The sequence below is a fragment of the Streptomyces meridianus genome (assembly GCF_023703325.1).
GTDB lineage: Bacteria > Actinomycetota > Actinomycetes > Streptomycetales > Streptomycetaceae > Streptomyces > Streptomyces meridianus.
Genome location: NZ_JAMQGM010000028.1, coordinates 1 through 113039 on the forward strand (window position 1 = coordinate 1; position 113039 = coordinate 113039).

At 70.9% G+C, this 113039-nt stretch carries 110 protein-coding genes (1 of these 110 running past the window's edge); 80 read left to right on the forward strand and 30 right to left on the reverse strand.

Annotation, left to right across the window (positions count from 1 at the left end; genetic code table 11):
* The first annotated feature begins 75 nt into the window (after window positions 1-75).
* The 6 genes from M1E25_RS13035 (at window position 76) to M1E25_RS13060 (ending at window position 5031) form a co-directional block, all read left to right on the forward strand.
* Window positions 76-735: an HAD family hydrolase gene (locus M1E25_RS13035; RefSeq protein WP_251414514.1), complete on the forward strand. Its 660-nt coding sequence runs from the start codon at window positions 76-78 to the stop codon at window positions 733-735.
* 4 nt (window positions 736-739) lie between these two features.
* Window positions 740-1912: an acetoin utilization protein AcuC gene (locus M1E25_RS13040; RefSeq protein WP_251414516.1), complete on the forward strand. Its 1173-nt coding sequence runs from the start codon at window positions 740-742 to the stop codon at window positions 1910-1912.
* 340 nt (window positions 1913-2252) lie between these two features.
* On the forward strand, window positions 2253-2462 hold the full coding sequence (locus M1E25_RS13045) for a helix-turn-helix domain-containing protein (protein WP_251414518.1): 210 nt from the start codon (window positions 2253-2255) through the stop codon (window positions 2460-2462).
* A gap of 139 nt (window positions 2463-2601) precedes the next feature.
* On the forward strand, window positions 2602-2700 hold the full coding sequence (locus M1E25_RS13050; protein WP_003948845.1) for a 30S ribosomal protein bS22: 99 nt from the start codon (window positions 2602-2604) through the stop codon (window positions 2698-2700).
* A 239-nt stretch (window positions 2701-2939) separates the two neighbouring features.
* The gene (locus tag M1E25_RS13055; RefSeq protein WP_251414521.1) at window positions 2940-4001 is read left to right on the forward strand and encodes an NAD-dependent epimerase/dehydratase family protein; all 1062 of its coding nucleotides are present in this window, start codon (window positions 2940-2942) and stop codon (window positions 3999-4001) included.
* Window positions 3994-5031 carry a lysophospholipid acyltransferase family protein gene (locus tag M1E25_RS13060; RefSeq protein ID WP_251414523.1) on the forward strand — a complete coding sequence of 346 codons (1038 nt, stop codon included), beginning with the start codon at window positions 3994-3996 and terminating at the stop codon, window positions 5029-5031. The genes M1E25_RS13055 and M1E25_RS13060 overlap by 8 nt, the downstream gene beginning before the upstream one ends.
* 70 nt (window positions 5032-5101) lie before the next feature.
* Here M1E25_RS13060 and M1E25_RS13065 read toward each other — a convergent pair whose 3' ends face one another.
* The 3 genes from M1E25_RS13065 to M1E25_RS13075 form a co-directional block, all read right to left on the reverse strand.
* Entirely contained in the window at window positions 5102-6304 is a 1203-nt protein-coding gene (locus tag M1E25_RS13065) for a DUF5667 domain-containing protein (RefSeq protein WP_251414526.1), read from the reverse strand.
* Window positions 6305-6515: 211 nt separating this feature from the next.
* Window positions 6516-7361 carry an ECF subfamily RNA polymerase sigma factor, BldN family gene (locus tag M1E25_RS13070; protein ID WP_251414528.1) on the reverse strand — a complete coding sequence of 282 codons (846 nt, stop codon included), beginning with the start codon at window positions 7359-7361 and terminating at the stop codon, window positions 6516-6518.
* A 310-nt stretch (window positions 7362-7671) separates the two neighbouring features.
* Window positions 7672-8604: an HAD family hydrolase gene (locus M1E25_RS13075; RefSeq protein WP_251414530.1), complete on the reverse strand. Its 933-nt coding sequence runs from the start codon at window positions 8602-8604 to the stop codon at window positions 7672-7674.
* 140 nt (window positions 8605-8744) lie between these two features.
* Between M1E25_RS13075 and M1E25_RS13080 the strand changes: the two genes are divergently transcribed.
* From M1E25_RS13080 to M1E25_RS13110, 7 genes are all read left to right on the forward strand, one after another.
* Window positions 8745-9023 (forward strand): glutaredoxin family protein, encoded by a 279-nt coding sequence (locus M1E25_RS13080; RefSeq protein WP_251414532.1) that lies wholly within the window; start codon window positions 8745-8747, stop codon window positions 9021-9023.
* 312 nt (window positions 9024-9335) lie between these two features.
* Window positions 9336-10097, forward strand: a complete 762-nt coding sequence (locus tag M1E25_RS13085) for a redox-sensing transcriptional repressor Rex (protein ID WP_251414535.1) — start codon at window positions 9336-9338, stop codon at window positions 10095-10097.
* Complete coding sequence (locus M1E25_RS13090) at window positions 10094-11443, forward strand: glutamyl-tRNA reductase (RefSeq protein ID WP_251414537.1); 1350 nt, start codon at window positions 10094-10096, stop codon at window positions 11441-11443. Before M1E25_RS13085 ends, M1E25_RS13090 begins: the two co-directional genes overlap by 4 nt.
* A gap of 11 nt (window positions 11444-11454) precedes the next feature.
* Entirely contained in the window at window positions 11455-12447 is a 993-nt protein-coding gene (gene hemC / locus M1E25_RS13095; RefSeq protein ID WP_251414871.1) for a hydroxymethylbilane synthase, read from the forward strand.
* Window positions 12444-14108 (forward strand): bifunctional uroporphyrinogen-III C-methyltransferase/uroporphyrinogen-III synthase, encoded by a 1665-nt coding sequence (locus M1E25_RS13100; protein WP_251414541.1) that lies wholly within the window; start codon window positions 12444-12446, stop codon window positions 14106-14108. Before hemC ends, M1E25_RS13100 begins: the two co-directional genes overlap by 4 nt.
* A complete protein-coding gene (hemB, locus tag M1E25_RS13105; RefSeq protein WP_251414544.1) occupies window positions 14105-15097 on the forward strand; it encodes a porphobilinogen synthase in 993 nt (330 codons plus the stop codon). The genes M1E25_RS13100 and hemB overlap by 4 nt, the downstream gene beginning before the upstream one ends.
* Window positions 15098-15305: 208 nt before the next feature.
* On the forward strand, window positions 15306-16985 hold the full coding sequence (locus M1E25_RS13110; protein WP_251414546.1) for an L-lactate permease: 1680 nt from the start codon (window positions 15306-15308) through the stop codon (window positions 16983-16985).
* A gap of 49 nt (window positions 16986-17034) precedes the next feature.
* Here the strand turns inward: M1E25_RS13110 and M1E25_RS13115 are convergent, their stop codons facing one another.
* On the reverse strand, window positions 17035-18174 hold the full coding sequence (locus tag M1E25_RS13115; RefSeq protein WP_251414549.1) for a pyridoxal-phosphate-dependent aminotransferase family protein: 1140 nt from the start codon (window positions 18172-18174) through the stop codon (window positions 17035-17037).
* Window positions 18175-18307: 133 nt separating this feature from the next.
* On the opposite strand from M1E25_RS13115, the gene M1E25_RS13120 reads away from it, so the two are divergent.
* Together M1E25_RS13120 and M1E25_RS13125 are read left to right on the forward strand one after the other, a co-directional pair.
* On the forward strand, window positions 18308-18562 hold the full coding sequence (locus M1E25_RS13120; RefSeq protein ID WP_251414552.1) for a type II toxin-antitoxin system Phd/YefM family antitoxin: 255 nt from the start codon (window positions 18308-18310) through the stop codon (window positions 18560-18562).
* A complete protein-coding gene (locus tag M1E25_RS13125; RefSeq protein WP_251414555.1) occupies window positions 18559-18810 on the forward strand; it encodes a type II toxin-antitoxin system RelE family toxin in 252 nt (83 codons plus the stop codon). Before M1E25_RS13120 ends, M1E25_RS13125 begins: the two co-directional genes overlap by 4 nt.
* A 50-nt stretch (window positions 18811-18860) precedes the next feature.
* Here M1E25_RS13125 and argS read toward each other — a convergent pair whose 3' ends face one another.
* Window positions 18861-20627 carry an arginine--tRNA ligase gene (gene argS, locus M1E25_RS13130; RefSeq protein ID WP_251414557.1) on the reverse strand — a complete coding sequence of 589 codons (1767 nt, stop codon included), beginning with the start codon at window positions 20625-20627 and terminating at the stop codon, window positions 18861-18863.
* A 164-nt stretch (window positions 20628-20791) separates the two neighbouring features.
* Between argS and lysS the strand changes: the two genes are divergently transcribed.
* The gene (lysS, locus tag M1E25_RS13135; RefSeq protein ID WP_251414559.1) at window positions 20792-22531 is read left to right on the forward strand and encodes a lysine--tRNA ligase; all 1740 of its coding nucleotides are present in this window, start codon (window positions 20792-20794) and stop codon (window positions 22529-22531) included.
* 94 nt (window positions 22532-22625) lie between these two features.
* Here the strand turns inward: lysS and M1E25_RS13140 are convergent, their stop codons facing one another.
* The 3 genes from M1E25_RS13140 to M1E25_RS13150 all read right to left on the reverse strand — a co-directional run bounded on the left by M1E25_RS13140 (window position 22626) and on the right by M1E25_RS13150 (window position 25893).
* Window positions 22626-23912: a DUF2637 domain-containing protein gene (locus tag M1E25_RS13140; protein ID WP_285830723.1), complete on the reverse strand. Its 1287-nt coding sequence runs from the start codon at window positions 23910-23912 to the stop codon at window positions 22626-22628.
* Window positions 23913-24166: 254 nt separating this feature from the next.
* Window positions 24167-24901, reverse strand: coding sequence for a DUF3558 family protein (locus M1E25_RS13145; protein WP_251414563.1), 735 nt, complete (start codon window positions 24899-24901; stop codon window positions 24167-24169).
* Between the two features lie 104 nt (window positions 24902-25005).
* Window positions 25006-25893, reverse strand: a complete 888-nt coding sequence (locus M1E25_RS13150) for a hypothetical protein (RefSeq protein WP_251414565.1) — start codon at window positions 25891-25893, stop codon at window positions 25006-25008.
* A gap of 159 nt (window positions 25894-26052) precedes the next feature.
* Between M1E25_RS13150 and M1E25_RS13155 the strand changes: the two genes are divergently transcribed.
* From M1E25_RS13155 to M1E25_RS13165, 3 genes are all read left to right on the forward strand, one after another.
* Window positions 26053-27246: an RtcB family protein gene (locus M1E25_RS13155; RefSeq protein WP_251414567.1), complete on the forward strand. Its 1194-nt coding sequence runs from the start codon at window positions 26053-26055 to the stop codon at window positions 27244-27246.
* A gap of 175 nt (window positions 27247-27421) precedes the next feature.
* Window positions 27422-28765, forward strand: coding sequence for a TrkH family potassium uptake protein (locus tag M1E25_RS13160; RefSeq protein WP_308290422.1), 1344 nt, complete (start codon window positions 27422-27424; stop codon window positions 28763-28765).
* Window positions 28758-29447, forward strand: a complete 690-nt coding sequence (locus M1E25_RS13165; RefSeq protein WP_251414569.1) for a potassium channel family protein — start codon at window positions 28758-28760, stop codon at window positions 29445-29447. The genes M1E25_RS13160 and M1E25_RS13165 overlap by 8 nt, the downstream gene beginning before the upstream one ends.
* Window positions 29448-29555: 108 nt before the next feature.
* Here M1E25_RS13165 and M1E25_RS13170 read toward each other — a convergent pair whose 3' ends face one another.
* From M1E25_RS13170 to M1E25_RS13190, 5 genes are all read right to left on the reverse strand, one after another.
* A complete protein-coding gene (locus M1E25_RS13170; RefSeq protein WP_308290423.1) occupies window positions 29556-30317 on the reverse strand; it encodes a TetR/AcrR family transcriptional regulator in 762 nt (253 codons plus the stop codon).
* A gap of 11 nt (window positions 30318-30328) precedes the next feature.
* Complete coding sequence (locus M1E25_RS13175) at window positions 30329-30889, reverse strand: thiol-disulfide oxidoreductase DCC family protein (RefSeq protein WP_251414572.1); 561 nt, start codon at window positions 30887-30889, stop codon at window positions 30329-30331.
* 2 nt (window positions 30890-30891) lie between these two features.
* The gene (locus tag M1E25_RS13180) at window positions 30892-31302 is read right to left on the reverse strand and encodes a hypothetical protein (protein ID WP_251414574.1); all 411 of its coding nucleotides are present in this window, start codon (window positions 31300-31302) and stop codon (window positions 30892-30894) included.
* Window positions 31303-31536: 234 nt separating this feature from the next.
* Window positions 31537-32292: an SDR family NAD(P)-dependent oxidoreductase gene (locus M1E25_RS13185; protein WP_251414576.1), complete on the reverse strand. Its 756-nt coding sequence runs from the start codon at window positions 32290-32292 to the stop codon at window positions 31537-31539.
* Window positions 32293-32340: 48 nt separating this feature from the next.
* Window positions 32341-32676 carry a YnfA family protein gene (locus M1E25_RS13190; RefSeq protein WP_251414578.1) on the reverse strand — a complete coding sequence of 112 codons (336 nt, stop codon included), beginning with the start codon at window positions 32674-32676 and terminating at the stop codon, window positions 32341-32343.
* Window positions 32677-32810: 134 nt separating this feature from the next.
* Between M1E25_RS13190 and M1E25_RS13195 the strand changes: the two genes are divergently transcribed.
* Together M1E25_RS13195 and M1E25_RS13200 are read left to right on the forward strand one after the other, a co-directional pair.
* Window positions 32811-33281, forward strand: coding sequence for a cation:proton antiporter regulatory subunit (locus M1E25_RS13195; RefSeq protein WP_251414877.1), 471 nt, complete (start codon window positions 32811-32813; stop codon window positions 33279-33281).
* Between the two features lie 4 nt (window positions 33282-33285).
* Complete coding sequence (locus M1E25_RS13200) at window positions 33286-34503, forward strand: cation:proton antiporter (protein WP_251414580.1); 1218 nt, start codon at window positions 33286-33288, stop codon at window positions 34501-34503.
* On the opposite strand, the gene M1E25_RS13205 is transcribed toward M1E25_RS13200, so the two are convergent.
* Window positions 34406-36115 (reverse strand): FAD-dependent monooxygenase, encoded by a 1710-nt coding sequence (locus M1E25_RS13205; RefSeq protein ID WP_251414613.1) that lies wholly within the window; start codon window positions 36113-36115, stop codon window positions 34406-34408. The two genes, M1E25_RS13200 and M1E25_RS13205, sit on opposite strands and share 98 nt — an antisense overlap.
* A 100-nt stretch (window positions 36116-36215) precedes the next feature.
* On the opposite strand from M1E25_RS13205, the gene M1E25_RS13210 reads away from it, so the two are divergent.
* Entirely contained in the window at window positions 36216-36809 is a 594-nt protein-coding gene (locus M1E25_RS13210; protein ID WP_251414617.1) for a TetR/AcrR family transcriptional regulator, read from the forward strand.
* Window positions 36810-36869: 60 nt separating this feature from the next.
* Here M1E25_RS13210 and M1E25_RS13215 read toward each other — a convergent pair whose 3' ends face one another.
* The gene (locus M1E25_RS13215) at window positions 36870-37307 is read right to left on the reverse strand and encodes a hypothetical protein (protein WP_251414620.1); all 438 of its coding nucleotides are present in this window, start codon (window positions 37305-37307) and stop codon (window positions 36870-36872) included.
* Window positions 37308-37588: 281 nt separating this feature from the next.
* Between M1E25_RS13215 and hemL the strand changes: the two genes are divergently transcribed.
* From hemL to ccsB, 7 genes are all read left to right on the forward strand, one after another.
* Entirely contained in the window at window positions 37589-38905 is a 1317-nt protein-coding gene (gene hemL / locus M1E25_RS13220; protein ID WP_251414623.1) for a glutamate-1-semialdehyde 2,1-aminomutase, read from the forward strand.
* Window positions 38906-38913: 8 nt separating this feature from the next.
* Window positions 38914-39618, forward strand: coding sequence for a histidine phosphatase family protein (locus tag M1E25_RS13225; protein ID WP_251414624.1), 705 nt, complete (start codon window positions 38914-38916; stop codon window positions 39616-39618).
* A 95-nt stretch (window positions 39619-39713) separates the two neighbouring features.
* On the forward strand, window positions 39714-40973 hold the full coding sequence (locus tag M1E25_RS13230; protein ID WP_251414626.1) for a polysaccharide deacetylase family protein: 1260 nt from the start codon (window positions 39714-39716) through the stop codon (window positions 40971-40973).
* Between the two features lie 52 nt (window positions 40974-41025).
* A complete protein-coding gene (locus M1E25_RS13235) occupies window positions 41026-41661 on the forward strand; it encodes a TlpA family protein disulfide reductase (RefSeq protein WP_251414628.1) in 636 nt (211 codons plus the stop codon).
* Window positions 41662-41665: 4 nt separating this feature from the next.
* Window positions 41666-42430 (forward strand): cytochrome c biogenesis CcdA family protein, encoded by a 765-nt coding sequence (locus tag M1E25_RS13240; protein WP_251414630.1) that lies wholly within the window; start codon window positions 41666-41668, stop codon window positions 42428-42430.
* 3 nt (window positions 42431-42433) lie between these two features.
* Window positions 42434-44149 (forward strand): cytochrome c biogenesis protein ResB, encoded by a 1716-nt coding sequence (gene resB / locus M1E25_RS13245; RefSeq protein WP_251414632.1) that lies wholly within the window; start codon window positions 42434-42436, stop codon window positions 44147-44149.
* Complete coding sequence (gene ccsB / locus M1E25_RS13250; protein WP_251414635.1) at window positions 44146-45246, forward strand: c-type cytochrome biogenesis protein CcsB; 1101 nt, start codon at window positions 44146-44148, stop codon at window positions 45244-45246. Before resB ends, ccsB begins: the two co-directional genes overlap by 4 nt.
* Window positions 45247-45578: 332 nt before the next feature.
* Here ccsB and M1E25_RS13255 read toward each other — a convergent pair whose 3' ends face one another.
* Window positions 45579-45896 carry a PLD nuclease N-terminal domain-containing protein gene (locus M1E25_RS13255; protein ID WP_251414637.1) on the reverse strand — a complete coding sequence of 106 codons (318 nt, stop codon included), beginning with the start codon at window positions 45894-45896 and terminating at the stop codon, window positions 45579-45581.
* A gap of 142 nt (window positions 45897-46038) precedes the next feature.
* Between M1E25_RS13255 and M1E25_RS13260 the strand changes: the two genes are divergently transcribed.
* The gene (locus M1E25_RS13260; RefSeq protein ID WP_251414645.1) at window positions 46039-47490 is read left to right on the forward strand and encodes a menaquinone biosynthesis decarboxylase; all 1452 of its coding nucleotides are present in this window, start codon (window positions 46039-46041) and stop codon (window positions 47488-47490) included.
* Window positions 47487-48389, forward strand: coding sequence for a menaquinone biosynthesis prenyltransferase MqnP (mqnP, locus tag M1E25_RS13265; protein WP_251414647.1), 903 nt, complete (start codon window positions 47487-47489; stop codon window positions 48387-48389). Before M1E25_RS13260 ends, mqnP begins: the two co-directional genes overlap by 4 nt.
* Before the next feature lie 12 nt (window positions 48390-48401).
* Here the strand turns inward: mqnP and M1E25_RS13270 are convergent, their stop codons facing one another.
* The gene (locus M1E25_RS13270) at window positions 48402-49007 is read right to left on the reverse strand and encodes a rhomboid family intramembrane serine protease (protein ID WP_251414650.1); all 606 of its coding nucleotides are present in this window, start codon (window positions 49005-49007) and stop codon (window positions 48402-48404) included.
* Between the two features lie 116 nt (window positions 49008-49123).
* Here M1E25_RS13270 and M1E25_RS13275 point away from each other — a divergent pair, with 116 nt between their 5' ends.
* Entirely contained in the window at window positions 49124-49864 is a 741-nt protein-coding gene (locus M1E25_RS13275; RefSeq protein ID WP_251414668.1) for a UbiX family flavin prenyltransferase, read from the forward strand.
* 65 nt (window positions 49865-49929) lie between these two features.
* On the opposite strand, the gene M1E25_RS13280 is transcribed toward M1E25_RS13275, so the two are convergent.
* Window positions 49930-50073, reverse strand: a complete 144-nt coding sequence (locus tag M1E25_RS13280; RefSeq protein WP_251414671.1) for a hypothetical protein — start codon at window positions 50071-50073, stop codon at window positions 49930-49932.
* 113 nt (window positions 50074-50186) lie between these two features.
* Between M1E25_RS13280 and M1E25_RS13285 the strand changes: the two genes are divergently transcribed.
* The 16 genes from M1E25_RS13285 (at window position 50187) to M1E25_RS13360 (ending at window position 65646) form a co-directional block, all read left to right on the forward strand.
* Window positions 50187-50639 (forward strand): Lrp/AsnC family transcriptional regulator, encoded by a 453-nt coding sequence (locus M1E25_RS13285; RefSeq protein ID WP_251414686.1) that lies wholly within the window; start codon window positions 50187-50189, stop codon window positions 50637-50639.
* Window positions 50640-50750: 111 nt separating this feature from the next.
* Window positions 50751-51914 carry an aminofutalosine synthase MqnE gene (gene mqnE / locus M1E25_RS13290; protein WP_251414689.1) on the forward strand — a complete coding sequence of 388 codons (1164 nt, stop codon included), beginning with the start codon at window positions 50751-50753 and terminating at the stop codon, window positions 51912-51914.
* Between the two features lie 80 nt (window positions 51915-51994).
* The gene (locus M1E25_RS13295; protein ID WP_251414705.1) at window positions 51995-52525 is read left to right on the forward strand and encodes a GNAT family N-acetyltransferase; all 531 of its coding nucleotides are present in this window, start codon (window positions 51995-51997) and stop codon (window positions 52523-52525) included.
* Window positions 52526-52627: 102 nt separating this feature from the next.
* On the forward strand, window positions 52628-52939 hold the full coding sequence (locus M1E25_RS13300) for a DUF4229 domain-containing protein (protein WP_251414707.1): 312 nt from the start codon (window positions 52628-52630) through the stop codon (window positions 52937-52939).
* Between the two features lie 349 nt (window positions 52940-53288).
* The gene (locus M1E25_RS13305; RefSeq protein ID WP_251414709.1) at window positions 53289-54380 is read left to right on the forward strand and encodes an RNA polymerase sigma factor; all 1092 of its coding nucleotides are present in this window, start codon (window positions 53289-53291) and stop codon (window positions 54378-54380) included.
* Window positions 54381-54537: 157 nt separating this feature from the next.
* On the forward strand, window positions 54538-55497 hold the full coding sequence (locus M1E25_RS13310; RefSeq protein WP_251414711.1) for an ABC transporter ATP-binding protein: 960 nt from the start codon (window positions 54538-54540) through the stop codon (window positions 55495-55497).
* Window positions 55494-56276 (forward strand): MlaE family ABC transporter permease, encoded by a 783-nt coding sequence (locus M1E25_RS13315; RefSeq protein WP_251414713.1) that lies wholly within the window; start codon window positions 55494-55496, stop codon window positions 56274-56276. The genes M1E25_RS13310 and M1E25_RS13315 overlap by 4 nt, the downstream gene beginning before the upstream one ends.
* An 86-nt stretch (window positions 56277-56362) precedes the next feature.
* Window positions 56363-57106, forward strand: a complete 744-nt coding sequence (locus M1E25_RS13320) for an ABC transporter permease (RefSeq protein WP_251414879.1) — start codon at window positions 56363-56365, stop codon at window positions 57104-57106.
* Window positions 57107-57109: 3 nt separating this feature from the next.
* Entirely contained in the window at window positions 57110-58429 is a 1320-nt protein-coding gene (locus M1E25_RS13325; protein WP_251414716.1) for an MCE family protein, read from the forward strand.
* Between the two features lie 11 nt (window positions 58430-58440).
* On the forward strand, window positions 58441-59454 hold the full coding sequence (locus M1E25_RS13330) for an MCE family protein (RefSeq protein WP_251414882.1): 1014 nt from the start codon (window positions 58441-58443) through the stop codon (window positions 59452-59454).
* Entirely contained in the window at window positions 59454-60449 is a 996-nt protein-coding gene (locus M1E25_RS13335) for an MCE family protein (RefSeq protein WP_251414719.1), read from the forward strand. Before M1E25_RS13330 ends, M1E25_RS13335 begins: the two co-directional genes overlap by 1 nt.
* Window positions 60446-61606: an MCE family protein gene (locus tag M1E25_RS13340; protein WP_251414722.1), complete on the forward strand. Its 1161-nt coding sequence runs from the start codon at window positions 60446-60448 to the stop codon at window positions 61604-61606. Before M1E25_RS13335 ends, M1E25_RS13340 begins: the two co-directional genes overlap by 4 nt.
* Entirely contained in the window at window positions 61603-62922 is a 1320-nt protein-coding gene (locus M1E25_RS13345; protein ID WP_251414726.1) for an MCE family protein, read from the forward strand. The genes M1E25_RS13340 and M1E25_RS13345 overlap by 4 nt, the downstream gene beginning before the upstream one ends.
* Window positions 62919-64196, forward strand: a complete 1278-nt coding sequence (locus M1E25_RS13350; RefSeq protein ID WP_251414729.1) for an MCE family protein — start codon at window positions 62919-62921, stop codon at window positions 64194-64196. Before M1E25_RS13345 ends, M1E25_RS13350 begins: the two co-directional genes overlap by 4 nt.
* On the forward strand, window positions 64193-64795 hold the full coding sequence (locus tag M1E25_RS13355) for an Rv1363c family protein (RefSeq protein ID WP_308290424.1): 603 nt from the start codon (window positions 64193-64195) through the stop codon (window positions 64793-64795). The genes M1E25_RS13350 and M1E25_RS13355 overlap by 4 nt, the downstream gene beginning before the upstream one ends.
* A 56-nt stretch (window positions 64796-64851) precedes the next feature.
* Window positions 64852-65646: a hypothetical protein gene (locus tag M1E25_RS13360; RefSeq protein WP_251414731.1), complete on the forward strand. Its 795-nt coding sequence runs from the start codon at window positions 64852-64854 to the stop codon at window positions 65644-65646.
* A gap of 240 nt (window positions 65647-65886) precedes the next feature.
* On the opposite strand, the gene M1E25_RS13365 is transcribed toward M1E25_RS13360, so the two are convergent.
* Window positions 65887-66225 (reverse strand): helix-turn-helix domain-containing protein, encoded by a 339-nt coding sequence (locus tag M1E25_RS13365; RefSeq protein ID WP_251414733.1) that lies wholly within the window; start codon window positions 66223-66225, stop codon window positions 65887-65889.
* Window positions 66226-67331: 1106 nt separating this feature from the next.
* Here M1E25_RS13365 and M1E25_RS13370 point away from each other — a divergent pair.
* Entirely contained in the window at window positions 67332-68651 is a 1320-nt protein-coding gene (locus M1E25_RS13370) for a dicarboxylate/amino acid:cation symporter (RefSeq protein ID WP_251414735.1), read from the forward strand.
* 111 nt (window positions 68652-68762) lie between these two features.
* On the opposite strand, the gene M1E25_RS13375 is transcribed toward M1E25_RS13370, so the two are convergent.
* On the reverse strand, window positions 68763-69743 hold the full coding sequence (locus M1E25_RS13375; protein WP_251414738.1) for an exonuclease domain-containing protein: 981 nt from the start codon (window positions 69741-69743) through the stop codon (window positions 68763-68765).
* Between the two features lie 277 nt (window positions 69744-70020).
* On the opposite strand from M1E25_RS13375, the gene M1E25_RS13380 reads away from it, so the two are divergent.
* On the forward strand, window positions 70021-70719 hold the full coding sequence (locus M1E25_RS13380) for a DUF4230 domain-containing protein (protein ID WP_251414741.1): 699 nt from the start codon (window positions 70021-70023) through the stop codon (window positions 70717-70719).
* 78 nt (window positions 70720-70797) lie between these two features.
* A complete protein-coding gene (locus M1E25_RS13385) occupies window positions 70798-71442 on the forward strand; it encodes a TetR/AcrR family transcriptional regulator (RefSeq protein ID WP_251414888.1) in 645 nt (214 codons plus the stop codon).
* A 23-nt stretch (window positions 71443-71465) separates the two neighbouring features.
* Here M1E25_RS13385 and M1E25_RS13390 read toward each other — a convergent pair whose 3' ends face one another.
* Entirely contained in the window at window positions 71466-72353 is an 888-nt protein-coding gene (locus tag M1E25_RS13390) for a MaoC/PaaZ C-terminal domain-containing protein (RefSeq protein WP_251414744.1), read from the reverse strand.
* A 495-nt stretch (window positions 72354-72848) separates the two neighbouring features.
* On the opposite strand from M1E25_RS13390, the gene M1E25_RS13395 reads away from it, so the two are divergent.
* Window positions 72849-74798 carry an AMP-dependent synthetase/ligase gene (locus M1E25_RS13395; RefSeq protein WP_372500735.1) on the forward strand — a complete coding sequence of 650 codons (1950 nt, stop codon included), beginning with the start codon at window positions 72849-72851 and terminating at the stop codon, window positions 74796-74798.
* Window positions 74799-74957: 159 nt separating this feature from the next.
* Here M1E25_RS13395 and M1E25_RS13400 read toward each other — a convergent pair whose 3' ends face one another.
* Entirely contained in the window at window positions 74958-75161 is a 204-nt protein-coding gene (locus M1E25_RS13400; RefSeq protein WP_019707740.1) for a cold-shock protein, read from the reverse strand.
* 296 nt (window positions 75162-75457) lie between these two features.
* On the opposite strand from M1E25_RS13400, the gene M1E25_RS13405 reads away from it, so the two are divergent.
* The 6 genes from M1E25_RS13405 (at window position 75458) to M1E25_RS13430 (ending at window position 81175) form a co-directional block, all read left to right on the forward strand.
* Window positions 75458-76366 (forward strand): menaquinone biosynthetic enzyme MqnA/MqnD family protein, encoded by a 909-nt coding sequence (locus tag M1E25_RS13405; protein ID WP_251414747.1) that lies wholly within the window; start codon window positions 75458-75460, stop codon window positions 76364-76366.
* A 142-nt stretch (window positions 76367-76508) separates the two neighbouring features.
* A complete protein-coding gene (mqnC, locus tag M1E25_RS13410; RefSeq protein ID WP_251414749.1) occupies window positions 76509-77708 on the forward strand; it encodes a cyclic dehypoxanthinyl futalosine synthase in 1200 nt (399 codons plus the stop codon).
* Between the two features lie 5 nt (window positions 77709-77713).
* The gene (locus tag M1E25_RS13415; RefSeq protein WP_251414751.1) at window positions 77714-78265 is read left to right on the forward strand and encodes an imidazolonepropionase-like domain-containing protein; all 552 of its coding nucleotides are present in this window, start codon (window positions 77714-77716) and stop codon (window positions 78263-78265) included.
* Between the two features lie 107 nt (window positions 78266-78372).
* Window positions 78373-78987, forward strand: a complete 615-nt coding sequence (locus M1E25_RS13420) for a Uma2 family endonuclease (RefSeq protein WP_251414753.1) — start codon at window positions 78373-78375, stop codon at window positions 78985-78987.
* Between the two features lie 27 nt (window positions 78988-79014).
* Window positions 79015-79707, forward strand: a complete 693-nt coding sequence (locus M1E25_RS13425; RefSeq protein WP_251414755.1) for a demethylmenaquinone methyltransferase — start codon at window positions 79015-79017, stop codon at window positions 79705-79707.
* A 262-nt stretch (window positions 79708-79969) separates the two neighbouring features.
* Window positions 79970-81175, forward strand: a complete 1206-nt coding sequence (locus M1E25_RS13430; RefSeq protein ID WP_251414757.1) for an AbrB family transcriptional regulator — start codon at window positions 79970-79972, stop codon at window positions 81173-81175.
* 187 nt (window positions 81176-81362) lie between these two features.
* Here the strand turns inward: M1E25_RS13430 and M1E25_RS13435 are convergent, their stop codons facing one another.
* On the reverse strand, window positions 81363-82181 hold the full coding sequence (locus M1E25_RS13435; RefSeq protein WP_251414894.1) for a polysaccharide deacetylase family protein: 819 nt from the start codon (window positions 82179-82181) through the stop codon (window positions 81363-81365).
* A gap of 388 nt (window positions 82182-82569) precedes the next feature.
* Here M1E25_RS13435 and M1E25_RS13440 point away from each other — a divergent pair, with 388 nt between their 5' ends.
* Complete coding sequence (locus M1E25_RS13440; protein WP_251414759.1) at window positions 82570-83760, forward strand: acyltransferase family protein; 1191 nt, start codon at window positions 82570-82572, stop codon at window positions 83758-83760.
* A 97-nt stretch (window positions 83761-83857) separates the two neighbouring features.
* Here M1E25_RS13440 and M1E25_RS13445 read toward each other — a convergent pair whose 3' ends face one another.
* Window positions 83858-84313: an Lrp/AsnC family transcriptional regulator gene (locus tag M1E25_RS13445; RefSeq protein ID WP_251414761.1), complete on the reverse strand. Its 456-nt coding sequence runs from the start codon at window positions 84311-84313 to the stop codon at window positions 83858-83860.
* Between the two features lie 136 nt (window positions 84314-84449).
* Between M1E25_RS13445 and M1E25_RS13450 the strand changes: the two genes are divergently transcribed.
* From M1E25_RS13450 to M1E25_RS13460, 3 genes are all read left to right on the forward strand, one after another.
* Window positions 84450-85463, forward strand: a complete 1014-nt coding sequence (locus M1E25_RS13450) for an asparaginase (RefSeq protein WP_251414764.1) — start codon at window positions 84450-84452, stop codon at window positions 85461-85463.
* A gap of 149 nt (window positions 85464-85612) precedes the next feature.
* Window positions 85613-85975, forward strand: a complete 363-nt coding sequence (locus tag M1E25_RS13455; RefSeq protein ID WP_251414766.1) for a YciI family protein — start codon at window positions 85613-85615, stop codon at window positions 85973-85975.
* 104 nt (window positions 85976-86079) lie between these two features.
* On the forward strand, window positions 86080-87375 hold the full coding sequence (locus M1E25_RS13460) for an RNA polymerase sigma factor (RefSeq protein ID WP_251414768.1): 1296 nt from the start codon (window positions 86080-86082) through the stop codon (window positions 87373-87375).
* Between the two features lie 32 nt (window positions 87376-87407).
* On the opposite strand, the gene M1E25_RS13465 is transcribed toward M1E25_RS13460, so the two are convergent.
* The 4 genes from M1E25_RS13465 to M1E25_RS13480 all read right to left on the reverse strand — a co-directional run bounded on the left by M1E25_RS13465 (window position 87408) and on the right by M1E25_RS13480 (window position 90873).
* The gene (locus tag M1E25_RS13465; RefSeq protein WP_251414773.1) at window positions 87408-87890 is read right to left on the reverse strand and encodes a hypothetical protein; all 483 of its coding nucleotides are present in this window, start codon (window positions 87888-87890) and stop codon (window positions 87408-87410) included.
* Window positions 87887-89740: a glycoside hydrolase family 15 protein gene (locus M1E25_RS13470; protein ID WP_251414775.1), complete on the reverse strand. Its 1854-nt coding sequence runs from the start codon at window positions 89738-89740 to the stop codon at window positions 87887-87889. The genes M1E25_RS13465 and M1E25_RS13470 overlap by 4 nt, the downstream gene beginning before the upstream one ends.
* A 19-nt stretch (window positions 89741-89759) precedes the next feature.
* A complete protein-coding gene (locus M1E25_RS13475; RefSeq protein WP_372500742.1) occupies window positions 89760-89900 on the reverse strand; it encodes a hypothetical protein in 141 nt (46 codons plus the stop codon).
* Between the two features lie 643 nt (window positions 89901-90543).
* Window positions 90544-90873: a hypothetical protein gene (locus tag M1E25_RS13480; RefSeq protein WP_251414897.1), complete on the reverse strand. Its 330-nt coding sequence runs from the start codon at window positions 90871-90873 to the stop codon at window positions 90544-90546.
* Between the two features lie 762 nt (window positions 90874-91635).
* Here M1E25_RS13480 and M1E25_RS13490 point away from each other — a divergent pair.
* Entirely contained in the window at window positions 91636-92304 is a 669-nt protein-coding gene (locus M1E25_RS13490) for a hypothetical protein (RefSeq protein WP_251414778.1), read from the forward strand.
* A 116-nt stretch (window positions 92305-92420) separates the two neighbouring features.
* Here the strand turns inward: M1E25_RS13490 and M1E25_RS13495 are convergent, their stop codons facing one another.
* A complete protein-coding gene (locus tag M1E25_RS13495; protein WP_251414781.1) occupies window positions 92421-92684 on the reverse strand; it encodes a hypothetical protein in 264 nt (87 codons plus the stop codon).
* Window positions 92685-92766: 82 nt separating this feature from the next.
* Here M1E25_RS13495 and M1E25_RS13500 point away from each other — a divergent pair, with 82 nt between their 5' ends.
* From M1E25_RS13500 to M1E25_RS13510, 3 genes are all read left to right on the forward strand, one after another.
* Entirely contained in the window at window positions 92767-93774 is a 1008-nt protein-coding gene (locus M1E25_RS13500) for a helix-turn-helix domain-containing protein (protein ID WP_251414784.1), read from the forward strand.
* Window positions 93775-93901: 127 nt separating this feature from the next.
* Window positions 93902-95197, forward strand: coding sequence for a geranylgeranyl reductase family protein (locus M1E25_RS13505; protein ID WP_251414787.1), 1296 nt, complete (start codon window positions 93902-93904; stop codon window positions 95195-95197).
* Window positions 95198-95335: 138 nt separating this feature from the next.
* On the forward strand, window positions 95336-96757 hold the full coding sequence (locus M1E25_RS13510) for an ATP-binding protein (RefSeq protein WP_251414790.1): 1422 nt from the start codon (window positions 95336-95338) through the stop codon (window positions 96755-96757).
* Between the two features lie 105 nt (window positions 96758-96862).
* Here M1E25_RS13510 and M1E25_RS13515 read toward each other — a convergent pair whose 3' ends face one another.
* Entirely contained in the window at window positions 96863-97633 is a 771-nt protein-coding gene (locus M1E25_RS13515) for a C40 family peptidase (RefSeq protein ID WP_251414793.1), read from the reverse strand.
* Between the two features lie 774 nt (window positions 97634-98407).
* Between M1E25_RS13515 and M1E25_RS13520 the strand changes: the two genes are divergently transcribed.
* The 14 genes in view from M1E25_RS13520 to nuoN are tightly spaced (at most 32 nt apart) and all read left to right on the forward strand, a layout consistent with a single transcriptional unit that may run on beyond the window.
* Window positions 98408-98767 carry an NADH-quinone oxidoreductase subunit A gene (locus tag M1E25_RS13520; RefSeq protein WP_251414796.1) on the forward strand — a complete coding sequence of 120 codons (360 nt, stop codon included), beginning with the start codon at window positions 98408-98410 and terminating at the stop codon, window positions 98765-98767.
* A gap of 25 nt (window positions 98768-98792) precedes the next feature.
* Window positions 98793-99347, forward strand: a complete 555-nt coding sequence (locus M1E25_RS13525) for a NuoB/complex I 20 kDa subunit family protein (RefSeq protein WP_251414799.1) — start codon at window positions 98793-98795, stop codon at window positions 99345-99347.
* Window positions 99344-100087, forward strand: a complete 744-nt coding sequence (locus M1E25_RS13530) for an NADH-quinone oxidoreductase subunit C (protein WP_308290425.1) — start codon at window positions 99344-99346, stop codon at window positions 100085-100087. The genes M1E25_RS13525 and M1E25_RS13530 overlap by 4 nt, the downstream gene beginning before the upstream one ends.
* Window positions 100087-101409 (forward strand): NADH-quinone oxidoreductase subunit D, encoded by a 1323-nt coding sequence (locus tag M1E25_RS13535; protein WP_251414802.1) that lies wholly within the window; start codon window positions 100087-100089, stop codon window positions 101407-101409. Before M1E25_RS13530 ends, M1E25_RS13535 begins: the two co-directional genes overlap by 1 nt.
* 26 nt (window positions 101410-101435) lie before the next feature.
* Window positions 101436-102251 (forward strand): NADH-quinone oxidoreductase subunit NuoE, encoded by an 816-nt coding sequence (nuoE, locus tag M1E25_RS13540; RefSeq protein ID WP_251414903.1) that lies wholly within the window; start codon window positions 101436-101438, stop codon window positions 102249-102251.
* A complete protein-coding gene (gene nuoF / locus M1E25_RS13545) occupies window positions 102251-103615 on the forward strand; it encodes an NADH-quinone oxidoreductase subunit NuoF (RefSeq protein WP_251414805.1) in 1365 nt (454 codons plus the stop codon). Before nuoE ends, nuoF begins: the two co-directional genes overlap by 1 nt.
* Window positions 103616-103617: 2 nt before the next feature.
* Complete coding sequence (locus M1E25_RS13550) at window positions 103618-106107, forward strand: NADH-quinone oxidoreductase subunit G (RefSeq protein ID WP_251414810.1); 2490 nt, start codon at window positions 103618-103620, stop codon at window positions 106105-106107.
* On the forward strand, window positions 106104-107513 hold the full coding sequence (gene nuoH / locus M1E25_RS13555) for an NADH-quinone oxidoreductase subunit NuoH (protein WP_251414813.1): 1410 nt from the start codon (window positions 106104-106106) through the stop codon (window positions 107511-107513). The genes M1E25_RS13550 and nuoH overlap by 4 nt, the downstream gene beginning before the upstream one ends.
* A complete protein-coding gene (gene nuoI / locus M1E25_RS13560; RefSeq protein ID WP_251414816.1) occupies window positions 107506-108159 on the forward strand; it encodes an NADH-quinone oxidoreductase subunit NuoI in 654 nt (217 codons plus the stop codon). The genes nuoH and nuoI overlap by 8 nt, the downstream gene beginning before the upstream one ends.
* Window positions 108156-109040 carry an NADH-quinone oxidoreductase subunit J gene (locus tag M1E25_RS13565; RefSeq protein WP_251414819.1) on the forward strand — a complete coding sequence of 295 codons (885 nt, stop codon included), beginning with the start codon at window positions 108156-108158 and terminating at the stop codon, window positions 109038-109040. Before nuoI ends, M1E25_RS13565 begins: the two co-directional genes overlap by 4 nt.
* Window positions 109037-109336, forward strand: a complete 300-nt coding sequence (nuoK, locus tag M1E25_RS13570) for an NADH-quinone oxidoreductase subunit NuoK (protein ID WP_251414822.1) — start codon at window positions 109037-109039, stop codon at window positions 109334-109336. Before M1E25_RS13565 ends, nuoK begins: the two co-directional genes overlap by 4 nt.
* A gap of 12 nt (window positions 109337-109348) precedes the next feature.
* The gene (gene nuoL, locus M1E25_RS13575) at window positions 109349-111289 is read left to right on the forward strand and encodes an NADH-quinone oxidoreductase subunit L (RefSeq protein WP_251414824.1); all 1941 of its coding nucleotides are present in this window, start codon (window positions 109349-109351) and stop codon (window positions 111287-111289) included.
* Window position 111290: 1 nt separating this feature from the next.
* Window positions 111291-112886, forward strand: a complete 1596-nt coding sequence (locus M1E25_RS13580) for an NADH-quinone oxidoreductase subunit M (RefSeq protein WP_251414827.1) — start codon at window positions 111291-111293, stop codon at window positions 112884-112886.
* 32 nt (window positions 112887-112918) lie between these two features.
* Window positions 112919-113039: the 5' portion of an NADH-quinone oxidoreductase subunit NuoN gene (gene nuoN / locus M1E25_RS13585; protein ID WP_251414905.1), read on the forward strand. 1496 nt of this gene lie beyond the right edge of the window; only the first 121 of its 1617 coding nucleotides appear in the window; the start codon lies at window positions 112919-112921; its stop codon lies off the right edge, out of view.

Sequence of the window (113039 nt, forward strand, 5' to 3'; positions counted from 1 at the left end):
TCCGGAACCAGGTGATGGTTTCGGAACACCGGCATTTTTGCGTTGCGATTCGGCTCGCTCACTACGATGTCGTGGGTGCCCTACGACCTCATCATTTTCGACAACGACGGCGTCCTCGTGGACAGCGAGCCGATCTCGAACGCGATTCTTGCGGAGTATCTGACGGAACTCGGACACCCGACGACGTATGAGGACTCCGTCCGCGACTACATGGGCTCCGCCGTGCACCGCATTCACGACATGGTGCGGGAAAGCTCGGGACAGAGCCTGCCGGCAGAGTTCGACCGGACCTTCCACGCCCGCGTCTTCGACGCCTTCCGACACGAGCTCCGAGCCGTCCCCGGAGTCGCCGAAGTCCTGCGGAAACTGACCGCCGACGGGGTTCCGTACTGCGTCGCCTCCTCCGGCAGTCACGAACGTATCCGCGTCGCCCTCGAAACCACCGGACTGAGCGAGCACTTCGACGAGGCGAGCATCTTCAGCTCCCAGGACGTCGGCCGGGGGAAGCCGGCGCCCGACCTCTTCCTGCACGCCGCCGAGAAGATGGGCGTTCCGTCCGCCCGATGCGCGGTCGTGGAGGACAGCGTGCTCGGTGTCCGCGCCGCCGTCGCCGCGGGCATGGACGTCTACGCTTTCACCGCAATGACGCCACCCGAGGCGCTCGCGGCGGCGGACGCCCGATTCGCGCTCATGGGAGACCTGCCGGACCTGCTCGCGCACGGCCGGATACGGTGACCGTATGAGCGGTCGCGCGCAGGTGATGTGGGACGAGGCAGTAACCGGCTACGACTTCGGCTCCGGGCACCCGATGGACCCGGTCCGGCTCGCGCTGACGATGAAGCTCGTCGAGGCGTACGAACTCGACAGGGCGGCACCGTTGGTGGCCGCGAAACCCGCGGGCGACTCCACCCTGCGCCTGGTGCACCGGACCGACTACATCGACGCCGTGCGCCGGGTCTCTGCCGACCCCAAGAGCGCGGACGGGTCCTACGGCCTGGGCACCGCGGACGATCCCGCTTTCGCGGGCATGCACGAGGTCTCCGCCCTCATCGCCGGACAGTCGGTCGGTGCGGCGGAGGCCGTGTGGCACGGCGAGGTCCAGCACGCCGTCAACTTCGCCGGTGGGCTGCACCACGCCATGCCCGGCAGTGCGTCCGGCTTCTGTGTCTACAACGACCCTGCGCTGGCCATTGCCCGGCTGCTGGAACTCGGAGCGGAACGTGTCGCCTACGTCGATGTCGATGTGCACCACGGCGACGGTGTACAGGCCGCCTTCTGGGACGACCCACGTGTGCTGACCGTCTCTCTGCACGAACACCCCAGCACCCTCTTCCCGCAGACCGGATGGCCCGAGGAGACCGGCGGGCCGGGCGCCGAGGGGAGCGCGGTGAACGTCGCCCTTCCCGCCGGCACCGGGGACGAGGGATGGCTGCGCGCCTTCCACGCCGTCGTGCCGGACCTCCTGCGCGCCTTCCGGCCCCAGGTGCTCGTCACCCAGCACGGGGCCGATACCCACTTCGAGGACCCGCTCGCGCATCTCGCGGTGAGTCTCGACGCCCAGCGCGTCGTGGCCGAGTCCTGCCACGAACTGGCGCACGCCCACAGTGAAGGCCGCTGGGTGGCGCTCGGTGGCGGCGGATACGCCGTCGTGGACGTCGTCCCGCGCAGCTGGACGCACCTGGTCGCCATCGCGGCCGGGCGGCCCATTGCGCCGGAGTCCGAGGTCCCCGAGGAATGGCGGCACGCGGTGTACGCCCGGACGATGCAGATGGCACCCCTGCGGATGACCGACGGCCGCCGCCCGGAGTGGCGGGACTTCGACGACGCCGGATACGACCCGGGTGACCGGCTGGACCAGGCCGTGCTCGCCACCCGGCGGGCCGTCTATCCGGCACACGGCATGCTCCCGTGACTCCCTCGTACCCCGGAGAACTACGCCGGGTTGGCCGCTGCGTGGTCGGCGGTGGCCGATCTCCCTCCCCCGTCCGCAGGGGCGCCCTGTCGACAGATCGGACCGATTCGGCATACGCACCCCGGGCCGTCGCCACCCGGGCCGGGAGATACATGCCCCCTGCGGCAGTCCTATGGGACGTTATCCGACGAATCGGCTGGGTCTGTCCTGGTAGGAAGCCGAACGTTACTCCTCTTCCTCACTCGCATCACCCGCCCCTAATCTGGGGAATGAACGCACAGCGGGAGGAGTCACCGGAGGGGAAGCCGGTGCCGTCATGTGTGGAAGGTTCAGGTGTGTCATGGCAACTGGGGAAAGACCTCTCAACGAGGTCGCATTTCTGACTGTGGCGGAAGTCGCCACGGTGATGCGTGTGTCGAAGATGACCGTGTACCGCCTGGTGCATGGGGGGCAACTGCCGGCGATCCGGGTGGGGAGGTCGTTCCGGGTACCCGAGCAAGCGGTTCACGACTATCTGCGCGAGTCGTACGTGGGGGTGGAGACAGCCTGAAGGTGGACCTCGGATTACGCCTTGCCGACGGTGGCGGGTAGGCTGGGCCGACGTAGGTCGTGTGGGCTCGACGCCCCGCACCGTGGGCCCCTCTTGCGGAAGTGTGCGAGGGGGAGAATCGAAGTGAGCGAGGGTAGTCGTGGGCTCTGTTATCAAGAAGCGGCGTAAGCGGATGGCCAAGAAGAAGCACCGCAAGCTGCTCAAGCGCACGCGCGTTCAGCGTCGCAACAAGAAGTAAGCGCGCACAGTCCCCTGGCATCGGCCGGGGACGTGACGGCGCCGCTCTTCCGCTTCTTTGCGGAAGAGCGGCGCCGTTTGTGTTCCGTGCTCCACGGTGAGGCCGGATTCCGTTCCGCCCAACCGGGAAACACGCCGCTGCGTGGGTCCCGTGAGCCGCGGCAGGGCAGCCTCCAGCCGCTACGGTGGGCCTGCAGAATCCCGGCGTTACCGGATGTGCGGGAAGGAAGGCGCTGAACCTTGGGCAGTGTGGTGCTTGTCACCGGTGTCGCCCGGCAGCTGGCGGGCCGTTTCGTACGCCGCATCCAACGTGAACCCGCAGTCGACCGCGTGATCGGCGTGGACGTGGTCCGGCCCGAACACCGCTTGGACGAGGCGGAGTTCCTCCAGGCAGACATCCGCCGGCCCACGATTGCCCGGGTACTGGCCGAACACGCCGTCGACACGGTCGTCCACCTCGACGTCTCCGGGACCCCCTTTGCCGCCCGCGGCAGCCGGTCCGCCATCAAGGAGACCAACGTCATCGGCACGATGCAGCTGCTCGGCGCGTGCCAGAAGGCACCGGGCGTGCGGCGACTCGTCGTCAAGTCCAGTACCGGCGTGTACGGTGCCGCACCCCGTGACCCGGCGGTGTTCACCGAGAACACACCTCCGAAGTCGCTGCCGGGCGGCGGCTTCGCCAAGGACGCAGTGGAGGTCGAGGGGTATGTGCGGGGGTTCGCCCGCCGCCGGCCCGACGTCGCCGTCTGCGTCCTCCGTTTCGCCAACATCCTCGGCCCGTGCGCCGACACACCGCTCGCCGAGTACCTCTCGCTGCCGGTGCTGCCCACGGTGTTCGGGTACGACCCCCGGCTGCAGTTCGTCCACGAGGACGACGTCATGGACGTACTGCGGCTCGCCTCCCTCGAGCCGCGCCGGTCCACGCTCAACAGCGGGACCTTCAACGTCGCCGGCGACGGGGTGCTGCTGCTCTCCCAGGCCGCGCGACGGCTGGGCCGTCCGACGGTACCGCTGCTGCTGCCGGCGGTCACCTGGGTCGGTTCCGCCCTGCGCACCGTCGGTATGACCGATTTCTCGCCGGAGCAGGTCCGCCTGCTGACCCACGGCCGGGTCGTGCAGACCACCCAGATGCGCGAGACGCTCGGTTTCGAGCCGGCCTGGACGACAGCGGAGACGTTCGCCGACTTCGCGCGCAGCCGCGGCCGGGGGCTGCTGCCGCCCGAGATTCTCGCCCGTACCGTCGACCGGCTCGCCGCGGCCCTGCCCGGTCCCCGAAGTGAGGAGCGCACCCGACATGGCTGATGCCAAGGTCATCCCGTTCGGTGACGAACCCCGGTCGCGACGCGGCAGAGGGGGGCGGGCCAGGGCCGCGGGACACCGTACGGCTCCCCTCGCACCCGTACCCGGGCAGCCCCACGGCCCGGAGCACCCCGCGGCTCCGGAGGCCACCGGCGACCGGAGGGGGCCCGCAGGGCCGGTGGGCACGGCCGCCCGCCCGTGGGAGCAACGGCTGGCGCAGGGACTCTCGTTCCTCCGCCGGCGGGTCACCGGGGACTACGAGGTGGACGAGTTCGGCTACGACGAGGAACTCACCGAGGAGGTGCTGCTCTCGCTGCTGCGCCCGGTGTACGAGAAGTACTTCCGGGTGGAGGTCCGGGGCGTCGAGAACATCCCCGAGTCCGGTGGGGTGCTCGTCGTGGCCAACCACTCCGGGACCCTTCCGCTGGACGGCCTGATGCTGCAGGTTGCCGTTCACGACAACCACCCGGCGGGCCGTCATCTCCGGTTGCTCGCCGCCGATCTGGTGTTCATGCTGCCCGTCGTCAACGAACTGGCCCGCAAAGCGGGTCACACGCTCGCCTGTTCCGAGGACGCCCAGCGCCTTCTGGAGCGCGGCGAGGTGGTCGGGGTCATGCCCGAGGGATTCAAGGGCATCGGCAAGCCCTTCTCCGAGCGGTACAAGCTGCAGCGCTTCGGCAGGGGCGGATTCGTGTCCACTGCGCTGCGTGCCGGGGCGCCCATCGTGCCGTGCTCGATCGTCGGGGCCGAGGAGATCTATCCGATGATCGGTAATGCCAGGACCGTCGCACGACTGCTGGGCACCCCGTACTTCCCGGTGACGCCGACGTTTCCGTGGCTGGGGCCGCTGGGCATGGTGCCGCTGCCGACCAAATGGATCATCCAGTTCGGTGAGCCGATTCCGACCGACGGTTATCCGCTGGAGGCTGCCGAGGACCCGATGCTCATGTTCAACCTCACGGACCAGGTACGGGAAACGATTCAGCACACGCTCTACAAGCTGCTGGTACAGAGGCGTTCGGTCTTCTTCTGACGGGGTGCCCGCACGGCTCGGGGCTCCTTCCGCCGCGGAAGGAGCCCCGAGCCGTGCGGGGGCAGGGAGATCAGGGCCGGTCGTCGTCGACACCGAGCCCGGGGAGCAGGCCCGGCAGGATCGGCGGCAGCGTGATGTCCGGTTCCGGGCGCCCCGTGGTGGCCGACTCCGACGGGGACGCGTTGCCCGAAGCGGGCGGCTCGAGAATGTCGCCGGCTCCACCCACCAGTCCGTCCCGCTGCGACTCCGACGGCCGGGGCGACCCGGATCCGGAAGGATCGTCGGAGGTGGTCCCGGGACGGCTCGCAGTACTGCCGGAGGACGGGGTTCCGTGCGCGTCGTCACCCGGCGGTTCGGCCAGTCGCGACTGCAGCGGCCCCACTTCGTCGTCCATGGCGTCGAAGACGGAGGTCACCTGGTCGCCCACGTCACTGAGTTGGGCGGGCAGCCGGTGTCGCAGCTCCTGCCAGCCGCTGCGATGACCGGCGGAGAAGTTGCTGAGCGTCCGCATCGGGGCCAGGGAACCGTTGCGCCGGTATGCGGAGTGCAGCAGGCGGTGGCCCTCCGAGGCGTCCTGGCTCATCCGGGACAGGACCCGGCGGAGCTCGGTGACCGACTCGTGGTCGAGCCCGCCGCTGCGGTCGCGCTCCATGAGGCGCCGGGCCTCGTGCAGGCGGGTCGAGGCGTGGTCGAGATGGATCCGGCCGCGGTCGGTCTCGCCGTCCGCCATGCCGAGGCTGAGATCCTCCATGCCGCGCTTCAGCCCGTACAGCGAATCGCCGGGCAGGGCGTCGGTGCTGGCAGCGGCGATGCCGCTGAACGCTCCCGCGGCCACGCCGACGGTGAGTCCGCCGGCCGCGATGCCCTTGGACCAGCGGGAGCGGAGCTGCAGCCTGTGCAGCGCACCTGCCCGGTGGGTGCCCTTGCCGGAGCGTCGGCCTGGCACGGGGCGGTCACCGGAATCCCTTTCGGCGAGCATCGACTCCATGGCGGCGACCAGTTGGGCCCGCTGCACGGTCCTGGTCCCGGCGTCGAGCTCCGGTTTGGGCAGGTCACCGAGGCGTTCCGTCAGGGCGACGAGAGCCGCCCGGTCGTCCCGGGGTCCGTTCCCGGCGCCGCGGCGGCGCCCGGGGTCGTCGGTTGCGGGGGTTCCGTTCTCGGCGCATTCCGTCGTCGGGTCGGGCTGCACGGCCTGCCGGGCCTGGCGCTGCTGTTCGTCCAGGGCGTCGGCGAAGGCGTTCGCCCGCCGGTGCGCCGATACGTTCGCGATCACGGGCGGCACCTCCTCTCGTCATCACCTGCGACTCCGCGACTGGTCCGGAGGGTTGCTCGGCATGAGACCTTCCACCCGAAAGAGTGAAAGGACGTGCGTGCGATCCCACCGCTGAGAGTCTGCACAGCGCACAACGAGAGACGTGGCAGTCGGGTTACGCCCTCGTGATGATCGGACCGACGCGTCCGCAGCGGTTGCACGTCGCAGCAGATCAGCGGGCGTCGTCCGGCAGGAGTCGCGCGAGCGTGCGGACCGCACGATACTGCAGCGTCTTGATCGCGCCCTCGTTCTTGCCCATCGCGCGCGCCGTCTCGGCGACGGACAGTCCCTGCAGGAAGCGGAGGGTGACGCACTCCTGCTGCTGCGGGTTGAGGCGCCGGACGGCCTCCAGCAGTGCGGTGTTCGACAGGTGCTCGAGCACCGAGTCCTCGGGGCTGCGCTCCACCTCGTTGGCGTCGAGCATCTCCCCGGTCGTGACCTCCAGCCGGAACCGGCTGGACTTGAAGTGGTCGGCGACGAGGTTGCGCGCGATGGTCACGAGCCAGGCTCCGAAGTCCCGGCCCTGCCAGGTGAAGGTGCCGATGCGCCGCAGGGCGCGCAGGAACGTCTCGCTGGTCAGGTCCTCGGCGGTGGCCTTGCCGCCCACGCGGTAGTAGATGTACCGGTACACGGTGTCCGCGTACTGGTCGTAGAGCCGCCCGAAAGCCTCGGCCTCGCCTGCCTGGGCGCGCTCGACCAGGTCCATCATCCGCCGGCTGTCGTGGTCCGCCGGCCTTCTGACCGTGGAGGTCGTGGAAGCGGAGCGGCGGCCTGCCGCGTGTCTGCCCTGGCGCTCGGTGCCGGGGGTTTCGGTACCGGAGACCGATGTCAGTCGCCGGCCCACGGCTGCGCTGCTGTCGGCCAGGGCGTGGGCCGGACCTGCCGGACCGCCGGCCGGGGCCGGCGTGGTGAATGCGGGGACGGCTGACGCGGTGGGGACGAGGTCGCGCAGCTGGTCGACGACCGTTGCACGGAGCGTAGCCAGGCCCGAGGCGTCAACCCCGACGTGTGGGTACACGGGACTCCCAGAGGCAGAGCTTCCATCACGTTATGTGCGGAACCGTTCACCTGTTGCAGGGATGCGTAGGTAACGGCTTGCGTCCGAGGAGAATAACGCTTAGTGCAGAGGGCACTACACCGAGTTGCTGAAATCGCCGTTTCGGTTCGTCCGGTAGCTGAATGGTGATCGATCAAATATCGAACGAGTGACAGAAAATGATCGCGCTCGTACCGGAGTTGAGCGAATGTAGGACGCCTTCCCGCCATCCACTGGCATCGTCACTGGCCGGGGCCCGATCTGGGAATGACTACGGAATGCTCGCGCGTCGTTACCGTCGACGGCGCTGCAGAGCGACCGCTGCAGCCGCGCCGCCCGCGATCGCACCGACCCCGGCGGCGGCGGGGATGCCGACCTTGGCTGCCTTGCGCGCCGTGCGGTAGTCGCGGAGCCGCCAGCCGTTCGTGCGGGCGTACTTGCGCAACCGTGCGTCAGGGTTGATCGCATACGGATGTCCGACGATCGAGAGCATCGGGATGTCGTTCGCCGAGTCGCTGTACGCCGCACAGCGCGACAGTTCGAGCCCCTCGGCGGTGGCCAGTGCACGTACGGCTTCCGCCTTGGACGGTCCGTGCAGTGGTTCGCCGACGAGCCGGCCCGTGTAGACGCCGTCCACGGACTCGGCGACCGTGCCCAGGGCTCCGGTCAGGCCCAGCCGGCGAGCGATGATCGTTGCGGTCTCCACGGGGGCCGCGGTGACGAGCCAGACCTTCTGTCCGGCGTCGAGGTGCGCCTGGGCGAGGGCGCGGGTGCCCGGCCAGATGCGTCCGGCCATGTACTCGTCGTAGATCTCCTCGCCGATCTCCATGAGTTCGGAGACCTGGTGGCCCTGCACGATGGAGAGCGCGCTGTTGCGCGCGTCCTCCATGTGGGCCGGGTCCTCGACGCCGGCCATCCGGAACCAGGCCTGCTGCCAGGCGAAGCGGCCGAGTTCGCGCGTCGTGAAGAATTTGCGCTTGTACAGACCGCGGCCGAAATGGAACAGGGCCGCGCCCTGCATGACGGTGTTGTCCAGATCGAAGAAGGCAGCCGCCAACGGATCCCCGGCGACGGGGAATTCGGGTTCGGGGATGTCGGGGGTCCCGGCGCCGAACTCCTCGGCGGTGGCGGTCTTGCGGGCTGCCTCGGCAGCGGCTTCGCCTGCGAGCACGCTGCGTGCGGTGGCGGAACGCCTGCGGGGGGTGATCCATCCCAGTGCGGCCATGGCGCGAGCATAGCCAGTCCCGGGGCGCAACCCGAGCCGCTGGATTCCGCTCGGCGTCCGTGTTGCGCAGGTCACGGCGCGCCTGCCGCCGTCCGGACGCTGGGCAAGGGGCGCGGGTCCGCGCTCGGCACAATGGACCCATGAGTCCGCTGCTGCCGCGCAAGAGCCGGAAGAAGCCCGCCGAGCACACTGTCACCCTCATCGGAAAGCCCGGGTGCCACCTGTGCGACGACGCCCGCGCTGTGGTCGCTGAGGTCTGCGGGGATCTGGGTGCGGCGTGGGAGGAGCACGACATCGACCGGGATGCCGAACTGCACCGCAAGTACTGGGAGCAGATCCCGGTGGTGCTCGTGGACGGCGCGCAGCACGACTTCTGGCGGGTCGACCCGGCGCGGCTGCGCCGCGCGCTGGGCGGCTGACGCCGGGCTGATGCGCGGCCTCCCGGGCGTCCGTCGACAGCTCGGGGCCTGCCCGGGCGCGGGTACGATCGTGGGAACCGGCCGGGGGGACGGCGTGAGGAGAGTGGGCGCGTGCCCTCGTTCGCGGCTGTGCGGCGGAGGGCCGGCTGTGGTTGCGGATCCGTCCGGAAACCGTGCGTGACGCCGGTCACTTTGCTCGGACAAATCGGACGCCATCTTTGTGCACGCGTTCACAAAGGCATAGCCTGGCGTGGACGGGGCGGCCCTGGAACGCGTGGCCGCCCACAGCCCCGCTCTACCCGCAGGAGCACCGTGGCAACTGGCCGAACTCACCGTCCGGCGACCCGCAGCCGAGGGATTCCCGAGGCCACGGTCGCCAGGCTTCCGCTGTATCTGCGCGCTCTGACCGCACTGTCGGAGCGTTCGGTCCCCACGGTCTCCTCCGAGGAGCTCGCGACGGCGGCCGGGGTCAATTCGGCCAAGCTGCGCAAGGACTTCTCCTACCTCGGCTCCTACGGCACCCGCGGGGTCGGCTACGACGTCGAGTACCTCGTCTACCAGATCTCCCGCGAGCTCGGTCTCACCCAGGACTGGCCGGTCGTCATCGTCGGTATCGGTAACCTCGGCGCCGCCCTCGCGAACTACGGCGGTTTCGCCTCCCGCGGCTTCCGGGTCGCCGCGCTGATCGACGCGGACCCCGCCATGGCAGGCAAGCCCGTCGCGGGTCTCCCGGTCCGGCACACCGACGAACTCGAATCGATCATCAGCGACAACGGCGTTTCGATCGGCGTCATCGCCACTCCGGCGGGTGCCGCCCAGCAGGTCTGCGACCGGCTCGTCGCCGCCGGCGTCACCAGCATCCTGAACTTCGCGCCCACCGTGCTGTCCGTGCCCGACGGCGTGGACGTGCGCAAGGTCGATCTGTCGATCGAGCTGCAGATCCTCGCCTTCCACGAGCAGCGCAAGTCCGGCGAGGACGCAGGCCAGGCCGTCGCGCCGCCGCCTCCGCTGCGGTCGGCGTCCGACGGCCGGAAGGGGCCCGACGGGGACGTCCCCGCGGTGATGCCGGCATGAGTCTTCTGGTCGTCGGGCTGAGCCATCGCAGCGCGCCGGTGAGCGTGCTCGAGCGTTCGGCCCTCTCCTCCGATGCACAGACCAAGCTGCTGCAGGACACCCTCGCCGCCGAGCCGACGGCGGAGGCCGCAGTGCTCGCGACGTGCAACCGGGTCGAGCTGTACGCGGACGTGGACAAGTTCCACGCCGGTGTGGCGGAGCTGTCCACCTTGCTGTCCCAGCACAGCGGCGTCGGTCTGGAGGAGCTCACCCCCTACCTCTACGTCCACTACGAGGACCGGGCGGTCCACCACCTGTTCTCGGTGGCCTGCGGCCTGGACTCGATGGTCGTCGGCGAGGGGCAGATCCTCGGCCAGATCAAGGACGCCCTGGCGCTCGGCCAGGAGCTGCACACTGCCGGCCGGCTGCTGAACGATCTGTTCCAGCAGGCGCTGCGGGTGGGCAAGCGCGCGCACAGCGAGACCGGTATCGACCGGGCCGGGCAGTCGCTCGTCACGTTCGGCCTCGAGCAGCTCGCGGGCGACCGTCCGGTGGCCGAGTGGGCGCCGGGCAGGCGCGCCCTGGTGATCGGCGCCGGTTCGATGTCCTCGCTGGCCGCCACGACGCTGGCCCGCGCCGGCGTGTCCGAACTGGTGATCGCGAATCGGACGCTGGAGCGTGCCGAGCGGCTCGCGGGAACCCTCGGCGGACGCGCCGTGCCGATCGGCGCCGTCGGGAACGAACTCCCGCACGCCGACCTCGTCGTCTCCTGCACCGGTGCCACGGGTCTGGTGCTGACCGGCGAGCAGGTCGGGGCCGCCGTACGGGAACGCGCTGCCGAGACCTTTCTGCTGGACCTGGCGATGCCCCGGGACATCGACGCGGCCGTGCACCGCCTGGAGGGCGTGCGGCTGGTCGACATCGAGACGCTGGCCGAGGCGGCTTCGGGGCGGACCGGCGAAGAGAGCACGGCGGCCGGGCCGATGGCGGCCGACGTGGACCGGGTGCGGACCATCGTCTCGGCCGAGGTCTCGGCCTTCGGCGCAGCCCAGCGTGCCGTGCACATCACGCCGACGGTGGTCGCGCTGCGTACCATGGCGGCGGATGTGGTCTCCGGCGAGATCGCCCGGCTGTACGGCCGCCTGCCCGACCTGGACGACCGGCAGCGCTCCGAGATCGCCCAGACGGTGCGCCGCGTCGTGGACAAGCTGCTCCACGCGCCGACGGTGCGCGTCAAGCAGCTCGCGGGCGAGCCCGGTGGCGCCGGGTACGCGGACGCGCTGCGCGAACTCTTCGACCTCGACCCGCAGGCGGTCGCCGCCGTCAGCCGGGCGGACACGGGCGACCCGGAACGGGAGCGGGCATGAGCAGCACCGACATGAACAGCAGGCCACTGCGGCTGGGGACCAGGCGGAGCAAGCTCGCCATGGCCCAGTCCGGTCAGGTGGCCGAGCGGGTCCGGGAGGTCACCGGTCGCCCGGTGGAGCTCGTCGAGATCACCACGTACGGCGACACCTCGCGCGAGCACCTCGCGCAGATCGGCGGGACCGGCGTCTTCGTCTCCGCCCTGCGCGACGCCCTGCTCAGCGGGGAGATCGACTTCGCGGTGCACTCGCTCAAGGACCTGCCGACCGCGCAGCCGGAGGAGCTGGCGGTCGCCGCGATCCCGGCCCGTGAGGACCCGCGGGACGCACTGGTGGCCCGCGACGGCCTGACCTTCGAGCAGCTGCTCACCGGCTCCGCGGCTCCGGCCCGGATCGGCACCGGGTCGCCGCGGCGCATGGCCCAGCTGAACGGCTGGGCCCGGTCGCTCGGACTCGAGGTCGAGACCGTTCCGATCCGCGGCAACGTCGACACCCGGATCGGTTACGTGCGCTCCGGAGAGCTCGACGGAGTCGTCCTCGCGGCCGCCGGGCTCAGCCGGATCGGCCGGATCGGCGAGGCCACCGAACTGATCGATGTCGATGCCGTCCTGCCCGCGCCCGGACAGGGGGCGCTGGCGGTCGAATGCGTCGCCGGCCGTCCCGTGGACGGTGTCTCCGGCGTCGACCTGGCATCCCGGCTCGCGGAGCTCGACGACCCCTTGACCAGGGCCGCCGTGACCGCCGAGCGATCCCTGCTCGCCGCCCTGGAGGCCGGCTGCAGTGCACCCGTGGGTGCGCTGGCCGACTTCCCGGCCGACGGGCAGGTTGTCACCGAAATGCGCCTGCGCGGCGTCGTCGGCACCACCGACGGCAAGACGCTGGTGCAGCTGTCCACCACCGGTCCCGTACCCGCGTCACACGACGACGCCATGGCTCTCGGTCGCGAACTCGCGTCCGAGATGCTCGCGAAGGGTGCGGCCGGTCTTATGGGGGAGCGAGCACTTTGAGCCCCACCGCCGCAAATCTCCGACCAGCTCAGCACACGGCTGCTGCCGGCCACGTCACCTTCCTCGGTGCCGGTCCGGGAGACCCCGGTCTGCTGACGCTGCGCGCCGTCGAGGCGCTGAACCACGCCGATGTGCTGGTCGCCGACCCGCAGGTACTCGACGTAGTGCGTCACCACGCGAGGGCAGGCGTGGACATCCAGGCTTCGTCCGGGCAGGACGGCACGTCAACTACCCCTTCCGGAACGGATGTTGCCGCCCCGGCGGAAGATGCGGCCAATCTTGTCATGGCGGCGGCGCGCGGCGGCAAGCGGGTGGTCCGTGCCGTGGCGGGCGATCCGGGTCTCGACGGCAATGCCGCCGGGGAGATGCTCGCCTGCGCGGACGAGGGCATCGTCTTCGAGGTGGTGCCGGGCGTGGCCACGGCCGTCGGCGTACCGGCCTACGCGGGTATCCCGCTGCGGACGGAGTCGGGCGCGGACGTGCGGTTCGTCGACGCCCGTACCGCGACCGAGCAGTGCTGGGGCGAGATCGGCACGAGCGACGCCACCGCGGTGGTTTCGGCAACGCTGGACACTGTGGTGGGGGCCGCCGGCGACCTGGTCGCCGCGGGGCGCAAGCCCGACACCCCGCTGACGGTGACCGTGGCCGGTACCACGACCCGTCAGCGCACCTGGACGGCGACGCTCGGCAGCATCGCGCAGGTGCTGAAGGCGGCGAAGGTCCTGCCGTCCGTCGAAGGCGGCCGTCCGGTGATAGCCGTGGTCGGTGAACAGAGCGACGCGAAGCTCGCCTGGTTCGAGTCCAAGCCGCTGTTCGGCTGGAAGGTGCTCGTGCCGCGGACGAAGGAGCAGGCGGCCTCGCTGTCCGACCAGCTGAGAAGCTACGGCGCCGTGCCCAGCGAGGTGCCGACCATCGCCGTCGAGCCGCCCCGTACCCCGCAGCAGATGGAGCGTGCGGTCAAGGGACTGGTGACCGGCCGGTACGAGTGGATCGCCTTCACCTCGGTCAACGCGGTCAAGGCCGTCCGGGAGAAGTTCGAGGAGTACGGGCTCGACGCCCGTGCCTTCGCCGGCATCAAGGTCGCGGCCGTGGGCGAGCAGACCGCCAAGGCCCTGGTCGACTTCGGCGTGAAGCCCGACCTGGTGCCCAGCGGGGAGCAGTCGGCTGCGGGTCTGCTGGAGGACTGGCCGCCGTACGACCCGGTGTTCGACCCGATCGACCGGGTCTTCCTGCCGCGTGCGGACATCGCCACCGAGACCCTGGTGGCGGGCCTGATCGAGCTCGGCTGGGAGGTGGACGACGTCACGGCCTACCGGACCGTCCGTGCCTCGCCCCCGCCGGCCGAGACCCGTGAGGCGATCAAGGGCGGCGGCTTCGACGCGGTCCTGTTCACGTCGTCGAGCACGGTGCGCAATCTCGTCGGCATCGCCGGCAAGCCGCACAATGTCACGGTCATCGCCTGCATCGGACCGGCCACCGCCAAGACGGCGGAGGAGCACGGCCTGCGGGTCGACGTTCTGTCGCCCGAGCCGTCGGTGCACAAGCTGGCGGAGGCGCTCGCGGAGTTCGGTGCGCAGCGCCGGGCGGCGGCCGTCGAGGCAGGTGAACACGTCACCAGGCCGAGCGAGCGCCGGCCCGGATCGCGCAGGAGGCGCAGTTGACCACGTACGGAGACTTCCCGGGAGCGCGGCCACGGAGGCTGCGGACCACGCCGGCCATGCGCCGGCTGGTGGCCGAGACCCGGCTGCACCCGGCGGACCTGATCCTTCCCGCGTTCGTGCGGGAGGGGATCGGTGAGCCGGTGCCGGTGTCGTCCATGCCCGGCGTCGTGCAGCACACCCGCAACACACTGCGGAAGGCCGCGGCGGAGGCGGTGGAGGCCGGGGTCGGCGGGATCATGCTGTTCGGTGTGCCCGCGCACAAGGACGCGGTGGGCTCGCAGGGGACGGATCCGAACGGCATTCTCCAGCTGGCGATCCGGGACGTGAAGGAGGAGGTCGGCGACGCTCTCGTCGTCATGTCCGACCTGTGTCTGGACGAGTTCACCGACCACGGCCACTGCGGGGTCCTCGACACCGAAGGCCGGGTGGACAACGACGCGACGCTGGAGCGCTACGCGGAGATGGCGCGGGTCCAGGCGGACGCGGGCGTCGACGTCGTCGGGCCGAGCGGCATGATGGACGGCCAGGTGCGGGTGGTGCGCGAGGCGCTGGACGGCATCGGTCACCAGGAGGTTGCGGTCCTCGCCTACACGGCGAAGTACGCCTCCGCGTTCTACGGGCCGTTCCGGGAGGCCGTGGACTCGTCGCTGAAGGGCGACCGCAAGACGTACCAGCAGGACCCGGCCAACGCCCGCGAGTCGATGCGGGAGCTGGAGCTCGACCTCGCCGAGGGCGCCGACATGGTGATGGTGAAGCCGGCGCTGCCCTATCTGGACATCCTGCGCCGGGTCGCGGATGCGGTGGACGTTCCGGTGGCCGCCTACCAGGTCTCGGGCGAGTACGCGATGGTCGAGGCGGCGGCGGAGCGCGGCTGGGTCGACCGGGAGCGGATCATCATGGAGACGCTGACCGGGGCGAAGCGCGCGGGCGCCGGCACGGTGCTGACGTACTGGGCCGTGGAGGCGGCGCAGCGGCTGGCCCGCGGCTGACGGGTCGAGGCTGACAGGGCCTGGCAGGCAAGGCATTCTCGGCGGCCCCGGACTACGGTCCGGGGCCGCCGTCGTCGTGTCCGGGGCGCAGCACCAAGGGGTGGAAAGTGCGGTTGTGACAAGGGTTGACGGGTGCATGCAGGAGTCCTAGGTTCCAACGAACGGTCTTTCCATTCCGCATAGTGGAATTTCTGCAGCGGAGGTCCATGTGTTCCGCCCCGTCCTCGACCCGGTGATCGACTCCCTCGCCTGGTCCGCGCTCGTCGCGGCAGTCCCCCTGCTCGTCTTCTTCGTTCTCCTCGGTCTGGTGCGGCTGAAAGCCTCCTGGGCCGCGCTGGCCTCGTTGGCCGCATCCGTCCTGGTGGCGATCGGCGTCTACGCGATGCCGGCGGGGCAGGCGCTGAGCTCGGCGGCCGAGGGTGCGCTGTTCGGTCTCTTCCCCATCATGTGGATCGTCGTCAACGCCCTGTGGATCTATCAGATCACCGTGGACACCGGGCATTTCGAGGTTCTGCGCCGGTCGTTCGGGCGGCTTTCCGACGATCAGCGCCTCCAGGCGATCATCGTGGCGTTCTGCTTCGGCGCCCTGCTGGAGGCGCTCGCCGGCTTCGGGGCGCCCGTGGCGATCAGCTCGGTCATGCTCATCGCCCTGGGCTTCCGGCCCTTCAAGGCCGCGACCGTGGCGCTGGTCGCCAACACCGCGCCCGTCGCCTTCGGGGCCATGGGCACTCCGGTGATCACCCTGGCCAAGCTGACCGGGCTGTCGCTCGACGACGTCGCCTCGACCGTCGGCCGGCAGACACCCGTGCTCGCCGCGGTCGTCCCGCTGCTGCTGGTCTTCCTCGTCGACGGCCGCCGTGGGCTGCGGCAGACCTGGCTGCCCGCTCTGGTGACCGGCGTGACGTTCGGTGTGGCCCAGTTCGTCACCGCGAACTACATCTCGGTCGAACTGACCGACGTCGTCGCGGCCCTGATCTCCGTCGGCGCCCTCGTGCTGCTGATGCGGGTGCTGCCCGGAGGCGGCGTGAGCGGGGCGAGCCGCACGCCGCCGCTGATCGCGGGCGGCAGCGAGGACGCGGAGCCCGCCCAGGCGGAGCGGGCCGAGCGGGACGCCCGGGACGCCCGGGAGGAGGTTGCGGAGGAACGCGGGGCGGTGGTGAAGGCCTACCTTCCGTACGCCGTCGTCATCGCGGTCTTCGCGGTGACGCAACTCCCGCCGGTGAAGGCGCTGTTGGCGCACGGCACGGTCGTCTTCGACTGGCCCGGTCTGGACGTCGCCGACCCGGTCACCGGCGAGCCCGTCGCAGCCTCGGCCTTCACCTTCAACTGGCTGCCTGCCACCGGCACCATGCTGTTGCTCAGCGGAGTCATCACGGTGGCCCTGCTCGGGGTACGGCCGTCCGCCGCGGTCCGCGCGTACGGCAGCACCCTGCGCCAGCTCGCGTCGGCCATCCTCACCGTCGCCGCGGTGCTGGCGCTCGCCTACGTGATGAACCTGTCCGGCCAGACCACCACCATCGGCCACTGGATTGCCGGGGCCGGCGCGGGCCTGGCGTTCCTGTCACCGGTGCTCGGCTGGCTCGGCGTCGCCGTCAGCGGATCCGACACCTCGTCCAACGCCCTGTTCGGCGCTCTCCAGGTGGCGGCCGCGAAGAGCTCCGGCTTCAGTCCCGAACTGCTGGCCTCCGCCAACAGCTCGGGTGGCGTCCTCGGCAAGATGATCTCGCCGCAGAACCTGGCCATCGCCGCCGCGGCCACCGGACTCGGCGGCAGGGAACCGGAGTTGCTGCGGAAGGTCGTCGTCTGGAGCCTGCTGTTGCTCCTGCTGATCTGCATCCTCGTCGCCCTGCAGGCCACACCGGTGCTGGCCTGGATGCTTCCCACCTGACGGTCCGGCCGGTGAGCCGCTCACGCGGTGCACCGGCCGAGCCGCACCATCAGCCGGCCGAGACCGCCCAGGCGGTCTCGGCCGCCGTCGTTGCCGCGCCGGCGTCCGCGGGCAGCCCGGACGCCTTCAGGGAGGCCGCCAGACCGTCCAGGCAGCGCAGCACCGTGGAGAGCGAGGCGTCCGGGCCGTAGTGGTTCACCCGGAGCATCTCCCGGGCCAGGGCGCCACCGCCGGCGGCGAGGGGCAGCGGCCGGGCACCGTCGGAGTCGATCGCGGCCAGAGCGGTCGTCACGAGCGCACGGGCGTCGGCCGACGCGGGGGCGCGCAGTGTGGTGGCGGCGGGCGCAGCCTCGCGGTCCTCACCGACGTAAGGGCGCAGCCCCTCGTCGCCCTGCTCGTTCATGGCCCGCACGCCGGCCCGGGTCGCGGCGGAGGCGGCCCGGTGGCGGGCGACGACCGTGTCGAGGCCGTCCGCCTCGATCCGGTCGATGCACGCCTCGAGGGCCAGCATCTCCAACTGGGCCGGGGCGTGCGGCAGCACGGTGCGGCCGGTGTCGATCCAGCGCTCCTTCCAGTCCAGCAGGGACAGGTAGGAGCGGCGCGGCGCCTGCGGGTTGGCGCGGATGCGCTCCCAGGCGCGGTCGCTCACCGACACCGCGGACACGCCGGCCGGTCCTCCCATGGCCTTCTGTGCGCCGACGACGCACAGGTCGACCCCCCACGCGTCGGTGAGCAGCGGCTCGGCGGCGACGGAGGCGACCGCGTCCACCATGAGCAGCGCGCCGTGCTCGCGGACGAGCGGGCCGATCTCCGCGACGGGGTTGGTGTTGCCTGTGGCGGCCTCGGCGTGCACGAGGGACACCAGTCCGGTCTCCGGGTGGTCGGCCAGGGCCTTGGCGACGAGACCTGCGGACGCCGCGGTGTCGTAGGGGACCTCGAGGTCGACGACGGTGGCGCCGCAGTCGCGCAGCCAGCCGCCGAACGTCTGGCCGTACGGGCCGGTGACGACGTTCAGCGCCGTCGAGCCGGGGCGGGCGGCGGAGCGGATGCAGCCCTCGAGCGGCAGCAGCGCCTCGCCCTGCATGACGAGCACGTCGGCGTCGGTGTGCAGGAGGGCGGCGACCCGCTGCTCGATCGACGCGAACCGTTCGGCGGTCAGCGGTGCGAGGTCGAGGAAGGGGTGGGACACGGGCTGCTCACTTCGTGCGGGTGCGGTGGGGCGCGGGATGGCTTCTGGGGCGCGTGGTGGGGGCGTGCGCCGCCCCGGTGAGCGTACAGCGTGGGTGGATCAGCTCAGTTGAAAGAAGTGTACACTTCTGCGCATGAGTGACACCTTTCCGATGACGGAAGCCCGCGCACGTTTCGGCTCGCTCGTGCGCCGGACGGCACATGCCCGGGAACGCATCACCATCACTGATCACGGTCAGCCGGCCGCCGTGCTGATAAATCCCCAGGAACTCGCGGACATCGAGGACGCACTTGCCCTCGCCGAGTACCGCGCCCGTTCCGAATCCGGACGGGCGAGGACGGTCGGGCACGAGGAGGTCCGCGAACGACTGGGCCTGGGGCGTGAATGAGTTACAGCATCATCTGGGACGAGCGCGCCGTCGATGCGGCAGCCCGGTTCCTCAAGGAGGACCCGGAGGGGCTGCGGCAGCTGTTCGCCGGTATCGACCTCCTGGCCGATGATCCGCGACCCGTGGGGGCGGCCGAGTACGGGTCGCCCGACCTGAGGCGCATGCATGTCGGCCGGTACCGCGTTCTCTACGAGATCGTCAACTCGACGGTCACCATCATCGTCATCCATGTCGGCAGCCTCGGCTGACCAGGATCCGGTCCGGCATCCGTGGACGTGCGGATGCCGGACCGCCGTGCTCAGAGCCGCTCGGGGGCGCGGATGCCCAGCAGCGACATGCCCTGGCGCAGGGTGCGCGCGGTGACGTCGCACAGGAACAGCCGGTTCTCGACGGCCGCCGGGCTCTCCGCCTTCAGGACCGGGCACTGGTCGTAGAAGGTCGTGTAGAGCGAGGCGAGCTGGAAGAGGTAAGAGGCCAGCTTGTGCGGCTCGTACGTCTCCGCCACGCCCTCCAGCGTCGCCGAGAACTCGTCCAGGTGCAGGCCCAGCGCGCGCTCCGCCGGCGCCAGCGGCAGTTCCGGGTGCGCGGCGGGCCGGGTGCCCCCGGCCTTCCGGAGGATCGACTGGATCCGGGCGTGGGCGTACTGGAGGTAGACGCTGGTGTCGCCGTTCAGCGAGACCATGCGGTCCAGGTCGAAGACGTAGTCGCGGGTCATGGACGTTGACAGGTCCGCGTACTTCACGGCGCCGATGCCGACCTGGGCGGCCCGCTCCGCGATCTCCTGCTCCGTGAGGTCCTGCGCCTTCTCCCGGACGACCGCAGCGGCGCGGCCGATCGCCTCGTCGAGCAGGTCGACAAGGCGGACGGTCTCGCCCTCACGGGTCTTGAACGGCTTGCCGTCCTTGCCCAGCACGGTGCCGAAGGCGAGCTGGCGGGCCGCACCCTCGGGCAGCCAGCCGGCCCGGCGAGCGGTCTCGAACACCATCTTGAAGTGCAGCGCCTGCCGGGCGTCCACGACGTACAGCAGGGTGTCGGCCTTGAGCGTGCCGACCCGGTCGCGGACGGCGGCGAGGTCGGTCGCCGCATAGCCGAAGCCGCCGTCGGACTTCTGGACGATGAGCGGCACCGGGTTGCCGTCCGGGCCCTTCACGTCGTCGAAGAACACGCACAGGGCGCCCTCGCTGCGGACCGCGACGCCCGACTCCTCGAGATCCTTCACCACGGTCTGGAGGTCGTCGTTGTACGCGCTCTCGCCGACGACGTCCGCGTCGAGGATCTCCACGTCGAGCTTGTCGTAGACATCCTGGAAGTAGATCTTCGACTCGTCGACGATCTTGTGCCACAGGTCGCGGGTCTCCCGGTCCCCGGCCTGGAGGTCGACCACCCGGCGGCGGGCCCGGTCCTTGAACTCCTCGTCGGAGTCGAAGAGGGCGCGCGACGCCTTGTAGAGCCGGTTGAGCCGCGCCATGGCGGCCTCGCCCTCGCCGTCGCCACCCGCGGCGTCGGACTCGTGGTCCAGCTCGTGGGGGTGCTCGACCAGGTACTGGATGAGCATGCCGAACTGGGTGCCCCAGTCGCCGATGTGGTGCCGGCGCACGACGTTCTCGCCCCGGTGCTCCAGGATCTGCACGATCGCGTCACCGATGACGGTCGAGCGCAGGTGCCCGACGTGCATCTCCTTGGCGACGTTCGGCTGCGAGTAGTCGATCACCGTGGTCCCCGGGGTCGCGGCGTAGGGCACACCGAGCCGGTCGTCCGCGGCACGGGCGGCCAGCGTCGACGTGATCGCCTCGTCGGACACGGTGATGTTGAGGAAGCCGGGGCCGGAGACCTCGATCCCGGCGATCAGCTCACCGGCCGACAGGCTCGCGACGACCTTGGCCGCCAACTCCCGCGGGTTGCTCTTCAGCTTCTTCGCGAGCCCCAGGACACCGTTGGCCTGGAAGTCCGCCCGGTCGCTTCGTCGCAGCAGCGGGTCGGCGGCGCCGGCCTCCGGCAGGGCTGCCGAGAGGGCGTCCGCGACGCGCTGGTGGACCGAGGCGGCAAGGGAAGGGACCGAGGCCATGGGTTGCGAACCGTTCCGTTGGGGTGGAAGGGGATTCCGGTCAGTATCCCACGGAGGGGCCACCGGTTTTCCGCCGGAGCCGGGCCCGCCCGGGGACGGGTCCGGCCGGAAAACCAGGTGTGCCCGTCTGGGACAATGGGGTCGCCAGACTTTCGAGGAAGGACGTGCCGATCGTGGCTCAGAGCACTGAGACCGACTGGGTCTCCCGTTTCGCGGACGAGGTCATTGCCGAGGCGGAGCGTCGCGCGCCCGGCAAACCGATCGTCTGTGCTTCGGGCCTCAGCCCGTCCGGGCCGATCCACCTCGGCAACCTGCGCGAGGTCATGACGCCCCACCTCGTCGCCGACGAGATCCGGCGGCGAGGGCACGAGGTCGTCCACATCCTGTCCTGGGACGACTACGACCGGTTCCGCAAGGTACCGGCAGGCATCGATGCGTCCTGGTCGGAGCACATCGGCAAGCCGCTGACGACCGTTCCCGCGCCTCCCGGCAGCTCCCACCCGAACTGGGCCGAGCACTTCAAGGCGCCCATGGTCGAGGCGCTCGCCGACCTGGGCATCGAGTACCACCCGATCAGCCAGACCGAGCAGTACACCTCCGGCGCGTACCGCGAGCAGATCCTCTTCGCCATGCGCGAGCGCAGCCGCATCGACGCCGTCCTCGACCGCTACCGGACGAAGGACAAGCCCGCCGCGCCCAAGAAGCAGCAGAAGGGCAAGCTCGACGAGGCGGAGGCGGCGGCTGCCGAGGCCGCCGCGGAGGGCTCGGGTGCGGCGTCCGAGGACGACGGGTCCTCCTCGTCGGCCGGTTACTTCCCGTACAAGCCCTACTGCTCGGCCTGCGACCGCGACCTGACCACGGTCACCGCGTACGACGACCGGACCACCGAGCTGTCGTACACCTGCGGGTGCGGGCATGCCGAGACCGTGCTCCTCTCCGAACACAACCGCGGCAAGCTGGTGTGGAAGGTCGACTGGCCGATGCGCTGGGCGTACGAAGGCGTGATCTTCGAGCCGTCGGGCGTCGACCACTCCTCGCCCGGCTCCTCGTACGTGGTCGGCGGCCAGATCGTGAAGGAGGTCTTCGGCGGTGAGCAGCCGATCGGACCGATGTACGCGTTCGTCGGCATCAGCGGCATGGCCAAGATGAGCAGTTCGAAGGGCGGAGTGCCGACCCCGGCCGACGCCCTGCGGATCATGGAGGCACCGCTGCTGCGCTGGCTGTACGCGCGCCGTCGGCCCAACCAGTCCTTCAAGATCGCGTTCGACCAGGAGATTCAGCGGCTCTACGACGAGTGGGACGCGCTCGGCCGCAAGATCGCCGACGGCACGGCACTGCCCGCGGACCAGGCCGCGCACTCCCGTGCGGTCCGCACCGCCGCCGTCGAACTGCCCCGCACCCCGCGCCCGTTGCCCTACCGCACGCTCGCCTCGGTCGTCGACATCACCACCGGGCACGACGAGCAGACGCTGCGCATCCTGCGCGACCTCGACCCGTCGGACCCGATCCGTTCCCTCGACGAGGCCCGCCCCCGGCTGGACCGCGCCGAGAACTGGATCACCACCCAGGTCCCGGCGGACCAGCGGACCCAAGTGCGCGACGAGCCGGACACCGGACTCCTCGACTCCCTCGGCCACACGGAGAAGGAGTCGCTGCGGATGCTGCTCGAGTGCCTGGACGACCACTGGTCGCTCGACGGTCTGACCACGCTCCTGTACGGCGTGCCCAAGCGCCAGGCGGGTCTTTCGGCAGACGCCAAGCCGACGCCCGAACTGAAGGTGGCGCAGCGGTCGTTCTTCGCGCTGCTCTACCGGCTGCTGGTCGGCCGGGACACCGGACCGCGACTGCCCACGCTGTTGCTGGCCGTCGGCGCGGACCGGGTGCGCAAGCTGCTCGGCGCCTGATTGCGGGTGAGCCCGGAGGGCCGCCGGCCCCGGACGGGGACGGCGGCCCTCCGCGATGCGCCACCGGTGCGCCCCGGCCGCGGGCCGGGCGGGATCAGGACGTGTGTTCCATGCGCATCCGGGCCCGGTACTCCCGTACGTGCTGCCGCAGGTGGTTCTCGTTCAGCGGGCTGCCGTCCTGGAAGCCGATGCCGAAGACGTCCAGTAGGTAGCGGCCGAACTGGTGGGAGTCGGGGAAGGCCCCGTGGTCGGCGGCGTACTTGCGGAAGGCGCCGTAGTAGGCGTCCTCCTGGGACACGTCGTCGGGCAGGCCGACCACCGGCTGCTCGTCGAGGGCGGGTCCGCCGTGGTCGGTCATGACATCGCGCTGCGGGGGCAGGAAGGCCGCGGCACCGGCGCCGTAGTGTCCGGCCTGTGCGTTGCTCAGCGTCCGGACCCGGCCCGGACCGACGGGGACGGTGATCTGGGGGGTCTCGGGCCGGCCGGAGGGGTCGGGGCCGGGATGTGCGGACTGCCATCCCTCGGCGAGCCGGTGCTCCGGATGGGCGGTGGGTTCGGGCTCGGGGTGCCGGTGGCCGTCCGCGGTGCCGGGGGCGGTGGCCGTCTCGTGGCCCGGGTGGCCGGCGGACTCGCGACCGGTGGTGAGGGAGGGGCGCTCGCCGGTCCCCAGCGCGCGGTCCACGGCCTCGGCGGAGGGGGGAGGAGCGGACTCGATCCCGGCCGCCGCGTAGCCGGCCGGGGCCGTCTCCGACAGCGGTACGCCGTACCGGGCGAGGCGGAGCGGCATCAGGGACTCGACGGGGGCCTTGCGGCGCCAGGCCCGGCCGTAGCGGGCACGCAGCCGGGCCTGGTAGACGAGCCGCTGCTGCTCGAGGCGGATCACCTCGTCGTACGAGCGCAGTTCCCAGAGCTTCATCCGCCGCCAGAGCCGGAAGGTGGAGGGGAAGGCGAGGAGCCACCGGGCGATCCGCACGGACTCCATGTGCCGGTCGGCGGTGATGTCCGCGATGCGGCCGATGGCATGGCGGGCGGCTTCGACGGCGACGACGAACAGCACCGGGATGACGGCGTGCATGCCGACACCCAGCGGGTCGGGCCAGGCGGCCGCGCCGTTGAACGCGATGGTGGCCGCGGTGAGCAGCCACGCAGTCTGCCGCAGCAGCGGGAACGGGATCCGGATCCAGGTCAGCAGCAGGTCCAGGGCGAGCAGGACGACGATCCCGGCGTCGATCCCGATCGGGAAGAAGAGGGAGAAGGCGCCGAAGCCCTTCTGTTCGGCCAGCTCGCGCACCGCCGCGTAGGAACCGGCGAAGCCGATTGCTGCGATCACCATCGCGCCGGCGACGACCACGCCGATGAGTATGCGATGCGTGCGTGTCAGCTCGGTCGCGGCCACGCGAGAACCCCTCCTGCAGACGGCTGTTGCCGCCACAGGGTGGCACACATGTTCGCGGCGTGCTGCGGCGGTCCGTCGTTCCGCAGGTCGGAGCGTCGGCCGGGCGCACGCTCAGGAGCCCGGCCGGCGCGGCCGGGCTCCTGAGTGCACTGTGGGGTGGGGACGGGGATGCGGACCAAGGCCTGTTGTGAAAGTAGCGTCGTCCGCCCCTGAGCCAGACGGGACTTTCACAACACGCCTTAGCCGGCCGCTGCGTCCTTGTCCTTGTCCTTGTCCGAGGAGCCGCCCTTGTTCGCCTCGACCGTCGCGGCCTCGACGTTCTTTGCGGCGTCCTTGGCCCGGGCGAGCATCTTCGAGGCGTCCGGGGAGTCCGCGTCCTCGTAGCCGGCGCCGTTGTAGTTGACGGTGAAGACGATGTTGGCCGTGCGGACGACGACGACCTGGTTGCGGAACGTGTCGCCGTCCTTGGCGGTGCTGTACTGCACGGCCTTCGCCTCGTCGCCCAGACCGTTGACGGCGGCGGTCTTCAGCCCCTTCGCACCGGACCGCGGCTTCGCGTTCTCCACCTGCTTGGTGAAGTACTCCTGTGCCCGCTTCTCGCCCGCGCCGAGCGCCGAGTTGGACTCGAAGCGCTGGAACGATATGTCGAGCCAGCGGAACTGGTAGCCGTCGAGGCCGTTCCACGAGCAGCTTCCGCGCAGGGTCGTGTCGGAGGTCTTGCCCTCGATGCCGCGCGACTGCTTCGCGTTGGGGACGAGTTCCCGGACCGTCGACGCGCTGAGGGCGTGGCAGGGTCTGGGAAGGTCGGCGTACTTCGCGGCGGCGGGTTTCGGCTGCGTGGACGACTTCGTCTTCTCGGGGCTGCTGCCGGAACCCTGCCCGCCGGGGCCGGCGGAGCAGCCGGCGACGAGGGTCACCGGGACGACGGCTGCGCAGGCGAGGAGTCGGGTGAGTCGCGGGGCTGTTCGCTGCATGGTTCCTTCGCTCATCTGTCGCTCGGGGCGGTCGGCCGCCCGTTCCATAACGGGCACGGTACGCGTACTGCCGCGGATCGGTGGATTCGCGTCGGCGGACGAGGCTAGTCGCCGAGCGTCGCAGCGAGCTCCCTGGCCAGGCGCTGGGCCTTTTCCTGCAGGTCCTGGCTCGCCGGACGGGGGCCTTGTGGGGTTGCCCACTCGTGGTACTCGACGGTGGTGATGACGTTCGAGGACCGGAAGACGATGGTGATGCCGCGGTGGAGTCCCGACTCGGTGGCGCTGTCGTCGAGGTAAGCGACGTCACCCAGTTCGTCGAGGGCGCGGGGAGCTGTCCGGGGGTCGGCGGTGTCGTCGGGGGCCGAGGTCCCGCTGTCGCCCCCTTCGGAGGTTTTGCCGTTCTTGCCGCTTTCGGGCTTCTCGGCGCCCTCGGGGTGCTCCGGCGTTCCCGACGCCTTGTCCGCCGTGTCGTCGACGGCTGACTCGGATGCCGAGGCGGAGGGTTCGCCCTCGTCCGGCTCGGCGGTGTCCGGAACGGCGGGGATCCCGGCGCCGGCCGCCATCTTGTCGTAGAGCTCCTGGGCGCGGTCGTCGTCGCTGACCGCGGGGTCGTAGGAGACCACCCGTTCGAAGTCGACGTTGATGTGGTGGGAGGCTGCCGGCCCCTCGGCCTTCCACTGGCACCCGGAGCTCCGGTCGGTGTCGTAGGTCACCGCGGGCTCGCCCTGGTACGCCTTCTTGCGCTCGGAGCCGTCGAGTTCCTGGATGCCCGGGAGCAGCGCGCGCAGGGTGCCGCGGGGGATCGATCCGCAGGCCTGGGGCAGTGAGCGGTGCTTGCCCGGTTCGGCGTCCGTGGTGACGGTCGCCGTGCCGTCGGATGCGGAGCCCTCGCCGGACACCCCACCGGATCCCTCCGAGGAGCATCCGGTGAGGCCGATGAGCAGCGCCGCCACGGACAGTGCGGCACCTGCTGCGTATGCCTTCGGCTGCACGGCTGCGGCTCCTCCCGGACGAAAAGCTTTGGCGCCCGTTGGCGGGCGGTGAACACAATGTCTACCGCACGCACCGCTTCACCTGCCGGGCCGCTGTCGTGTTTGCCATGTCAGGTGATGTTTTTGCTGTGTGCGTTGAATAAGGGGAATGGGGGAATCATGACGTATGCCGAGGTGCCCGGTGCCCGGGTGCCGATCCGCATGTGGACCGATCCGGCGTCCGTCGAGGACGTCGCGATGCAGCAGCTGCGCAACGTCTCCACCCTGCCGTGGATCAGGGGCCTGGCCGTGATGCCGGACGTCCACTACGGCAAGGGCGCCACGGTCGGCTCGGTGATCGCGATGCACGGTGCGGTCTGTCCGGCCGCGGTGGGCGTGGACATCGGGTGCGGCATGAGCGCGGTCCGCACGTCGCTCACGGCGAACGACCTCCCCGGGGACCTCTCCCGGCTGCGGTCGAGGATCGAGCAGGCGATTCCGGTCGGCCGGGGCATGCACGACGACCCCGTCGACCCCGGACGGCTGCACGGCTTCCCGACGGCCGGATGGGACGACTTCTGGAGCCGGTTCGGCGGCGTGGCCGAAGCGGTCCGGTTCCGCCGGGACCGGGCGGCGAAGCAGATGGGGTCGCTCGGCGGGGGCAACCACTTCGTCGAGTTCTGCCTCGACGAGTCGGGTGCGGTCTGGCTGATGCTGCACAGCGGTTCGCGGAACATCGGCAAGGAACTGGCCGAGTTCCACATCGGCGAGGCCCGGAAGCTGCCGCACAACCGGGGGCTGGTCGACCGTGATCTCGCGGTGTTCGTGGCGGACACCCCGCAGATGGCGTCCTACCGGAACGACCTGTACTGGGCCCAGGAGTACGCCCGGCACAACCGGGCGATCATGATGGCGATCTTCCAGGACGTGGTGCGGCGGGAGTTCGCCAGGGCGAAGCCAATCTTCGAGCAGGTCATCTCCTGTCACCACAACTACGTGTCCGAGGAGCGCTACGAGGGCCTCGACCTGCTCGTGACCCGCAAGGGCGCGATCCGGGCGGGGGCCGGCGACTACGGGATCATCCCGGGGTCCATGGGCACCGGCTCGTACATCGTGAAGGGACTCGGCAACGAGGCGTCCTTCAACTCGGCCTCGCACGGCGCGGGTCGGCGGATGAGCCGGAACGCGGCGAAGCGGCGGTTCTCGGCCCGGGACCTCGAGGAGCAGACCCGGGGCGTGGAGTGCCGGAAGGACGCGGGGGTCGTGGACGAGATACCGGGCGCGTACAAGCCGATCGAGCGCGTCATCGACCAGCAGCGGGACCTGGTCGAGGTGGTGGCGAAGCTGAAGCAGCTGGTCTGCGTCAAGGGCTGAGGACGGAACCGGCGTCGGCCCCCTCCGCACGGCAGAACGGAGGGGGCTCAGGACCCGCAGCTGATCAACCGGACGGTCCGGGCCGCCGGGGCTCCGGAGCCGGATGATGCCGGACTGGCTATCGTCGTCCGGTGCAATCGATCGGGATGTCACTCACCGGCAGGACGGGCCCACCGTGCTGACGCCGCGATGGCCGCGACTGCGGCACCCGTCACAGGCTGTCGTTGTCGGGTTCGGCGCGGCGGTCCTGGCCGGCACGGGGCTGCTGATGCTCCCGGCGGCCACGTCCGGGCCGGACGGCGCGAGTCTGCTCGAAGCACTGTTCACCGCCACCTCGGCGGTGTGCGTGACCGGGTTGGTGGTGGTGGACACTCCCACCTACTGGACGGGTTTCGGGCAGGTCGTGATCATGGCCCTGATCCAGCTCGGTGGCCTGGGCATCATGACGTTCGCCTCTCTGCTGGGTGTCCTGATCGCCCGCAGGCTGGGGCTGCGGGCCCGGCTGACGGCGGCGGCGGAGACCAAGACGCTGGGGCTGGGCGACGTCCGGGCGGTGATCGTCGGCGTGGTCAAGGTCAGCCTGGCGCTGGAGGCCCTGACCGCGCTGGCGCTGACCCTGCGACTGGGGCTGGGCTATGACAACTCCTGGCCGCGCGCGCTGTGGCTGGGCGTCTTCCACGCCGTCTCGGCCTTCAACAACGCCGGCTTCGCCCTGTACTCCGACAATCTGATGGGTTTCACCACCGACGGGTGGATCTGTCTGCCGATCGCGTGCGCGGTCATCGCCGGCGGGCTGGGGTTCCCCGTGCTGTTCGAGCTGCGCCGCCGCTGGCGCCGCCCTGGTGACTGGTCCCTGCACACCAAGATCGTGCTGTGGGCGAGCGGCATCCTCCTGGTCGGCGGCAGCGCCTTCATCACGGCGGTCGAGTGGACGAACCCGGCGACGCTCGGTCCGCTCGACGTGCCGGGCAAGCTGCTGGCGGGCTTCTTCCAGGGCGTCATGCCGCGCACCGCGGGTTTCAACAGCGTCGACACCGGTGGGATGAACCCCGCCAGCTGGCTAGGGATGGACGTGCTGATGTTCATCGGTGGTGCCAGCGCAGGCACCGCCGGCGGCATCAAGGTGACCACCTTCGCGGTGCTGTTCTTCGTCATATACGCCGAGGTGCGCGGCGAGTCGGCGGTGAACATCTTCCACCGCCGGATGCACGGGGACACCCAGCGCCAGGCGCTGACCGTGGTGCTGCTGTCCGTGGCCGCCGTGGTCGCCTCGACCGTTGTCTTCATGGTGTTCACCGAGGTCAACCTGGACCGCTCGCTGTTCGAGGTCATCTCCGCCTTCGCCACCGTGGGACTGTCCACCGGCGTCACCGCAGATCTTCCCGTCGGCGAGCAGGTCCTGCTGGTGGCGTTGATGTTCATCGGCCGGCTGGGCCCGATCACGGTGGCCTCCGCGCTGGCACTGCGCCGGCGCGTCCGTCTGTACGACCTCCCCGAGGAGCGACCCGTCATTGGCTAGGATCCGCACCCACAAGACCCGTCGGATCGCCCACGGCGACTCCGTCGTCGTCATCGGCATGGGCCGATTCGGCCGCGCGCTGGCCCTGGAACTCGTCGACGAGCACACCGAGGTGCTGGGCATCGACGAGGACGCCGAGGTCGTCCAGTCCCTGGCCGGTTCCCTCACCCACGTGGTGCGGGCCGACTCCACGAAGGAGGACGCCCTGCGTCAGCTGGCGGTGCACGAGTTCAACCGTGCGGTCGTCGGCATCGGCACCGACCTGGAGGCGAGCATCCTGACCGCGTCCCTGCTGATCTCCTTCGGAATCCAGGACGTATGGGCCAAGGCCACCAGTGAGGCCCACGGCAGGATCCTCCAGCAACTCGGCGTCCACCACGTCGTCTACCCCGAGCACGACATGGGCCAGCGCGTGGCCCACCTGGTACGAGGCCGCATGCTCGACTACATCGAGTTCGAGGACGACTTCGCCATGGTCAAGACGGTCCCGCCCACCGATATCACCGGCAAGCGCCTGGCCGACAGCGCGGTCCGCACCCGCTACGGGCTGACGGTCGTCGCGATCAAACGCCCTGGCGAGGGATTCACCTACGCCACCCCCGACACCGTGGTCGAGCCCGACGACACCATCATCGTGGCGGGGCGGACCCGGCACACGGAACGGTTCAGCGAACTCCGGTGACCTCTGCCGGGGCCGGCGCACATGCCGCTGCAACGGATGCGGTCAGCCGGCGCCGCACTTCGCCCCGATCCGGGCGGAGGCGGCGTGCGAGCGCGTCCCCGCCCGGCCTCATGGCTTCGGGCTGCGGGCCACCGCGGGGACGATGAAGTCGCGGATGAGGTCCTTGGCGTCCCGGACCACGGGCCGGAAGATCCGGTACCGGGAGAGCGAGACCAGCCGGGCGACCATCGGCGTGCAGCGGTCGACGAACTGCCGGGTGCGCTCGCACCCGGGGGTCCGGTCGAAGACCCAGTACAGGACGATGGCCATCTGGTGCAGCCAGAGGATCTCCGGGAGGAGGTCGGCGAGTTCCTCGTCGATCCTCGGACCGAGGTCGGACTCCATCAGGACATCGCGGTAGAGGGCGACGGACAGGGACCGGGCCGGGTGCGACTCCTCCGAGAACGGGCTCAGCGGGCTGTCCGGGTCGGCGGCGTTCCGGAAGAACTGGGCGGCGAACTCGTGGTACGGCGCCGCGCACCGCAGCCAGGTGGTGAACGCGATGTGGAGCCGCTCGCCGAAGTCGGACGTCCCGGTCAGTTCGGCCCGCGCGACCACCGTGTGGTCCCGCGACATCCCGTCGTAGAACCCCTGGATCAGGTGTTCCTTGGAGCCGAAGTAGTAGTACGCGTTCCCGACCGAGACGCCGGCCTCCTGGGCGATGGCCCGCATGGTGGTCCTGTCGTAGCCGCGCTCCTCGAACAGCCGCATGGCCGTCGCGAGGATCAGCTCGCGCGTCTGCTCGCTCTTGGCGCGGGGCTTCCCGGCAGGTCCCCCCTGCCGGCCCCGCCCCGCGCTGTCCGCGTCCTGTGCTCCGTTCCGGTCTGCCACGGTGAACGAGCCTAATCGGGCGCCGGGCACTGCCCGTCACAGGCGTCCGGATCGACTCCCGGCCGGTCGGGCCAGATGACGCCGTCCCAGGCGTCACCGCCCCAGCCGAGCCAGGGGGACTGCGGACCGGGACGGCCGGCCTGCTTCCGGCCGTCGAGCCTGGGCCGCACCCTCCGCCAGCGCGCACCCCGGTACTTCGACGCGGCCAGCGCCGCCCCCCGGGCCAGCGGCAGACCCGCCGGAGTGCTCAACCGGTGTGCCAGTGGCCGGTGTTCGGCGAGGGCCCACAGGCAGGTGACGAACGCGCCGGGACCCGTCCACACCTGCCCGCCGTCCGCCACGACCGTGATCTCCCGGAAGGCGGCGACCTGGTCGAGGTCGGGGAACCGCGCCCGCGCCTCGTCGGAGCCGACGGCCACGAACTCCAGCGGAACCAACTGCCGTTGACGGCGCAGCCAGCCGCTCAGGTGTCGGCAGAGCGGGCACCCGGGATCGTGCAGCACGGTCAGCCGGGTGACCGGCGGCATCGGCGCCGGGGCCGTGGCGCCCCGGCACGCTTCGTCGGCGGCCATCGTCAGGCGGTGGGCGCGGCCGGAGCCGTCCAGCCCTGCGGCGGCAGCGGCGGGCGCTGCTCCCGGTCCATCAGTCCGCGCCGGCGGATCCGGTTGAGGACGTAGACGTTGACCAGGTGCAGCAGACCCAGCACCAGCAGGACGGTGCCGAGCTTCATCGACAGCGCGTTGAACACCCCGCGCACGTCCATCACGTCGGTCTCCGTACGCATCCACAGGGCGACGAAGCCGAGGTTGACGAGGTAGAAGCCGACCACCAGCAGGTGGTTGACGGCGTCGGCGAGCTTCTCGTCGCCGCGGAAGACGTCGGCCAGAAAGACCCGGCCGTTGCGGCTGAGAGTCCGCGCGACCCAGACGGTGACGGCCGTCGCGACCGGCAGGTAGACGGCGTAGCTGACCACCGTGAGATCCATGATCCACCCCTTTTTCGAACGCGTTCAAAAATGCGTTGCGACGGACTGTAGACCTGTTTTTGAACATGTTCAAGTGAGGGTGCGGGCTACTGCGGCGCTGTGGTGCGGGGCGGCGTGCGACGCCGGCGCCGTCGCTCGGCGCCCGGCTTCCGGGGTGCCCGGAGACGACGCGAGGGCGCCCGGCACTGCCGGGCGGCAGCGGCCGGGCGCCCTCGTCGACGCATTGGTGCGGGGTCAGCCCTCGCGGTGGACCTTGTGGTTGGCCGCCTGGGCGCGCGGCCGGACCACGAGCAGGTCGACGTTGACATGCGGGGGACGGGTGACCGCCCAGGTCACCGTGTCGGCCACGTCGTCCGCGGTCAGGGGTTCGGCCACGCCCGCGTAGACGGCCGCCGCCTTCTCCTCGTCGCCGCGGAAGCGGGTCAGGGCGAAGCCCTCGGTCCGCACCATGCCCGGCGCGACCTCGATCACCCGGACCGGGACCCCGCACAGCTCCAGGCGGAGGGTCCCCGCGACGCTGTGCGCGGCGTGCTTGGCCGCCACGTACCCGCCGCCGCCCTCGTAGGGCGTCAGCCCGGCGGTGGAGGAGATGACGACGACCGTTCCGTCGCCGGACGCCCTGAGTGCAGGCAGCAGTGCCTGAGTGACGTGCAGCGTGCCGATCACGTTGACCTCGTACATCGTGCGCCACTCGGCGGGGTCGCCGGAGGCCACCGGGTCGGCTCCCAGCGCGCCGCCCGCGTTGTTGACGAGGACGTCGCAACGGTCGAGCCCCTCCGCGAAGGCGTCCACGGCCGCCCGGTCCGTGACGTCCAGCGGGTGCGCCACGGCCTCGTGGCCCGCAGCGGCGAGTTCGGCCGCGAGCGCCTCGATGCGGTCCTTGCGCCGGGCGGTGAGGATCACGCGGTGGCCGGCGGCGGCCAGTTGGCGTGCCGTCGCGGCGCCGATCCCGCCGCTCGCTCCGGTGACGACTGCGGTGCGGGTGGCCATGTCGGGTCCTTCCGGTCGGCTGCGGGGCTTCTCGCAGGATAGGCCGGGTCAGCCGCCGCGCGGCGCGTACATGATCACTGCCATGCCGGCGAGGCAGACGAGCGCGCCGGTCACGTCCCACCGGTCGGGCCGGAAGCCGTCCGCGACGACGCCCCAGAGCAGCGAGCCGGCCACGAACACCCCGCCGTACGCGGCCAGTACCCGGCCGAAGTTGGCGTCGGGCTGAAGGGTGGCGACGAACCCGTAGGCGCCGAGCGCGATGACCCCGGCCCCGATCCACGCCCACCCACGATGCTCGCGGACGCCTTGCCAGACCAGCCAGGCACCGCCGATCTCGAGCAGGGCGGCCAGGAAGAAGAGCGCGACGGAACGTGCGATGAGCATGTGAGGCACGTTACGTGAGGGCGTACGCGGGCAGATGTCCCGCAGTCTTATGGCAAAGTTTTGGCCAAGAGTCCTCTGCGCGTGATCCTGACCAGTCACCCACGAAGGGGGAGGACGTGCCCACGTCACCACGTATGAGCAGGACGCCGTTGCCGGGGATCGGAGTCCAGTACGACATGACGCTGCGGGACCACCGGCACGTCTCCGTGGTGGCGCACCGGGACGGCTCCCGGCACCTGAACGTCTACCGGTCGGACGACCCGGACGACTGCGCCCTGGCCCTTCCGCTCACCGGCCCGGAGGCGGCGTCGATCGCCGACGTGCTGTCCCCGGACCACCACAGTCCGAGCCTGCTGCACACCACCGACCTGGGGCTGGTCGCCGAACGGATCCCGCTGAGCGCGCACTCCCACTTCAACGGCCGGGTGCTCGGCGACGCGCGGATCAGGAGCGAAACGGGCGCCTCCGTCGTGGCCGTGCTGCGGCGCGCCGAGGCCATCCCGTCCCCCGCCCCCGACTTCCGGCTGGCCGGCGGGGACACGCTCATCGTGATCGGCACCCGCGAGGGTGTGGACGCGGCAGCCGCGATCTTCGAGCGGGAGTGAACCGGTGCATTCAGGCGCGATTTTCCTGATCGAGTTCGGCGGCATCATCCTCGGACTCGGCCTGCTCGGGCGCATCGCCGGCCGCTACGGCTTCTCCCCGATCCCGCTGTACCTCCTCGCCGGGCTGGCCTTCGGCCAGGGCGGGCTGCTCCCGCTCGACACGAGTGAGGAGTTCGTCGCCATCGGCGCCGAGATCGGCGTCGTCCTGCTGCTGCTGATGCTGGGCCTGGAGTACACCGCCACGGACCTGGTCCAGAACCTGAAGACCCAGTACCCGGCGGGCGCCGTCGACTTCGCCCTCAACGCGCTGCCCGGTGCGGCGGCGGCGCTGCTCCTGGGCTGGGGCCCGGTGGCCGCCGTGGTGCTGGCCGGCGTCACCTGGATCTCCTCGTCCGGGGTCATCGCCAAGGTGCTGGGCGACCTCGGACGGGTGGGCAACCGGGAGACGCCGGTCATCCTCAGCATCCTCGTCCTCGAGGACCTGGCGATGGCCGTCTACCTGCCCATCATCACGGCGCTGTTGGCGGGCGCCGGACTGGTGGCCGGCGGTGTCACCCTGGCCGTCGCGCTCGGCGCCGCGGGCATCGTGCTGTTCGTGGCCGTGCGGTACGGGCGGCTGATCTCCCGCTTCGTCTCCAGCGACGACCCGGAGAAGCTGCTGCTGGTCGTGCTCGGGCTGACGTTGCTGGTGGCCGGCGTGGCCCAGCAGCTCCAGGTGTCGGCCGCCGTCGGGGCGTTCCTCGTGGGCATCGCACTGTCCGGCGAGGTGGCCGAGGGCGCGCACACCCTGCTCAGCCCGCTGCGGGACCTGTTCGCCGGTGTGTTCTTCGTCTTCTTCGGCCTCCACACCGACCCGGCCAGCATCCCGCCCGTGCTGCTCCCGGCGCTGGCGCTCGCGGTCCTCACCGCCCTGACCAAGATCGCCACGGGGTACTGGGCCGCGCGGCGGGCCGGAGTCGCCGTGCGGGGGCGCTGGCGGACGGGCGGCACGCTGGTCGCCCGCGGCGAGTTCTCCATCGTCATCGCGGGCCTGGCCGTCTCCGCGGGAATCGAGCCCGCGCTGGGCCCGTTGGCGACCGCCTACGTGCTGATCCTGGTGATCCTCGGTCCGCTGGCCGCGCGCTTCACCGAGCCGGTGGCCCGTCGTCTGTCGCTGTCGGCTCCGCCGGCGCCGGCGAGCGAGGCGGTGGAGCCGGTGTCCCAGGGGTCGACGCGCAGTTGACCGGATCGCCCGCGAAGGCCGCGGCCGCGACGGGCCGTTGTTCGCATGCTTCCCGCAGGACCCCGGCCCACCGGCCGGGGTCCTGCTCGTCGGTGGCCCACGCGATGTAGCCGTCCGGCCGCACGAGCAGCGTGGTACGGCCCTGGCCGGGCGCCGTCACCACGTGGACGGGACCGCCGCCGGCGTCGTGACCCGCCGGAGCCGGGGCCGTTCCCGCCACAGGGTCGTGCGCCGGTCCGGACGACGGGGTGGCCAGCACGAACCTGCCCTGCCGCAGGGCCTCGTGGAGACGGTCCGGCCCTTCGCCGCCGGGCTTCTCCAGCAGGAGGTCGGGAGCACGCCGGCCGGTCAGCCGGTGCTCCCCGCGCTCGGCCCCGTAGCGGATGCCGATGCCGCTGACCAGGCCGGTCCCCCTGGCGGCGGCGGGCAGGATCCGGGAGACGAGCCCGGTCGCGAGATCGCGCAGCCCGCGCCGCACGGGGCCGTGGGCCATGGCGAGCCGGACGAGCGCGCCGCTGGTGCGCAGCACCATCCGTCCCACGGGGTGCCGTTCCCGTTCGTACGTGTCGAGGAGGGCGTCGGGGGCGCCGTCCCGCAGGACCGCGGCGAGCTTCCAGCCGAGGTTGGCCGCGTCCTGGAGGCCGGTGTTCATTCCCTGCCCGCCGGCCGGCGAGTGGACGTGGGCGGCGTCCCCGGCGATCAGCACCCGGCCGGCCCGGTAGGCGGGCGCCTGGCGTTCGTCGCTGTGGAAGCGGGAGAGCCAGCGGCACTCCGTGATGCCGAGGTCCGTCCCGAGGGCCCTGCGGGTGACGCTCCTGATCTCGTCGAGGTCCAGCGGCGCGGTGACCGGGGCCGGGTCGCGCCGGTCCCAGCACACGACCCGGTGCCAGCCGTCGCCGAAGGGCACGAGCAGGGCGAAGCAGTCCCCGCCGGCGTTCAGCGTGAGCGGGTTCCCGGGATCGCGGTCGAGGCGGACGTCGGCGAGGGCCATCGACGTGATCACGGACCGGCCGGGGAACGGGATGCCGAGCGCCTGCCGGACGGTGCTGCGGTGGCCGTCGGTTCCCACGGCGTAGGCGGCGCGGTACCGGGCGCTGCGACCTTCCGGTTCCCGGGTGTGCACAGTGACGCCGTCCGTGTCCTGCTCCAGGCCGGCCACCTCGGTCTCGTACCGGAACCGGACGCCCGCCGCGGCCGCGCGCCGCTGCAGTACGGCCTCGACCTCGTACTGCGGGGTGACGAGCACGTACGGGAAGCGGGTCGGCAGCAGGCCGAGGTCGACGGCCAGGCTCCGGAAGAGGCGGAGCCCGGTGATGCGGTGCCCGGTCGGGACCAGTTCGTCGGCGAGGCTGCCCGCGCCGGTGGGGGAGGGACGGGTGTCGAGCTGTTCGAGGGTGCGGGCGTGCACGGCGAAGGCGCGGCTGAGGTTGCTGATCGTCCGGGGGCGCCGTTCCAGCAGGGTCACCGAGAGGCCGGCGACGGCCAGGTCTCCCGCGAGCAGCAGACCGGTGGGGCCGGCGCCGACGACGAGGACGTCGGTGGCCGGTGCGCCGACGCGGGGGAACCCGCCGCCGGCGTCGTTGTTCGCGGGAGTGCCGGGTTCACGGGTCATGGCCGCCTCCAGATGGCAACACGCCGTATGTCAACGCTTGTTGGCAACGGTAGGGCGGCCCGTATGGATTGTCAACGCTTGTTGGCCTACAGTTGTTGGCATGGTCAGTGAGCAGAAGCCGCCGGTTCGGCCGATCGCCGGGGCCCGCCGCTCCGACGCCACCCGGGCCGCCATCCTCGGAGCGGCCCGCGAGCGGTTCGCCGCGGACGGGTACGAGCGCGCCACCATCCGCGCCATCGCCCGGGACGCACGCATCGACCCGTCGATGGTGATGCGCTACTACGGCAGCAAGGAGGGGCTCTTCGCGGCCGCCTCGGAGTTCGACCTGCGGCTCCCGGACCTCTCCGAGGTGCCCCGGTCAGAGGCCGGCCGGGCGCTCGTCCGGCACTTCCTGGACCGCTGGGAGGACGACGAGGTCCTGACGGCGCTGCTCCGGGTCGGCGTCACCAACGCCGCCGGGGCCCGTCGGATGCAGGAGATCTTCCGGGAGCAGCTGGAACCGGTGGTGGCGAAGGTCTGCCCGGTCCCGGGGCAGGGGCCGACGCGTGCCGCCCTGGTCTCCTCGCAGATCCTCGGGATGGCACTGGGCCGCTTCGTGCTGCGGATCGCGCCCGCGGCCGGGATGCCACGGGAGGAACTGGTCGCCTGGCTGGGGCCGACGGTGCAGCGCTACCTGACCGCCGAACTGCCGTGACCGAACTGTGGTGAACCGGAGGACCGCAGGCGGACGGCCGGCATCTCCGCGTCCTGCGGCTCAGGGCCAGACGAGGCAGTACGCCTGGTGTCCCGCCTCGTGCAGCCGGTGGCTGAAGTCCTGCCATTCGTGCAGGAGTTGGTAGACGTTGAAGGCGTCCCTCGGTCCGCCGCGGTCCGGGACCGTGGACCAGATGAAGGCCGCCGCGCCGACGGACTCCTCGCCCACGCCGCGCAGCGGGTCGACGACGGTCATCGGAAGCTTGACCACTGCGTAGTCCGGGTGCAGCACCACGAGTTCGAGCGGCGGCACCTTGTGCAGCGGCACGCCCTCGATGCCGGTCAGCACCATGGCCGCCATGGTCTCCGGCTTGATCTTGGTGAACATCCCGCCCATGCCGAGCTCGTCGCCGCCCAGCTCCTCCGGGCGCATCGAGACCGGCACCCGGGCAGCCGTGGCCCCGTCCGGCGCACCGAAGTACTTGTAGGTCACCCCCACTCGGCCACCCCTGCTCCCGACCCTTTCCGCGCCATCCCGCCGATGACGTCCCCGTCCACGGGAACGTTCGGCGCCGGCGCGGGGTGCCCCATCCCCACCGGGAACACCGGCACGCTCGGGGTCGAGATCACCGACCCCGTCGCCCAGTCCGCCACCGCGATGCATATCTCCACCCGACCACTCGCGGACCCCGCCGCGCAACCCGATCATCGTGTCAGAGACCTCCCCATCGGGCGGGCTGCGAAACGCCCGGACGCGGGTCCCTGTCCGGCTCTGACACCATGGCTCACGTGACCTATACGTACCAAGCCCCAGTTTCGCAGACGCTCTTCGACCGTGCGGCCGCCGTGACGCCCGGAGGCGTGAATTCTCCCGTGCGCGCATTCCGCGCCGTCGGCGGGACGCCTCGTTTCATGGTGTCCGGCTCCGGGCCGTATCTGACCGACGCCGACGGACGCGAGTACGTCGACCTGGTGTGTTCCTGGGGGCCGATGATCCTCGGGCACGCGCACCCGGCCGTCGTGGAGGCGGTCCGGGAGGCCGTCGGGCGCGGCACCTCGTTCGGCACGCCGGGCGAGGGCGAGGTCGAACTCGCGGAGGAGATCGTCGCCCGGGTCGAGCCCGTGGAGCAGGTGCGTCTGGTGTCGTCCGGCACCGAGGCGACCATGTCGGCGATCCGGCTCGCCCGCGGATTCACCGGCCGGGCCAAGGTGATCAAGTTCGCCGGCTGCTACCACGGCCACGTCGACGCGCTGCTGGCCGCGGCGGGTTCGGGTGTCGCCACCTTCGGCCTGCCCGACACCCCCGGTGTCACCGGCGCGCAGGCCGGCGAGACGGTCGTCCTCCCGTACAACGACCTGGATGCCGTCGCCGCCGCGTTCGCCGCGCACCCCGGCGAGATCGCCTGCGTGATCACCGAGGCGTCGCCGGGCAACATGGGCGTCGTCCCGCCGCTCGACGGGTTCAACGCCGGGCTGAAGCGGCTCTGCGAGGAGAACGGCGCGCTGTTCGTCTCCGACGAGGTCATGACGGGTTTCCGGGTCTCCCGCGCCGGCTGGTACGGCATCGACGGGGTCCGGCCGGACCTGATGACGTTCGGCAAGGTCATGGGCGGCGGCTTCCCGGCGGCGGCCTTCGGCGGCCGCGCGGACGTGATGGCCCACCTCGCCCCGTCGGGCCCGGTCTACCAGGCCGGTACCCTCTCCGGGAATCCGGTCGCCACCGCGGCGGGCGTCGCACAGCTGCGACTGCTGGACGACGCCGCGTACGCGAGGGTCGACGCGGCCTCCGTCCAGGTGCAGGCCGCGGTCACCGAGGCGCTGTCCAAGGAGGGCGTCGCGCACCGGCTCCAGACGGCGGGCAGCATGTTCTCGGTGTTCTTCACCGAGGACGCGGTGACGAACTACGACGAGGCCAGGCGCCAGCAGGCCCACCGGTTCACCGCCTTCTTCCACTCGATGCTCGCGCAGGGCGTCCACCTGCCCCCCTCCGCCTTCGAGTCCTGGTTCCTGTCGGCCGCCCACGACACCGCAGCCGTCGAGCGCATCGCCGCGGCTCTGCCGGGGGCGGCGCGTGCGGCGGCAGAGGCGTCGGAATGATGGAGGGCATGTACACGAACGACAACGACATCACCGTCGTCCATCTGGTCCGGCACGGTGAGGTGGAGAACCCGGACGGGGTGCTCTACGGCCGGCTGCCCGGCTACCACCTGTCCGGCCTGGGCCGGGAGATGGCCGAACGGGTGGCCGGCCACCTCGAGGGCCGGGACATCGCCCACATCGTCTCCTCGCCACTGGAGCGCGCCCAGGAGACCGCCGCACCGATCGCCAAGTCCCATGGCCTGGACGTGAGTTGTGACGAGCGGTTGATCGAGGCGGAGAACATCTTCCAGGGGAAGACGTTCGGTGTCGGCGACGGTGCGCTGCGCCGCCCGGGCAACTGGCGGCACCTCGCCAACCCCTTCCGCCCGTCGTGGGGCGAGCCCTACATTGATCAGGTCGTGCGGATGATGGGGGCGCTCGAGAAGGCGCGCGAGGCCGCCCGGGGCCACGAGGCAGTGGCCGTCAGCCATCAGCTGCCGATCTGGATCGTGCGCAGCTTCGTCGAGAGGCGCCGGCTGTGGCACGACCCGCGCAAGCGGCAGTGCACGCTCGCGAGCCTGACGTCGTTCACCTTCGAGGGCGACCGGATCGTCTCGGTGTGCTACAGCGAGCCTGCGCTGGAGCTGGTGCCCCCGCATCTGCGCGGTGGCGCGCAGCCCCGGTTCGGCAGGGGCGCCGTGAAGGGCGCTGCGAAGGGTTTCGGCGCGTAGACCGCGCGGCGTCGCCCGCAGCCTCCGTTCGCCGCCCTCGCCGGGAAACGGCAACCGCCCCCGAGGGGGCGCGGCGACACGGAGGGGGACTCGGGATGCGGGAGGTCGGCAGGCGGGCCCTGCTGGGCGCGGCTCTGGGCGGTGCGGCGGCGCTGGGCGCCGCCGCGTGCGGATCGGGGTGGGTGAGAACGTCCGACGGGCACGCGGGGGGCGGTGCCGGGTCCGGGCCCGGTGTCCGGAAGGCCGGCCGAAAGCCTCATCCGGAACCGTCGGTGCGGTTACTGGGGGACGGCTCGACGTCCGACACCGGTCCCCAGCCGCACCGGAGGGAACCGGAGCGGCTCGAGCCGGGCCGGACGCCGCCGCAGTTCGTCGTCTTCTCGTGGGACGGCGCCGGCGAGGTCGGCAACGGTCTCTTCCCCCGGTTCCGCAAGCTGGCTGCGGACCACGGTGCGTCGATGACGTTCTTCCTGTCCGGCGTCTACCTGCTGCCGGAGTCCAAGCGGCGCCTGTACCGGCCGCCGAACAACCCGGCCGGCGCCTCCGACATCGGCTACCTCACCGACGAGCACATCCGCGCCACGCTGGAGAACCTGGGACCGGCCTGGCGTGAGGGCCACGAGATCGGCACCCACTTCAACGGCCACTTCTGCTCGGGGCCCGGCTCCGTGGCCAACTGGACGAAGCAGCAGTGGCTGTCGGAGATACGGCAGGCGAAGTCGTTCGTGTCCCACTGGCGCACCCACACCGGTTTCCGGGACGTCGCCCCGCTGCCCTTCGACTACGAGAAGGAACTGGTGGGCGCCCGTACCCCGTGTCTGCTGGGTCAGGGGAACCTGCTGCCGGCGGCCCGGGAACTGGGGTGGCGCTACGACGCCAGCTCGCCCGGCGGACGTCAGGTCTGGCCGTCGAAGAAGAACGGCATCTGGGACTTCCCGCTCCAGCAGATCCCGTTCCCCGGACGCTCCTTCGAGGTGCTGTCCATGGACTACAACATGCTCGCCAACCAGTCCCGCAACGCGACCCGGAGCGACCCGTCCAACTACCCGGGCTGGAAACGGCAGGCCCGCGATTCCTACATCGCAGGCTTCCGGCGGGCCTACGAGACGAACCGCGCGCCCTTGCACATCGGCAACCATTTCGAGGAGTGGAACGGCGGCATCTACATGGACGCCGTCGAGGAGGCCTTCGAACACATCGCCGACGAGCGGTACAAGGACGTCCGTATCGTCTCCTTCAGGCAGTACGCGGACTGGCTCGATGCCCAGGACCCGAAGGTGCTGGACCGGTTGCGCGCCCTCGATGTCGGCCGCCGTCCGCCCGGTGGATGGAAGCGCTACCTCACCGGCGGATGAGCGCCCAGGGGGGTGCGGAAGATCCTCGTAAGGGGCATGCGAAACTTTTCACATGAGTAGCCGCCGCGCCCTCCGTCGTCGACCGGATCGCCCGCGCACCGCCCTGCTTGCCGTGGGGGCGGTGCTTGCCGGGCTCCTCCTGTCCGCCTGCGGCTCGGGTGAGGGGACCGGCGCAGCCGGAGGGAACTCCGGCGGGTCCGGCACCCGGTTCGTCCCGGGCACCGGCGGAATCGACAAGGTCGCCGAGGCCGACCGGAAGCCGCTGCCCGCCCTCTCGGGCCCGACCGTCGACGGCAAGGAGATCGACCTCGCCGACTACAAGGGCAAGGTCCTCGTCCTCAACGTCTGGGGCTCCTGGTGCGCACCCTGCCGTGCCGAGATGCCGCACCTGGTGAAGGCAGCGAACGAGACCGAGGCCGACGGCGTGCAGTTCGTCGGGATCAACTCCCGGGACCCCAACAAGGCGCCGGCGGTGAAGTTCGAGAAGGAGTTCGAGGTCCCCTACCCGAGCCTTTACGACCCGACGGGCCGGCTCATGCTGCGCTTCCCCAAGGGCAGCCTCAACCCGCGGGCCATCCCGTCCACCGTGTTCGTCGACCGCGACGGCCGGATCGCCGCCCGGGCCCTCAAGCCGCTCGGCGAGGAAGAGCTGCGCAAGACCCTCGATCCGCTGATCGCGGAGAAGTGATCGTGTGACTGCCCTCACCGCAGCCGCCGACCCCCAGCAGACCGTCCTCACCGGCGCGCTGCTGCTCGCCCTGCCCGTGGCGCTGCTCGCGGGGCTGGTCTCCTTCTTCTCGCCCTGCGTGCTGCCGCTCGTGCCCGGCTACCTCAGCTACGTCACCGGGGTCAGCGGGACCGACCTGGCCGAGGCCCGCCGGGGCCGCATGGTCGCCGGCGCGTCCCTCTTCGTGCTCGGGTTCACGGCCGTCTTCGTCTCCTACGGGACGCTGTTCGGCAACTTCGGCATGACCCTGGAGGAGCACAAGGAGACGATCTCCAAGGTGCTCGGGGCCTTCACCATCGTGCTCGGCCTGGCCTTCATGGGCCTCCTCGGCGGCTTCGCCCAGCGGGAGTTCCGCTTCCACGCCCGGCCCACCATGGGCCTGCTCGGCGCGCCGGTGCTCGGCGTGCTGTTCGGCATCGGCTGGACACCCTGCATCGGGCCCACGCTCGGCGCCGTCAACGCCCTCGCGTTCAACGAGGCCAGCGCCGGCCGCGGCGCCCTGCTGACCGCCGCCTACTGTCTCGGGCTCGGCGTGCCGTTCATCCTTGCCGCCGTCGCCTTCCGGCGCGCCCTCGGTGCGTTCGGCTGGGTCAAACAGCACTACCAGTGGGTGATGCGGATCGGCGGCTCGATGCTGGTCGCGGTCGGCGTGCTGCTCGTGACGGGCATCTGGGACCGTCTCATCGCCGGACTCCAGGTCTGGTCGTCCACCTTCACCCCGGGAATCTGAGGCATGACCAAGGTCGAAACCGAAGAGCGCGGGCTCGGCGAGGCCGGGGCCCAGCTCTCCACCGCACCGTCCGACTCCCTCCATGCGCCGGCGCTGGGGGTGATCGGCTGGGCCCGCTGGTTCTGGCGGCAGCTGACCTCGATGCGGGTGGCGCTGCTGCTGCTTTTCCTGCTCTCCCTCGCCTCGGTGCCCGGCTCGCTGGTCCCGCAGACCGCCGTGGACGCCACCAAGGTCGACGCGTTCAAGGCGAAGCACGAGACCCTGGCCCCGATCTACGACAGCCTCCAGCTGTTCGACGTCTACAGCTCGGTGTGGTTCTCCGCGATCTACATCCTGCTGTTCGTCTCCCTCATCGGCTGCATCGTGCCACGCAGTTGGCAGTTCATCGGGCAACTGCGCGGGCGCCCCCCGGCGGCGCCGCGCCGGCTGGACCGGCTGCCCGCCCACACGACCTGGCGCACCCGCGCCGAGCCCGGGCAGGTGCTGGAGGCGGCGCAACGCGTGATGCGCCGCCGGCGCTTCCGCAGCCGGATCTCCGGCGACGCGGTGGCCGCCGAGAAGGGCTACCTGCGCGAGGCCGGGAACCTGGTGTTCCACGTCGCCCTGATCGTGATGCTGGTGGCGTTCGCGGTCGGGCAGCTGTGGAAGTCCGAGGGCGGCAAGCTGATCGTCGACGGTGACGGGTTCTCCAACACCCTCACGCAGTACGACGACTTCAAGTCCGGCGCCCTCTTCGACCAGGAGGACCTGGCCCCCTTCGGGTTCACCCTGCACGGCTTCGACGCGAGCTACGAGCGCGGCGGCCCGCAGAAGGGCACGCCGCGCGTGTTCCGCGCCCACGTGAAGTCCTGGGAGGGCGCGGACGGCACGGAGCGCCGGTCGACGATCGAGGTGAACCGTCCGCTCGACATCGCCGGCGACCGGGTCTACCTCATCGGGCACGGCTACGCCCCGGTCATCACGGTCAAGGACGGCCAGGGCGACATCGCCTACCAGGGCGCGGTGCCGTTCCTCCCGCAGGACGGCAACCTCAGCTCGGTCGGTGTCGTCAAGGTCCCCGACTACCGCGACGGGAACGGCAAGAAGGAGCAGCTCGGCTTCCAGGGCCGGTTCATGCCGACCTTCGCGCTGGACCGGGTGCGCGGCCCGCACTCGTCGTTCCCCGCACTGGACTACCCGGTGCTGGCGGTCAACGCCTTCCACGGGGACCTCGGCGTCGACTCCGGGGTGCCGCAGAACGTGTACCAGCTCGAGACCCGCAACATGAAGCAGTTCAAGGACGCCGACGGCGATCTGTTCCGGAAGTTCCTGCGCCCCGGTGAGACGGTGAAGCTGCCGGGCGGCGCGGGTTCCCTGCGGCTCGACGGTGTGAAGACCTGGGCCAGCTTCCAGGTGTCCCACCAGCCCGCCAAGGGCTTGGCCCTCGGCGGGGCGGTCGCCGCCCTGGCCGGCCTGTCCGCCTCGCTGTTCATCCAGCGGCGCCGGGTGTGGGTGCGGGCGGTCCGCGGCAAGGACGGCACGACCGCCGTCGAGATCGCGGGGCTGGGCCGCAGCGAGTCCACGAAGCTGCCCGAGGAGCTGGCCGACCTGGCCGTGGAACTGCAACCGGACGCCCCGGCCCTCCCCTCGCCGGAGGATGGCGCTTCCGGCGACACCGCAGAGTCCGCTGAATCAGCTGTAACCGCCGAATCCGCCGAAGGTGAAGGAGCGCGCGCGTGAACCTGGCGACCGCGGCCAACGAGAACTTGGCCGACATCAGCAATGTGCTGATCTACTCGGCGATGGCGGTCTACACGCTCGCCTTCCTCGCCCACATCGCCGAGTGGGTGTTCGGCAGCCGCAGCAGGGTCGCCCGGACGGCCGCCGCGCTGACGGAGCCGGCTGCTGCGGCGGGCTCCGGTTCCGCGCCGGTCACCGTCCGGACCGGCGGCAAGGGCGGCGGCGCCGCTGTCGCCGAACGCCCCCGGGTCGTCACCCGCTCGGTCACCGGTGCGCGCGACGTCCCCGACGGGCCGGGCGCGGCCGGCGACGACGAGCAGGGCGACCTCTACGGCCGGATCGCCGTGTCGCTGACGGTGCTCGCGTTCCTCGTGCACGCCGGCGGGGTGGTCGCCCGAGCGCTGTCCGTCGAGCGCGCGCCCTGGGGCAACATGTACGAGTTCTCCACCACCTTCTCGGCGGTGGCCGTGGGCGCGTACCTGGTGCTGCTGGCCTCCGGGAAACCGGTGCGCTGGATCGGGCTGCCGCTGGTCACGACGGTTCTGCTCGACCTCGGTCTGGCCGTGACCGTCCTCTACACCGCCAGCGACCAGCTCGTCCCCGCGCTGCACTCGTACTGGCTGTGGATCCACGTCTCCTGCGCGATCATTTCCGGTGCGGTGTTCTACCTCGGCGCCGTGGGCACGCTGCTCTACCTGTTCCGAGACCGGTACGAGGCGAAGCTCGCGGTACCGCAGGGGCCGCAGCCGGGCGCGTTCGCGTCGTCCGTGCTGGAGCGGCTGCCGTCGGCGGCGAGCCTCGACAAGTTCGCCTACCGGATCAACGCGGTGATCTTCCCGCTGTGGACGTTCACGATCATCGCGGGGGCGATCTGGGCCGAGGCGGCGTGGGGACGCTACTGGGGGTGGGACCCCAAGGAGGTCTGGTCCTTCATCACCTGGGTCGCGTACGCCTGTTACCTGCACGCTCGGGCCACGGCGGGCTGGAAGGGGCGGAAGGCGGCCTACCTGGCGCTGATCGCGTTCGCGTGCTTCCTGTTCAACTACTACGGGGTGAACATCTTCATCACCGGCAAGCACTCGTACGCGGGGGTGTGACGGGGGGTTCGGGGACGGGGCGTTTCCGGGACGGACGGGGTGAGCCGGGGTCGGGCTCGGCCGGGCCGGTTCGGGTGCGGCGGCCGGGGTCTCGGCGGGACCGGCGTGCGTGGCGGCTCCGGGCGCCGGGACCTGCGGGCTCGGGGGGCCTGGACCGTATCGGGCCGGTTGAAGCCCTTTTCGGATCGCTGAACCCGGCTACGGCCCACAAATAGTCCCCTTGCCTTCGGCATGGGGAACCCCACCGTGTTCAGGCCCCCCGACCCTCCGGCCCCGTCCCCCTCCGGTCGAATGGCGGGTGGCCTGTGGGCCGGGATGGGGGAGAGGGGACGTCAGGCGGTGTGCGGTGGGGGGTCCTCCGGGTTCTCCTTCTTCTCCTGGTCCTTCTTGAGGGAGTCGAGGAAGTCCGGGTTGTCGTCCGGGGCCACCCACTGGCGGCGGACGGAGCGGCCGCCGGGGCTCGTGCGGCGCGGGCGGCCGACCGCGATCCAGGCGACCGGGCCGATCAGCACCTGGCCGAAGAGCAGGATGATGAACACCCAGGCGATCTTGGGGAGTTTGCGGACCTCGTCCTCCGGCGTGTTGAGGCACTCGATGAACGTGTAGATCCACAGGGCCAGGACCAGCAGGAACGGCAGATACCTCAGCATGGTGGAGCGGTGCCCCCAGGTTCGGTGGGACGGGTCGGCGCAGGCCGCTGACCGCTCCAGGGTAGTCGTGGGACACGGGGCCGCAGCGGGCGCGTGCCGCCCGGGGGCGGCGGGCACCGGGCGATGGCGGATACTGGACCGCATGGCTTATGACGATCTTCGCTCGTTCCTCCGGGCGCTGGAGCGCGACGGCGACCTCAAGCGCATCACGGCCGAAGTCGACCCGTACCTGGAGGTCGGGGAGATCGTCGACCGGGTGAACAAGGCGGGCGGGCCGGCGCTGCTCTTCGAGAACGTCAAGGACTCGGCGATGCCGCTGGCCATGAACGTGTTCGGGACCGACCGCAGGCTGCTCAAGTCGCTCGGGCTGGACTCGTACGACGAGATCAGCGAGAAGATCGGCGGGCTGCTCAAGCCGGAGCTGCCGCAGGGGTTCGTCGGCATGCGCGAGGCGTTCGGCAAGCTCGCCGGCATGACCCATGTGCCGCCGAAGAAGGTGAAGGACGGACCGGTGCATGAGGTCGTCCTCACCGGTGACGACGTCGATCTCGACGCGCTCCCGGCCCTGTTCACCTGGCCCGAGGACGGCGGCTCGTTCTTCAACCTCGGCCTGACCCACACCAAGGACCCGGAGTCGGGCGTCCGCAACCTGGGCCTCTACCGCCTCCAGCGCCACGACCGCCGCACCATCGGCATGCACTGGCAGATCCACAAGGACAGCCGGAACCACTACCAGGTGGCGGCCCGGCGCGGCGAACGGCTGCCGGTGGCGATCGCCTTCGGCTGCCCGCCGGCCGTGACGTACGCCTCGACGGCGCCGTTGCCGGGCGACATCGACGAGTACCTGTTCGCCGGCTTCGTGCAGGGCAAGCGGGTCGAGATGGTGGACTGCAGGACGGTCCCGCTCCAGGTCCCTGCCCAGGCCGAGGTGGTGCTGGAGGGGTGGCTCGAGCCAGGAAAGATGCTGCCCGAGGGGCCGTTCGGTGACCACACCGGTTTCTACACGCCGCAGGAGGACTTCCCGGCGCTGACCATCGACTGCGTGACGATGCGCCGCCGTCCGCTGCTCCAGTCGATCGTGGTGGGCCGCCCGCCGACGGAGGACGGGCCGCTGGGCCGGGCGACCGAGCGGTTCTTCCTGCCGTTGCTCAAGATCATCGTGCCGGACATCGTGGACTACCACCTCCCCGAGTCGGGCGGTTTCCACAACTGCGCGATCGTCTCCATCGACAAGCGGTACCCGAAGCACGCGCAGAAGGTCATGCACGCCATCTGGGGCGCGCACATGATGTCGCTGACCAAGCTGATCGTGGTCGTCGACAAGGACTGCGACGTGCACGATCTGCACGAGGTGTCCTGGCGGGCGCTCGGCAACACCGACTACTCGCGTGACCTGACCGTCGTCGAGGGCCCGGTCGACCACCTGGACCACGCCTCCTACCAGCAGTTCTGGGGCGGCAAGGCGGGCATCGACGCGACCCGGAAGCTGCCCGAGGAGGGCTACACCCGCGACGGGGGCTGGCCCGAGATGGTCGAGTCCGATGCGCAGACGGCCGCGAAGGTGGACCGCCGCTGGAAGGAGTACGGCCTGTGAGCAGCGCCTCAGCCGCGATTGCGCAGCCGGGACGCACCCGGGCCTTCCTGCGCCTGGTGGTGATCGAGCACTCGGTGTTCGCCCTGCCGTTCGCGTACATCGCCGCGCTGACGGCGATGTACGAGTGGGACCGGGCCGTCCACTGGGGCCGGCTGTTCCTGGTGACCCTGGCGATGGTCGGCCTCCGCACGTTCGCCATGGCCGTGAACCGGATCATCGACCGCGAGATCGACGCCCGCAATCCGCGGACCGCCCACCGCGAGCTGGTGACCGGTGCGATGACGGTGCGGCACGCGTGGACGGGCGCGCTGATCGCGCTGGTGGTCTTCCTGGCGTCGGCGGCGCTGCTCAACCCGCTCTGCCTGGCGCTGGCCCCCGTCGCCGTGATCCCGATGGTCGTCTACCCCTATGGCAAGCGCTTCACGAACTTCCCGCAGGCCATCCTGGGCCTGGCCCAGGCGATGGGGCCGATCGGCGGCTGGCTCGCGATCAGCGGCACCTGGTCGTGGGACGCGGTGGTTCTCGGCCTCGCGGTGGGAGTGTGGATCGGGGGCTTCGATCTGATCTACGCCTGCCAGGACGTCGAGACCGACCGTGAGACCGGGGTGCTGTCCGTCCCGGCGCGCTTCGGTGTCCCGGCGGCGATCCGGGGCGCGCGGGTCTGCCATGCGGTGACCACGGGCCTGTTCGTCTGGTACGCCCTGGCCACCGGCGCGGGTGCCTTCTTCTGGGCGGGCCTGGCGATCGTCGCGGGCGCCTTCGTCTACGAGCACTCGATCGTCCGGCCGAACGACCTGTCCCGGCTGAACCGGGCGTTCTTCACGGTCAACGGGTTCATCGGCATCGCGTTGTTCGTGTGCGCGCTGCTCGACCTGCTGGTCCGCGGCCTCGGCCGGTGATCCGGGCCGCCGTCAGACGGTGAACCGGTCGGCGCGCGGCTCGGGCCGGTCGCGGAACAGGAACGCCGCGAGCACTCCGCCCATCAGCCCGAAGAGGTGGCCCTGCCAGGACACGGCGCCGTTGGTGGGCAGCACGCCCCAGAGGATGGAGCCGTAGAGGAGCGCGACGAGCGCGCCCACCGCGATGTCGACCGGCCGCCGGTCGACGAAGCCGCGCACCAGCAGGTAGCCGAACAGGCCGAAGACGACGACCGATGCGCCCGCCGTCGTCGAGTACGCGGGCGCGGTCAGCCAGACGCCGAGACCGCCGGTGACCACGATCACGGCCACGACGCCGGCGAAGCGGCGCAGGTCGCGCACTGCGGCGAGGAAACCGAGGACCAGCAGGGGCAGGGTGTTGGCGGCGACGTGGTCGAAGCCGAAGTGCAGGAACGACGCCGGGATCACGTCCGGCAGTTCGCCGACGTCGCGCGGGGTGATGCCGTACGTGTCGAGGGCATTGCCGCTCGCGACGTCGACCGCCTCCAGCAGCCACAGCAGAGCCACCCAGGCCAGCATGACGACCGCGGCGGCCTTGACCCGCTCGCGGCCGCCGCTGCGCACCGTTCCGTTCGGCATCCGTCCTCCCTCCGGTTCCCGGCCGGGGCCGTCATCCAGGCAACGGGCGGGGCCTCGCGGCTGTTCCTGGAGGAGGCACGAGCGGTGCCGGACCGGTGCCCGGATAGGCTCGACACGTGCAGCCGTCCCAGTCGAACACCAACCACGCATCCGCTCCGGGAGGGCGTCGGCCCTGGGTGGTCGGGGTCTCCGGGGCTTCCGGCACGCCGTATGCCGCCGCCGTGCTGCGCGGGCTGCTCCGGGCGGGGGAGGCAGTCGACCTGGTGGTGAGCCGGGCCTCCCGGCTCACCCTGCTGGACGAGACCGGGTCCGCTTTCCGCGACGCGCACTGGCGCGAGGACCTGCGCAGCTGGCTCTCCCGCGGCGCGGACGGGGATCCCGGCCGGTTCGCGGAGGACCTCCCCGGCCTGGACGACGTGCGGTTCTGGCCGGCGGGGGACCTGGCGGCGGGGCCGTCGTCGGGGTCCTACCCGGTGAAGGGGATGCTGATCGTCCCCGCGAGTACGGCCTGTGTGGCCGGCGTGGCGCTGGGGTTGTCGAAGGATCTGCTGCAGCGGGCGGCGAGCGTGACGCTCAAGGAGCGCAGACGGCTCGTGGTGGCGGTGCGCGAGACCCCGCTGAACGGGCAGACGCTGCGGCATCTGGTGGAGCTGGACGAGGCGGGCGCGGTCGTGCTGCCCGCCTCTCCGGCGTTCTATGCGGGGGCGACGGACATCCAGGATCTGGTGGACTTCGTCGCCGGGCGGGTACTGGATGCGGCGGAGGTGCCGCATCGGCTGTACCGCAGGTGGAAGGGGCAACTGGGCGGGGCCGGTGGTGATCACGGTGCGGGTACCGGCCCCCGTCGGGCGTCCTAGGGGGTTTTGCGAAAGCCGGCTTTGTCCGCCCGGAGGGCGGGGAAGGAGGGCTTGCGCAACACTCCTCAGCGCTTCCTGGCGCGGGGGAAGCGGGTCCTGGTGCGGGTGCTCCCGGCGGCGCCGCGGATCGTGCGTGAACGGTCGGCTCGCTCCTGCAGCTCACGCATGTGGGCCAGTGCAACCTCGATCGTGTACACGGTGAAACTCACTCCTGAAGGATCATCATTGATCGTGTGATGGATTCCCAGGGCTCGTTGCCCTGTGTACCTTAGATTCTATACGCAGATCCGCAAAAACGCTAAACAATGGAAGGCGCCAGGTTATGGACGTGGTGGACAGGCAGCTCATCCAGGCACTCCGGGAGAACGGCAGGGCCTCCTACGCCGAACTGGGTCGGCTGGTCGGTCTCTCCGGCCCCAGCGTCACGGACCGCATCAACCGCCTGGAAGCCGCCGGAGTGATCACCGGCTACCGCGCCACCGTCGACTCCGCGTCGCTCGGTCTCGGCGTCACCGCCCTGATCGGCATCTCCCTGTCCGACGCGACCGACCACCAGGACGTCGCCGAACGTCTGCGGGATCTCGCCGAAATCGAGGACTGCTGGTTCATCGCGGGTGACGACTCGTACATGCTCAAGGTCCGGGTCGGCGACGTGGACGGCCTGGAGCGCACCATCCGGCGGCTCTCCGGGACCAAGGGCGTCTCCCGCACCCGGACCACGATCGTGCTCTCCACCAAGTGGGAGAACCGGGTCGGCGAACTGCCCGAGGAGTGACCTCCGCTCGGGCCCGCTGCGCCGGGCGGGGCAGGGGACGCGCCGCGGCCGCCGCGACGGGGTGGCGTAGGCTCGACGGGTCCGATCGGAACACATACGGGAGGCGGCCGGATGGACGCGGGACTCAAGCGTGAGCTGGAGCAGAAGGTCCGTGCCGGGGAGCGGCTGACCCGCGAGGACGGCATCGCGCTGTACGCGTGCGACGACCTCGCCTGGCTGGGGGGCCTCGCCCACGAGGTGCGGACCGAGAAGAACGGCGACGTCGTCCACTTCAACGTCAACCGTCACCTCAACATGACGAACGTGTGCACCGCCTCGTGCGCCTACTGCTCGTTCCAGCGCAAGCCGGGCGAGAAGGACGCGTACACGATGCGCATCGAAGAGGCCGTCCGCCTCGCCAAGGCGATGGAGAACGACAACCTCACCGAGCTGCACATCGTCAACGGCCTCCACCCGACCCTGCCCTGGCGCTACTACCCGCGCTCGCTCAAGGCGCTCAAGGAAGCCCTGCCGGACGTCTCGCTGAAGGCGTTCACGGCCACCGAGATCCACCACTTCGAGACGATCTCCGGTATGTCCGCCTCCGAGATCCTCGACGAGCTCATCGAGGCCGGCCTCGAGTCGCTGACCGGTGGCGGCGCCGAGATCTTCGACTGGGAGGTCCGGCAGCACATCGTCGACCACGCCACCCACTGGGAGGACTGGTCGCGCATCCACCGCCTCGCGCACGAGAAGGGCCTCAAAACCCCGTGCACGATGCTGTACGGGCACATCGAGGAGCCCCGTCACCGCGTCGACCACGTGCTGCGGCTGCGCGAACTCCAGGACGAGACCGGCGGCTTCCAGGTCTTCATCCCGCTGCGCTACCAGCACGACTTCGTCGACATGCAGGACGGCAAGGTCCGCAACCGGCTCCAGGCACGGACGACGATGGCGACCGGGGCCGAGGCCCTGAAGACCTTCGCGGTCTCCCGCCTGCTCTTCGACAACGTCCCGCACGTCAAGGTGTTCTGGGTCATGCACGGCGTGCAGACCGCCCAGCTCGCGCTCCAGCACGGCGCGGACGACATGGACGGCTCGGTCGTCGAATACAAGATCACGCACGACGCCGACAACTTCGGCACCCCGAACAAGCTCGGCCGCGACGACCTGCTCGACCTCATCCGTGACGCCGGGTTCCGGCCGGTGGAGCGCAACACCCGCTACGAGATCATCCGCGAGTACCCCGGCCCCGACCCGGACCGCCGCGAGTCACCGCAGCCCATGCGGGTCTGAAGTCCCTCCGCACGCCGGGGGCGGGAGCGGGGCGCCGCAGGGCCCGCGCTCCCGCCCCCGGTGGCGTTATCGTCGGCCGCATGTCGGTCACCTTCACCCTCGACCCGCGAATGACGCCCGAACTGCTCGCCGGTATCGGCGCGTTGTGGGCGGACGTCTCCAACGCCGGGGGAGCGGTCGGTTTCGTGCCGCCGGTGACCGCCGACGACATCCGCCCCGAGATCGTCAAGCTGCTCGCGGCGGTGGCCGACGGCCGGGCCCGGCTCCTCGTCGGCCGCGGTGCCGACGGCAGTCCCGTGGCCACCGCCCTGCTGACGTACAACGCCGCACGGATCATGCGGCACTGGCTCTGGGTGCACACCGTCATGGTCCGCCCCTCGCTCCAGGGGCAGGGCCACGGCCGGGCCCTGATGGCGGCCGTGGCCGGTGAGGCCCGGGCCATGGACGGCGTCGAGAGCCTCCGGCTCACCTGCCGGGGCGGGCTCGGCCTCGAGGACTTCTACGCCCGGTGCGGCTACCGCGAGGTGGGGCGGGTGCCCCGGGCGATCCGGGTCGCGGACGACGACTACCGCGACGACGTCACCCTCTGGCTGCCGCTCCGGCAGACGTGAGCGCTGCCGCACGACCGCCGACCGGCCCGCGCAACCGATCACAAAGGGGGCGTGATTCACTGGACGGGCAGCAGCCCGTGCCTGCGGAGGAGAAAGAACACCGTGTCCCTGAAGACGAACGCCACGCTCCGGTACACCGCGATGCGCCTCGCCCTCTTCGCCGCCTGTTTCCTCGCCGTCTGGGGCCTGACGCACTTCGGCCTCCTTCCGGCCGGCATCGGCTCCGCGAACCCGCTGTGGGTGCTGCTCCTCGCGCTGGTGATCTCGGCACCGCTCAGCTACGTGCTGCTGCGCGGGCAGCGGGACGCGATGTCCGCGCAGATCGCCGGCCGTGTCGACCGCGCCAAGGAACGGCTGTCGGCGAACCGGGATCAGGAGGACGTCGCGGACGACGCCGTCCGCACCCGGAGTTGACGCGCAGTGCACCTTCCGCCCGAGCCGGTAAAGCCCCGGGAGCAGCCCCCCTGCTCCCGGGGCCTTTTTGCGTTTGCGCTGGCAGCAGGGACGGCGACCTGCGGCGAATCCTGCTCGCACCCCTCCCCATCGAGGCTACTGGCGGGTTAAGGTCGCCTCCCAGCCGGCTTTCCGTGCGACGGTGCCGGCGGGCGCGTCCCCGGCGCCCCCCACTGCACCGGGCCGGGCGCGCATGCAGAGCCACGGGAACCCCCGTGGCGCAAGGAGCGCCTGCAGCCCGACCAGCCGGATACCGGTCACCGTGAGAGCTCGGGCGCCCCGCCATTGAACCTGGTGCGAAGGGGCTCGGATGGCGACGAACCCGGAGAACATCCGTCAGGAAAGACCCGGCCGCGGTGCGGACGAGCGCTGGCAGCGCACGTGGAGCCACCGGGAGCAGCTGCTCAAGGTGGCGCGCAGGCGTTCGCTCAACGCCGAGGACGCCGAGGACGCCGTCCACGAGGCCATGGTCCGGGCCGTGGAGGCGTCCGACATCGACGACGAGCGGCTCGGCGCCTGGCTGACCACGGTCACCATGCGGCTGTGCGTCGACCGCCACCGGCAGGTCGACCGCGAGGCACGGGACCATCCGCGGCTCGTCTCCCCGGGCCCGGTCCCGGTGGACGAGGCAGTCTGCGACCGGGACGAGGCCCGCTGGCTGGCGGGGCGCAGTGGCGAACTCCCTGCCCGGCAGGCCGAGGCCCTCAGGCTCAAGTCGCAGGACCTGGACGTCGGGCAGGTCGCGGGCCGTATGGGCCTGAGCTACGAGGCGGTCGAGTCACTGCTGGCCCGGGCCCGCCGGTCGCTGCGCAGTTCGCTGGCCGGGACCCTGTCGGTCGCCGCGCTGTCGTCCGTGTGGGCCCGGGTGCGGGACGGCATCAGCGCCCCGGCCCTCACCACGGCCTCGGCGACGCTCGCCGTGCTGGGCGCCGTGGTCGTCCCCCATGTCCCGGTTCCGCACGCGGATCTCATGCCACCGGCTGCCCCGGCCCGTGCGGAGCCCCGGACGGGCGCACCGGGCGACGAACACGGCCCGTCCGACGGGCGGGGCCATCCGGCGGGTGGCTCGCCGTGGTCCGCGCCGGTGCGGTGGGATGCCGCGGCGGTGCCGGCCGGGCTGGTCGACGGGTTGCCGGCGCCCCTGCCGGAGGTGCCGGGCCCGCCGTCGGCTGCTGTGGTGACCCCTTCGCTCCCCGTACCGGAGTCGAACATTCCGGACTCCGTGCGCCAGGCGTCCCGGACCGGGCCAGACACCGACTCCGCCGACGCCACCGGAACCACCGACGACGCGCCCGCGCTGCCCCGTACGCCCGCGGGCCCGCAAAGCGGCACCGCGGAGAGCCCCGGCGCGGTCACGGACCAGGCCCCGGACGCCACCGCCACCGTTCCCGGCCTGCCGTAGGAGTGTCCCGGCCATCTCCGCCGGGCGGCGGTGACCGGCACTCTCGCGGGCTGGACGAAAAAAACCCGGATCCGCGCGACGGACGAGGCACCTCTGCCCGTAGAGCTGACGACGGCCCCGTTTCCCGGGCCGCTTCCGACGCTGGAGGAGTGCCCCGATGGGTGTCGAGATCTGCGTCGAGGGACTGACGAAATCCTTCGGCAGCCAGGTCATCTGGCAGGACGTCTCGCTCACGCTGCCCGCAGGCGAGATCTCGGTGATGCTCGGGCCCTCGGGCACGGGCAAGTCGGTGTTCCTCAAGACGCTCGTGGGACTGCTCAGGCCCGACCGTGGTGCGATCAACGTGGCCGGCCGCGACATCACCCGGCTGCGCGAGCACGAACTGTACGAAGTGCGGCGGCTGTTCGGCGTTCTCTTCCAGGACGGCGCACTGTTCGGCTCGATGAGCCTCTTCGACAACATCGCCTTTCCGCTGCGCGAGCACACCCGCAAGCCGGAGAGCGAGGTGCGCCGGATCGTCCTCGAGAAGATGGACATGGTCGGTCTGATCGGCGCCGAGGAGAAGCTGCCCGGCGAGATCTCCGGGGGCATGCGCAAGCGTGCGGGGCTGGCGCGGGCGCTGGTGCTCGACCCGGAGATCATCCTGTTCGACGAACCCGACTCCGGTCTCGACCCGGTCCGGGTCGCCTACCTGAACCAGCTGATCGTCGACCTGAACGCGCAGACCGGCGCGACGTTCCTGATCGTCACCCACGACATCGCCTCGGCCCGCCAGGTGCCGGACAACATCGGACTGCTGTTCCGCCGCGAACTGGTGATGTTCGGCCCCCGCAAACAGCTGTTCGCCAGCGACGAGCCGGTCGTCGAGCAGTTCCTGGGCGGGCGGATGCAGGGCCCGATCGGGATGGCCGAGGAGAAGGACGCGGCCCAGGTCGAGCAGGAGCTCGCCGAACTCGACGCGGGCGAGCGCCGCGGCCCGCAGGGCGGCAAGGGCGCGACCGGCGCGATGGGCGACACGCCCCGGCTGCTGCCCGGCCCGGGGGTCCCCAGGTCGCCCCGGTGGGAGGAGATCGCCCGGCGCGAGGAGCGGAGCGACCGGGTGGTGAGCGGCACATGAAATGGTCACCCGCGGGAGCCGCCACCGGCGTCCTCAGCAGCTCCGGCAGCCTGTTCGCGCTCGCCCTGGACATCTTCCGCTCCCTGTTCCGGCGGCCCTTCCAGGCCCGGGAGTTCATCCAGCAGGCATGGTTTCTCGCCAGCGTCACGATCCTGCCGACCGCACTGGTCTCGATCCCCTTCGGCGCGGTCATCGCGCTCCAGATCGGCAGCCTCACCCGGCAGCTCGGGGCGCAGTCGTTCGCCGGCGCGGCATCCGTGCTGGCCGTGCTGCGGGAGGCGTCGCCCATCGTCACCGCCCTGCTCATCGCCGGGGCCGGCGGCTCCGCGATCTGTGCCGACCTCGGGGCGCGCAAGATCCGCGAGGAGATCGACGCCATGGAGGTGCTCGGCATCAACCCGGTGCACCGGTTGGTGGTCCCCCGCGTCCTGGCCTCCATGCTCGTCGCTGCGCTCCTGAACGGGCTGGTCTCGGTGGTCGGCATCGCCGGCGGCTACTTCTTCAACGTGGTCCTCCAGGACGGCACGCCGGGCGCGTACCTGGCCTCCTTCACGATGCTCGCCCAGCTGCCCGACCTCTATGCGGCCGAACTCAAGGCCCTCGTCTTCGGCGCGCTCGCGGCGGTGGTCGCCGCGCACAAGGGACTGACCGCGCAGGGCGGGCCGAAGGGCGTCGGTGACGCGGTGAACCAGTCCGTGATCATCACGTTCATGCTCCTGTTCGTCGTGAACTTCGTGATGACGGCCGTCTACTTCCAACTCGTTCCGCAGAGGGGATAGCTGTGGCGTCCTACGAACGTTTCCTCTCGCGACCGCTCCGTTCCCTGGAGGGACTCGGCGGCCAACTGGCCTTCTACGGGCTCTCCATGGCGTGGACCGCTCGCACGCTCCGCCGCTACAAGAAGGAGGTGCTGCGGCTGCTGGCGGAGATCAGCTTCGGCCGCGGCGCGCTCGCGGTGGTCGGCGGCAGTGTGGGCGTCATCGCCTTCCTCACGTTCTTCACCGGCACCGAGGTCGGCCTCCAGGGCTACGCGGCGCTGAACCAGCTGGGCACGTCGAACTTCGTGGCGTTCCTGTCCGCCTACTTCAACACCCGCGAGATCGCGCCGCTGGTCTCCGGGCTCGCGCTCTCCGCCACCGTCGGCGCGGGCTTCACCGCCCAACTCGGCGCCATGCGGATCAGCGACGAGGTCGACGCCCTCGAGGTGATGGGCATCCCCTCGGTCCCGTTCCTGGTCACCACCCGGATGATCGCCGGGTTCGTCGCGGTGATCCCGCTCTACATCGTCGGGCTGCTCTCGTCGTACTTCGCCGCCCGGACCATCACCACCGGCTACTACGGCCAGTCGACGGGTACCTACGACCACTACTTCCAGCAGTACCTGCCACCCGTCGACGTGCTGTGGTCCTTCGGCAAGGTGATCGTCTTCGCCGTCGTGATCATCCTCGTCCACTGCTACTACGGCTACCACGCCTCGGGCGGACCGGCCGGGGTGGGCGTCGCGGTCGGGCGGGCGGTGCGCACCTCCATCGTCGCGGTCAACGTCCTCGACTTCTTCCTCAGCCTCGCCATCTGGGGCGCCAACACCACAGTGCGGATTGCGGGGTAGCCCATGCCGACGTCGATGATGCGGCGCGCTTACGTGCGCCCCTCCCTGCGGGGACTGTCCCCGAAGAACCTGTCCCGTCCGGGGGAACTACGGCTGTACGGGGTGGTGTTCCTCGTCGTCATCGCCCTGCTGCTGTCGCTGACCGTGGCCGTCTACCGGAAGGCGTTCACCCCGGTCGTCAACGTCACGCTCGAGGCAGGCTCCATCGGCAACCAGATGGACCGCCGGGCGGACGTCAAACTGCGCGGCCTGATCGTCGGCGAGGTCCGCTCGGTGCGGGCCGACGGGGAGAAGGCGACCCTCGACCTCGCCCTCGAACCCGACGACGTGGAGCTGATCCCGTCCGACGTGCAGGCCCGGCTGCTGCCCAAGACGCTCTTCGGCGAGAAGTACGTCGACCTGGTGATCCCCGAGGACGCGCCGGGCCGGCCCATCCGTCAGGACGCTCCGCCCCGGCCCATCCGTGAGGGCGACGTCATCACGCAGGACCGCACCCGGGCGGGCATCGAGATCCAGCAGCTGATGAACGATCTGATGCCGCTGCTGCGCACCGTGCAGCCCGGCGAACTCAACGCCACGCTCACCGCCTTCGCCACTGCCCTGGAGGGACGCGGCGACGACATCGGTGACAACCTCGCCCGCCTGGAGCGCTATCTCAAGCGCCTCAATCCCCACCTGCCCTCCCTCGAGGAGGACATCGCCCGGTTCGCCGACGTCGCGGAGATCTACGCCGACGCCGCGCCGGACCTGCTGCGTGTGCTGGACAACGCCGTCACCGGCAGCCGGACCCTGGTCGAGAAGGAGGACGCGCTGCGCTCGGCCCTGACGGGCACGACCCGCTTCGCGGGGACCGCCGAGGGGTTCCTCGACGACAACGCCGAACGGCTCGTCACCCTGGGCCGGGTCTCCCGCCCGACGCTCGCCCTCTTCGCGCGCTACTCGCCGGAGTACCCGTGCCTGCTGGAGGGCCTGGTCGACCAGAACGAACGAGCCGATGAGACCTTCCGAGGCGGAAAGATGCACATCACCCTCGAATTCGCACTGCCGCGGCCGGCCTACCGGCCCGGAGAGGAACCGCGTTACGCCGACCGCCGCGGTCCGCACTGTGCGGGGCTGCCGAATCCCCCGGTCCCCGCACCGGCCCGGCGGTTCGCCGACGGCAGCAACCATGGCGCGGGCACCGTGTCCGCCACCGCGGCCGAGCAGCGCGCCATGGGCGCCCTCGTGGCCCCGGTCATGGGCGTGCCCGCCGACGAGGTGCCCGACGTCGCCACCCTGCTGTTCGGCCCGATGGCCCGCGGAACGGCGGTGAGCGTCGCGTGAACGCGAGGGAAATGACCGGGCCGCTCGTCAAGTTCGGGCTTTTCGCGCTGGTGACCGTGTTGGCGACCGCGGTGCTGGCCGCGACCATCGTCAACTTCCGCATGACACCGACCGACGACTACACGGCCGTGTTCAGCGATGTGACCGGGCTCGAGGTCGGGGACGACATCCGGGTGGCGGGTGTCCGCGTCGGCGAGGTGGAAGACATCCGGATCAAGGACCGGAAGCTGGCCGAGGTGGCGTTCACCGTCTCCGAGGAACGTCCGCTGCTCGCCGGAACCCAGGCCGTCGTCCGCTACCGGAACCTCGTCGGCCAGCGGTACGTCGCCCTCACCGAGGGGGCCGGGGACGGCAGCAGGCTGCCGCCCGGCGGGCAGATCCCGCTCTCCCGGACCCAGCCCGCACTCGACCTGAACGCCCTGCTCAACGGGTTCAAGCCGCTGTTCGCGGCGCTGAGTCCCAAGGACGTCAACCAGCTGGCCATGGAGATCGTCAGGACCCTCCAGGGCGAGGGCGGCACGATCAACAGCCTGCTGACCCACACCGCCTCGCTCACCACCACCCTCGCCGACCGGGACAAGCTGATCGGCTCGGTGATCGACAACCTCAACAAGGTGATCGGCCCGCTCGACAAGCGCAGCGGCCGGCTCTCCGAGCTGATCCGGCAACTGCAGAGACTCGTCTCCGGGCTGTCCGGCGACCGCAAGGCGATCGGGTCGTCGCTCGCCGGCATCAACGGCCTGTCGGAGGCCACCTCGGGGCTGATCGAGGACGGCCGCCCCGCACTGCGCGAGGACATCGCCGGGCTGTCCCGGCTCTCCAAGACGCTGGGCGACCACCACAAGACGGTGGAAGGCGTGCTCCAGCGCTGGCCGCGCAAGCTCAACAAGCTGACCGGCACGGCGACGTACGGCTCCTGGTTCAACTTCTACCTCTGCGACTTCGACGGCCGGGTCGTGCTGCCGGACGACGCCGGGGTGGTCACCCCCAACCTGCACGTCGACCAGGGGAGGTGTGCCACCTGATGATGCCGTTCCGCGAACGCAACCCCGTGACGATCGGCGCCGTCGGCCTGACCGTGCTCGCCGTGCTCCTCGCCGGAGCGTTCAACATCAAGGAGCTGCCGCTCATCGGCGACGGGGACGAGTACACCGCCGCCTTCTCCGAGGCGGGCGGCCTCAAGCCGGGGGACGAGGTACGCGTCGCCGGCGTGAAGGTCGGCAAGGTCGACGAGGTGGCGCTGGACGACGGCCACGTCCGGGTCGGGTTCGACGTCGACGAGGACACGCTGCTCGGCACCCGCACCGGCGCGGCGATCCGGGTCAAGACCATCCTCGGTGCGAAGTACCTGGCCCTGCGGCCGGAGGGCGGCGGGCGGCTGGAACCGGGCACGGAGATACCGCTCAAGCGCACCGAGTCCGCGTACGACGTGGTGGAGGCGTTCAGCGACCTCACCACCACGACCGAGAAGGTCGACACCGAACAGCTGGCCAAGTCGCTGGACACCCTCTCGGACACCTTCGCGGACTCGCCGGAGGAGGTGAAGGCCTCCATCCGGGGGCTGTCGAAGATCTCCCGCACCGTGGCCTCCCGCGACGAGCAGCTGCGTGAGTTGCTGAAGCACGCCGACGGCGTGACGAAGGTCCTGGCCGACCGGTCGGACGAGTTCGGCAAGCTGGTCAAGGACGGCGACGCGCTGTTCAAGGAGATCGACCGGCGGCGCCGGATCATCCACCGGCTGCTCAAGAGCTCCATCGCCCTGGCGACCCAGCTCTCGGGCCTCGTCCACGACAACAAGGCCCAGCTCGGCCCGGCCCTGAAGCGCCTGGACACGGTCGTCACGATGCTCCGCCGCAACCAGGAGAGCATCGACCGCAGCGTCGCGCTGCTCGCGCCCTACGCGCGCCTGTTCACCAACACCCTCGGCAACGGCCGCTGGTTCGACAGCTACATCCAGAACCTGGTCGCTCCCGGTCCCGTCAGCCCTCAGCCCCCGCAGTCCTCCGGAGGTACCCGATGAACCGGCGCCCGGCGCGCCGCCTGGCGCTCCTGCCCGCGCTGTTGCTGGTGGCGGGCGTGGCCTTCCACTTCTGGTCGAAGCCGTCGGACGTGCAGATCACCGCGTACTTCCCGCGGACGGTCGGCATCCACCCCGGATCCGACGTGCGGGTCCTCGGGGTGCGGATCGGCGAGGTCACCGCGGTGCAGCCGCAGGGCGACCGGGTCCGGGTCGGGCTCCGGTACGACGCGGAGCAGCGGGTCCCGGCCGCCGCCAAGGCCGCAGTCATCAACTCCTCGGTGGTCAGCGACCGTTACGTGCAACTGCTGCCGGCCTACCGCACGGGGCCGGTGATGCGCAGCGGCACCGTCATCCCGCAGAGCCGCACCGCGGTGCCCGTCGAACTGGACCGGGTCTTCGACAGCCTGCACACCACCGCGAAGGCGCTGGGACCCAAGGGCGCCAACCAGGACGGCTCGCTGTCCCGTCTGCTCGGCGTCTCCGCCGACAACCTCGGCGGGCAGGGCGAGCAGCTCAACGGGACCGTCAAGGACCTCTCGAAGGCGGTCACCACCCTGTCGAACGGCCGCGAGGACATGTTCGGCACGGTCCGGAACCTCCAGGTGTTCACCGGCGTGCTGGCGGCCGACGACGGCCGGGTCCGGTCGTTCAACGACAACCTGGCCAAGGTCGCGGGACAGCTGGCCGGAGAGCGCAAGGACCTGGCGAAGGCCATCAAGGAACTGGCCCGGGCGCTCGGTGAGGTCGCCCTGTTCGTCAAGGACAACAGGAAGGCGCTCTCCCAGGACGTGAAGGGGCTCAGCGAGGTCACCAAGGTGCTGGTGGAGCAGCGCGCGGCGCTGGAGGAACTGGCGGACGTCTTCCCCGCCGGTCTGTCCAACCTGGATCTCGCCTACAACCCGGCCACCGGCGCCCTGGACACCCGCAACAACGCGCAGAAACCGCAGGATCCGGCCGCGGTGCTGTGCTCCCTGCTGCGGACGACCGGGGACCGGACGGACTGCGGCGATCTGCGGAAACTCTTCGACAAGCTGCCCGAACTCCCCACCGGAGAAGCCTTGTCCGGTCTTCCGCTGAAGGACGGGAAGCTCCTCCCGATCTCGGGGACCGGCACGGTCGACAGGTCGTTCGGCGGCATTCTGGAGGTGCGGACATGAGGTCCCTTCGGCCGGCAGGGCGCCGGCGGGGCGCGGGCGCGGCAGTCGTCTGGGCGGCTGCCGGAGCGGTGCTGCTGACCGGCTGCGGGTTCGACGGGCTGAGCGATCTGCCGCTGCCCGGCGGGGCCGCCACCGGCGACGACGCCTACCGGGTCACCGTGCAGTTCCGGGACGTGCTCGACCTCGTGCCGCAGTCCGCGGTGAAGGTCAACAACGTCACCGTGGGCTCCGTCGAGAAGATCGAGCTGGACGGCTGGCAGGCCCGCGTCGTGCTGCGGGTCGCCGACTCGGTGAAGCTGCCGCACAACGCGGTCGCCGAGCTGAGCCAGACCAGCATGCTCGGCGAGAAGTACGTCGCGCTGGCAGCCCCGAAGGGCGTGCAGGCCGTCGGCCGGCTCGGGGACGGCGACCGGATCCCGCTGTCGCGCAGCAGCCGCAGCCAGGAGATCGAGGAGGTCCTGTCGGCACTGTCGGCCCTGCTCAACGGCGGTGGCGTGGCCCAACTTCATACGATCACTGTGGAGTTGAACAAGGCATTGGCGGGCCGCGAGAACCGGGTCAAGTCACTGCTGGCCGAGCTCGACACCTTCATCGGCGGGCTCGACAAGCAGCGCAAGGACATCGTCCGGGCGATGGAGGGACTGGACCGGCTGGCCCGGACGCTCCGCAAGGAGCAGGCCACGGTCAACCGGGCCGTCGACGAGATTCCGCCCGGCCTCGAGGTGCTGGCCGGGCAGCGCAAGAACCTCACGCGGATGCTGGCCGCCCTGGACGACCTCAGCACCGTCGGCACCAGGGTCGTCAAGGCGTCGCGGAACGACGTCGTCGCCAACCTCGAGAACCTCCGGCCGATCCTCGCCCGGCTCAACGAGGCGGGTGCGGACCTGCCCAACGCGCTGGAACTGCTGACGACCTACCCGTTCCCGCGCAGCGCCGCCGGCGCGATCAGGGGCGACTTCACGAACCTCAGGATCACCGCCGATCTGGATCTCGAGAGCGTCTACGGCAACCTGCCCGAGGATTCCGGCAAGCCGAAGCCCGGCAAGCCCGGCAAGCCGAAGGTGCCCGGCCTGCCGGACCTTCCCGTCCCGGACCTGCCGGACCTGCCCGACACCGGCAAGCCGCCCGCGGTGCCCTGCATTCCGGGGGACGACTGCTCGGACGAGGAGAAGGACTCCGGTTCCGGGTCGCCGGACGACGGCTCGCTGTGCCTGCCGCTGTGCACCGGCACCCAGGCCTCCTACCGGACCGCCGGCTATCCGAGCGGCGTGAACCGGGCGCTCGCCGAACTGCTGACCAGGGGGTTGCTGCCGTGATCACACGAACGGTCAAGTCGCAGCTGCTGGCCTTCGGCATCGTCACCGTGCTCGGCGTCTCCTACGTGGGCGCCGAGTACGCCGGGCTGGCGGACCGGGTCTTCGACGACAGCTACACCGTGCGGGCCGACTTCGCCGAGTCCGGCGGCATCTTCCCGGGCGCGGAGGTCACCTACCGCGGGGTCCCGGTCGGCCGGGTCGGTGACCTCCACCTCCAGCGCAATGGCGTCGGCGTGGAACTCGACCTGGAGGACGACCCGTCCGTCCCCGCGGACACGCTGGCCGTCGTCGCCAACCGTTCGGCGATCGGCGAGCAGTACGTCGACCTCCAGCCGCGCTCCGACGACGGCCCGTACCTCGAGGACGGCAGCACCATCGAGCGCGGCGACACCCGCACCCCGCTGCCGTCGACGGATCTCGTCCTCGGCCTCGACCGGCTGGTGAACTCCGTGGACCGCAAGGACCTGCGGGTGACCGTCGACGAACTCGGCAAGGCGTTCGCCGGCAGCGGCCGGGACCTGTCCCGGCTGGTCGACTCCGGCAACGCGCTGGTCGACACGGCGGACGACTCGCTGCCGCAGACGGTCGAGCTGATCGAGGACTCCCGGACGGTCCTGAAGACCCAGCAGGACAAGGGGTCGGCGATCAAGTCGTTCTCGCGCGACCTCGCCGACCTCACGGACACCCTGAAGGGCAGCGACGCTGACATCCGCAAGCTGATCGACAACGGCGACCCGGCCGCCCACCAGCTGGACTCGCTGCTGAAGGAGAACCGCAAGGCACTGCCGGTGCTGCTGGGCAACCTGATCAGCGGCGGACAGATCACCACGGCCCGGCTGCCCAACCTGGAACAGGTCCTGGTGACCTTCCCGGCCGTGGTGGCCGGCAGCTACACCGTGCAACCCGGTGACGGCACCACCCACTTCGGCATGGTCGTCAACGCGGACGACCCGCCCGCCTGCAAGCGCGGCTACGGCACCCGGTGGCGGGATCCCTCGGACACGAGCGAGAGGCGGGCGAACACCTCGGCCCGCTGTGCGGAACCGCGCGGCAGCAAGACCTCGGTCCGGGGGGCCCAGAACGCCCCCCGTCCGTCCGGGGAGCAGGGGGCGGGCGGCGCCGACCGGGCGTCGTACGTCGCGCCGTACGACGAGGAGACCGGTGCGGTGCGGGGCCCCGACGGGCAGGTCGTCCGGATCGGGACAACGGGGGGACAGCAGAGTGCGTTCGGAAAGGACTCGTGGCAATGGCTGCTCGTGGGACCGATGGCATGACAACCGACGAGATGTCCCCGGCCGGGGACGGCGCGTCCGGCGGGCGGCTGCGGCTGCGGCTGCCGGCCGGTGCGGCGCGGGCGCTGCGGCCCACGGCGGCCGGCGTGGTGCGCGCGGCGCGCCACGGCCGTGCCGTCCCGGCCGTCCTCGCCGTGGCCGCCGTGCTGCTGACGGCCGTGTCCGGGTTCCTCGGACTGCGGGTGTACGAGCGGCACCAGGAGGAGGAGCGCGGCCGGGATGCCCTCGCGGCGGCCCGGCAGTCGGCACTGAACTTCACCTCTCTCGACTACCGGCACTACGGCCGCGACAGCCGCAACGTGCTCAAAGGCGCCACCGGCAGCTTCAAGCAGCAGTTCGCTGCCCAGACGAAGGAGTTGACGAAGCTCGTCGCGAAGAACAAGTCCGTGTCCGAGGGAAAGATCCTCGAAGCGGGGCTCGTCCGGTCGGGCGAGCGGTCCGCACGGGTGCTGGTCGTCGCGGACAGCAAGGTGACCAACGTCGCCGCGCCGGAGGGCCGCGCCCGCAACTACCGCCTGCAGCTCGACATGGTGCGCCGGGACGGGCGCTGGCTGACGTCCGACATCGAGTTCGTCGGCTGAGCGTCCGTCGGGAGACGTGGCCGGCAGGCCGGTACAGCACAGCAAGGAGAGACATCGTGGCGAATCAGACGGTCCGGCGGCGAGCCGGAGGAACCGGCCGGCAGCGTACGGTCGCGGCTGCGGCCCGCGCGGCGGCGAAGCGGGCGGAGCGGGCTCAGCAGGCGGACGTGGAGGGTGCGCTGCAGTCCGATGGCACTGCGCGGTCCACACAGGAGACCGAGTCGGCAGGAGGTCCCTCGGCGGCGGAGAAGCCGGGCCCGGGCGGCGCGAAGGACGTCACGGGGGAGGCGACCACGGCGAAGTCCACGACGGAGGCGGCTGCCGCGCCGGCCGCGACGCCCGGACGCCGTTCGGACCTGGTCCGCGTGGGGCTCGCGCTGGTGGTGGCGGCGGGCCTGGCCGCGACGATCCTGCTCGGTACGGAGTACCGCGAGGCCGGGCAGACCGGCCGGGCGAGTGAGGAGGCCGTCGCCGCGGCCCGCGCGATGGCTCCCGAGATCCTCTCCTACGACCACCGCCGACTGGACCGGGACTTCGCGGCGGCCCGCAAGCACCTGACCGGGGGCTTCCGCGAGGAGTACGCCCGGACCACCTCGCGGGTGGTCAAGCCGACCGCCGAGAAGTACAAGGGATCGGTCAAGGCGACCGTCGCACGGCCCCCGGGCGGTGGCGACGACCCGGCGGTGTCCGTGGTGTCGGCCTCACCGGACAAGGTGGTCGTCCTGCTGTTCATGAACCAGATCACGGAGAGCGCGAAGATCTCGACGCCGCGCGTCGACCTCAATCGCGTGCGGATGACGCTGGTGCGCACATCGGACGGCTGGAAGGCGAGTGCCGTCGACGCCTTGTAGGCAGCGGGGGACGGGACCGGGGATCCATCGGTACAGCCGTTGCTGCCGAGCCCTTGGGTGCGGTCGTCGGCTGCGGGGGCTCCGCGTCCGGGTGGGGCGGGTCCCGAAGCCGCCCACGCCGCAGGCCGATCTCGAAATGCTGGGAGAACGGGACGAAGGTGCCGGAACGCTGTGCGTCCCGGACGGCATGCGTGGGCGGCAGCCGCGAAGCTTCTGGGGAAGGTGCCGGTCTCCGCCGTCTCAGCCCGTGGCCGTCGGCTTCGCCGACTCGGAGGCGTGGCGGTGTTCGGCGTTGATGCGCTGGGCTTCTTCGAGCTGGTCTTCCAGGATGACGATGCGGCAGGCGGCCTCGATGGGGGTGCCCTGGTCGACGAGTTCACGGGCGCGGGCGGCGATGCGCAACTGGTAGCGGGAGTAGCGGCGGTGGCCGCCCTGGGAACGCAGCGGTGTGATGAGGCGGGCTTCGCCGATGGCGCGGAGGAAGCCCTGGCTGGTGCCGAGCATTTCGGCGGCCCGGCCCATCGTGTAGGCGGGGTAGTCGTCGTCGTCGAGACGGCCGTACGTGTCGTCTGCTGTCATCTGCACCTCTCTGGGGGAACGGGAACGCGTGGAGGGGTCCTGGTGCCGTGCGGCACCAGGACCCCGAAGGAACTACTGGACCATCTGCCGGCCTTGTTACAGCGCCGGCTTCCTGTTTCCGCAGACCCGACCGAGATGCCGTCGGGGGTGCGGGGATCGCGATTGCCTGACCGGAGACCACCTCACTGTCGATGTCCTGCGGTACCCGGGCTCATGAGTTCCACCCGGGCGATCCTGATGGCGCGGGTTCCTCCGTTCTTCCCTCGATGATCACTTACTTGCCGAACGGGTACTGCGTACTGCTGGTACTGCGAACTTCACGTGCAGGTACCGCCACTGCGGTGGCCGTGGTCCTGCTCACGGCGGCCCCTGATCACTGCGGGCCACCCGGTCCGGTCGTCAGTCCCGTTGCCTTCCTGCGACAACCCTGGCTTCGGAACTCCACCACCGCACCGTCCTGCGAACTGCAACTGCGGTTACTGCGGCCGGCAGTTCGTCTCTGCCAGGCCTTGCTGTCTCTCTGAGTTACGGGAGAAACCATAACCACGCCATCGCCGGATGTCCACTCCGGCCGACATAGATTCTTGTGTGTTCGACGATGAGGTATCGAATCGAACAGCGGTTGGCGGTGGGGGCCGGGTTGACGGGCCGCAGGCCGGGGCTCCGGCGATCCGGAGGCCGGGGTGACCTGACGGACGCGAATGGGCGGGAGTGTCGCAGCTCGCCGTCCCGCGACATCCCTTGCCGGCGCACGCGGCAGCCCCCGGAATCCTCGGGTGCGGGCGGCCGACGATCGCAACCGAGGCCGCCGCCAGGGCGACTTCGGTGGCCCCGGGCCCGGGTGTGGCGTCAAAGTGATCCTTTGATCAGCTCAAAGGACTGGTGTTACTCTTCCGCTCATGACGACAGCAGCCGCGCATCATCACGCCAGGAGCACCGTGCTCGTGGCGCGCCTGCACGTCGACCTCTGCCGCTGTGCCGTCGCGGCCTGTCGCCGTATCTGAGCGACTCACGGCGGCGCCGCAGCCCTCCCCTGACACGCACCGGGGTACTCCGGCCGCCGCACCTCGTCCCGCAGTCCCTTTCCTCACGCCGGAGTTGTGCCCGTGTCCTCCCCTGCCTCCGCGAAGCCGTCCGGCTTCTCACTGCCCAAGCTCCCCTTCTGGGCCCAGATACTGGCCGGCCTCGTGGCCGGTGTCCTGCTCGGCTGGATCGCCCGCAGCGGTGACGTCACCTGGCTCGTGACCGCCCTCGACAAGATCGGCGGTATCTTCGTCCAGCTGCTGAAGCTGGCCGTCGCCCCGCTCGTGTTCTTCGCCATCCTGGTGTCGATCACCAACCTGCGGCAGGTCAACAACGCCGCCCGGCTGGCCGGCCGCACCCTGCTCTGGTTCATGATCACCTCGCTGGTGTCGGTCGCCATCGGCCTCGCCATCGGCCTGCTCACCGACCCGGGCGCGGGCACCGGGCTCAGCACCAAGGACGGTGCCGAGCCGGAACAGGCGGGCTCCTGGCTCGACTTCCTCACCGGCATCGTGCCCACCGACGTCATCACGCCGTTCACCGAACTCAACGTCCTGCAGATCGTCTTCATGGCCGTCGTCGCCGGAATCGCCGCGCTCCAGCTCGGCGAGAAGGCCCGGCCGATCCTGACGTTCAGCCACTCCGTCCTGGAGCTGCTGCAGAAGGCCCTGTGGTGGGTCATCCGGCTCGCACCCATCGGCACACTGGGCCTCATCGGCACCGCCATCGCCACTTACGGCTGGGATCTGCTGGGCAAGTACGCCACCTTCACCGTCGACGTCTACGTCGGCTGCGCCCTGGTGATGTTCGGCGTCTACCCGCTGCTGCTCGCCGGCGTCGCCAAGCTCAACCCGCTGCAGTTCTTCCGCGGCGCCTGGCCCGCGATCCAGCTGGCGTTCGTCTCGCGCTCCTCGGTCGGCACCATGCCGGTCACCAAGCGGGTCACCGAGCGTCTCGGCGTTCCGCAGGAGTACGCCTCGTTCGCCGTGCCGTTCGGCGCCACCACGAAGATGGACGGCTGCGCCGCCATCTACCCGGCGCTGGCCGCGATCTTCATCGCGGAGATCTTCGGAGTGGACCTCGGTGTCGGCGACTACCTGCTGATCGTCTTCGTCTCGGTCATCGGCTCGGCCGCCACCGCCGGTCTGACCGGCGCGACCGTGATGCTCACCCTGACCCTCTCCACGCTGGGGCTGCCGCTGGAGGGTGTCGGTCTGCTGCTGGCCATCGACCCGGTGCTGGACATGATGCGTACGGCCACCAACGTGACGGGCCAGGCCCTCGTGCCGGTGCTGGTCGCGTCCCGGGAGAAGATCCTGGACCGCGGCGCCTACGACTCCGCCACGAGCCTCGACGTGGTCGAGGAGACCCCCACGGCGGCACCGCAACCGGCCACGGCGTAACACCGCAACGGCGCGCACGAGCGGGCCCGTTCCTTCCGTCCCGGAGGAGCGGGTCCGCTCGCCGTTCGTGCGCAGCCGGGCCGCGTCCGGCGCTGAACCTCCGGGCGGCTGCTATGCCGCGTCGGGGGTCAGACGGAGATGTCCGGCGCCCGGTGGCGTCTCGGCGAGTGAGAGGTGGGCCAGCAGTTCCGCCTCGGAGAGGACCTCGATGTCGTGCCCGGCGTCGAGGAGCTGCTGGGCCTTCCGGTGCTCCTCGCCGAGCACCGTGCCCGGCGCGAAGCGGCCGGGGTCGGGGGTGGCCACCACCAGGATGTCGGTGAGCCGGTTCACCCCGGTGACGACCCGGCCCCCGGCCGCGGTGACCCGGGCGGTGGCCTCGCCGGGAGCCATCGAGGCCGGGGTCCCGGTCAGGCACACCGTGCGTCCGTAGAGCATGCCGCCGGGGTCCGCGTCCGGGTGTGCGTGGGGCACGAGTGGCCGCCGGCCGGGGGAGCGGTGGCGGCAGTCGTGCCAGGCACCCGAAGCGGAGCCCTGGCGGCCGTACACGAGGTGGAGCTTCGTCAGCAGCATGTCGAGGCTGTCCACGTCGTGCAGGTCCATGGCGGCGACGGTGATCCGGGCGGTCGCGGTGGCCTCCGCTTCGGCGTCGCGGTGCCGGGCCGGCATGACGACGCCCGCGGCGCGTGCCACGAAGGGCAGACCGTACGAGAGCAGCCGCCAGGTCTGACGGGCGATGAGTTCGGTGCAGCCGTACTTGAGCGTGGGCCGGGGGGCGCCGGTGCGGGTGCACGCCGCCCGCAGCGCCCCGAAGACGAAGGCGGCGTGGTGGGCGACCAGCGGGCGACCGCCGGTGAAGGCCAGGATCTCCTCGAGCGCGGCGGGCCAGGACGGCGCATCCTGCACGGTCTGCCGGGTGACGTCGTGCGAGCGGACCGGACCGCGGGTGAACGCTCCGGTGCCCGGCGGCCGGACGAGGATGCTGAACCGGTCGGTGATACGGCCGCGTTCGACGGCGGTGAGGCCCACGGCGCAGATGCTTCCAGGCCAGTCGTTCGCGGTGTCGACGTCGACCGCCACCCAGTTCGCGCTCATGCGAACCCCTCCCTGCTCCACCCCTACGTCGAATATTCACACGATGGACACATGGCAGACAAGTTCGAATGCAGTGCGGGAGTGGCGCCTCGGTCGAGCCGGGTGACGGGGGCCTCGGACGAGCATGCGTCCGGGCGTCTGGACCGGCCGTGCCGGGGAATGAGGTTCCTCAGCCAGGTACCCGTCCGCCCCGACCCGGAGGTGCGAGCAGCATGTTCTCCCTCGACGACGAACTGCGGCCTGCGCCGCCCGGCAACGACCGCATACGGTGCGCCCGATGAGCCCCCTCCGCAGCGGCCGCATGCCCTGGTGGCTCTCGCTGCCGCTCGCCGTCGCCATCGTGCTGGCCCTGGTCCTGGTCGCCGGCCAACTCCGCTGGATCAAGGACCTCTCCGACCCGTTCGGCACCGAGACCAAGGACCGCACCGGGCCGACACTGCTGAAGTCCATTCAGGACATGAGCCGTTACGAGGCGGCCTCGGGCTCGTTCCAGGTCGTCGTGGACCTCGACAAGGACGCGAAATTCCTCCCCGACGCGGTGCGCGGCACCCGCACCCTGTTCGTGGGAACCGGCAGTGTGGCGGCGTACGTGGACCTCGGCGGCGTGGGCGAGGACGCCGTCACGGTCTCGAAGGACCGCCGGACGGCGAAGATCCGCGTGCCGCACGCCCGTCTGGGCAAACCCGCGCTGGATGTCGACCACTCCTACGCGGTCAGCAAGGAACGCGGGCTGCTCGACCGGCTGGGCGACCTCTTCTCCGACAACCCGAACGACGAGCGCGAGGTGCACCAGTTGGCCGCCCGGCACATCGCCACGGCCGCGAAGCGCAGCGGCCTCCGGGGCAGGGCCGAAAAGAACACCGAGTCGATGCTGACGAGCCTGCTGAAGTCGCTCGGATACCGGAGCGTCACCGTGGAGTTCGACAGCCCGAAGCCGGGCGGCGGCAGCGGGTCCGGCTCCGCGGACGGCGGCTGAGCCGGAGCACACCGGGTCCGCCGGCCGCAGCACTACACTCACCACGCGTACACAGTGGTGAGGGTGGAAGGACACGTCGTGGGTGCCAAGGGCCGGCGGCTGCCGCGGGCGGTGCGGGAGCAGCAGATGCTCGACGCTGCCGTGACGACGTTCGGGCAGCGCGGCTACCGTGCCGCATCGATGGACGAGATCGCCGAGGCCGCGGGGGTCTCCAAGCCGCTGGTGTACCTCTACCTGAACTCCAAGGACGATCTGTTCGGCGCGTGTGTCCGCCGCGAGGCGGAGGCACTGGTCGGGGCGGTGCGCGCCGCGGTCGAGGACGGGCCACCCGACCGGCAGCTGTGGAGCGGCCTGCGAGGATTCTTCGCGCACGCGGCCGGGTCTCCCGACGGCTGGGCGGTGCTCTACCTGCACGCGCGCACCCACGGCGAGCCGTTCGCCCGCGACTTCGTGGCGATGCGCGAGGAGATCGTCACCTACGTGACCCGGCTCATCGCGGAGGCGGCCCGGGCGTCCGACTGCGAACCGAAGCCGGATGAGCGGGAGGTGAGCGGCCTGGCCCACGCGCTGGTGGGCGCGGCCGAGTCGCTGGCCGGATGGATGAACTGCGGGGCTCGGGACGGGGCCCCGTCGGCGAAGGAAGCGGCCGGGCTGCTGATGAACTTCGCCTGGGCCGGGCTGGACAATCTGATGCAGGGACGGCCCTGGTCGCCCACCCGCTGACCGGCACCCGGCCCGGCTTCGGTTCAGGCCGGTGCCTGGTCGACCGCAGGCACCACCTCGCCGGTGAGGTGCAGCCGGGCGCAGTCGGGGCCGCTGCGCACGTCGAAGGAGTGACCCGAGGATCCGAGCGTCACAGTGGCGGGCAGCAGGACGGGCTTGCGGAACTCCGCGTGCACCCGCACCGGTTGCTCGCCGGACACCTCGCGTTCGGCCAGGCAGCGGGCGATCGTCCACATGCCGTGCGCGATGGTGCGGGGGAAGCCGAGGGCCCGTGCGGTCCAGGGGTACAGGTGGATGGGATTCCAGTCACCGGACACCGCCGCGTGGCGCCGGCCCAGGTCGGCTCCGAGGGGCCAGGCCGTGCGGGCCGGAAGCGGCTCGGGGGCGGACGGTGACGCCTGCGCGCCCGGCCCCGGGGGCGGGCTGCCGGGAACGTCGCTCCGGCCCCGGGCCAGGTAGGCGCTGCGGTCCTGCCACACGAGCTCGCCGGCGCGTCGGACCTCGGTGACCATCACGACCTCGGTGCCCTTGCGGTGGGGCCGCAACCCGTCGGCGTAGACGGCCAGTTCGAGGGGGTCCTCGGCGTGCAGGGGCGCCCACTGGGTGATCTCGATCGAGGTGTGCACCAGCCCCAGCAGCGGGAGCGGGAAGGTCCGGTCGCCCATCAGGCGTGCCGCGGCGGGGAAGCCGAGGATGTGCGGATAGGTGATCGGCAGCGGGTCGGTGCGCGGGTAGCCGCAGACCCGTGCGTACGCGGCGAGCCGTCCCAGGTCGAGTCGGCCGCAGGGCAGTTCGATGCGGGTCGGTGGCAACGCGCCGTCGGGCCGCGGGCGTTTGCCGAGGCCGTTCAGGGCGCCCCGGGCGAGGGCGGGCATCAGCAGAGGTGACCGTTGGAGCCTGACGACGTTCATGCTTCCACCGCGCCGCTGTGCCGGGCGGGAATCCTGCCGGACGGCCGGAAGGTCCCGCGAACTGGACCGCGAAGAAGACGGTGCCGGGCCATTGGCCAACTCCTGACTCTGGCGTAAGTTGACATCGCAGTAAGGTTACTGTCGGGTCTTGGGCGGGTCGATATGGGTCCTTCTCACGTCACGAATCCGCAGGCAGGTCCGGTGCCCGTGGCCCCGCCTCCGGGGGCGGCGAACGGCACCCCCGTCGCACGGCTGCCCGGACGATCTCCGCGCATCCCCTCCGAGCCGGTCTCCCGCAGTACCGCCGCATGACATCGGCGCCGTCCGGACCGGGACCGGTGGGACCCCGCAGCCCCGCGGGCCACGGCCGAAGGCCGCCGCCCCCGGTCGGTCGCACCGGTGCCGTGGCCGGCCGGCGCGAGCCGGGCGCGCGACACCGCGGCGCCGGGCCCCGGGAAACGTACGCGCACGACGCCCCGAGACGAGGAGCCGCACGTGTCCAGCAGGAACAGCCCGCCCCTGCCCCCTTCGGCCGACCCGCAGACCTCCGTGGTGGACGGAGTGGTGCGGGAGGTCGTCCAGCCCCCGCTCGTTCCGCTGCCCCTCGAGGGCTCGCTCGCGGACATCCCGTTCGTCAACGCCGCCGAGGCGCCGGAGGAGGCGGTCCTCAGTCGCAAGCAGAAGGACGGCAGTTGGGCCGATGTGACCGCCGCCGAGTTCGGGACCGAGGTTCTGGCGACCGCGAAGGGTCTGATCGCGCACGGCCTGCGGGCCGGTGACCGGCTCGCCGTCATGGCCCGCACCACGTACGAGTGGACGCTGCTGGACTTCGCCGCCTGGGCTGCGGGGCTGGTCACCGTCCCCATCTACCCGACGGCCTCGGCCGCCCAGGCGCGGTGGATCCTCCAGGACTCCGGCGCCGTCGCCTGTGCCGTCGAGACCGTCGACCAGGCCCGGCTGGTGAGTGCCGAGCGCGCGGCGCTGCCCGCCCTCGAACACCTCTGGCAGTTCTCCGCCGCGTCGGGCACGGCCGGCGGCATGGTGGGCCAGCTCGCGACGGCCGGCCGGGAGACGCCGGACGACGAGGTCGCGGCCCGCCGGGCCCTGCTGGGCCCCTCGTCCATCGCGACACTCTGCTACACCTCCGGGACCACCGGACGTCCCAAGGGGTGCGTGCTGACGCACGGCAACTTCTTCGCCGAGGTGGACAACGCGATCGAGCTGCTCCATCCGGTGTTCAAGTCGGTGAGCACCGAACCCGCCTCGACCCTGCTGTTCCTGCCGCTCTCCCACATCTTCGGACGCATGGTCGCCGTCGGCTGCCTGCGGGCCCGGGTCCGGCTCGGCCACGCGCCGAGCATCGACACCGAGGACCTGCTGGCCGATCTCGCCGGATTCCGGCCCACATTCCTGCTGGCCATCCCGTACGTCCTGGAGAAGGTCTACAACACCGGCCGGGCCACCGCCGAGAAGATGGGCCGGGCGTCGTCCTTCGACCGCGCGGCGAACATCGCCCGCCGCTGGGGGGAGGCCACCGAGGCGCAGCAGCACGGCACGGGTAAGGGCCCGGGGGCCGGCCTGCGGGCCGCCCGGGCGCTGTACGACCCGCTGGTCTACCGTCGGATCAGGGCCGCGCTCGGCGGCAAGGTCCGCTACGCGATCTGCGGTGGCTCACCCCTGGGCCGCCGGCTCGCGGCGTTCTACGCGGGCGCGGGCATCGAGGTGTACGAGGGCTACGGCCTGACCGAGACGACCGCTGCGGCCACCGTGACCCCGCCGCTCAAGCCCCGGCTGGGCGCGGTCGGCCGCCCCCTCCCGGGCACTTCGGTGCGGATCGCGGACGACGGGGAGGTGCTGCTGCGGGGCGGCGTGGTGTTCGGCGGCTACTGGGACGCGGCGCGCTCCGCCGCCGTACCCGGTCCCGAGCTGGACGCCGACGGATGGTTCGCCACCGGTGACCTCGGTGCGCTGGACGAGGACGGTTATCTGACCATCACCGGCCGGAAGAAGGAGCTGATCGTCACCGCGGGAGGCAAGAACGTCGCCCCGGCGCCGCTGGAGGACCGGCTGCGCGCCCATCCGCTGGTGGGGCAGTGCCTGGTCGTCGGGGACGACCGGCCCTACATCTCCGCGCTGATCACCCTGGAGCCGGAGGGACTGCTCCACTGGCGGCAGATGCACAAGAAGCAGGGGGTGCCGATCGGGGAGCTGGTGGCCGACCGGGAACTGCTGGCCGCGATCCAGCACGCCGTCGACGATGCCAACGCCCTGGTCTCCCGGGCCGAGTCGATCCGGCGTTTCACGGTGCTGCCGGTGGACTTCACCGAGGCGGAGGGGCATCTGACACCGTCGATGAAGCTGAAGCGCGAGGCGATCGCGCGCGCATTCGGCGGCGAGATCGAGAAGCTGTACGAGAAGACGCCGCCGGGCTCCGTCCCCGCCTGAGGCTCACGTCCCGGCCCGTTTCCGGGGAGACCTCCGGGATGCTTGCGGAAAACGGGTCGCGGCAAAGGCAGGAGCCCCGGTCCTCCGCGTGAGCGGGGGTCGGGGCTCCTTGGGTACTACAGGTCAGCCGTGCCGGCCGACCGGATGTAGCCGCGCTGGTCAGACCGGCGTGACGTTCTCCGCCTGCGGGCCCTTCGGGCCCTGCGTGACGTCGAAGTTCACGGTCTGGTTCTCCTCGAGGGAGCGGAAGCCAGACGCGTTGATCGCGGAGTAGTGGACGAAGACATCCGGGCCGCCGCCGTCCTGGGCGATGAAGCCGAAGCCCTTTTCAGCGTTGAACCACTTGACGGTTCCGGTAGCCATGAGCCCTCCTATGGGCCAAAGGGTCGCCCTGCTCTCCAGAAGTCTGAAAAACTACAAAAGCCTGCGGCGTCACATGCTCCGCAGGCTCTGTACTGCAAGGGAAACCAAACTGCAACTTGCGGCGAGCGTAGCACGGTGCTCACGGAGACTGGAAGAGGGAAAGATCACCCGTGAGTGGGGTGTCGCAGCTCCCGGAAATGGGCACCGGCCCTGGTCAGGGAACGGGTGAACGGGTCCGCGGGCGTGCACCCCGCCCCGCTGCGAGGTCCTGGGGAGCACGGGTCTAATCTCCCGATGTGGACACTTCCGACGGAGCGGCAGCCCCCCTCGCGCCAGCATCTGAGACCGTCCCCGACGACCGGCGACGCAGCCGGCCCCGGGTCGGCCACATTCAGTTCCTGAACTGCCTCCCCCTCTACTGGGGCCTCGCGCGTACAGGAACTCTCCTCGGCATGGACCTCACCAAGGACACCCCGGAGAAGCTGAGCGAACAGCTGGTCCGCGGCGACCTGGACATCGGGCCGATCACGCTCGTCGAGTTCCTGCGCAACGCCGACGACCTGGTCGCCCTGCCGGACATCGCCGTGGGCTGCGACGGTCCCGTCATGTCCTGCGTGATCGTCTCCCAGTTGCCGCTCGACCGGCTGGACCGCGAACGGGTCGCCCTCGGCTCGACCTCCCGCACCTCCGTGCGTCTGGCCCAGCTGCTGCTCGCCGAGCGGTACGGCGTGGAGCCCGACTACTACACCTGCCCGCCCGACCTCGGCCTGATGATGCAGGAGGCGCAGGCAGCGGTGCTGATCGGCGACGCCGCGCTGCGGGCGTCCCTGCACGACGCCCCCCGGCTGGGGCTCGAGGTGCACGACCTCGGCCGGATGTGGAAGGAGTGGACGGGCCTGCCGTTCGTCTTCGCCGTCTGGGCCGCGCGGCGGGACTACCTCGAGCGGGAGCCGCAGATCGTGGACGCGGTCCACCAGGCGTTCCTGGCCTCGCGCGACCTGTCGCTCGAGGAGGTCGCCAAGGTCGCCGAACAGGCGGCCCGCTGGGAGCCCTTCGGCGCCGGACTCCTGGAGCGCTACTTCACCACGCTCGACTTCCGGCTCGGCCGTGAACAGCTGGCCGGGATCACGGAGTTCGCGCGGCGCACCGGTCCGGACACCGGATACCGCTCCGACGTGCGTGTCGAGGTACTGGGACGCTCCTGAGCCGTCCGTGGGCCGGGGTCTGCGGGCGGTGCGACGTCCGGAGGCCCCGCCGGAACGCCCGCAGGGCTGGCGTACGCTGGATCGGTCCGCCAGTTCCTCCCCTGGCCAGCGGCATGGGGGACCCACCGAAAGGGACGTCCCGGTGACCGACAGCGCCGACCTGCAGTCCGTCCTCGACCGCGCAGCCGACGGCGGCCGGATCACTCCGGAGGAAGCCCTCGAGCTGTACCGGTCCGCGCCGCTGCACGCCCTCGGATCGGCCGCGGACGCCGTCCGCCGCCGCCGCTACGCCGGCACCGAGAACATCGCGACGTACATCATCGAGCGGAACATCAACTACACGAACGTCTGCGTGACGGCGTGCCGGTTCTGCGCGTTCTACGCCCCGCCCAAGGACACCGCCAAGGGCTGGACCCGCGACCTCGACGACATCCTGCGGCGCTGTGCCGAGACGGTCGAACTCGGCGGCACCCAGATCATGTTCCAGGGCGGCCACCACCCCGACTACGGCGTGGAGTACTACGAGGAGCACTTCTCCGCGATCAAGAAGGCGTTCCCGCAGCTGGTGATCCACTCCCTCGGTGCGTCCGAGGTCGAGCACATGGCCCGGATCTCCGGTGTGACGCCGGAGGAGGCGATCCGCCGCATCCACGCCGCCGGCCTCGACTCCTTCGCGGGCGCGGGTGCCGAACTCCTCCCGGCCCGGCCGCGGAAGGCCATCGCCCCGCTCAAGGAGTCCGGCGAGCGCTGGCTGGAGATCATGGAGACGGCGCACGGGATGGGCGTCGAGTCGACCTCCACCATGCTGATGGGCACTGGCGAGACGAACGCCGAGCGGATCGAGCACCTGCGCATGATCCGGGACGTGCAGGACCGCACCGGCGGCTTCCGCGCCTTCATCCCGTACACGTACCAGCCCGAGAACAACCACCTGAAGGGGCAGACGCAGGCGACCCTGTTCGAGTACCTGCGCATGATCGCCATCGCGCGGCTCTTCCTCGACAACGTGGCCCACATCCAGGGCTCCTGGCTCACCACGGGCAAGGAGGTCGGCCAGTTGTCCCTGCACTACGGCGCGGACGACCTCGGCTCGATCATGCTCGAGGAGAACGTGGTCTCCTCCGCCGGCGCCAAGCACCGCTCGAACCGGATGGAGATCATCGAGCTGATCCGCGCCGCGGGCCGCGTCCCGGCGCAGCGCGCCACCACGTACGAGCACCTGACGGTGCACGACGACCCGGCGAACGACCCGGTCGACGACAACGTCGTCTCGCACCTGTCGTCCACCGCGATCGACGGGGGCACCGCGCACCCCGAGCTCAAGCTGATCGACGCGGGCTGAGCCGCTTGCTGACGTTGCACCGGGTCCGCGCCGTCCGCCTCACCGAGGACGGCGCGGAGCTCGCCGGGCACGCGGTCGTCGTCTCCGGCGACCGGATCGCGGCCGTCGGGCCCGTGGAGGAGCTGCTCGCCGCGTACGGGGAGACGGCCCGGACACGGGAGTGGGACGGGGTACTGGCCCCCGGCCGGTACGAGCCGGACGCCCCCGCCCTGCTGGAGGGCGCCTACTGGCCCGACCCGCGCGAGGCGGACGCGCTGGGCGCCGAGCCGCTGACCGGTGCGGTCCTCGATGCCCTGGAGATGACGGACACCCGATGGGGCGGCAGCGCCCGGCGTGGAGTGCAGCGGCTGCTGGCGTCCGGGGTCACCGAGGTCTCGGGGCCGTTCGCCCGGCCCGAGGTGCGCCGTGCGGTCGAGCGGTCGGGCGTGCGGGTCGTCCCGGGCCCGCACCGACGCGAACTCACTCCCGGGGGCCCCGCGGACTTCACCGTCCACGACGAGGCCGGGGTCTGCCTGGTGACGGCCCTCGGCGGCCGGCTGGTGCATCGGCGCCGCTGACGGACGGCTGCCGCCGCGCGTCAACGGCGTATGAGCCGCCCGCTGGTTCGGGTGACGGTACGGTCGAATGCGGGACCGCGATCCGTACCCGCGTCCACACTCGCGTCATGGGAGCTGTGATGACCGCTGAACGGTTGGTGAAGGCCACCCCGGACACGTGGATGTACCCGCCACCCGAGGGCTGGACGTACGACCAGGTGAAGGACCTCGAGCTGCCCTTCGAGTGGGAGCTGGTGGACGGAGCGATCGTGGTTCGAGGGATGACCCCGCTGTGGCACAACCTGGTGCGGGACGAGCTGTACCACCGCCTGAGGAGCGCCAAGCGGGAGCCGTACGCCGTCGCCTCCGAGCAGTGCGTGCTGGTGGATGAGAACAACCCGCCGAAGCCGGACGTCATCGTCTACGACAAGCGCGACCTGGACGTCTTCAGCCTGGAGTGCGTACCCGTCGGGAAGGTCGCCCTCGTGGTCGAGGTGGTCTCTCCCGGATCCCGGCAGGACGACCGCATCCGCAAGCCCGGGATGTTCGCCGAGGCCAGGGTTCCGTACTTCTGGCGTGTCGAGCGGGGACAGGACGGGCTGCCCGAGGTGCATGAACTCTGGTTCCACCACGACATGGGGATGTACGTCCCCGCGCCGTCGCATCCCATCCACACCGGGACGCTGAAGACGGACGTCCCGTTCCCGGTGGAGGTCGACCTGCCAGGGCTCGTGGAACCCTGATCCGGGGCATACGGCACCATGGGTGGCGTGACCCGAGCCTCCCTGGACAAGCAGCCGCACGAAGTCGCCGCGATGTTCGACGACGTCGCGGCCAAGTACGACCTCACTAACGACGTGCTCTCGCTGGGCCAGACCCGGCTGTGGCGCAAGGCCGTCGCCCAGGCCGTCGATGCCCGGCCGACCGAGCGGATCCTCGACCTCGCCGCCGGTACCGCCACCTCCTCGCAGCCGTTCGTGGAGGCCGGGGCGTACGTCGTCCCCTGCGACTTCTCGCTCGGCATGCTGCGCGAGGGCAAGAAGCGCCACCCGCGGATGCCGTTCACCGCCGGGGACGCGACCGAACTGCCGTTCGCGGACGGGGTGTTCGACGCCGTCACGATCTCCTTCGGGCTGCGCAACGTGCAGGACACGGACGCCGCCCTCGCCGAGATGCTGCGGGTCACCCGGCCGGGCGGCCGGGTCGTCGTCTGCGAGTTCAGCCACCCCACCTGGCAGCCGTTCCGCACGGTCTACACCGAGTACCTGATGCGGGCGCTGCCGCCGGTCGCCGAGGCGGTCAGCAGCAACCCGGACGCCTACGTCTACCTCGCCGAGTCGATCCGCTCCTGGCCCGACCAGCCCGCGCTGGCCGCACGCCTGCAGAAGGCCGGCTGGTCGAAGGTCGCCTGGCGCAACCTGACGGGCGGCATCGTCGCCCTGCACCGCGGCGTCCGCCCCTGACGAGCGCCGCCCGAGCTCACTGAGGAGGGCCGTCCGTCACCCGTGCGGACGGCCCTCGAGCATCTGCCGCCGCGTTCCAAAGCGCCGCACGCAGAACCGACTTGAACGCATCGTGCAGCTCTGACCTGCGCATTTCTTGAGCCGTTGCCGCATGTTACGTGGCGGGCAAGATCACGCAAGAACCCCGCAACATCGCTTCGGGATGGTGGCTTTCCGGACAGACGGACCCGTGCCCGGAAACCCACTCAAGGGGCTTTCAACCATGTTCGCCACTTCCGTTCTCCCCGCCGCGCCTCCCACCTTCGGGCGCATGCTGACCACCTCCCGTACGATGATCGGCTGGCTGTTCCTGGTGGCCGTGACCTACCTGTTGGGCAACGTCGCCCGGTGGGGCGGAATACCCGCCGCCCATCTGCTCACCGCCCTCGTCGTCGGCGTGACGGCCGCGCTTTCCGGCGTGACGCGCGCCCCGTTCCCCAAGCGGGCCAACCGCGCGGCACAGGCGGTGGTCGGCGTCCTGATGGGCAGCTATCTCGACCCGGGGTCGATGGCCTCGGTCGCGGACTCGATGCTTCCGCTCGCCGGGACGATCCTGGCGACGATCGGCATTTGCCTGGGTGGAGCGCTGCTCCTGCCCCGGATCACCCTGATGGCGCGTGCCGACGCCGTCCTCGGCATGGTCCCCGGCGGTTCGGCGGCCATCATCGCCTGTGCGGAGGAGCTGGACGCGGACAGCAGGATCGTGGCCTTCATGCAGTACCTGAGGGTGGCCCTGGTCGCCGTGACCGCTCCGTTGGTGGTGATGGCCCTGCACAGCGGAGCGGCGGCCCCGGCCGGAGGGCCGCCCGCCCTGCTCCCCGACTCCCTCACCGTGGTCTCGTCCGCCCACCCGGTCGCCGGAGTGACGGTGCTGATCGCCCTGTGCGCGCTCGGCGTCAACGCGGGCCGCAGCCTGCGGCTGCCTGCCCCCGCCCTGCTGGGCCCGATGCTGCTGACCGGGATCGGTGTGTTCACCGGCGCCGCCACGGGTTTCCTGCCGGTGGGGCCGCTCCAGGACGTCGTCTTCGTCGTGGTCGGCCTCGAGGTGGGGCTCCGGTTCACCCCGTCCTCGGTGCGCCACGCGGGACGGCTGCTGCCGCTCGCGCTCGTGACCACGTTCGTCCTCTGCACCCTGTGCGCCGGGCTCGCGGGTGTCCTGTCGGTCACCACCGGCGTCCCCTTCGTGGACGCCTATCTCGCCACCACGCCCGGCGGCATCAACGCGGTGCTGGCCACGGCCTCGTCCCTGCACGCGCACGTCGCGCTGATCTCCACAAGTCAGGGACTGCGGCTCTTCGCCGTGGTCCTGCTGACCCCGCCGCTGATCCGCTGGGCGGCCCGCCGGGGCACCCGGATTCCGCGCCGTCCCGCCGGAGCGCTGCCCGCCGCGGTCCGCGCCCCCGAGGAAGAACGGCAGTTCGCTTCCTGACCTGCCTCGCGGCGTCGAACCCAGGATCTGCTTCGGTCACCACATCCGGGCGGACTTCCCTCCACGGCCCTCTGCTCGCACTCCTCCGATACAGCGCCGGGGGCGGCTGTTCCCCCCTCCGCAGAGGGCGGGGGCGCAACCTGGGGTCACGGACGGCCGGGGACCGTGCTCCTCGCCGTCGCCCGGCTCAGACATAGTCCTCGAGCCGGGCGACGGCGAAGCCCTGGGCGGTGATGGCCCGCAGCAGGTCCTCGGTGACCTTCTTGAGTGTGGTGCCTTCGAGGCGCTCCTTCGGGAAGAAGTGGAACAGGACGATGTCGCCGGGGCGCAATGGGTGGTCGCCGGCGAATGGACCAGGTTTCCCGGGCTGTACGTTGGCCCGCCACAGCACCGTCGCGCGTATCCCGCAGTCCGCCGCCGCCCGCAGGGTGGTGGCGTCGTGGTAGCCGTACGGAGGGCGGAACAGTGTGGGGCGTTCTCCGAAGACCTTTCGCAGGCGGTTCTGCTGGCCGCATATCTCCGCCCGTTGGTCGGCATAGGGGAGACCGGCCAGCCGTTTGTGGCTCAGGGTGTGGTTCTGCACCTTGTTGCCGAGCCGTTGCAGGCGGGCGAAGTAGGGGTAGTCGTCCCCGGCCAGGGAGTCGGTCAGGAACATGCTGAACGGCACGCGCAGGGTGCGCATCATCTCTGCGAAGGCCGGATCCTTGGCTGCACCGTCATCGACGGTGAGGAAGACGACCCTCTCACGGGTGGGTATCCGGTCGATCGGCAGCGCCCGGTGCGTTCCGTTCCCCGGCGAGGTGGGCAACGGCGGCTTGATCCGCGGTGGAGGCGGGGGCGGAATCAGCTGCGGCAGGGTCGACCGGGCAGCCGTGACCGGCTGGTGGCTCCGCTCCGCCGCGGCTTTCTCGCTGTGCGTACTCCCGCACCCGCCCGCCAGCACTGCCGCCACGATGAGGCTGGTCAGCCGGCGCATGGTCGTCGTGGTTCGTCCCGCTCGCTGCATCACGTCGATCACCGTAGCCCGGCTTCGCCGGCGGTCCGCCCGGTGGAGGCGGGAGCACCCGGCCACCGCCACCGAGTACGGCGCGGCCCGGGTCCCGGCCTTGCGGCGGGGGCGGTTGACGTGTGGTGCGCGACGCTCCGCCGGGTTCGCGCGAGCCCGGATCCGAGGCTCACCGGGGTGAGTCACGAGGCCGGCGGTCCTGGTGGGTGAAGTGCCGGGGAACACTGCGTGGCGCGTCCACGAGAGTTCCTGAAACGTCGATTCCCCGGAGCGTGAAGTGTCTTCATCTGTCCGATCCGGGCGGGCCTTGCGGCACGTAGCGTGAGCCGCCCGTGGCCCTCGGCTCCGGGTCCCGTCGGTTCCCCCTCGTGAGGATGGCCCAGTTCTGATGCAGGGCAATGTGCAGCAGCCGCTCCCCCCGACCGTCGCGTTGCTCGGGGCCGGCGGTGTCGCCGTCGCCGAGCCACCGCCGCAGGCGGCCCGGGGGCGGGAGGCTGCCCCCACCCGTCGGGCGCGGCCCCGGCTGTATGCCATCGACGGCATACGCCTTGCCGCCGCGCTCATGGTGGCCCTGCACCACTACGTGGGCACCACCCGGGTCGACCGGCCGGGCAACCCGATCTGGGGGCGGCCGGTCTCCGAGATCATGCCCACGGTGTTCCGCTTCGCCTCCTTCGGCTGGGTCGGCGTCGAGATCTTCTTCGTGATCAGCGGCTTCGTGATCTGCATGTCGTGCTGGGGACGCAGCCCGAAGGAATTCTTCGTGTCACGGGTGGTCCGCCTCTATCCGGCGTACTGGATCGCCGTGCTCTTCACTGTGACAGTCCTGGTCGCCCTGCCGGGCGTGTGGCGGCGGCCGCAGGGGCGGGACATCCTGCTCAACCTCACCATGCTGCAGTCGGGATCCGGCGTACGGAACGTCGACATCGTCTACTGGACTCTCTGGTCGGAGCTGCGGTTCTACCTGCTCTTCATGGTCGTCGTCGTCATGGGGCTGACCTACCGCAGGGTCGTCGTGCTGTGCTGCGTCTGGGGTGCGGCTGCGATGCTCGCCCCGGCGTCCGGCTTCCCCCTGCTGGTGCTGGGGGCCGACCCGGGTGCTGCCTGGTACTTCATCGCGGGACTGGCGCTGTACCTCATGCACCGCTTCGGCCAGGACCTGTTGCTGTGGAGCATCCTCGCCATGGCGTGGCTGATGGGCCAGCGGGAGCTGGGGATGCGGGTCGAGCACGAAGACGTCTCCAGCTGGCGCGGATCCGTGCTGATCTTCACAGTGTTCCTGCTCGTCATGGTGGCTGTGGCGCTCGGCTTCACCGATCGCATCCGCTGGAAGGGGCTGGTCACCGCAGGCTGCCTGACCTACCCGCTCTACCTGATGCACTACCTTGCCGGCACGACGCTCATCAGCCGCCTGCGCGACACCATGGACCCCCGGCTGCTGGTCGTTCTCGTGATCGCCGGCTTCCTGGTCCTCAGCTGGGTGGTCCATCGCCTCGTGGAAAGGCCGGTAGCACGGCTGCTGAAGCGGGGGCTGGACTCCTCCTTCATCAGGTTGCGCTCCGTCGGGCGTGAACAGTGAGCTGTCAACTCCGTCCCCGTCGCTCGGCGGACGAACCCACCGAGCCGGCCGGTCGTCGTGCTGTGCCCTGCCACGATTCGAACCTGTGACACCCGTTTCACCGCCCCACGGGCAGGCCGTGCGGCTCCTTGATGTGCTTCATCACGATCTGCGAGTTGACCTCGGTGACCCCGGGCAGCGCGGTCAGCCGCTCGATCCACAGCCGCTCGAAGGTGTCGATGTCGGCGACCGCGACCCGGAGCAGGCAGCCGGGACTGCCGAACAGCCGGAACGCCTCCACCACGTCCGGCATGTTGTGCACCGCCGCCTCGAACGCCTCGACGGTCGCGCGGTCGCGCCGCACCTCCACCGAGACGAGCACCTCGAAGCGGCGGCCGACCGACGCCGGGTCGACGACGGCCCGGTAGCCGAGGATCACGCCGTCCTCCTCGAGCTGTCGCACCCGGCGCAGGCACGGGGACGGGGTCAGGCCCACCCGCCCGGCCAGTTCCTGGTTGCTCAGCCGCCCGTCACGTTGAAGCTCACGCAAGATACTGCGGTCGACGTCGTCCATGAGGCAATTATCTGCCAGTGGGGGACGTCCGTATGTGAAGACGCGCCATCCTATTTCGACCGCAGTTGCCTATTCTTGCTCGTTGGCCGCACACGGTACGAGCCGTACGAGAGAACCGGAAGAGGGTGATGACGACATGCGACGCGTAGTCGTGGTGACGACGGGCGGGACCATAGCCAGCCGCTGGCAGGGCGCAGGGTACGCGGCCGAGGCGGACGGCCGGGACGTGCTCGCCGCAGCCGCCGACATTCCCCACGGCGTCGAGACCGAGGTCGTCGACCTCTTCACCGTCAACAGCCCGCGTCTGACCACCACCCACCAGCTCACGCTGCTCCGCGCGGTCCACGACGTGCTGGCCGAACCCGCCGTCGACGGCGTGGTCGTCACCCACGGCACCGACACCCTCGAGGAGTCGGCGTTCCTGCTCGACCTCTACCACCGGGACCGGCGGCCCGTCGTCTTCACCGGCGCCCAGCGGCCGCTCGAGGCCGAGGACGGGGACGCTGCCGGCAACCTCTACGACGCGCTGCTCACGGCCTCCAGCATCGAGGACGCGGGCACCCTTGCGGTCTTCGCGGGCCGCGTTCACGCGGCGCGCGGCACCATGAAGACCCAGACCGTCGCGGCCGACGCGTTCGCCGACCCCTCCCACGCGCCGGTCGGCCGGGTCGGCTTCGGCCGCGTGGAACTGCTGCGCCGGCCGGACCGTTCCGAGCCGCTGGACCTGCCGGACCTGGACGCACCGCTGCCCCGGGTCGACATGGTCATGCACCACACGGATGCGGACCCGGCTCTCTTCGACGCCGCCCTCGACGCGGGCGCGCGTGGCGTCGTCCTCGTCGCCACCGGCGCGGGCAACGCCACCCCGGAGTTCACCCGGGCCGTGTGCCGCGCGGTGGAGCGCGGCGTCCTCGTCGCCCTGACCACCCGGGTCCCGGCCGGCCCCGTCACGCCGATCTACACCGGCGGCGGCGCGGTGGACCTCATCTCCGCCGGCGCGGTGCCGACCGGCACCCTGCGCGCCGGGCAGGCCCGGATCGCCGTCCTCGCCGCGCTGATGGCGTCGCCCGGCAACGCGGAGCGCACGGACGTGTTGCGCCGCATCACCGACCCGCGGCCCGCCGCGACCACGGCCGCCGTGCTGGTGTAGCCGGTCCGGTCGTGTCTTCCGCCCCGGAAGAAAAGTTCTCCCGTCGTGTCGATCCGGCCGGGTGCCGTTCGACGCGTGAGTACAAGCCGGAACCTGTCCCCGGGCGACCCGGGGACGGCACCGGCAGCGACACGACAAGGAGACGTGCGATGCGGTTCATGATGATGCTCAGGCTCGATGAGAACACGGCGGCAGACGCCCCCAGTCAGGACCTCATGGAGGAGATGGGCAAGCTCCTCGACGAGATGACCAAGGCAGGCGTGCTGCTCGACACCGCGGGGCTGCGGCCCACCGCCGAGGGGACCCGGGTGCACTGGTCCCACGGCAAGGAGACCGTCACCGACGGGCCCTTCACCGAGGCCAAGGAGGTCATCGGCGGCTACGCCATCATCCAGGCGAAGTCGAAGGAGGAGGCGATCGAGTGGGCGAAGCGGTTCGTGCGGCTCCACGGTGACGAGTTCGAGCTCACGTCCGAGATCCGGCAGATCGAGGAGCCGGACGCGCAGCTCTGAGAGCCCGCCGCGCGGACCGCTGAGGGCCGTCGCCGGACCCCCGCGGCCGCAGCTCGTGCCCCACCCGGACACGTGTTGCGGCCGTTCCGCGGTGCTGCTCTGATGTGGCCGTGACAGCTTCCGACGACGCGCACCGGGCGGTCGACGCCGTCTGGCGCATCGAGTCCCCGCGGCTGATCGCCGGTATCGCGCGGATCGTGAACGACCTCGACGTGGCGGAGGAACTCGCTCAGGACGCGCTGGTCGCCGCACTCGAGCAGTGGCCGGGCTCCGGTGTCCCGCGCAACCCGGGGGCGTGGCTCATGACCACCTCCAAGCGGCGCGCGATCGACCTGCTGCGCCGGAACGCGAACCTCGCCCGCAAGCTCGAACTCCTCGGCCGGGGGCAGCAGACCGAGCAGTGGGCGAGCGAGCCGGAGACCGCCGCTGTTCTCGACGAAGGCCGGATCGAGGACGACCTGCTGCGGCTCGTCTTCACGGCCTGCCACCCGGTGCTGTCCCCGCGAGCACGCGTCGCGCTCACCCTCCGGCTGCTGGGCGGGCTGACCACGGAGGAGATCGCGCGGGCCTTCCTCGTGGCGGAGCCGACCGTGGCCCAGCGCATCGTCCGCGCCAAGCGCACGCTCGCCGGAAAGCGGGTGCCGTTCGAGGCGCCGGAGGGGCCGGAGGTCGCGGCCCGGCTGCCCTCGGTGCTCGAGGTCGTCTACCTGGTGTTCAACGAGGGGTACGCGGCCACGGCCGGGGACGACTGGATGCGCCCGGCGCTCTGCGAGGACGCGCTGCGGCTCGGCCGCGTCCTGGCCGGGCTCATGCCGGAGCAGTCCGAGGTGCACGGGCTGGTCGCGCTCATGGAGATCCAGGCCTCCCGCATCCGCGCCCGCACCGGCCAGGCGGGGGAGCCCGTCCTGCTGCTCGACCAGGACCGGACCCGTTGGGACCGGCTGCTGATCCGCCGTGGTTTCGCCGCCCTGGCCCGCGCGAACGCCGTCGGCGGCGAACTCGGGCCGTACGCCCTCCAGGCCGCCATCGCCGCCTGCCACGCCCGGGCGCTCGACCCCCAGGACACGGAGTGGGAGCGGATCGTCGCGCTGTACGAGGCGCTGGCCCGGCGTGCGCCGTCCCCCGTCGTGGAGTTGAACCGTGCCGTCGCCGTCTCGATGGCCCACGGGCCGGCCAGGGGGCTCGAGGCGGTCGACGCGCTGGCCGGGGAGCCGACGCTGCAGGACTACCACCTGCTGCCCAGCGTGCGCGCGGACTTCCTGGCCCGGCTCGGCCGTGTCGCGGAGGCGCGGCAGGAGCTGGATCGGGCCGCGTCCCTCGCCCGCAATGCCCCGGAGCGCCGGCTGCTGCGCGAACGCGCCGCGGCGCTGGGCCGGCACTCTCGAACCGGTCGGTTGTGAGAGAGCGAAGTTCGTGTGGGCCGAAGGCCCGCTCAGTCGGGCCAGGCCAGGAACCCGCCGACGACGGTGCCGTAGGCGAGGTGTGCTGCGAGCGTGACGGCGGGGGTGCTGCGGCCGTAGTTGAGCATGAGGAAGCCGGGCGGTTCCAGCAGAGCGACATCGGGGGCGCTGGTGTGGAGGGTGCCCATGCGCGGGTGGATGAGGGGCAGCAGGATGTTGACCAGCGCAGTGGCGGCGAACAGGCCGTGAACGAGGCCGAAGACGGTACCCAGCCACCAGCTGCTGTAGCCGATCGCGGCGAAGACGGCGTAGTAGAGCAGGGCGAAGATCTGGCCGTCGACGAAGTGCACGCCGTAGCCGAGAGCTTTGGCACGGGTCCGGTTGGTGGTGAAGGCGGTGCCGAGCAGGAACGGCAGGTCGATGCGGGTGAGGTTGGCGGCGTTGGCTGCGCGCAGGCCGGTGGTCAGGATCAGGGTGCCGACGAACCCGCCGGCCAGCGCGGCCCAGATGCTCATCGTGCTGCCTCCCCGATGGCGCAGGCGGCGTTGATCAGGGCCAGGTGGGACAGGCCCTGAGGCAGGTTGCCGAGGAACATGCCGGTGGCTGGGTCGACCTCTTCGCTGAACAGGCCGACATCGTTGGCGAGGGCCACGAGCCGGTCCACGAGGTGGGCGGCTTCATCAACGCGACCGCACAGGGCCAGCGCTTCGGCGAGCCAGAACGAGCAGGCGAGGAAGGCGCCTTCGGTGCCGGTGAGGCCGTCGGGGCGCAGGTAGCGGTTGACGTAGGGCCCGTCCTGGAGTGTGCGCTGGATGGCGGCGACGGTGCCGCGCATGCGCGAGTCGTCGGGCGCGCGGTAGCCGTGGAGCAGACCGAGCAGGAGACCGGCGTCCAGGGCGTTGCTGTCGGCGGAGCGCACGTAAGTGTTCAGTCGCGGGCTGAAGCAGCGGTCGTCGACGAACGCTGCGATGGCCTGTCGCTCCCGCCGCCAGCGAGCGGAGTGCCGGTCGGGGATCAGTTGCCGTCCGGCCAGGTCGAGGGCGCGGTCGAGGGCGATCCAGCACATCATCTTGGACTGGGTGAAGTGCTCGGGCTCGCTGCGCACCTCCCAGATGCCGGCGTCGGGCTGCCGCCAGACGGTGCAGATGAAGTCGGCGGTCTCGGCCAGTCTGCGGGCGATGTCAGCGTCCAGCCTTCCGCCTGCAGCGGCGTACAGCCAGGCGGTCTGCAGTAGTTCGCCGTAGGTGTCGAGTTGGACCTGCCCGGCGGCCGCGTTGCCGACGCGCACGGGCGCCGAGCCCTGGTAACCCGACAGGGGCAGGGCCTGCTCGGGTGTGCGGGTACCGCCGTCGAGGCGGTACAGGACGTGGAGGCGGGGGTGGGTGAGCTGGGAGGCGTGCATCAGCCACCAGAAGTAGCTGGTGGCTTCCGGTGCGCAGCCCAGCTTGAGGAAGGCGTCGAGGGTGAAGGCGGAGTCGCGGATCCAGCTGAAGCGGTAGTCCCAGTTGCGTCTGCCGCCGAGCTCCTCGGGCAACGAGGCGGTCGCGGCGGCGGCGACCGCGCCGGAGGGCGCGAAGACCAGGAGTTTGAGGGCGAGGGCGCTGCGCAGCACCGCGTCGCGCCAGGGGCCGGTGCAGGTGCGGTGGTCGGCCCACTGCCGCCAGGTGGCGGTGGTCTTCTCCAGGCGGTCCTCGCATTCGGCGCGAGCGGGCAGGACCAGCGGTTCCTGGTGTGCGTAGGCCAGCGCGATCAGGCCCTGGGTACCGGCGTCGGTCCGGAATCGTGCGGTGACGGAGTCGTGCGTGCACTGCGGCTCTCCCGCGTTCCAGGCGCAGACGGCGACCGCATGGGGCCCGGAGGCCGCCATCGGGACCCCGGCACGCCGGGTGATGAGCGGTGCGCGAGTGCCGTACTCGAAGCGCGGCTGGACGCTCCAGCGCATGGGGACGCTGCCGGCGAGGCCCTCGATCCGCCGGACCAGTTCCCGGCCGGGCGCCAGCGAGAGGTTGTCGGACAGGGTCAGGGCGTCGGTCAGCCGGACCGTGCCGTGCGCGGTGGTGAACGTCGTCTGAAGGACGTTGGTGCCGGGGAGGTAGCGGCGGGCCGCGGTGCAGGGCACGTCGGGCTGGAGGAGGAACCTGCCGCCGCGGGCCTGGTCGAGGACGGCGGCGAAGAGGGCGGGCGAGTCCAGGTCGGGCCAGGCCAGCCAGTCCACCGCGCCGTCGCGGGCGACGAGCGCGGCGCAGCGTCCGTCTCCGATCACGGCGTAGTCCCGCAACGGCGCGTATCCGTCCGCCCGCACCGGCGGCTGTGCGGTGTCCGCGCCGGTCGGGGTGCGGCCGGATCCGGGAGGCGGGGCTGTCACCGAGACCACACTCTCCGGGCTATCGTCCGGCCGGGCCGGGCCGGACGAGAAGGTCGCTCAGGGGCACGCCGGAGTCGGCGAGCCGCGTCGGATCGCCCGGTTTCCCGGAGGTGATGAGGGCGCGGATCGGGTCGGTGACGTCCCGGACGTTGACGTTCATGCCGGCCAGTACCCGGCCCTCGGCGAGCCGGAAGGCGGATCCTCCCGGAGGGTCTGTGCTGCCTGCGCACCCGCCGGGCCGGCTCCGGGGATCACGAATACCGTGTTCGCGGTCATGTGCTCTCCTTTGCTGCGTTGGCTCTGCCCGCAGACCGAAGGCGGGGCGCCGCGACCCGGCCCCGCCGCCCTGGAGTCCATCGTCGTCGATGGCACCGTGCTGCGGGCGGTTGCGGTGTTTCCCGGTGTGTCCGTCGTCGGCGGTCGCAGGCTGCTTCGCCAGGATCACTCGGTCGGCGACCGGTTGCATCAGGCGGCGCGTTTGGTGCGCAGATCGGTGTCCAGCTGCTCGAAGAGCTCCTTGCCGGAGGCCGTGAACTTGCTGACGCCCTCGTCTTCCGGCACGCGCACCACGTGGTCGTAGGACACTCCGACAGCCTCGAGGTCATCGAGTACCTGTTGGGCCTGCGCATACGTGCCATGGACAGTGTCGCCGGGGAATGCGGCCGTGGTCCGCGACCGCGCGCAGGGTCTGTTCCGGCATGGTGTTGACCTTCCGCGGACCGGACGCAGACCTCCCCACGCCCAGCGGGTGAGCCGGTGGAGGGCCCACCCGCCTCGTCACTTTCCGTGGCTGACGTCTGCCGTCAGTGAGACTGCCGCTTGCCGTGGTAGCGCTGGGCGAGCCGGGCGAGGGCGACAGCACCGAGCAGCAGGCCGAAGTCGCGCAGTGCGACGTCGTAGTGGCCGGGGATGGTCAGCAGGTCGACGATGATGCCCGCGAGCCATCCGGCCACCAGCCGGCCCCCGAAGCGCGGGGCGAGCGCGACGGCAAGGCCCGCGACGATCTCGATCGCTCCGACGGCGTACATGGCCTGCTGGGCGCTGCCCGGAACGATGTCGTTGATCCACGGGGCGAGGTCGGTGGGCCAGTCGCCCGCGAACACACCCAGACGGTGTGCGGCATGAACCTGCACCTGCTCCGCGGCGTACTGGAAGGGCTCGCCGACAGCGGCCGCCAGGCGTGCCTGGCGCCCCGCCCCGGTCACTGCTGCGTCCGCCTGGAGCCGGCTTCCCTCCGCCCACCGGCCTGCGCCCGCCCTGAGGCGTAACGCCGCTCGCAGTTCTGCACCCCATCAGCTTCCGCGCCGCGTCCAGCGCGCTCACCGGGCCGACCAGGTGCTCCTCGACCGGCAAGTCCAGGCTCGGGCCCGCCAGGACGTCGTCGCAGACGGCGTCCCACCTTCTTCCGTCCGGCAGCCGGGCCCGCGGGCCGCCCCACCGGCGCGACGGCGAGGCGAACACGTGCGGCTGAAGGGCGCGGTTCGTGCCCGACGTGTTTCGACGGGGACGAACTCCCGCCGGACGCGGCCGACTTCCTGCTGGACTTCGTGAACGGATTCCCAAGGGAGGAACGCGAGTTGGATCCCGCGCCGGCCCGCTGAGGCCGAGCCGCTTCTCAGCGGGCCGGTGGAGGGCGACGAACCGCGCCGCGAACTCGGCGCTGACGGTCATCCGCTACGCCCCCGGTCGTCCCGCCGCTCTGCTCGTCCACAACGACCTGGAACATGTGCCCCGGGAGCTGCCCTGGACGGGTTCCCCGCCCGGGCAGCGGTTCTGATCCGTCAGCTCGATCGCCGTCCTCGGTCGCGACGTGCAATGCCATCCGGGCCATCCCCTCCGAGCCCCTGCTGCGGAAGGCGTGAGTCCCCGAACTGCATTGCAGCTAATCTCCGTTCATGACAGCCACGCCGTTCGACGCGCTCTTCGACCGCGGCCGGGAGGCGCTCCTGGCCAGGAGTCATCCGTGCCAGTCGGCGCCGTGCGACGGCGACTCCCGCTGGGGCCTGTCCGTGCTGTTGCGACCGGACACCGTGACGGCAGCCTGCCTCGACCGCCTTGCCGCCGAGGCGGGTGCGGTCGCCGGCAAGGCCCACTGGCCCACCGGGGCCGGCAGTTCGTCGCACTTCACCGTGCGCACCCTGGAGCCCTACCGCTCCCAGGTGCCCGCCGACGATCCGGCCCTGGGCCGCCACGGCCGCGCGATGCGGGCTGCGGCGACGGGCGTGCCGCCGGTCCGGCTCCGGCTGACCGGTCTCACGCTCACGCCCGGCAGCGTCATGGCCTGCGCCGAGCCCGTGGACGGTGCGGCCGGACGCCTGGCGGACGCACTCGGCGAGGACGGCCGGTACGAGACCGTGAAGCGGGACATCTGGTACGCCAACGTCCTCCACTTCGCCGCCCCGTTGGAGTCCGAGCAGGCGAAGACGCTGATCGACTGGGTGGCCGCACGTCGCACGCTCGATCGCGCAACGACCGAGGCCCGGCGGGTCGAGCTGGCGCACTGGACGTTCCCCGCGGGGCGGCCGCTGCCGCGTGCGCTGCTGACGGTGCCGCTGACCGGCTGAGGGCCGACTGAGGGCCGGAGGCCGTCGGACGGTGCGGTCCGCACTCCGGCCCGCACCCCGTACCTCTCCCCGGCCCCGCGCCCCCGTCCGACGGCCCCTGCCCCCTGGCTCCCCGGTCAGCCGCCGCAGAGCTGCACGGACTGCACGCGCGTGACGGCGCCGGCGCCTGCGTTCGGGCGGCTGCCCGGCTCGCAGGCGACGTCGGGGGCCGGCCCCGACGCCCGGGGAGTTCCGTTCGTGTCGCACCGTCGCTCTGCCCTGCGGATCTGCCGGGTCACGCGGTGCTCGCGAAGCGCCCCGACGACCGGCGGGAGCAGGACGACGAGCGCGATACCGGTGACGACTGCAAAGTCCAGGAATGCGCCGAGTGGTGTGTTCATGTCCTCGAGGATCGTCCTGCGCAGCACGCAACAGCAGTGGCAGTACTGACATGCAGCACTGAATTACTGCCATGCTGGGCGCATGCTGAACAACGTCGCCCTCGTGCTGACCCATGGAGTCAATGCCTTCGAACTCGGCGTCGTCGCGGAGGTGTTCGGCATGGATCGCAGTGAACAGGGACTTCCGGTACATGACTTTGCCATGGTTGCCGCCGAGCAGCCCCCGCTGCGCGCGCATCCCGGTTTCACCGTCGACACCCCCCACGGCCTCGAGCGCCTCGTGGAGGCCGACCTCATCGCGATCCCGGCCGGGCAGGGCTATTCGAGCCGGGAGTTCCCGGAACCCCTCCTCGACGCGCTCCGTGCGGCCGTCGACCGAGGGGCCTGGGTGCTCAGCGTCTGCTCCGGCGCCTTCCTGCTCGGAGCCGCGGGTCTGCTCGACGGCAGGCGCTGCACCACCCACTGGCGCTACACCGGGCTGCTGGCGCGCCGCTACCCGCGGGCGGCCGTCGAACCCGACGTGCTGTACGTCCAGGACGGGTCGGTGGTCACCTCCGCCGGGACCGCGGCCGGTATCGACGCCTGTCTGCACCTCGTCCGCCTGGAACTCGGCAGCAAGGTCGCCAACGCCATCGCCCGCCGCATGGTGGTGCCCCCGCACCGGGAGGGCGGCCAGGCCCAGTACATCGAATACGCCGTGCCCGCGCAGCGGGCGCAGGACGCCATCGGCGGCTCCCTGCGCTGGATGGAGGAGCATCTCGAGGAGGAGGTCACCGTCGGTGAACTCGCCGAGCGTGCACACCTGTCGCCGCGCACCTTCGCCCGTCGCTTCCGTCAGGAGACGGGTACCACGCCGTACCAGTGGATGCTGGCGCAGCGGCTGCTGCGGGCCCGGAACCTCCTGGAGGACACCGACCTGACCGTGGAGTCCATCGCCGCCCGGGCCGGTTTCGGTGACGCCGCCGTGCTGCGGCACCACTTCGTCAAACGGCTCGGCACCTCCCCGCACGCCTACCGGCGTACGTTCCGCGGCCCGTGCCGAACGGAAACCGCCGGGGCGGGGGCCTCCGCGCCTGCCGCGCGGTCCTGACTCCTCGGGTACGCCCGGGCGCGGGGGGTCCGGGGCCGCTGCATAGACTGAAGCCCGTCCCGGGCCGGCCGTGCCTGACGAACCTGCTCGTGCGGCCGCCGCACCACCTCTCGTCGGGAGTATCGACGTGACCGAGCCCGCCTCGAACGCAGCCTCCGAGCGCAGCGCCGATGTGATCGTTGTCGGGGCCGGCCCCGCCGGTTCGACGACCGCCTACCACCTGGCCAGGGCGGGACTCGACGTCCTCCTGCTGGAGAAGACGGCATTCCCCCGCGAGAAGGTCTGCGGCGACGGCCTGACGCCGCGTGCCACCAAGCAGCTCGTGGCCATGGGCATCGATGTCTCCGAGGAGGCGGGCTGGTTGCGCAACAAGGGCCTGCGGATCATCGGCGGCGGTGTGCGCCTCCAGCTCGACTGGCCCGAACTGGCCAGCTACCCGGACTACGGGCTGGTCCGCAAGCGCGACGACTTCGACGAACAGCTGGCCCGCCAGGCCGAGAAGGCCGGCGCCCGGCTCTACGAGCGCTGCAACGTGGGCGCCCCGATCACCGACGAGAGCACCGGCCGGATCACCGGCGTGCACGCCAAGCTCGGCGAGGAGAAGACCCCGGTCACCTTCCACGCCCCGCTGGTGGTCGCCGCCGACGGCAACTCCACCCGGCTGTCGTTGGCCATGGGGCTGCACCGCCGCGAGGACCGCCCGATGGGCGTCGCCGTGCGGACGTACTTCACCTCTCCCCGTCACGACGACGACTACCTCGAGTCCTGGCTGGAGCTGTGGGACCGCCGCGAGGGCCAGGAGCGGCTGCTGCCCGGTTACGGCTGGATCTTCGGCATGGGTGACGGCACCTCCAACGTCGGCCTCGGTGTGCTCAACACCTCCGAGGCGTTCAAGGAGCTGGACTGGCGCGAGGTCCTCAAGACCTGGTGCGCCTCGATGCCCGAGGACTGGGGCTACACGCCGGAGAACATGACCGGCCCGATCCGCGGCGCGGCGCTGCCGATGGCGTTCAACCGGCAGCCGCACTACACCAAGGGCCTGCTGCTGGTCGGCGACGCGGGCGGCCTGGTCAACCCGTTCAACGGCGAGGGCATCGCCTATGCGATGGAGTCGGGGCAGATCGTCGCCGACGTCATCGTCCAGGCCCAGGCGCGGCAGACCGCCGAGGGCCGGGAACGGGTGCTGCACAGCTACCCGAAGATCCTCAAGGACACCTACGGCGGCTACTACACGCTCGGCCGCGCCTTCGTGAAGATGATCGGCAGCCCGAAGGTCATGAAGATCGCGACGCAGCGCGGTCTGACGCATCCGACGCTGATGAAGTTCACCCTCAAGATGCTGGCGAACCTCACCGACCCGTCGGGCGGGGACGCGATGGACCGCATCATCAACGGCCTCAGCAAGGTTGCCCCGAAGGCCTGACCTGCGAGTTTCAGCGTTCCGAAGGCGCCCCCGGCACACGCTGCCGGGGCGCCTTCACGTCCCCCTGGAGAAGACTTCCAACTTTGGTATGTTCATTTTTGGAAGTATCAGGAGTGGGCCTATAGAGGCGAGGCGCGTGTGGACGGTTTCATCGGCCGGGAACGTGAGCTCACGGCGTTGGAGCGGATGCTGCGGCGCGTCGAGGACGGCGGCCGCACCGGGCGTCCCGGGCGGGCGGTCCTGATGCGCGGCCGGCGGCGGGTGGGCAAGTCCCGGCTGGTCGAGGAGTTCGTCGAGCACTCCGGAGCCCCGCACCTGTTCTTCACCGCCTCGGCCCAGTCCACCGCGGACACGGACGTGCAGGCGTTCGTCGAGGCGGCAGCCGCCTCGGACCTGCCCGGCGCCGGAAACTTCGTCGGGCAGTCGCCCCGGGACTGGGACGCTGCCTTCCGGCTGCTGGTGTCCGCCCTGCCCGCCGACCGGCCGAGCGTCGTCGTGCTCGACGAGATGCCGTACCTGATCAGGAACGATCCGGGGTTCGAGGGCACGCTGCAGAAGTTCTTCGACCGGGAGCTGTCCCGGCGGCCCGTCCTCATTCTCTGCGTGGGTTCCGACCTGGCGATGATGGAGCGGCTCAACGACTACGACCGTCCCTTCCACCAGCGCGGCACCGAGATGGTGGTGCCTCCGCTCAGCCCCGCCGACGTGGCGGACATGCTGGACCTGCCGGCCCCCGAGGCGTTCGACGCCTACCTCGTCTCCGGCGGGCTGCCGCTCGTCCTGGAGGAGTGGCCCCGGGGCGGCGGCGTCTTCGACTACCTGGAGGAGGTGGTCGAAGACCCGACATCGGCGCTCATCGTGAGCGGGGAACGCTCGCTCGCGGCGGAGTTCCCCCCGGACGCCCAGGCCCGGCTGGTCCTGGGGGTGATCGGAGCCGGCGAGCGTTCCCGTGCCCTGATCGGGCGGGCCGGTGGCGGTCTCCCGGCCAGCAGTCTCAACCGGGCTCTCCAACTCCTCACGGAGAAAAGGGTGGTGGAGGCAGTCGCTCCGCTGTCGGTCCGGCCCTCCAAGGAGACGCGCTACCAGGTGGCCGATCCCCATCTGCGGTTCTGGCTCGCCTTCCTCGGGCCGCACCTGTCCGAGATCGAGCGAGGCCGGGGCGATCTGACGTTGGCGCGCATGCGCACGTCCTGGACGTCCTGGCGCGGCCGGGCGATCGAACCGGTCGTCCGCGAGTCGCTGTTCCGGATGCGGGACGGAGGCGTGCCCGAGGGAACGGGCGCGGTGGGCGGCTACTGGACGCGGACCAACGATCCCGAGATCGACGTCGTCGCAGCGGACCGGGGCCCGATCGCCCAGCGGATCACGGCCGTCGGTTCGGTCAAGTGGCTGGAGAACCGCCCGTTCGACGCCCATGACCTCGCCGGTCTGCTCCGGCACCGCTCGCAGTTGCCCGGCGCGGACGAGACCACGCCGCTGATCGCCGTGGCCCGGGCCGGGGTCGCGGTCGACGGAGTGCGGGCGGCCGGGCCGGACGATCTCCTCGCCGCCTGGCGGTGATCAGGCGCGGACAGCGCGCACGACGTGAGGTGCGCATACACACGAAGGGCCCGCCGCCCCGGGCGGGAAGCGGCGGGCCCTTCGTGTCACAGGAGTCCGCGGGGGTCAGAGCACCCGGCGTGCGGAGGTCGGCGGGTAGTCGTCGAGGTTCTGCTTGACGACTCCCTTGTCCGGGTTGGCGGCGTCGATGTACTGGCCGCCGCCCACGTACACACCCACGTGGTAGGCGCTGCCGGTGCCGCCCCAGAAGATGAGGTCGCCGGGCTGGAGGGAGTCGACGGACACGGCGGTGCCGGTCGTTGACTGGTCCTGCGAGGTGCGCGGCAGGTTCACCCCGGCCGTCTTGAACGCCTGCAGCGTCAGACCGGAGCAGTCGTACGCGGACGGGCCGCTGGCCCCCATGACGTACGCCTTGCCGACCTGGGCCTGGAGGAACGACAGGACGGAGGCGGCGGAACCGGTGCCCGAGAGCGTGGTGCGCGCCGCGGACCGGGAGGCGCGCTCCGCGGCAGCGGCGGCGGCCTTGGCCTTGGCCTCGGCCTTGCGCTCGGCGATCGTCCTGGCCTTCTTCGCCGCGGCCTTCTTCGCGGTGAGGGCGGCCTGCGCCTGCTCGGAACGGATCTCGGAGCGGTACTCGTAGTCGGCAGCCGCCTGCGCGGTGGCGGCGGTCGACTGGGCGGACGCATTCGCGACGGCCGCCGCCACGGCGGGCATCTCGACGGTCTTCTGCGCGGGCTCAGCGGCGTTCGCGGAGGCGGCCGCGCCGGTCACCGCGAAGGTGCTGAGGACGCCGCCGGCGACTCCGGTGCGCACGATCCACGCGGACGCAGTGCGACGGGGCTTCCGGCGGCTGGGTATGTGAGCGGTCTGGGACATGCATCAACGGCTACCAGGCGTGCAGGGGCTCCATCAAGAAGTGTGGAATGCGGCACAGTTGTCCCGTAGGAGCCCACAACGGCCCTCTGTCGATCTCCCCATGGTGTGTCCACCGGTAACCCACCGGTGTTGATCAGCGGCATGAGCACCTTCTTTCTTTGAATTGCCCGGATTGCTCTCCGCTTACCACCGGTGCCAGGGGGTGGCCAAGGGGGCTGCGCCCCGACGGGGGGTGCACGTGGTGCATGTCACGGCTCCCCGCGGGGCCGTCCCGAGTCCGTGAACGCATGCACGTACGGACCGGAACCCGTTCGGGGAGTCCGTCCACCGCTGTCCGCGAGGCGCTCGCAGGGGTGGTTCCGCGGTGGGTCCGCCGCGACGTCCGGAGGGCCCGGCGGAGCGCTATCAGATGTCCGGCGAGGGCTCGAATTCGCATCCAGACGGCATCGCTTGATAGTGGAGTCAAGGCTCCGACCAGCGAAAACGCAGGAGATTGTCACGTCTGGTGATCGCTCGGCCGCTTCACGTACGAAGATCACTGCTCATCCGTGTTCATGATCGTTCGTCAGGTGGTGGAGATCACAAAGTCGTTGTCCGCACCCGTGTCGCAGATCACAGACCGACAGGCATAGGATGCAAGCGAAATGGGCTTGTGAACTGCCTCACATAACACGATCCACGCGGAGATCGGGGCGAGGTCCACAGCTCGACGCGTCTCTCCGACCGCGACGGAGGGACTCCGGCAGTCACCGTCGACTGGAAGGAGCGAGGAGCGTGAACGCCTATGCGCCCATCCTCGTGCTCGGCGCCCTCGGGGCAGGCTTCGCGATCTTCTCCGTGGTCATGGCGGCCCTCATCGGCCCCAAGCGCTACAACCGGGCGAAGCTCGAGGCGTACGAGTGCGGAATCGAGCCGACCCCGCAGCCGGCCGGCGGCGGGCGCTTTCCGATCAAGTACTACCTGACGGCGATGCTCTTCATCGTCTTCGACATCGAGATCGTCTTCCTCTACCCCTGGGCCGTGACCTTCGACGCCCTCGGGCTTTTCGGGCTCGTCGAGATGCTGCTCTTCGTGCTCACCGTCTTCGTCGCCTACGCCTACGTCTGGCGTCGGGGCGGCCTGGAATGGGACTAGGGGCCCGGAAAAGGAGAGCACAGCCATGGGAATCGAAGAGAAACTGCCGAGCGGCTTTCTCCTGACCACGGTGGAACAGGCCGCGGGCTGGGTGCGCAAGTCGTCCGTCTTCCCCGCCACGTTCGGCCTCGCCTGCTGCGCCATCGAGATGATGACCACCGGAGCAGGCCGCTACGACCTCGCCCGCTTCGGCATGGAGGTCTTCCGCGGCTCACCGCGCCAGGCCGACCTGATGATCGTGGCCGGCCGGGTGAGCCAGAAGATGGCCCCCGTCCTGCGCCAGGTCTACGACCAGATGCCCAACCCCAAGTGGGTCATCTCGATGGGCGTCTGCGCCTCCTCCGGAGGCATGTTCAACAACTACGCGATCGTCCAGGGCGTCGACCACATCGTGCCGGTCGACATCTATCTGCCCGGCTGCCCGCCGCGCCCCGAGATGCTGATGGACTCCATCCTCAAGCTCCACCAGAAGATCCAGGGCGAGAAGCTCGGCGTGAACCGCGAGGAAGCGGCCCGCGAGGCCGAGCAGGCGGCACTCAAGGCACTCCCGACGATCGAGATGAAGGGGCTGCTGCGGTGAGCGAGAAGTCCAACGGCGTGAACCCCGACAAGGACCTCAACGCCCAGAACCTGCCCGGCATGCGCGGCGACCACGGAGACGTCGTCGCGACCCGGCACGGCATGTTCGGCGCCAATAACGGCGGCGACACGTCCGGTTACGGCGGGCTCGTGCGGACCGTGGCCATGCCCGGCGCCGGCGCCCGCCCGTACGGCGGCTGGTTCGACGAGGTGGCCGACGAACTCGAGGGCGCCCTCGAGGAGCAGGGCCTGGAGCCCGGGAACGCCATCGAGAAGACGGTCGTCGACCGCGGTGAGCTGACCTTCCACATCGCCCGCGAGCACCTGCTCCAGGTGGCGAAGACGCTGCGGGACGACCCTGCGCTCCGCTTCGAGCTGTGCACCGGCGTCAGCGGCGTCCACTTCCCGGGCCCGGAGAGCAAGGGGCGGGAGTTGCACGCGGTCTACCACCTGCGCTCGATCACCCACAACCGGCTGATCCGGCTCGACGTGAGCGCCCCCGACAGCGATCCCCACATCCCGTCCGTCGTCCCGGTCTACCCGACCAACGACTGGCACGAGCGGGAGACCTACGACTTCTTCGGCATCGTCTTCGACGGTCACCCCGCGCTGACGCGGATCATGATGCCGGACGACTGGCAGGGCTTCCCGCAGCGCAAGGACTACCCGCTCGGCGGCATTCCCGTCGAGTACAAGGGCGCCCAGATCCCGGCTCCCGACCAGCGGAGGTCGTACTCCTGATGTCCACTTCCCACGCGACTCCTCGCGAGACCACCGAGGGCACGGTCTACACCGTCACCGGCGGCGACTGGGACGAGGTCGCCCAGGCCGCCGCGAAGACCGACGACGAGCGGATCGTCGTCAACATGGGCCCGCAGCACCCGTCCACCCACGGCGTGCTCCGGCTCATCCTGGAAATCGACGGCGAGACGGTGACCGAGGCCCGCTGCGGCATCGGCTACCTCCACACCGGCATCGAGAAGAACCTCGAGTACCGGAACTGGACGCAGGGCACCACCTTCGTCACGCGCATGGACTACCTCACCTCGTTCTACAACGAGACCGGGTACTGCCTGGCCGTGGAGAAGCTGCTCGGCATCGAGGACGACATCCCGGACCGGGCGACGATCATCCGGGTGCTGCTGATGGAGCTGAACCGGCTCTCCTCGCACCTGGTGTGCATCGCCACGGGCGGCATGGAGCTCGGCGCCACCACGATCATGATCTACGGCTTCCGGGACCGCGAGATGATCCTGGACCTGTACGAGCTGATCACCGGCCTGCGGATGAACCACGCGTACATCCGTCCCGGCGGCCTCGCCCAGGACCTGCCGCCCGGCGCGGTCGACCAGGTCCGCGAGTTCGTCAAGAAGATGAAGAAGAACATGCCGGAGTACGACAAGCTCGCCACCGGCAACCCCGTCTTCAAGGCCCGCATGCAGGGCGTCGGTCACCTCGACCTCGCCGGCTGCATGGCCCTGGGCGCGACCGGCCCGATCCTGCGCTCCGCCGGCCTGCCGCACGACCTGCGCAAGGCCCAGCCGTACTGCGGCTACGAGACGTACGACTTCGAGGTGCCGACCACCGACACCTGCGACTCCTACGGCCGCTTCCTGGTCCGGCTCGAGGAGATGCGCCAGTCGCTCGGGATCATCGAGCAGTGCCTCGACCGGCTCGAGCCCGGCCCGGTGATGGTGGGTGACAAGAAGATCGCCTGGCCCGCGCAGCTGGCGCTCGGCCCGGACGGACTCGGCAACTCGCTCGACCACATCAAGAACATCATGGGCACCTCCATGGAGGCGCTGATCCACCACTTCAAGCTGGTCACCGAGGGCTTCCGGGTCCCGCCCGGCCAGGTGTACACGGCGGTGGAGTCGCCCAAGGGCGAACTGGGAGTGCACGCCGTCAGCGACGGCGGAACCCGTCCCTACCGGGTCCACTTCCGTGACCCTTCCTTCACCAACCTCCAGGCCATGGCAGCGATGTGCGAGGGCGGCCAGGTCGCCGACGTCATCGTGGCCGTGGCGAGCATCGACCCCGTGATGGGAGGCGTCGACCGGTGACAGACGTCAGCCTGGGCATCCCGCAGATGCCCGCCCCCGACTACCCGGCCGAGGTCCGGGCCCGGCTCGAGACGGACGCCCGGGAGGTGATCGCCCGCTACCCCGACAGCCGTTCGGCGCTGCTGCCGCTGCTGCACCTCGTGCAGTCGGAGGAGGGGTACGTCACCCGCACCGGCGTGAAGTTCTGCGCCGAGATGCTCGACCTCACCACCGCCGAGGCCACCGCGGTCGCCACCTTCTACTCCATGTACCGGCGCAAGGCCGGCGGCGACTACCAGGTCGGCGTCTGCACCAACACGCTGTGCGCGGTCATGGGCGGCGACGCCATCTTCGAGGAGCTCCAGGAGCACCTGGGCGTCGGAAACGGCGAGACCACCGAGGACGGCAGGGTCACCCTCGAGCACATCGAGTGCAACGCGGCCTGCGACTTCGCCCCCGTGATCATGGTGAACTGGGAGTTCTTCGACAACCAGACGCCGGAGTCCGCGAAGGGCCTCGTCGACGACCTGCGGGCCGGGCGCACCGTCGAACCCACCCGCGGCGCCCCGCTGTGCTCCTTCAAGGAGACCTCCCGCATCCTCGCCGGCTTCCCCGACACCCGTGACGGCGCGGTCTCGGCCACCGGCGGCGCCGGCCCCGCCTCGCTCGCCGGGCTCCGCCTGGCCCGCGGCGAGGCCGAGCCCGGCAAGGTCGTCTCGCCCCGCTCCGGGTCCGCGGCCCCGCGCACCGGCCCCGACGCCGAGTCGGCCGCGCGGCACGACAGTTCGCACGACGCCCCGCAGAAGACGTCCGCCTCCGACCCCGAGCACCCGGCCGGACCGGTCGCCGAGGAGGGTGAGTGATGACCGTGGCAGCCCACGACGTGGAAGAGACCAGCCCCGAGAAGTTGCTGTCGCCCGTCCTCTCGTCCTTCTGGGACCAGCCCGAGTCGTGGACGCTGGAGACCTACCTCCGGCACGACGGCTACCAGGGGCTGCGCAAGGCCCTCGCGATGCCGCCGGACGACGTGATCGCCCTGGTCAAGGAATCCGGCCTGCGCGGCCGCGGCGGCGCAGGCTTCCCCACCGGCATGAAATGGCAGTTCATCCCGCAGGGCGACGGCAAGCCGCACTACCTCGTCGTCAACGCCGACGAGTCCGAGCCCGGCACCTGCAAGGACATCCCGCTCCTCTTCGCCAACCCGCACTCGCTGATCGAAGGCATGATCATCGCGTGCCACGCGATCCGCTCGAGCCACGCCTTCATCTACCTGCGCGGCGAGGTCGTGCCGGTGCTGCGGCGGCTGCACGAGGCGGTGCGCGAGGCGTACGAGGCGGGCTACCTCGGCCGGAACATCCTCGACTCCGGATTCGACCTGGACATCGTCGTCCACGCCGGAGCCGGCGCGTACATCTGCGGTGAGGAGACCGCGCTCCTCGACTCCCTCGAGGGACGCCGCGGCCAGCCCCGGCTGCGCCCGCCGTTCCCGGCGGTCGCGGGCCTGTACGCCTGCCCGACCGTGGTCAACAACGTGGAGTCCATCGCCTCGGTCCCGGCCATCCTGCACAAGGGCAAGGACTGGTTCCGCTCGATGGGCAGCGAGAAGTCGCCCGGCTTCACGCTGTACTCGCTCTCCGGCCACGTCGCCGGCCCCGGCCAGTACGAGGCACCGCTCGGCATCACGCTGCGGCAACTGCTCGAGATGAGCGGCGGCATGCGCCCCGGCCACCGGCTGAAGTTCTGGACCCCCGGCGGATCCTCCACCCCGCTGCTCACCGACGAGCACCTCGACGTCCCCCTGGACTACGAGGGCGTCGGCGAGGCCGGATCCATGCTCGGCACCAAGGCCCTCCAGTGCTTCGACGAGACCACCTGCGTGGTCCGCGCCGTCACCCGCTGGACGGAGTTCTACGCCCACGAGTCCTGCGGCAAGTGCACGCCGTGCCGCGAAGGCACCTACTGGCTCGTCCAGTTGCTGCGCGACATCGAGGCGGGCAAGGGCCGCATGGCGGACCTCGACAAGCTCAACGACATCGCCGACAACATCAACGGCAAGTCGTTCTGCGCCCTCGGCGACGGCGCCGCCAGCCCGATCTTCTCCTCGCTCAAGTACTTCCGCGAGGAGTACGAGCAGCACATCACCGGCGGAGGCTGCCCCTTCGATCCGGCGAAGTCCACCGTCTGGGCCGACGACCACACGAACGCCAACAAGGGGGTGCTCGCGTAACCATGACTGTCACCACGAACAACGCCCCCACGGGCGGCGGCGAGGCGGCCGTACCACCGGAAGACCTCGTGTCCGTCTCCATCGACGGCGTCGAGATCTCCGTCCCCAAGGGGACGCTGGTGATCCGGGCCGCCGAGCTCCTCGGCATCGAGATCCCGCGCTTCTGCGACCACCCGCTGCTCGACCCGGCAGGCGCCTGCCGGCAGTGCATCGTCGAGGTCGAGGGCCAGCGCAAGCCGATGGCCTCGTGCACCATCACCTGCACCGACGGGATGGTGGTCAGGACCCAGCTCACCTCGCCGGTGGCCGAGAAGGCCCAGCGCGGGGTGATGGAGCTGCTGCTCATCAACCACCCGCTGGACTGCCCGGTCTGCGACAAGGGCGGCGAGTGCCCGCTGCAGAACCAGGCGATGAGCGCGGGCCGGGCCGACAGCCGCTTCGAGGGGAAGAAGCGGACCTTCGAGAAGCCGGTCCCGATCTCCACCCAGGTTCTGCTGGACCGCGAGCGCTGCGTGCTCTGCGCCCGCTGCACCCGGTTCTCCAACCAGATCGCCGGCGACCCGATGATCGAGCTGCTCGAACGCGGCGCGCTCCAGCAGGTCGGCACCGGAGAGGGCGACCCCTTCGAGTCGTACTTCTCCGGCAACACCATCCAGATCTGCCCGGTCGGCGCCCTGACCTCGGCCGCCTACCGGTTCCGCTCCCGTCCGTTCGACCTCGTCTCGTCGCCGAGCGTGTGCGAGCACTGCGCCGGAGGCTGTGCGACCCGCACCGACCACCGGCGCGGCAAGGTCATGCGCCGCCTGGCGGCCGACGACCCGCAGGTCAACGAGGAGTGGATCTGCGACAAGGGCCGCTTCGGCTTCCGCTACGCGCAGCGTCCCGACCGCCTCACCACCCCGCTGGTGCGCAACGCGGAGACCGGTGAGCTGGAGACGGCGAGCTGGCCCGAGGCGCTGGAGGCGGCGGCGAAGGGCCTGGCGGCGGCGAAGGGCCGTACCGGCGTGCTGACCGGCGGCCGGCTGACCGTCGAGGACGCCTACGCCTACGCCAAGTTCGCGCGCGTCGCCCTCGACACCAACGACATCGACTTCCGCGCCCGCGTCCACAGCGGTGAGGAGTCGGAGTTCCTGGCCGCGCACGTCGTCGGACGCGGTGTCAGCCTGGACGGGTCGGGCGTCTCGTACGCCTCGCTCGAGCAGGCCCCGGCCGTGCTGCTGGTGGGGTTCGAATCCGAGGAGGAGTCCCCGGGCGTCTTCCTGCGGCTGCGCAAGGCGCACCGCAAGTACGGACAGCGCCTGTTCGCGCTCGCCACCCACGCCACCCGCGGTCTGACGAAGGCGGGCGGCACCCTGCTGCCTGCCGCCCCCGGTACCGAGCCGGCCTGGCTCAACGCCCTCGGCACCGGGGCCGGCCTCGAAGGCGCGGGCCGCGAGGCGTCGGAGGCGCTGCGCACCGAGGGCGCCGTGATCGTCGTCGGCGAGCGGCTGGCGGGGGTGCCGGGTGCGCTGAGTGCGGTCGTCCGCACCGCCACCGCCACCGGCGCCGCACTGGTGTGGGTCCCGCGTCGGGCCGGTGAGCGCGGCGCGCTCGAGGCGGGCGCGCTGGCCGGGCTGCTGCCCGGCGGACGCCCCGCCACCGACCCCCGCGCCCGGGACGAGGTCGCGGCCGTCTGGGGCGGCACGCTGCCGCACGGGCACGGACGGGACACCGGCGAGATCGTCGAGGCCGCGGCCGGCGGCGCGCTGGGCGCGCTGCTCGTCGCGGGCGTCGAGGTCGCGGACCTGCCCGACCCGAAGCGGGCCGCCGAGGCGCTGGATGCGGTCGGCTTCCTCGTCAGCCTGGAGCAGCGGCCCTCGGAGGTCACCGAGCGGGCCGACGTGGTCCTGCCGGTCGCGGCGGTCGTCGAGAAGGCGGGCACCTTCCTCAACTGGGAGGGCCGGGGCCGGCCGTTCGAGGCCGCCGTGAAGCCCGACCAGATGACGCGTCGCGGGACCACCCCCGACGGCCGCGTGCTGCACATGCTCGCGGACGCCATGGACACCCCGCTCGGGCTGCCCGACGTCCGCGCCGCGCGCGCCGAGCTGGAGCGCCTGGGCACCTGGACCGGCGCACGTGCCGCCGAACCGGACGTCCGGGCGGCGAAGCCGGCCGAACCCGGCCGCGGCGAGGCCGTGCTCGCGAGCCACCGGATGCTGCTCGACCGGGGTCGTCTCCAGGACGGCGACGAGGCGCTGGCGGGCACCCGGCACGCTGCGGTCGCCCGGCTCTCCGCCGCCACGGCCGAGGAGGCCGGCGTCCGGGACGGCGAGCCGGTGCAGGTCTGCGGACCGCACGGTTCGGTCCGCCTCCCGCTCCAGGTCACCCCGATGCCCGACCGGGTGGTGTGGCTGCCGGGCAACTCCGCCGGTGAGTCCACCCTCCAGCGTGAACTGGGCTCCGTTCCGGGCCAGTCGGTAACGATCTCCGCCGCCGAGGAGGTGCAGGCATGATCGGGCACCTGGCAGCCGGGACCGTGCTGGCGCAGGAAGACCTGTCGATGTTCGGCCGCGACCCGTGGTGGCTGGTCGTCATCAAGGCGGTCTTCTGCTTCGCGTTCCTGATGCTGACCGTGCTGTTCTCGATCGTCTGGGAACGCAAGGTCGTCGCGTGGATGCAGCTGCGCATCGGCCCCAACCGGCACGGCCCCTGGGGCATGCTCCAGAGCCTCGCCGACGGCATCAAGCTGATGCTGAAGGAAGACGTCATCGTCAAGCGGGCCGACAAGCTCGTGTACGTGCTGGCGCCGATCGTCGCCGCGATCCCGGCCTTCATGGCGATCGCGGTGATCCCGTTCGGTCCGGCCGGCAACGAGATCTCGATCTTCGGCCAGCGCACCGCGATGCAGCTCACCGACCTGCCGATCGCGGTCCTCTACATCCTGGCCGTCGCCTCCGTCGGCATCTACGGCATCGTGCTCGCCGGATGGTCGTCCGGCTCGACGTACCCGCTGCTCGGCGGCCTGCGCTCGTGCGCGCAGATGATCTCCTACGAGATCGCGATGGGCGCCGCGTTCGCCTCGGTGTTCCTCTACTCCGGCTCGATGTCGACGTCGGCGATCGTGGACGCCCAGCAGGACCGCTGGTTCATCGCGCTGCTGCCGGTGTCGTTCCTCATCTACGTCGCGACGATGGTCGGTGAGACGAACCGGGCCCCGTTCGACATGCCGGAGTCCGAGGGCGACCTGGTCGGCGGCTTCAACACCGAGTACTCGTCCATCAAGTTCGCGATGTTCATGCTCGCCGAGTACGTGAACATGGTGACGGTCTCGGCGGTCGCGACCACCCTGTTCCTGGGCGGCTGGCGGGCCCCGTACCCGATCAGCACCCTCTGGGAGGGCGCGAACCACGGCTGGTGGCCGCTGCTCTGGTTCACCGTCAAGGTGCAGCTGCTGCTGTTCTTCTTCATCTGGCTGCGCGGCACGCTGCCCCGCGTGCGCTACGACCAGCTGATGAAGCTCGGCTGGAAGGTCCTCATCCCGGTCTCGGTGGTCTGGCTGATGCTGGTCGCCACCGTGCGGGCGCTGCGCAACGAGAACTACGACTTCCAGAACATCGTGCTCTACGTGGGCGGAGCGGTCATCACCGTCCTGCTGCTGTCGTTCCTGGTCGACCTCTTCCGGGACCGCGACCGCAGGAAGGCCGAGCAGGAGTCCGCGGAGTCGGCTGCCGAGTTCGACCCGATGGCAGGAGGGTTCCCGGTGCCGCCGCTGCCCGGGCAGACCCTGCCGCCCGTTCCGCGCCGGCGGTCCCGCCACGAGCGCACGCTCGTCGGCAGCGGTCCGGCGACCACCGCAACGTCCCCGGGGGACACGTCCGAACCCCCGGCCGGCACAGGTAAGGAGGCCGACGATGCCTGACGGCAGCATCCCCGGGAACGAGAACTCCCGAACCCCCTTGTTGGGGCCGGTCGCCGGCTTCGGCGTGACCTTCAAGGCCATGTTCAAGAAGCGGCTGACCGAGCAGTACCCGGAGTACAAGAAGCCGACGGCGCCGCGCTTCCACGGCCGGCACCAGCTCAACCGGCACCCGGACGGTCTCGAGAAGTGCATCGGCTGCGAGCTGTGCGCCTGGGCCTGCCCGGCGGACGCCATCTACGTGGAGGGCGCGGACAACACCGACGAGGAGCGCTACTCCCCGGGGGAGCGTTACGGCCGCGTCTACCAGATCAACTACCTGCGCTGCATCCTGTGCGGGCTCTGCGTCGAGGCGTGCCCGACCCGGGCGCTGACCATGACCAACGAGTACGAACTCGCCGACAGCTCACGTGAGTCGCTCATCTACACCAAGGAGGAGCTGCTCGCCGGGCTGGAGGAGGGCATGGTCGACTCCCCGCACGCGATCTTCCCCGGCATGGACGAGCAGGACTACTACCGCGGGCTGGTCACCGAGGCAGCGCCCGGCACCGAACGGCAGACCGCCGTGTCCAAGGGGGAGGCCCCGCAGGAGGGTGCCTCGGACTTCGGGCCGAACGAGCCGGCGTCGGAGAGGGTGATCAAGAAGTGAGCACCCTCGCAGCAGCGGCCTCGGCCACCTCGACGGCGGAGACGGTGCAGTTCTGGCTCCTCGGCACGGTCGCCGTGCTCGGGGCACTGGGCACGGTCCTGTCGAAGAAGGCCGTGCACTCCGCACTCTGCCTGGCCGGGACCATGATCGTCCTGGCCGTCTTCTACCTCGCCAACGGCGCCTACTTCCTCGGCATCGTGCAGGTCGTCGTCTACACCGGCGCGATCATGATGCTGTTCCTGTTCGTGGTCATGCTCGTCGGCGTCACCGCGGCCGACTCGCTGAAGGAGACCCTGAAGGGCCAGCGCCTGCTGACGGCCGTCTGCGGTCTGGGCTTCGGCGTCCTGCTCATCGCCGGCATCGGCCACGCCTCGCTGCGCTCCTTCACCGGACTCGGCGACGCGAACGCGGGCGGCAACGTGCAGAGCCTGGCGGCACTCATCTTCACCAAGTACGTGTTCGCGTTCGAGATCACCGGCGCACTGCTGATCACCGCGGCGGTGGGGGCCATGGTGCTCACGCACCGCGAACGCATCGAGCGGGCCGCCACCCAGCGGGAGCAGGCCGCGGCCCGCGTCCGCTCCGGCAAGCAGGTCCCGCCGCTGCCCGCGCCCGGCGTGTACGCCCGGCACAACGCCGTGGACATCCCCGGCCTGCTGCCCGACGGCACGCCGTCCGAGCTCACCGTCAACCCGACCCTGCGGTCGCGTGGCCAGATCCGGGACGTCTCCGGCGAGGCGCTGTCCGACCTGGCCGCGCTCGAACAGCGCTCCGCGGAGCGGCTGGAACGGGGCACCGGTGAGGGCAGGGGCGGCCGCAACGGCGGCACGAACGACAACGGCAACGGAAACGGCGCCCGTACCGAGGAGGCCGCCCAATGAACCCGGTCAACTACCTCTATCTCGCGGCGCTGTTGTTCAGCATCGGTGCCGCCGGGGTGCTGATCCGGCGGAACGCCATCGTCGTCTTCATGTGTGTCGAGCTGATGCTGAACGCCTGCAACCTGGCCTTCGTCACGTTCTCGCGCATGCACGGCAACCTCGACGGGCAGATCATCGCGTTCTTCACGATGGTCGTCGCGGCGGCCGAGGTCGTCGTCGGCCTGGCGATCATCGTGATGATCTTCCGTTCCCGCCACTCGGCCTCGGTCGACGACGCCAGCCTGATGAAGCTGTAAGGGGTCGAATCAGTGGAGAACATCATCGGATTGCTCGTCGCCCTACCGCTGCTCGGCGCTGCCGTGCTGCTGTGCGGCGGCAGGCGACTTGACCGAACGGGCCACTGGCTCGGCACGATCCTCGCCGCGTCGTCCTTTGTGGTCGGCGCGGTGCTTTTCGCCGACATGCTCGGCCGGAGCGGCGACGACCGCACGCTCCACCAGTTCCTGTTCAGCTGGATCCCGGTCGGTGGCTTCCGGGCGGACGTCGCCTTCCAGCTCGACCAGCTGTCGATGACCTTCGTGCTGCTGATCACGGGTGTGGGCACGCTGATCCACATCTACTCCATCGGCTACATGGAGCACGACGAGCGCCGCCGCCGGTTCTTCGGCTACCTCAACCTGTTCCTCGCGGCGATGGTCCTGCTGGTCATCGCCGACAACTACCTGCTGCTGTACGTCGGCTGGGAGGGCGTCGGCCTGGCCTCGTACCTCCTGATCGGGTTCTGGCAGCACAAGCCGAGTGCGGCGACCGCGGCGAAGAAGGCGTTCATCGTCAACCGCGTGGGCGACATGGGCCTGTCCATCGCGATCATGCTGATGTTCACCACCTTCGGCACGTTCGCCTTCGGCCCGGTGCTGAAGTCCGCGGGGGACGCCTCCGAGGGCACGCTCACCGCGATCGGCCTGATGCTGCTGCTGGCCGCGTGCGGCAAGTCGGCCCAGGTGCCGTTGCAGTCCTGGCTCGGTGACGCGATGGAGGGTCCGACCCCGGTCTCCGCGCTCATCCACGCCGCGACCATGGTGACCGCCGGCGTCTACCTGATCACCCGGTCCGGGGCGATCTTCAACGGCGCTCCGGACGCCCAGCTGGCGGTGGTCACGGTCGGCGCGGTGACGCTCCTGTTCGGTGCGATCGTCGGTTGCGCGAAGGACGACATCAAGAAGGCCCTCGCCGGCTCGACGATGTCGCAGATCGGCTACATGATCCTGGCGGCGGGCCTCGGCCCGATCGGCTACGTGTTCGCGATCATGCACCTGGTCACGCACGGCTTCTTCAAGGCCGGCCTCTTCCTCGGCGCCGGTTCGGTCATGCACGGCATGAACGACGAGGTCGACATGCGGAAGTTCGGGGGCCTGCGGAAGTACATGCCGATCACGTACGTCACGTTCGGCCTCGGCTACCTGGCGATCATCGGGTTCCCGGGCCTGTCCGGGTTCTGGTCCAAGGACAAGATCATCGAGGCGGCGTTCGCCAAGGGCGGCACCGAGGGCTGGATCCTCGGCGCGGCGGCCTTGCTCGGCGCGGCCATCACCGCGTACTACATGACGCGCGTGATGCTGCTGACGTTCTTCGGCGAGAAGCGCTGGCAGCCGACGCCCTCGCCGGACGAGCCCAGCGCGGAGCCGGCCGCGGACAGCGCCGGGGGCGGCGAGATGCCGCACCCGCACGAGTCCCCGAAGTCGATGACTGTCCCCATGATCGTGCTCGCCTTCGGATCGGTCTTCGCCGGCGGTCTGTTCAGCCTGAACGACTCGTTCCTCCACTGGCTGGAACCGGTCACGGGTCACTCGCACGGCCACTCGCCGCTCAGCGCACTGACCGTCACGCTGGCCACGATGGCCGTACTCGTCGTCGGTGTCGCCATCGCCTGGGCGCAGTACGGACGCAAGCCGGTCCCGGTCACCGCACCGCGCGGCTCGCTGCTCACCCGGGCGGCCCGCCGCGACCTGCTGCAGGACGACTTCAACCACGTCGCCCTCGTCACGCCGGGCCAGTACTTGACGCGGGGTCTGGTCTACCTCGACCACTCGGTGGTCGACGGAGTGGTCAACGGCACCGCGGCCGCGTTCGGCGGGCTCTCCGGCCGGATGCGGAAACTCCAGAACGGCTACGCCCGCTCCTACGCGGTCTCGATGTTCGGCGGTGCGGCGATCCTGATCGCCGCGACCCTGCTGATGAGGGCGGTCTGAGATGTCATTTCCCCTGCTGACGGCCACGGCCGTGGTGCCCGCGCTCGGCGCGATCGCCACCGCCGCGGTTCCGGCCGCGAAGAGGACGGCGGCCAAGTGGCTGGCGCTGCTGTTCTCGCTCGCAACCCTGGCCCTCGCGGCTCTGGTGGCGGTGCGCTTCGAACCCGGCGGCGACCGCTACCAGCTGACCGAGTCCCGGTCGTGGATCGCCGACTTCGGGGTGCGCTACGAACTGGGCGTCGACGGCATCGCGGTCGCGCTGATCGCCCTGACCGCGGTCCTCGTCCCGTTCGTGATCCTCGCCGGCTGGCACGACGCCGACCCCCTGGAGGGAAAGGAGCCCAACCGCCGCTGGCGGCCCACCCAGGGCTTCTTCGCGCTGATCCTCATGGTCGAGGCGATGGTGGTGATCTCCTTCGAGGCCACCGACGTCTTCCTCTTCTACATCTTCTTCGAAGCCATGCTGATCCCGATGTACTTCCTCATCGGCGGCTTCGGGGACCGGGCGCACGCCGCCGGTGACGACGAGGCCGCGAAGCAGCGCAGCTACGCCGCGGTCAAGTTCCTGCTGTACAACCTGGCCGGCGGGCTGATCATGCTGGCCGCGGTCATCGGGCTGTTCGTCGTCACCAGCGACCAGCTTGGCTCCGGCACGTTCTCGCTCCAGGAGATCGTCCGGGCCCGCGGCGCCGGCGAGCTGACCATGGACGCCACCACCGAGCGGCTGCTCTTCCTCGGCTTCTTCTTCGCCTTCGCGGTGAAGGCCCCGCTGTGGCCGCTGCACACCTGGCTGCCGAACGCGATGGGCGAGTCGACCGCTCCGGTCGCCGTGCTGATCACCGCGGTGGTCGACAAGGTCGGCACGTTCGCGATGCTCCGCTTCTGCCTCCAGTTGTTCCCGGAGGCGTCGAAGTGGGCCACGCCGGTGATCGTCGTCCTCGCGCTGATCAGCATCATCTACGGCGCGCTGCTCGCGGTCGGCCAGCGGGACATCAAGCGGCTGGTCGCCTACGCCTCCATCTCCCACTTCGGGTTCATCGTCCTCGGCATCTTCGCGATGACGACCCAGGGGCAGAGCGGTGCGACGCTCTACATGGTCAACCACGGGATCTCGACGGCGGCGCTGATGCTGGTCGCCGGCTTCCTGATCTCGCGGCGCGGCTCGCGGCTCATCGCCGACTACGGCGGCGTGCAGAAGGTCGCTCCGGTGCTCGCCGGAACCTTCCTGGTCGGCGGTCTGGCCACCCTCTCGCTCCCGGGTCTCGCGCCGTTCGTCAGCGAGTTCCTGGTGCTGGTGGGCACGTTCAGCCGCTACCCGGCGGCGGGCATCGTGGCGACGCTCGGCATCGTGCTGGCCGCGCTGTACGTCCTGGTGCTCTACCAGCGCACCATGACCGGGCCGGTCAAGGAGAGCGTACGGGCCATGCCCGACCTCAGGATCCGTGAACTCGCGGTCGTCGGACCGCTGATCGCGCTCCTGCTGGTGCTCGGTGTCTACCCGAAGCCGCTGACGGACATCGTGAACCCGGCCGTCCAGCAGACCATGTCCGACGTTCACCAGAAGGACCCGAAGCCGGAGCTGGAGGCCGCGAAGTGAGCACTGCGGTAGATGTCCACAACCTGTGGACAATGGCGGCCGATCCCGTCGAGAAGATTCCGGCCCCGCACATCGAGTACGCCCAGCTGTCACCCACGCTGATCGTCATCGGTGTCGCTCTGGTCGGTGTGCTGGTCGAGGCGTTCCTGCCGC

Bases quoted from the DNA above. Each gene is read 5' to 3' on its own strand.
- M1E25_RS13390 (WP_251414744.1), bottom strand. From the start codon at position 72,353: ATGAACGTCGTCAGGCTCCAACGGTCACCTCTGCTGATGCCCGCCCTC.
- M1E25_RS13080 (WP_251414532.1), top strand. From the start codon at position 8,745: ATGAGTCCGCTGCTGCCGCGCAAGAGCCGGAAGAAGCCCGCCGAGCAC.
- M1E25_RS13040 (WP_251414516.1), top strand. From the start codon at position 740: ATGAGCGGTCGCGCGCAGGTGATGTGGGACGAGGCAGTAACCGGCTAC.
- nuoE (WP_251414903.1), top strand. From the start codon at position 101,436: ATGCCCGCCCCCGACTACCCGGCCGAGGTCCGGGCCCGGCTCGAGACG.
- M1E25_RS13455 (WP_251414766.1), top strand. From the start codon at position 85,613: ATGCGGTTCATGATGATGCTCAGGCTCGATGAGAACACGGCGGCAGAC.
- mqnE (WP_251414689.1), top strand. From the start codon at position 50,751: ATGGACGCGGGACTCAAGCGTGAGCTGGAGCAGAAGGTCCGTGCCGGG.
- M1E25_RS13285 (WP_251414686.1), top strand. From the start codon at position 50,187: ATGGACGTGGTGGACAGGCAGCTCATCCAGGCACTCCGGGAGAACGGC.
- M1E25_RS13400 (WP_019707740.1), bottom strand. From the start codon at position 75,161: ATGGCTACCGGAACCGTCAAGTGGTTCAACGCTGAAAAGGGCTTCGGC.
- M1E25_RS13535 (WP_251414802.1), top strand. From the start codon at position 100,087: ATGTCCACTTCCCACGCGACTCCTCGCGAGACCACCGAGGGCACGGTC.
- nuoI (WP_251414816.1), top strand. From the start codon at position 107,506: ATGCCTGACGGCAGCATCCCCGGGAACGAGAACTCCCGAACCCCCTTG.
- M1E25_RS13440 (WP_251414759.1), top strand. From the start codon at position 82,570: ATGCAGGGCAATGTGCAGCAGCCGCTCCCCCCGACCGTCGCGTTGCTC.
- M1E25_RS13075 (WP_251414530.1), bottom strand. From the start codon at position 8,604: ATGGCCGCACTGGGATGGATCACCCCCCGCAGGCGTTCCGCCACCGCA.
- M1E25_RS13550 (WP_251414810.1), top strand. From the start codon at position 103,618: ATGACTGTCACCACGAACAACGCCCCCACGGGCGGCGGCGAGGCGGCC.
- M1E25_RS13335 (WP_251414719.1), top strand. From the start codon at position 59,454: ATGATGCCGTTCCGCGAACGCAACCCCGTGACGATCGGCGCCGTCGGC.
- M1E25_RS13490 (WP_251414778.1), top strand. From the start codon at position 91,636: ATGACAGCCACGCCGTTCGACGCGCTCTTCGACCGCGGCCGGGAGGCG.
- M1E25_RS13090 (WP_251414537.1), top strand. From the start codon at position 10,094: ATGAGTCTTCTGGTCGTCGGGCTGAGCCATCGCAGCGCGCCGGTGAGC.
- M1E25_RS13435 (WP_251414894.1), bottom strand. From the start codon at position 82,181: ATGCAGCGAGCGGGACGAACCACGACGACCATGCGCCGGCTGACCAGC.
- M1E25_RS13270 (WP_251414650.1), bottom strand. From the start codon at position 49,007: ATGCCGAACGGAACGGTGCGCAGCGGCGGCCGCGAGCGGGTCAAGGCC.
- M1E25_RS13180 (WP_251414574.1), bottom strand. From the start codon at position 31,302: ATGGATCTCACGGTGGTCAGCTACGCCGTCTACCTGCCGGTCGCGACG.
- M1E25_RS13310 (WP_251414711.1), top strand. From the start codon at position 54,538: ATGGGTGTCGAGATCTGCGTCGAGGGACTGACGAAATCCTTCGGCAGC.
- M1E25_RS13205 (WP_251414613.1), bottom strand. From the start codon at position 36,115: ATGACCCGTGAACCCGGCACTCCCGCGAACAACGACGCCGGCGGCGGG.
- M1E25_RS13190 (WP_251414578.1), bottom strand. From the start codon at position 32,676: ATGCTCATCGCACGTTCCGTCGCGCTCTTCTTCCTGGCCGCCCTGCTC.
- M1E25_RS13195 (WP_251414877.1), top strand. From the start codon at position 32,811: ATGAGCAGGACGCCGTTGCCGGGGATCGGAGTCCAGTACGACATGACG.
- M1E25_RS13185 (WP_251414576.1), bottom strand. From the start codon at position 32,292: ATGGCCACCCGCACCGCAGTCGTCACCGGAGCGAGCGGCGGGATCGGC.
- M1E25_RS13365 (WP_251414733.1), bottom strand. From the start codon at position 66,225: ATGACAGCAGACGACACGTACGGCCGTCTCGACGACGACGACTACCCC.
- M1E25_RS13320 (WP_251414879.1), top strand. From the start codon at position 56,363: ATGGCGTGGACCGCTCGCACGCTCCGCCGCTACAAGAAGGAGGTGCTG.
- M1E25_RS13580 (WP_251414827.1), top strand. From the start codon at position 111,291: ATGTCATTTCCCCTGCTGACGGCCACGGCCGTGGTGCCCGCGCTCGGC.
- M1E25_RS13475 (WP_372500742.1), bottom strand. From the start codon at position 89,900: ATGAACGTCAACGTCCGGGACGTCACCGACCCGATCCGCGCCCTCATC.
- M1E25_RS13380 (WP_251414741.1), top strand. From the start codon at position 70,021: ATGAGCCCCCTCCGCAGCGGCCGCATGCCCTGGTGGCTCTCGCTGCCG.
- M1E25_RS13515 (WP_251414793.1), bottom strand. From the start codon at position 97,633: ATGTCCCAGACCGCTCACATACCCAGCCGCCGGAAGCCCCGTCGCACT.
- hemL (WP_251414623.1), top strand. From the start codon at position 37,589: ATGGCTCACGTGACCTATACGTACCAAGCCCCAGTTTCGCAGACGCTC.
- nuoH (WP_251414813.1), top strand. From the start codon at position 106,104: ATGATCGGGCACCTGGCAGCCGGGACCGTGCTGGCGCAGGAAGACCTG.
- nuoK (WP_251414822.1), top strand. From the start codon at position 109,037: ATGAACCCGGTCAACTACCTCTATCTCGCGGCGCTGTTGTTCAGCATC.
- M1E25_RS13230 (WP_251414626.1), top strand. From the start codon at position 39,714: ATGCGGGAGGTCGGCAGGCGGGCCCTGCTGGGCGCGGCTCTGGGCGGT.
- M1E25_RS13430 (WP_251414757.1), top strand. From the start codon at position 79,970: ATGTTCGCCACTTCCGTTCTCCCCGCCGCGCCTCCCACCTTCGGGCGC.
- M1E25_RS13210 (WP_251414617.1), top strand. From the start codon at position 36,216: ATGGTCAGTGAGCAGAAGCCGCCGGTTCGGCCGATCGCCGGGGCCCGC.
- M1E25_RS13260 (WP_251414645.1), top strand. From the start codon at position 46,039: ATGGCTTATGACGATCTTCGCTCGTTCCTCCGGGCGCTGGAGCGCGAC.
- M1E25_RS13295 (WP_251414705.1), top strand. From the start codon at position 51,995: ATGTCGGTCACCTTCACCCTCGACCCGCGAATGACGCCCGAACTGCTC.
- M1E25_RS13420 (WP_251414753.1), top strand. From the start codon at position 78,373: ATGGGAGCTGTGATGACCGCTGAACGGTTGGTGAAGGCCACCCCGGAC.
- M1E25_RS13465 (WP_251414773.1), bottom strand. From the start codon at position 87,890: ATGAGCATCTGGGCCGCGCTGGCCGGCGGGTTCGTCGGCACCCTGATC.
- M1E25_RS13225 (WP_251414624.1), top strand. From the start codon at position 38,914: ATGTACACGAACGACAACGACATCACCGTCGTCCATCTGGTCCGGCAC.
- M1E25_RS13445 (WP_251414761.1), bottom strand. From the start codon at position 84,313: ATGGACGACGTCGACCGCAGTATCTTGCGTGAGCTTCAACGTGACGGG.
- M1E25_RS13060 (WP_251414523.1), top strand. From the start codon at position 3,994: ATGGCTGATGCCAAGGTCATCCCGTTCGGTGACGAACCCCGGTCGCGA.
- M1E25_RS13175 (WP_251414572.1), bottom strand. From the start codon at position 30,889: ATGGCCGCCGACGAAGCGTGCCGGGGCGCCACGGCCCCGGCGCCGATG.
- resB (WP_251414632.1), top strand. From the start codon at position 42,434: ATGACCAAGGTCGAAACCGAAGAGCGCGGGCTCGGCGAGGCCGGGGCC.
- M1E25_RS13155 (WP_251414567.1), top strand. From the start codon at position 26,053: ATGACGTATGCCGAGGTGCCCGGTGCCCGGGTGCCGATCCGCATGTGG.
- argS (WP_251414557.1), bottom strand. From the start codon at position 20,627: ATGGCCTCGGTCCCTTCCCTTGCCGCCTCGGTCCACCAGCGCGTCGCG.
- M1E25_RS13500 (WP_251414784.1), top strand. From the start codon at position 92,767: ATGCTGAACAACGTCGCCCTCGTGCTGACCCATGGAGTCAATGCCTTC.
- hemC (WP_251414871.1), top strand. From the start codon at position 11,455: ATGAACAGCAGGCCACTGCGGCTGGGGACCAGGCGGAGCAAGCTCGCC.
- M1E25_RS13340 (WP_251414722.1), top strand. From the start codon at position 60,446: ATGAACCGGCGCCCGGCGCGCCGCCTGGCGCTCCTGCCCGCGCTGTTG.
- M1E25_RS13355 (WP_308290424.1), top strand. From the start codon at position 64,193: ATGACAACCGACGAGATGTCCCCGGCCGGGGACGGCGCGTCCGGCGGG.
- M1E25_RS13305 (WP_251414709.1), top strand. From the start codon at position 53,289: ATGGCGACGAACCCGGAGAACATCCGTCAGGAAAGACCCGGCCGCGGT.
- M1E25_RS13330 (WP_251414882.1), top strand. From the start codon at position 58,441: ATGACCGGGCCGCTCGTCAAGTTCGGGCTTTTCGCGCTGGTGACCGTG.
- M1E25_RS13525 (WP_251414799.1), top strand. From the start codon at position 98,793: ATGGGAATCGAAGAGAAACTGCCGAGCGGCTTTCTCCTGACCACGGTG.
- M1E25_RS13255 (WP_251414637.1), bottom strand. From the start codon at position 45,896: ATGCTGAGGTATCTGCCGTTCCTGCTGGTCCTGGCCCTGTGGATCTAC.
- M1E25_RS13315 (WP_251414713.1), top strand. From the start codon at position 55,494: ATGAAATGGTCACCCGCGGGAGCCGCCACCGGCGTCCTCAGCAGCTCC.
- M1E25_RS13125 (WP_251414555.1), top strand. From the start codon at position 18,559: ATGAGTTACAGCATCATCTGGGACGAGCGCGCCGTCGATGCGGCAGCC.
- M1E25_RS13345 (WP_251414726.1), top strand. From the start codon at position 61,603: ATGAGGTCCCTTCGGCCGGCAGGGCGCCGGCGGGGCGCGGGCGCGGCA.
- M1E25_RS13495 (WP_251414781.1), bottom strand. From the start codon at position 92,684: ATGAACACACCACTCGGCGCATTCCTGGACTTTGCAGTCGTCACCGGT.
- M1E25_RS13375 (WP_251414738.1), bottom strand. From the start codon at position 69,743: ATGAGCGCGAACTGGGTGGCGGTCGACGTCGACACCGCGAACGACTGG.
- M1E25_RS13145 (WP_251414563.1), bottom strand. From the start codon at position 24,901: ATGCAGCGAACAGCCCCGCGACTCACCCGACTCCTCGCCTGCGCAGCC.
- M1E25_RS13235 (WP_251414628.1), top strand. From the start codon at position 41,026: ATGAGTAGCCGCCGCGCCCTCCGTCGTCGACCGGATCGCCCGCGCACC.
- M1E25_RS13325 (WP_251414716.1), top strand. From the start codon at position 57,110: ATGCCGACGTCGATGATGCGGCGCGCTTACGTGCGCCCCTCCCTGCGG.
- M1E25_RS13045 (WP_251414518.1), top strand. From the start codon at position 2,253: ATGGCAACTGGGGAAAGACCTCTCAACGAGGTCGCATTTCTGACTGTG.
- nuoF (WP_251414805.1), top strand. From the start codon at position 102,251: ATGACCGTGGCAGCCCACGACGTGGAAGAGACCAGCCCCGAGAAGTTG.
- M1E25_RS13120 (WP_251414552.1), top strand. From the start codon at position 18,308: ATGAGTGACACCTTTCCGATGACGGAAGCCCGCGCACGTTTCGGCTCG.
- M1E25_RS13450 (WP_251414764.1), top strand. From the start codon at position 84,450: ATGCGACGCGTAGTCGTGGTGACGACGGGCGGGACCATAGCCAGCCGC.